Source organism: Cupriavidus sp. FW305-3-2-15-C-LB2, from assembly GCF_058787575.1.
Map to the genome: position 1 here is coordinate 285,177 of NZ_JBYSZW010000002.1, position 97,454 is coordinate 382,630.

A 97,454-nucleotide genomic window follows, 5' to 3' on the forward strand; every position below is an offset into this window, starting at 1 on the left:
GTTTGCCAGCACCGCATCCTCCGGCGCCAGCCGCATCGCCGCGAGCGCGCTGTGCACCGGCGCCAGCGGATTGCGCAGTTCATGCGAAAGGGTGGCCAGGAACTCATTCATGCGCTGGCTGGAGCGTTCCAGCTCTTCGCGGCGGCGGCGCTCGCTCATGTCCCGCGTCACCTTGGCAAAGCCGCGCAGCGTGCGTGACTCGTCGTATACCGCTGTCAGGGTGACATTGGCCCAGAACAGCGACCCATCCTTGCGCACGCGCCAGCCTTCGTCTTCCACGCGCCCGACGCGCTGCGCCAGTGCCAGGTGCCGTGACGGCTTGCCAGCGGCAACATCCTCCTGCGGATAGAACACCGAGAAATGACGGCCGATGATCTCGTCGCGGCGGTAGCCCTTGATATAAGAGGCACCGGAATTCCAGCTGACGATATGGCCGCCGGGATCGAGCATGAAGATCGCGTAATCCTTGACCCCCTCCACCAGCAGCCGCAGGGTTTCTTCGCTCTGGTGCAGGGCCTCGGCGGCGCGGCGCCGCTCGGTCATGTCCCGCGTGACCTTGGCGAAGCCGATCAGCCGGCCCTCGGCGTCCTTCAGGGCGGTGATGACGACATTGGCCCAGAAGCGGCTGCCGTCCTTGCGCACGCGCCACCCCTCGTCCTCGAACCGGCCCTGTTCGGCCGCGGCCTTCAGTTCGGCTTGCGGCCAACTTCGGGCGATCGCGTCCGGCGTGTAGAACTGCGAGAAATGCTTGCCCAGGATCTCCTCGCGGGCATAGCCCTTGATGCGCGCCGCGCCCTTGTTCCAGCTGGAGACATGGCCGCCGACGTCGAGCGTGAAGATGGCGTAGTCCTGCACGGAGTCCACCAGGGTCTGGTAAGGCACATCGGGCAGGTCGGCCCGGATCTCTTGCGAACGCCCGCCCGATGGCTCGCCAGCGTCGGGGCGAGGTACGCTTCCGGCGGGTTGCTGCGGGTCCTCGGGGGGTCTTGTCATGGCATGTCCTGAACGGCGTCCTGCCGGCGTGGCCCGCCAGCGCATCCGGTGCTGGTCTTGTAGCAAGGATACCCCGCAAGCAGCCTGGCAGGGCCAATGGCCGGGGATGCCGGTGGCCCCGGCAGCGCAGGTCCGGATCAGAAGCTTCTGTACTGCAAATCAGAATGTGCGGATTGTCTGGGGAAACTGGCTCCATAGAATGGTTGCACAAGGGCTTTCAGCTCTTCCATCCAGAGGCGCCAATGACACAGTTAGACGAATGCCACCTGCCGTGCGACGGCATGCCGTGCAGCGCAGATTGCCAACTGGCCCGCTTCTGCCTGGGAGGCGCCCGGGGCTTGCCGGGCGGCGCCCGGGGCTTCCACCGCACGGTGCGCCTGCGCAAGGGCCAGTGCCTGTACCTGCTGGGCGACCCCGTGACCTCGCTCTACGCAATCCGCGTCGGCACAGTCAAGACCCACGTGACCACGGAAGACGGCCGCACGCAAGTGGTCGGCTTCCACTTCCCCGGCGACCTGGTCGGGCTGGACAGCCTGGCGCATCCGCACTATGCGTCCTACGCCACCGCGCTGGAGGACACCAAGCTGTGCATGCTCGGCATGGACGCGCTGCGCGGCGCCGCCGCCGGCATGCCGGAGCTTGCCAACCAGCTGTTCCTGGCGCTCGGCGGACAGGCGCAGCGCGCACGCGCGCTGCAGACCATGCTGGCGCTGATGACCGCCGAAGAGCGGCTGGTGACCTTCCTGCTGTGGATGGCTGAAGGCTTTGCGGCGCGCGGCTTCTCGTCCTCGGAGTTCGTGCTGCGCATGAGCCGGGAGGAAATCGGCAGCTATATCGGCCTGACGCTGGAAACAGTCAGCCGGCAGTTCTCGCGGCTGGCGGACTGCGGGCTGATCCGGGTGAGGCACCGCACCATCTCGCTGCTCGACAAGCCCGCCTTGCGGGCCATCGCCGAGCGCCCGATGATCTCCGCGCACGCGCCTGCGTGCGATCGGCAGGTGCCCCGGCGCGGCCCGCACGATGCCCGCCGGCTTGCACCGCGCACGGCCGGTGGCCAGGCTGTGGCAGCCGAATGACCAAGCCCGGCCAGCGCGAGGACCGAATGGAACATGCAACACCGGCCGGCACCGCGGCTGAAGAGACGGCCAGCGACCTGGTCGGCGAGAGCCTGCGGGAAATCACGGACCTGAACCTCTCCTACCTGCTGCTGGTGCAGCGGCTGATGCGCGAGAACGAGCCCGAGGCCCTGTTCCGGCTTGGCATCGAGCGCAAAGTGGGCCGTGTGCTGGCCGCGCTCACGCCGCAGCAGATGGTGGCACTGGCGCGCTCCAACCTGGTGCTGTGCCGTTTCAGGCTGGAAGACAGCATGCTGGTGGCCGCGCTGACCGGCGCCGAGCCGCTGCATGCCCTGCAGAACATGCACGCGGCCATCGTGATGGCCGCGCAGCGCGGGTAGTGGAACCAAAATCGGAGGCTGTATGACGGGCAATGCGATGACGCAAGTCGAATGGAAGCGGATGGCGCTCGACCGCGGCCGCAGGGGGGACCACCCGCCCGGGCCAACCCGCATGGAACTCTCTGGCACGCTGCAGATGCAGGATATTGTCCAGGCACTGGGGGCGGAGCCCGATGAGCAGCGCTGTGTCGAGGCCGGCCTCGAGGTGCTTGCGATGGCCGGGCACCCGCCTGCGCGCGCCGTGGTGTCGATGGACCACGGGCGGCCGCCGGCGCTGGAATTCTATGTCGATGCCGCTGTGCCGACCTGCTGCGAACTGGACTGCACCGTGCAGCACGCGATCGCCAGCCGTTTCACCAGCGTGCTGCCGCCGGGCCTGGCAGTCACGGTGCTGCCGCTGGCCGCCTATGCACAGGAAGCCACCGACGAAGTCAAGGCGTTTGACGCGGATACCTTGCGCACCTGCGCCCGCGAACTGCTGGGCTGCGGCGGGGAGATGAACCAGCGCCTGGCGGTGGTGTGCGCCTACCTGTCGGCGCTGCATGGCGCGCAGGCCGTTGCCGAGCAGCTTGGCTACCTTGAGCAGAGCCTGCTTGCGCAGGGCCAGGAGGCCTTGTCCTGGCGCCTGCGCCGGCACCGCAGCGTGGAAGGGCGGGAGCTGGCGCAGGCATTGGAAGGACTATCCCGCGCCGCGGCTGGCGCCCTGTATGAGTTCGGCGCCAGTTACAGCGCTGCGCGCGCCAGCTATCAGCTGGAGCAGATGCAGCGTGTCCATGACCGGATCGCGCGCTTTCGCGACACCTGCCGGCACGGCGGGCGCTGCCCCGAGCCCCGGCACGCCGTGTGCGCGGACACGGCGTACTGAGTCGCGGCAATCAGATGCCGGCCATGCAGGTGTACTTGATGACCAGGTAATCCTCGATGCCGTAGTGCGAGCCCTCGCGGCCCACGCCAGACTGCTTGACGCCGCCGAACGGCGCCACCTCGTTGGAGATCAGGCCGGTATTGACGCCCACCATGCCGTATTCCAGGCGTTCGGAGACGCGCCAGACCCGGCCCAGGTCGCGGGCATAGAAGTAGCTGGCGAGGCCAAACTCGGTGTCGTTGGCCATGGCGACGACGTCATCCTCGGTTTCGAAGCGGAACAGCGGTGCCAGCGGGCCGAAGGTCTCCTCGCGCGCGACCAGCATGCCGGCGCCGACGTCGGCCAGTACGGTCGGCTGGAAGAAAGAATGCCCCAGCGCATGGCGCTGGCCGCCCTGCAGCAGGCGCGCGCCCTTGCCGAGCGCGTCGGCGATATGCTCTTCCACCTTGGCCACGGCCTTGTCGTCGATCAGCGGGCCGATGCGCACGCCATCTTCCATGCCGTTGCCGACCTTCAGGGCCGCTACTGCCGCCACCAGCTTCTGCGCAAACGCCTCGTACACGCCCGTCTGCACGTAGATGCGGTTGGCGCAGACGCAGGTCTGCCCGGCATTGCGGTACTTGGACACGATCGCGCCTTCAACCGCCGCGTCCAGGTCGGCATCGTCGAACACGATAAAGGGCGCATTGCCGCCCAGCTCCATCGACACCTTCTTGATCGTCGACGCGGTCTGGGCCATCAGCACGCGGCCAACCTCGGTCGATCCGGTGAAGGTGAGCTTGCGCACCAGCGGGTTGCTGCTCATCTCGCCGCCGATGGCGCCGGCCGAGCCGGTCACCACCGACAACACCCCGGCCGGAATGCCCGCGCGCTCGGCCAGGGCCACCAGCGCCAGCGCTGTCAGCGGGGTTTGCGATGCCGGCTTGAGCACCATGGTGCAACCTACCGCCAGGGCCGGGCCGGCCTTGCGCGTGATCATGGCGGCGGGGAAGTTCCACGGCGTGATGGCTGCGCATACCCCCACCGGCTCCTTGGTCACGACTATGCGCTGGTTGCTGACCGGCGCCGGGATGGTGTCGCCATAGACGCGCTTGCCTTCCTCGGCAAACCATTCGATAAACGAGGCCGCGTAGGCGATTTCGCCGCGCGCTTCGGCGATCGGCTTGCCCTGTTCGGCGGTCATGATGCGCGCCAGATCTTCCTGGTTGGCCATGATCAGTTCGAACCATTTGCGCAGCAGCGCCGAGCGCTCCTTGGCGGTGCGGGCGCGCCATGCCGGCAGCGCGCGGTTGGCGGCTTCGATGGCCTGGCGGGTTTCATCGGCGCCCAGTTGCGGGACCTGTCCCACGCGCTCGCCGGTGGCCGGGTTGGTGACGTCGATGCGGCGCTCGCCGTCGACCCAGCGGCCGTCGATATAGCACTGCTGCCGCAGCAGCGAGGAGTCCTGGAGGTTCAGCATGGTTGTCTCGGTGGATGCCGGCGGTGCCGGACGTCTTGTGGAAGCCTGAGACAACGATTGTAATCCGGCGGTCTAGGTTGAGGTCTCTGGCGGACCGGCAGGTGCTTCGATACCCCAGTCGCCGTACTCCAGCCAGTCGTCGCCGAGCAGTTCAATCGGGTGCTGCGTGCGGCTGGAGCCGTTGCCGCAGCCCATGTCGTCTACGGAGCAGTACTTGTCGCAGCCCCAGCAGATGCGCTCGGGGTGGCGGGGATGAAGGGGAAATTTCTTGGCCATGGCTTGCGGTTGGGAACTGCTGAGACGATTATGCCCACACCCGCAAGCCGTCGATTTGCGCAACCGCAAGCACAAGTCAGCCGGGAGCCATCCCGCTCAGTCCCATCCGTCGGCATCCAGCCGGGTCCAGCGGTCGGGCGCCTCGCCATCGGGCGAGGCCAGCAGCAGTGTCTGGCCGCAGTGCGCGCAACGGTACACAAACGCATTCTGGCCGCTGGCGGTGCGCAAGGTCGCCGACATCACCAGCCTGGGATGCGGCGGCACGTGGCCCGGCCGGTCCAGCTGCGACTCGCACAGGTCGCATATAGACATCATTGTTTTCCTCCGCACGATCCCCGGCGTAGCAAGAATGCTGTGGTGCAGCATTCGCTTTTCCAGTATAGCGGCGGATCGATAGTGCCGTTGGGCGATGGCGGGCGGCTATTCGCCAAGGAACTCTGCCACCACTTCGAGCCCTTCAATGTGATCGGCAACCACCTTGGCGATGGTGATCAGCGGGATGGCGAGCAACATGCCCCATACGCCCCAGAGCCAGGTGAACAGGAGCAGTGCAACAAATACGGCCACCGCGTTCATGCGCGCCATGCGGCCGGTCATCCAGGTGGTGACGACCGACCCGATCAGCGTGGCGATCAGCAGCGATCCGACCGTTGCCGCGGCTGCCATGCCGAGCGTGCCGAACTGCATGAAGGTCACCACCCCCAGGCAGACCGCGATTGCCAGGGCGCCGAAGTAGGGCACCAGGTGCAGCGCCGCGGCCGCGATTGCCCAGCTGCCGGCGTTGTGCACGCCCAGCCACTTGAGCAGCAGCCAGGTACAGGCGCCCAGGGCCGTATTGGTCACCAGCAGCATGCCCATGTAACGGCGGATGGAGCGGTTGACCTCGTCCAGCATGTGCACGCTGATCTTCTTCTCGGAAATGGTATGCCCGACCATCTTGATGAACTTGCGCTTGAAGGTATCGCCGGCCAGCAGCAGGAAGTACAGCAGGAAGACCACTACCACTGCCTGTCCGGCCATGGTGAAGATGCTGACCGAGCCGGCCAGCAGCATGTTGTGGATCTGGGCGGGCGCTTGCTCCACCACCACCTGCGTGCCGCGTGCGGGCGGGGGCTGGCCGGTGCCGCTGAGGACGGTGGCGGCGCGACGTACCTTCTGCCACATGGAATCGTCGCCGCTCATCAGCGCGCCGACCGAGCGCGACAGCTTGCTGGCCGTCTCGGGCAGGCTGTTGACGATCGATTCCACCTGCCCCTGCAGCAGGTAGGCGCCGCTGAGCAGGGCGCTCAGCACGGCCAGCAACACCACGGTGCCCGCCAGCGCGCGCGGCAGGCCCAGCCGCTGCAACGCGCAGACCAGCGGGTCCAGCAGGTAGGCCAGGACGATCGCGAGCACCACCGGAATGAGGAATTCGCGTGCGATATGCACGGCGTACAGCGAAAAGAGCGTCGCCAGCACCACCAGTGCCACGCTGGCACGGTGCAGCGAGGCGGTGACGGCATCGGCCGGCACGACTGAGTCAGCCATCTCCGCCATCGTGCGGGACCCGGCGGCGCCCTCGGTGTCGGCGCCGGCATGCGGGCTGCCGTCGGCGGGCAACGGAACGGGCGAAGCAGGGGGCAGCGAAGAAGGCGCGGAATCGGGAATGGTCGACATAGTCGGGCGCCCTGGCAAAAGGCCTGGCGCTGCTATGAAGATAGCTGGCCGGCAGGCTGCGGCTGTCGGACGCCGCCGCCTGCGCATGTCAGACAAGCTCGGCAGCGAGGCGCCTTACAAGCGACACCGCCCGGCCGGCAGCATGGCGCTGCACGACCGGGCGGTACGGTGACTGCGGGCGGGAGCGCGCAGGCTCAACCTGTCACCGTCTTGGTTTCAAGGAACTCGGCAATGCCTTCGGGGCCGTATTCACGCCCGTTGCCGGACGTCTTGTAGCCGCCGAACGGTGCGGTGAGGTCCATTGTCGCGCCGTTGATGCGCACGCTGCCGGCGCGCAGGCGGGCGGCCAGCTTGCGTGCCCGCGCCGCGTCGGACGACGCGATGTAGGCGGCCAGGCCGAACTCGGTGTCATTGGCGATTGCCACCGCCTCTTCTTCTGAGTCGTACGGCAGCAGGCATATCACCGGCCCGAAGATCTCTTCGCGCGCGATGGTCATGTCATTGCGCACGTCGGCAAAGATGGTCGGGCGCGCATAGAAGCCGCGCTGCAGCCCGTCGGGGCGGCCGGGGCCGCCTGCGGCCACGCGCGCGCCTTCCTCGATGCCCACCCCGATGAGGCGCTGCACCTTGTCGTACTGGCCGCGGTTGGAGATCGGGCCCATCTTGGTTTCGGGGTCGGACGGGTCGCCCACCTTGACCGCGTTGGCGACGGCGGCGGCAATCTGCACGGCCTGCTCATAGCGCGAGCGCGGCACCAGCATGCGCGTCGGCGCGATGCAGGTCTGTCCGGTGTTGACCGTGCACTGCGCCACGCCGCTGGTCACCGCCGCCTGCAGGTCGGCATCGTCCAGGATGATCATCGGCGACTTGCCGCCCAGCTCCTGCGCCACGCGCTTGACCGTGGGCGCGGCGCTGATGGCCACTTCCACGCCGGCGCGGGTCGAGCCGGTGATCGACACCATGTCGACGTCGCGATGCGACGACAGCGCGGCCCCCACCGCGCGGCCCTCGCCATAGATCATGTTGAAGACACCCGGCGGCGTACCCGCGGCATCCATGATCTCGGCGAAGATCCGGGCGTCCAGCGGCGCGATCTCGGATGGCTTGAGCACCACGGTGCAACCCGCCGCCAGCGCCGGCGCCACCTTGGCCGCGATCTGGTTCAGCGGCCAGTTCCACGGCGTGATCAGCGCCGCCACGCCGATGGCCTCGCGCAGGATGCAGCTGTTGCCGCGGGTGGTTTCGAACTCGAAGTCGCGCAGCGCCTGCAGCGTTGCCTGCAGCTGTGCCAGGCCGATCGCGGCCTGCAGATTGGTGGCCAGCGTGATCGGTGCGCCGATCTCCTGGCGCACCGCCTGCGCCAGGTCGCCCATGCGCGCCTGGTAGGCGGCGATGACGCGCTCAAGCAGGGCGATGCGTGTTTCACGCGTGGACACCGACCAGGCCGGGAAGGCTGCGCGCGCTGCGTTCACGGCCTGGTCCACGTCCGCCGCGGTGCCCATGGCGAGCTTGCCCGCGACCGCTTCGGTGGCAGGATCGATGATGTCGGCCTGGGTCGCGCCCGCTGCGGGCTGCACCCACTTGCCATTGATATAGAACTTGTCGACGATGTTCATGCCGGTTGCCTCGGATTGTCTTTGGGTGGGGACGGTCAGACCGGGCGGTCGCCGATGATGGTGGCGCGGTTCATATGGCGCACGGCCGGGAAGTAATCCTGCACCGCGTAGTGTTGCGTGGAGCGGTTGTCCCAGAGCGCGATGGTGTCCGGCTGCCAGCGCAGGCGCACCTGGTACTCTGGCGCGGCGGCCTGGCGGTACAGGTACTGCAGCAGGTCCAGTTCGGCCGGGCGGTAGTCGGAGCCGATGCGATATGGCGCTTCCTTGACGAAGTTGGCGAAATGCGTGGTGAAGGCTTCGTTGACGAACAGGATCTTTTCGCCGGTTTCCGGGTGCGTGCGTACCACCGGGTGCACCATCGGCGGATACTTGGTGCGCATCTCCGCGTATTTTTCTTCGTTCAGCGCCGAGCCGAAGGTCGGCATGGCGTCGTGCACGGCCTTCAGGTTGGCGATGCGGGCCTTCATGTCCTGCGGCAGGTTTTCATAGGCCGCGGCCATATTGATCCACATGGTATCGCCGCCGACCTCCGGGCACTCCACGCAGCGCAGCATCGAACCCATCGACGGGATCTCACGCCAACTAACGTCCGAGTGGTAAAGGTTCTCGCGCCCGCGCGTCGTGCCATCGCGCCCGAATACAACCAGTTCGGGATGTTCCGGGTGGTTGGTAAACATCGGATGCACTTCCAGCTCGCCGAAGCGGCGCGCCACGGCCACGTGCTGGGCTGGCGTGATTGCCTGCTTGCGGAAGAACAGCACCTTGTACTTCAGCAGTGCGCGGCGCAGTGAGAGATAGGTGTCGTCGTCCAGCGGCTCGCGGAAATCGATGCCTTCGACATCGGCGCCGATCGTCGGCGTGCAGCGGCGCACGGCAAAGGGAAAGGCTTCATTGTCCAGCGCGCGGTAGGCTTCCGGGCTGATGGTGGTTGCGGCAGTGGCTTGCATGGGGTGTCTCCTCGGTGTGGTGGTTGCCAATGCAGGGGGATAGCCGGCTTAGCGGTGCGAGGCCTTGACCAGGTCCGCAGCCTTTTCGCCGATCATGATGGCGGGGGCGTTGGTGTTGCCGCCGATCAGCGTCGGCATGATCGATGCGTCAGCGACGCGCAGGCCCTCCACGCCTTGCACGCGCAGTTCCGGGTCGACTACCGCCATGTTGTCGACGCCCATCTTGCAGGTGCCGACCGGGTGGTAGACCGTGTCCGCGTGCGTGCGCACGAAGTCGCGGATGGCGGCTTCATTGCTGCTGTCGGGGCCGAAAGCGTCGGTCAGGATTTCGCGCCCGCCGTGCTGCGCCAGCGCAGGCTGCGCAAAGATGCGGCGGATTGCCCGCACGCCTGCGACCATGCCGGCCATGTCTTCCTCAGCCGACAGGAAGCGCGGATCGATCACCGGCGTCTCGCGCATGTCGGCGCTGCGCAGGCGCACATGGCCGCGGCTCTTCGGACGCAGCACGCAGGCGTGGCAGGAGTAGCCGTGGCCCAGTTTGCCCAGGTTGCGGTTGCCGAGCAGCGCCACGGCAAAGTGCAGCTGCACATCCGGGATGTCCAGCTCGGGGCGGCTGCGCAGGAACGCACCGGCCTCGGCGATATTGGACGACACCATGCCGGTGCGGTTGCGCCGGTAGCGCATCACCTCGCGCGCCAGCCGCAACATGCCGCGGCCGGTCTTGCCGAACAGCTCGGTCGTTTGCAGCTGCTTGTTGACGATGATGTCGAGGTGGTCCTGCAGGTTCTCGCCCACGCCCGGAAGGTCATGGACCACGTCGATGCCGAAGTTGCGCAAGTGCGCGGCCGGGCCGATGCCGGATGCCAGCAGCAACTGCGGCGAGTTGAAGGTGCCGCCGCTGACCACGATCTCGCGCCGTGCGCGCAGGGTCTGCACCGCCCCGCCGCGCACGACTTCCACGCCGACAGCGCGCCTGCCTTCGAACACGATGCGCAGCGCTTGCGTATCGGTCAGCACCGCCAGGCCGCGACGGCCGCCATTGAGCGCCGTGTCCGCGGCATTGCCGTTGTGCAGGTAGGCCCGCGCCGAGTTCCAGCGCTCGCCGTTGCGCTGCGTCACCTGGTACAGGCCGACGCCTTCCTGGCTGTGGCCATTGAAGTCGTCGTTGTGAGGCAGGCCGGCCTGGATCGCTGCCTGGACAAAGCGCTGTGCAAACGGATTGGGCGAGCGCAGGTCGCTCACATGCAGCGGCCCGTCATTGCCGTGCAGCGGATGTTCCTGGCCGGCCAGGCTAGGATTGCGCTCGCTGCGGCGGAAGTAGGGCAGGACGTCGTCGAAGCCCCAGCCCCGGCAACCGAGCGCGGCCCAGTCGTCGTAGTCGCGCCGATGGCCGCGGATATAGACCATGCCGTTGATCGAGGAGCTGCCGCCCAGGCCGCGCCCGCGCGGCTGGTAGGAGCGGCGGCCGTTCAGGCCCGGTTGCGGTACCGTGTAGTAGGCGTAGTTGCGCGGGCCGGCCTTGGGCACCACCGCGGCAATGCCCACCGGCGCCCAGATCGAGAAGTGATGATCATGCGGCCCGGCCTCGAGCAGCGCCACGGTCGCACTCGGGTCTTCTGCCAGGCGCCCCGCCACGGCGCACCCCGCCGATCCCGCGCCGATCACGATGTAGTCGAACTCCGCCGCCGCGCTGGCGGTGTCTTGTGATGTCTTGGTATTCAATTTACGTGTCTCCTGAGTTGCCAGCATGCGGTGATCTGCGGGGGCGCGCGCATATCTGGTGACGACGGATACTGCCATTACCTGTTATAACAGGTCAATAGGGTTACGCCGCAGGCTGTTATGATAGGTATAATCCCTTCCACCCAGTTCGGAGCCGCCGCCAAGGCGGAACATAAGTGGCGCTGCCCAGGTTCAAAGAGATCGAAAACGAGATTCGCCAGCGAATCGCCAGCAACACATGGGGGCCGGGCGCCAAGCTTCCGTCCGAGGCGGAGCTGGTGGCGGAATTCGCGGTCAGCCGGATCACCGTGCGCCAGGCCCTGTCCGGGCTGCACAACGCCGGCCTGATCGAGAAGGTCAACGGCAAGGGCAGTTTCGTGACTCGTCCCTCAGACACGCCCAGCCTTGGCGCGCTGACCGGTTTCTATGAAACCGCACGCGCCCGTGGCCAGCTCGCCTACGGCAAGCTGGCGTCGGTACGGCTGGTGCGCGCGCCGGCCCATGTGGCGGCGGCGCTGCGTCTTCAACCTGGCGAGAAAGTGCTGAGCGTGGCCACCGTGCGGTACTGGGATGACGCGGCCGTCGCGCATTTCACCCTGATGGGTCCTGAGCCGCTGATGCGCCGCCTGGTGCAGGAGGACCTGGAAACCAACGACGCCATGTCGCTGTTTGAAAGCCGGCTCGGGTACCGGTTCAAGGAAGTGGCGATGGAAGCTACCGCCGTTGCCGCGCCCGCGGACGTGGCGCGCCGGCTCGGTGTTGCCGAGGGCGAACCGCTGTTGCGCCTGCGCAGCACGCCGCATGATATCGATGACACACCGTTGTTCTGCGGCGAACTGCTGTTCCGCCCGGACCGCTATGCCTACAAGTGGACACTGACGCGCTAGCACGGATGCCTGCCATCTTCAGTCGATACTGAACTGCGCCGGCGCGGTAACTTTTACCCGCGGCGCGCACTTCTTACTGTGGCCGGACCGCAGTCATGTCACTTTCCCGCATTGCCGGGCGCCGCGTTGCCAACCCGGCCCGCGCCGCTCGTCGTATGGCGCCGCTGGTACGTCAGTTGCGTCTTCCGCAGCAGAGCTGCGTTCCAGCGCGCTCACCGGCAGCCTGCGCCGTGCAGCAAGGCTTGCCGCCAACCTGCTAGATGGAGGAAGACATGAAAACAACACTAGGCATCGGCACAGCCCTGCTCGCACTTGGCATCCTGGCGGGTTGCTCCGCCACCGGCAGCACCACCGGCTCTGGCTCGCTGTCCGGCTCCGGTTCGGTCACCGAACAGAGCCGCAGCCGCAGCGCCACCCCTGGCTCAAGCACTTCTACCGGCACGTCCGGCGCTACCAGCACGACCAGCCCGAGCGGCACCTCCAGCGGCAGCAGCGGTGCAGCCAGCGGCTCGGGCACGGCCCGCTGACGCCGGCGCCGCCGCCGGTGGCCTGGCACCGGAGGCGGCGCGGCTTCACTATCGGTCCCGGCCGGTAACAACGCGCGCGTCGCGGCGCGCGGGAATGATGTCCTCGTCGGCCAGCCGTTGTTGCAGGTCGTTGTTGGGCACGTGGGTAAAGTCCTTGCCAATTTCCTTCGTGATGACGTCGGTGACGCCGGCGGGAAGGGCTTTGCGCAGCAGGCCCAGGAAACGCGGCGCCGCGATCAGCGCCAGTGAGTCAAAGCGCTGCTTGTTGCGCGCATCGGCAAGGTAGTCCGCCACGCGGCGGGCAAACAGCTGCGCTTCCTGGTGCAGTTCATCCTCGCCGGCCGACGATGTGACGGTGGACGGCCCGGCCTGGTGGGCACCGGGGTGCCCGGCGTCGCCCTGTACGGCGGCGTGGCCGCGCCGGCCGTAGGCGTCGCGACGCAGGTTGGCGCGGTCGCCATGTGCTGCCGCGTCAGTGATTTCCTCAACCAGAGCCATTGGCGCGGTTGAGGCGTGCGAGGCAAAAATGCGGGCGAGGGATTCGTCCGCCACAAGAATCCAGGTGTGTTTCATGATCGCTCCGGTTGCCGGTGCGAACACCGGTCCCCCATCCCTCGCTTCAAAGGATACGCCATCCGGGCAGGGGGACGTCACCGGACCGCAGATGACGCCGGGCGTAGTCACCACACGCCAAAGAACACGCCGGCCTGCTTGTACACATTGGTCTTGGCCGCCACCTCTTCGTTGGTTACCGTCACGCGCGGCTTGAGCGTGCAGAACCACTCCAGCAACCGCAACCGCATGGCGCTGCGCACGGCTTCGTGGCCGGGGTCGCTGCCCAGGTCGAAATACTCCTGCGGATCGTTCTGGAGGTCGAACAGCTGTGGCCGGAACCCTTGCCAGTGCACATATTTCCAGCGCGCGTCACGCACCATCCAGGCGCGGCACTCGCCGGGATGGCGGCCCAGCGCCACGCGAGCGCCGCGATAGGCATAGTCCAGCTCGGATACGACGAAATCGCGCCAGCTGCCGGCATAGGCACGCTCGCCCGCGCGCGTCAGGCCCAGCAACGAGCGGCCCTCGACGCGGTGGTCGGCCGGCGGCAGGCCCAGTGCGTCCAGCACCGTCGGCACCACGTCGACCGCGCTGACCATGCTGGCCTGCGCGCTGCCGCGCGTGGCATCCGCTGCCGGCGAGGGGTCGTAGACGATCAGCGGGATGTTCTGCACAGTGTCGTAGAACTGCTCCTTCTCGCCCAGCCAGTGGTCGCCCAGGAAATCGCCGTGGTCGGCGGTGAAGACGATCAGAGTGTCCTGCCAGCGGCCCAGGCGTTCGAGCTGTTCCCAGAGCTGGCCGAGCCGGTCGTCGATCTGCTGGATCAGGCCCTGGTAGGCGGGGCGCACCGTGTCCGAGACTTCCTGGCGCATGAAGTTGGCGCATTCTTCCTGCGTGCGGTAGGCCGACAGCACCGGGTGCGGGTCTTCCAGCTCGGCGTCGTGGCGCTGCAGCGGCATGCAGTCATCGAGCGAATACGCGGCGTGGTAGGGCGCGGGCGCCAGGTAGGGCCAGTGCGGCTTGACCAGCGACAGATGCAGCACCCACGGATCGTCGCCGCGCGTGGCGATGTACCGCATCGCCTGGTCCACCGTGTACGCGGTCTCGGAATGCGGCTCGGCCACGCGCGCGGGCAGGCCGGCGTTGCGCATGTGCCAGCCGGAGACTATCTCGCCGCGTTCGTTCTCGGCGCTGATCACGTAGTCGGTCCACGGATCCGCGCTGTCGTAGCCTTGCTGGCGCAGCCAGTCGGCGTAGGCGCTGTGCGGCTCGGCGTGGTGGCCGTCATGGCGGTCGACTTCGGTGAAGTGGCCGCTGCGCAGCAGCGTTTCCAGCTCAGTGCCGCCGTCCAGGTGCAGCCGCTTCAGGTTGGCGTTGTCGGGCATCACATGGGTCTTGCCCGCCAGCGCCAGCGCGCGGCCGCTGTGCTTCAGGTATTCGCCCAGCGTGACTTCGCCGACCGACAGCGGCACGCGGTTCCAGGTGGCGCCGTGGCTGCTGACATGGCGGCCGGTATAGAAGCTCATGCGGCTGGGGCCGCAGACCCCGGAGGTGACGAAGGCGCGGTCGAAGCGCACGCCGCGCGCGGCCAGCGCATCGATATTGCGCGTGCGCAGCGCCGGATGCCCGTAGCAGCCCAGGTGGTCGCGCCGCAGCTGGTCGCACATGATGAAGAGGGTATTGCGGATCGTCATGGTCGGTTTGCCGGGTTTCAGTCGCCGGTATAGCCGGACGCCTTGACCACCGGTGCCCACTTGCCGGCGTCGGCCTTGAGCACGCCGGCAAAGGCGTCGGCCGGGCCGGTTGCGGGTTCCAGCCCCAGCTTGAGGAACTTGTCGCGCACGTCCGGCGACTGCACGGCCCTGACGATGGCGGCGTTGAGCTTGTCGAGCACCGGGCGCGGCGTGCCCGCGGGTGCCAGCAGGCCGTAGCGGCCTTCACCTTCGATGCCCTTGTAGCCAAGCTCGGTGAAGGTCGGCACATCGGGCAGCGCCACCGAGCGGTGGGTGCCGGAAGTCGCCAGCACGCGGATCTTGCCGGCGCGGTGCATTTCGGTCAGGTCGGCAAGGGTGTCGACCGAAGCCGGCACCTGCCCGCCGACCAGCGCGCTCATCAGCGGCGCAGAGCCGTTGAAGGGGACGTGCAGCATGTCGATGCCAACCTGCTTGCCGATCATCAGCCCGAAGAAATGCGGGATGCTGCCCAGCGCCGGCGAGGCGTAGGAGTTGTTCTGCGCACCGGCCTTGAGCCATGCCACATAGTCCTTCAGCGTGCGCGCCGGGCTGGCCGGCCCGGTGGCGAGCGCCAGCTGGAAGTTGGCGGCCTGCGCCACGGGCGTGAAATCGCGCTGGATATCGTAGTTGAGCTTGCGGTAGACCAGCGGCGCAATGGTCATGACCGCCGAGTTGGCCACCACCAGGGTATTTCCGTCGGCCGGCTGCGTGCGCGCGTAGTCCATCACCAGCCGCCCGCCGGCGCCGGGCTTGTTCTCGATGACCACGGTCTGGTTCAGGGTCTCGCGCAGCTTGTCGCCGACCAGGCGTGCGGCGAGGTCGGCGGTGCCGCCGGCCGGGTAGCCCACCAGGATGCGCAGCGGACGGTCCGACTGCGCGCTGGCGGGCGCGGACCATGCAGCGGCAACCGCCAGCAGGCACGCGGCGAAGCGGGGAAGGAAGGTGCGAGGGCTCACGATGTCTCCAGTTTGTTGTCCGCCGGCGAGCGGCGTCGATGCAAGCTAACACCCGTCGATATAATTGACAAAGTCAACTAATTGGCAGGTGTGGCATGGCACACGACAACAGCGGCAACCGCCTGCAGCGGCCGCAGCGGCTGGCGGATTTCATCAACTACCGGATCTACCACCTGAACCGCGTCGCGCTGGGCGCCACGGCGCTGCACCTGCGCGCCAGGGCGGGCGTCACGCGGCGCGAATGGCGCATGATCTCCTTCCTTGGCGAGCAGCCAGGCACCCGGCTGACCGAACTGGCCGAAAGCGCCGGCCTGGACAAGGTGCTGGCCAGCCGCGCCGTCCACGCCCTGGTGGAACGCGGTCTGGTCCGCCGCGAAACGCGTACCCAGGACCGGCGCGCAGCAGCCTTCACGCTGACCGAGCAAGGCGAAGCCGTCTACCGTGCAGCGTTCGCACAGGCGCGGGACTTCAATACGCGGCTGGCTGCCTGCCTGACGGCGGAAGAGGCGCGCGTGCTGTCGCGCTGCCTGGACAAGCTGCAGGCGCAGGCCGGCGCGATGCTGGTCGAGGCGCAAGCGTTGCCACAGCCGGAAGGGGAAGCGCCGGCGTGGGATCTGCTGCAGGTGTGGCGGGGAGGGAAGGGCTAGCGGCTGGGCGGTGCCGGTCACGCCTGCACCGCAGCGTCGCGCAGCCACAGCGCGAAGCGCCGGATCAGCGCCTGCTTGGGATTGTCCCCACGCCAGACGATGTAGCAGTTGTGGCTCGCGGGAAAGCTGGCGGCCAACGGCTGCACCAGCCTGCCCGCGGCGATAGCCTCCCGTGCCAGCAAGGCGCGCGTCAGCGCCAGCCCCAGGCCGCTGGCGGCGGCTTCGATCAGCAGTGCGCGGCAGTCGAAGACGATGCCGTCTTCCGGCTCGTCCAGCACCACCCCCGCCGCCGCGCCCCATTGCGCCCAGCGAAAGCGCGCGTGCCGCAGCCGCGGCAGGTGCGCGGCGTCTGCGGCCGTCATGCCCGCGTGCCGCTGCGCGAAGTCGGGGCTGCATACCGCGATGATGTCGTCGTCCAGCAGCTTCACGCACTGGTAGCCGGTGAAGGGCGCGGGACCGTAGCGCAGGCTGACGTCGAGGTCGGAGCGGGCGAAGTCCGGGTCGTCGGTGCTGGCTGCGATAGACAGGTCCAGGCCGGGCAGGGCTTCGCGCAACCGCGGCAGCTTGGGTACCAGCCAGGCGCCGGCCAGCTCGGGGCTGACATTGACGCTCAGCGACTGGCGTTCACGCGCGCGGCGCTCGGTGGCACCGGCCAGCGACAGTTCGACCGCGCGCAAGGCATTTTCCAGTTCATCGGCAAGCTCGCGCCCGGTGGCGGTCAGTTCCAGTTGCCGGCCGGCGCGCAGGAACAGGGTGCAGCCCAGCTGTGCCTCCAGCGCACGGATATGGCGGCTGATGGCGCCGTGCGTCACGCACAGCGCATCGGCGGCGCGCGTCATGTTGCCCGTGCGCGCGGTGGCGGCAAAGGCCTGGAGGACTTGCATCGAGGGGAGCCTGCGGATCATGGCTGTGATCTTGCCTCACAGGTCATGGCAAAACAAGTCGATTGTCCTGCCATGCCGCGCGGCCGATACTGGGCCGCACCGAACCGGCCACTGCGAAGCCGGTGCGCGACGAGGAGACCCCCAATGAAACTGCAGCTGAAGATCAACGGCAAGCGCCATGCCGTCGATGCCGACCGCGACATGCCCCTGCTGTGGGTATTGCGCGACTACCTGGGCTATACCGGGACCAAGTTCGGCTGTGGTGCCGGCCTGTGCGGGGCCTGCACCGTGCATGTCGACGGCAAGGCCGTGCGCGCCTGCATCACGCCCGTGGGCAGCGTGGCACGTGCCGACATTACGACCATTGAGGGATTGTCGGCCGACAATTCGCATCCGGTGCAGCGTGCGTGGATTGTCGAGCAGGTGCCGCAGTGCGGCTACTGCCAGTCCGGCATGATCATGGCCGCCTGCGCCTTGCTGAAGGAGAACCCGGAGCCCGCGCCTGAAGACATTCGCGCCGGCATCACCAACCTGTGCCGCTGCGGCACCTACCCGCGCGTGGAGCGCGCCATCCTGCGCGCCGCCAGGGGACAGAACATGGCCGATACCGACGGGAGGGCGCAATCGTGAGCGAATGCCACACCAGTCGCCGCCGCTTCCTGCAGGCTGCCAGCGCCGTGCCGGCAGCGTTCGTGCTGGGCTTCCACCTGCCGCTGGCAAAGGCCGCGGATGCGCCCGCGCGCGATCCCGACGATATCAACGCGTGGCTGCGCATCGATGCCGATGGCAGCGTGACCATCATGGTGCCTTCCGCCGAGCTGGGGCAGGGCGTGATGACATCGGCGCCGATGCTGATTGCCGAAGAGCTGGAGTGCGACTGGAAGCAGGTGCGCGCGGAGCTGGCGCCCACCGATCCGGTCTACAACAACCGCATGTTCAAGGTACAGGCGACCGCCAGCAGCACCTCCGCGCGCTGGTCGTTCGAGCCGCTGCGGCGCATCGGCGCTACGGCGCGCGAGATGCTGCGCGAAGCCGCGGCGCAGGGCTGGAAAGTGCCGGTCGCGGAGTGCCGTGCCGTACAGGGCGTGGTGCGTCATGAGGCCAGCGGCCGGACGCTTGGCTACGGTGCGCTGGCAGCGCGGGCTGCCGCCTTGCCGCGCCCGGCCAGCGTGGCGCTGAAGGATCCGCGCGACTGGAAGCTGCTGGGCCGCCCGACTGACCGGCTCGACATTCCGCTGAAGACGCGCGGTGCTGCGGTGTTCGGCGTCGATGTCAAGGTGCCGCGCATGCTGGTGGGCTCGGTGATGGCCTGCCCGGCATTCGGCGGCAAGCTGCACCGTGTCGAGGCCCGGCCGGCGCTGGCCGTGCGCGGCGTGCGGCGCGTGGTGCCGTTGGACGACGCCGTGGTGGTGCTGGCCGACAGCTACTGGACCGCGCGCAAGGGCCTGGCCGCGCTCAGGCCGGACTGGAAACTGCCGCAAGGCGAACCCGTCGGCGATGCTGCCTTGATGGCCGGCTACCGGGAAGCCGCGCGGAGCGCTTCGGCGCTGGCGTTGCGCAATGGCGACCCCGATGCGCACATGCAGGCCGGCCAGGCCTATACCGCCGAATACGAGGTCCCGTACCTCGCGCACGCGACCATGGAGCCGATGAATGCCACGGCCGACGTTCGCGCCGACCGTGCCGAGATCTGGGGGCCGACCCAGGTCTGCGGCGAGATCGCGCATCGGCTGGCGCCTGTGCTCGGCCTGCCGGCCGAACGCATCGTTGTGCATTCGACCTTTGTCGGCGGCGGCTTCGGCCGGCGCGAGGAGTTCGACGTCTTTTTGCAGGCGGCGCTGGCATCGAAAGCGGCAGGACAGCCGGTCAAGCTGATCTGGTCGCGCGAGGAAGATATCCAGCACGACTTCTACCGCCCCGCGGCGGCGGCGCGCTTCAGCGCCGTGCTGGCACCCGGCGCGGCAGGCATCCGCGCGCTGGATGCGCGGCTGGCGTGTTCATCGATCTACATCCGCAATTTCCCGGACCGGGTCAAGGGCGGCGTCGATCCCAAGTCGGTCGAAGGCGTGGTGGACCTGCCTTACGCGCTGCCCAATATCGCCGTGCGCCATGCGATGGTCAATACCGCCGTGCCGGTCGGTTTCTGGCGCGGCGTGGGCTATACCCAGAACACGTTCTTTGCCGAGAGCTTCGTCGACGAGCTGGCCCACCATGCCAGGACTGATCCGCTGCAGTTCCGGCTGCGCCTGCTGGCCGAGCGCCCGCGCCAGGCGGATTTGCTGCGCCGGCTGGCGCAGCAGGCCGGCTGGGGCGGCGCACCGGCGGGGCGCTTCCAGGGCGTGGCGCTGTCGCAGGCATGGGGCTCGCTGTGCGCGACGGTAGTGGAGCTGTCGGTGCGGGACAAGCGCATCACGCTGCACCGCATCGTCAATGCTATCGACTGCGGCACCGTGATCAACCCCGCCACGGTCGAGCGCCAGCTTGAGGGCGCCAGCATCTGGGGCCTGAGCGCGGCGCTGTCCGGCGTCATCACGATTGGCGACGGGCGCGTGCAGCAATCCAATTTCCACGACTACCCACTGCTGCGCCTGGCCCAGACGCCGCGCTTCGAGGCTGTGCTGGTGCAGAGCGGCGAGCGCATCGGCGGCGTGGGGGAATCGGCGGTGCCGACGCTGGCGCCGGCGCTGGCCAATGCGCTGTTTGCTGCCACGGGCGAGCGCATCCGTTCACTGCCGCTGGCGCGGCATGGGTTCGAACTGGCGTAGCCGCGGCGCCGGGCCCTCAGGACGCCATCGCCGCTGCCGTGGCGCCGAAGGTTGCGACGCAATTGCGCCCGGAGCGCTTGGCCAGGTAGAGCGCTTCGTCGCCGGCACGGAGAAAGGCGCGCAGCTCGGCGAAATCCTTTTCGTTGCCGGGGCCGTTGGCATCGGTCACCGCACCGATGCTGACCGTCAAGTGCCCGTCGGCACCGGCAGCATTCGGAATCTGCAAGGCCTGGACGGCAGCGCGGATGGCCTCCGCCATGGCGGCCGCGCCGGCAGCGTTGGTGTGCGGCAGCAGGATGGCAAACTCTTCGCCGCCATAGCGCCCCGCATAGTCGCCCGGCCGCCGCACCTGGCGCTGGATGCAGGCGCCCACCGCTGCCAGCGCATCGTCACCGGCCTGGTGGCCGTAGCGGTCATTGAATTCCTTGAAGTGGTCGACGTCCAGCATCAGCAGCGACAAAGGCTGGCTGTGGCGGCGCGCGCGCCGCCATTCCACGTCGGCGGCATCGTCCAGCGCACGGCGGCTGCCAAGGCCGGTCAGTCCATCGGTGTTGACCATCCAGCGCAGGTGCTCTTCCATCTCGGCACGGCGCCGCCATTGGCGCGACAGCAATACCGAGAGCGCGATGATGGCAGCGTCCAGCGCGATGATCATCGCCCCGAACACCCAGGCGCGCTTGTGCCAGGGTGCCAGCACGTCGTGGGTGGCGCGTCCCACCACGACCAGCAGCGGAAAGCCCGGAGTGCGCCTGAAGCTGTAGAGCCGCTGCACCCCGTCGACTGCCGCGACGCCGATAAACGTGCCTTGCGTGCCTTGCAGCAGCGGTGCAAATGACGGGCTGCCGGAGATGTCGCGCCCGATCGATTCGGCTTCATAGGGCCGCCGCATGATGATGGTGCCGTCCGTGCGCAGCAGCGTCAGGGTGCCGCCCGCGCCAAGGCTTACGCCATCGAACAGCTTGCGGAAGTAGTTCAGGCGCAAGGTGCCGACCACGGTGCCGGCAAAGCTGCCGTCCGGTGCGGAAAGCCGCCGGCTGATGCCGATGGACTTGTTCTCCGGCGCCAGGCGCGGCTGGAACGGCCGGCTCAGGAACAGGCCGCTGTGATCGCCGCTGCGGTGGACCTGGAAGTAGTCGCGGTCAGAAACGTTGACCGGGCGCGGCGGCCACTGGTGCGAGTCGAACACCAGCGTGCCGTTGGCGTCGGTGACCAGCAGCGAGCCCATGTCTTCGGCGTTGATCAAGCGGTCGAACAGCAGCCGCTGGCGCAGCGCCGGCGGTTGCGCCAGCAGTGCGGGATCGTGCATGGCTTCCACTATGCCCCCGATTGCCAGCTCATGGATCTGCAGGTTGCGCGTGATGCTGCGTTCCAGCGTCAGCGCCAGGTTGGCCGAGGCCTCGCTGGCATTGTCCAGTGCATCCCTGCGCATCTGCACCAGGGCGAGCGCACCAAGGGCCGCGATCATGCAGACCAGGACAAGGCTGGCGGCAACGATCAGGGAGGCCGGGCGGGAAATGGCTTTGCGGGCCGGAAAGTGAGGTATTTGACGCACGAAGGAAAGCTGTTCTGCTTTTATGCGGCCATTGTAGTACCTGGCCGCAGCCTGGCTCAGTTGCGTTATGCGCCAGCGCATCGTCCCGGAGCTTGCGGCCCTGGTCCTGCCTGGCCAGGGCACACGTGCTGTGTGCCACTGCGCGCGTCCGGCACTACGCTGCACGCACAGTTCTTCCCTACACTTGAGCATGGCGGGTTGCCGCCGCTGAAGGGAAGACCGCATGCAGCCAGAGCCTGCACAACCCAAGCCTGTGGCGCTCGCCCTGCAGGGCGGCGGCATGCATGGCGCCTTTACCTGGGGCGTGCTCGACCGGCTGCTGGAGGACGGCAGGCTGGCGATCGAAGGTGTCAGCGCCACCAGCGCCGGGGCCATGAACGCCACCGTGCTGGCCTACGGGCTGCTGCAGGGCGGCAGTGACGGCGCGCGCCTGGCCTTGCATGATTTCTGGGAGGCGATCGCGCACTCGGCGCAGCGCTACAACCCGTTCCGGTGGCTGCCTTGGTTCAAGAGCAGCCATACGCTGGGCCTGAACCATTCGCCGATGTATGCGATGGCCGACATCGCGCTGCGCCTGCTGTCGCCGTACCAGTTCAACCCCAACAACCTCAATCCGCTGCGCGACGTGCTCGGCAGCCAGGTCGACTTTGCGGCACTGCGCGAGCATTGCCCGATCCGGCTCTACCTGTGTGCGACCAATATCGAGACCAGCCGGATACGCATCTTCCCGCCCGAGGAACTCAGCATCGACGCCGTGCTGGCCTCGGCCTGCGTGCCCACGCTGTTCCAGGCGGTCAGCATCGACGGCCAGCACTACTGGGATGGCGGCTATGTCGGCAACCCGGCGATTTTCCCGCTGATCTATCACTGCCAGACCCACGATGTGGTGATCGTCCATATCAACCCGATCGTGCGCCACGGCGTGCCGACCACGGCCGCGGATATTCTGAATCGCGTCAATGAGGTCAGCTTCAACTCGTCGCTGATGCGCGAGATGCGCGCCATTGCCTTCGTCACGTCGCTGATCCAGCAGGGCAAGCTCGACGGCACGGAGATGAAGGAGGTGTGGATCCATTCGATCCGCTCGGACCAGACCATGGCCGCGCTGGGGGTTTCCACCAAGTACAACGCCGACTGGAATTTCCTGTGCTCGCTGCGCGACAAGGGCCGCGCAGAAGCGAGCCGGTGGCTGGAGCAGCACTACGACAGCGTGGGCCGGCGCTCCAGCATCGATATCAGCGGGGAGTTCCTGTAGGCCAGGCCGCCTGCGCCAGCCGCCACGTCAGGTTGGCGCGTGCCTGCGCCTCGTAGCGCGCCTGGAACAGGTCGGTGGTGTAGATGCGCGGGCTGGCCAGCAGCGCACTCAGGAAGGCGCGCTCGGCGGCGTCATAGGCGGCGTCGTCCAGGTCGGTGCGTTCGGCCCGCAGGTTGGCGCCATTTTCCTGGAAGCGCGCGCGGCTGCAGCCTAGCGCCGCCAGGTCGATGTCGGCGGTGAAGCGGCCGGCCAGGCTTGCCGGCACTTCGGCGTGGGTGGTTTCCAGGATAAGGGCGGCCACGCGCGCGGCGGCGGCGATGCTGCCGCCCGACCAATGGCGCAACCATGCGGCGCTGCGTTGCTCGTTGTCCGTGGCGCCGGGCACGTAGATGACGTCGTGGCACCAGAGCGCCAGTTCCACCTCGTCGGTATCCGGTATCGCGCTGCGCGCCCAGTCCAGGTCTTGCAGGCAGCGACGGACATGGTCGAGGGTGTGGTAGTGCCGCGTCGGCTCACCGTAGCAACGAGCGAGATCGGCATAGGCGTCGGCCGCGTGCGTGCCGCCCGCACGTGTCCACAGCGCGACGAAGCGGTCTTGCAGGGGGAGGCCTGGCGTCGAGGTCATGCGTGGGGGCGCTCCGGGGTATTGGCCTGGTCGGCCGCCAGCGCTGCAAGCAGCGCCTGGGCCTCCTGCCAGTCCGCGGTGTCGGTGCCCTCGCTGAAGCTGCCGTGGACCCGCGCCAGCACTTGACGCGCCGCGTCGACCTTGCCTTGTTGCCGCCACAGCCGGGCCAGGCTCAGGGTGGCCTGCAGCTCCAGCGGCTTTGCACCTTGTTCGTGGGCGACCGTGATGGCCCGGTGCAAGCAGGCTTCGGCTTCCTCCTGCGCGGCCGGCGGCGCAGGGCGCTCTGCCGACAGCTGCAGCAGCATCTCGGCGCGCAGCCGGTACACGGTTGCCTCATCCAGCCGTTCTCCGGTCTCTTCCACCAGCGCTTGTGCCTGCGTGAGCACGTCCAGCGCGGCGGTGGTCTGGCCTGCCTTGCCGCAGGCCTCGGCAACCAGGGCCAGCAGGTTCGGCATGCCCAGTCTGCCGCCGGTGGCCTCATAGGCGGCCACGCCCTGGCGCATCAGCGCAACGCCTTCCTGGTGACTGCCCAGCGCCGCCATCGCCCAGCCCTGCAGGACGGTGCCCCACGCCAGGTAGATTGGAAAACCCTGTTCGCCCGAGATGGCGATGGCGGCTTCGGCGTACTCCTGTGTCAGCCGGACTTCGTGCCGGCATTGATGCTGTTCCGCGGCAAAGACCAGGCACAGGGCAAGGTTGTACGCATCCGGGCGGGCACGGGCCATGGCCAGCGCCTCCTGGCAGCGCGCCAGTGCCTGGTCCGCCAAGCCCTGGTACCACAGGATCCAGCCCAGCGTGCTGGTGGCGTGGACGGCCGGGTCGCGCCCGTAGCCCGTGAGGAAGTCGTACGCCGGTTGCTCAGGATGCGGCACCGCGAGCACCGCCTCAACATGCTTGCGCGCGGCGTCCAGCATGCCAAGGCGGAACAGCGTGGCGCCGATCGCGCGATGACCCTCCGCCAGCTGCTTGGGCTTCTGCGACTTCATGGCCAGCGCAAGCAGCCGCTTGCCCAAAGGCAGCGAGACCTCGTATTGCGCACGAAGCTGATAGAACGCCCACAACCCCAGTTGTGCCGAGAACAGGTAGGGCGTTTGCTGGCCTTGCTCGCACAAGGCCAGCGCCCGCCGGTAATTGCCCTCGACTTCGGGCGATGCCTGGCCCCGGGCCGCAATCAGGGCCGGCCCGAGCGCAAGCAGCAGCGTCAGTTCCTGGCGCGCGCGTTCGGCACTGTCGGGTTGCCGCTTGAGCAGGTCGATGGCCGTGCTCAGGTGCCGGATCGCTTCGGCCTGCGCCGAGCGCAGCAGGGCTTGCTGGCCGGCGCAGTGCAGGTACTCGACCGCCTTCGGGATGTTGCCGCTGTTGCTGTAGTGGTGCGCCAGTTCGCTGCAGTAGTCCTTGAGCCGGCCATGGAAGAGCGCCTCGATGGCCTGGGCGGAGCTTTCATGCAAGGCGCTGCGCCGCTCGGTGAGCAGCGAGCTGCCGGCCACCTCCTGGGTCAGCGCGTGCTTGAAGGCGTACTCGACCTCAGGGAATGCCGGCCGTTCGTAGATGAAATCCGCAGCCTGCAGGTCGGACAGCAGCGGATGCAGGTGGTCTTCCGGCAAGCCGGTCACGCGCAGGACCAGGCTCAGCGGGAACTCCTTGCCAATCACGGCCAGGGTCTGCAACAGCTCCTTCTGGGCCAGCGGCAGCCGGTCGATACGGGCGGCCAGCACGCCTTGCACGGTGGTGGGGATATGGAGCAGGGCCGGCGCGGTCTCGATGCGGTAGCAGCCGGGCTGGCCGAGCAGCGCGCCTTCCTCGGCCAGGGTCTGGACCACTTCCTCCATGAAGAAGGGGTTGCCTTCGGTCTTGTCGAGGATCAGCCGCTTCAGCGGCACCAGGCTGCGGTCGTCCCCGAGCAGCGCGGTCAGCAGTTCCTGCGCCTCCGCCTGCCCCAGCGGCTGCAGCTGCAGCTGCGAATAATGCCCGTCCGCATTCCAGCGATGGCTGTACTCCGGCCGGTAGTTCACCAGCAGCAGGATGCGCGCGCCGGGCACATGGTCGATCAGCATATTGAGGAAGGCCTCGGTCTCACCGTCCAGCCATTGCAGGTCTTCGAAAATGACTTCCAGCGGCTGGTTGAGGCTTTCCCGGACCAGCAGCCGCGCAATCGCCTCGAAGGTGCGCTGGCGCCGGATGGTCGGGTCCATGGTCGGCAACGGCGAGTCGGGCTCGATGGTGCCGAGCAGGTAGAGCAGGTAGGGCAGGTGTTCTTCCAGCGAACGGTCCAGGGTCAGCAGCCTGCCGGTCACCTTTTCGCGGCAGCTGCGGTCGCCGTCCTGCGCCGTGATCTGGAAATAGCTCTTCAGCATCTCGATCAGCGGCAGGTAGGCAAACGCCTTGCCGTGCGAGACCGAGAAGGTCTCCAGCGCCAGGCAGCCCTGCTGCGATCTGACCTTGAACTCATGGAACAGCCGGGACTTGCCGACCCCCGCTTCGCCGACCACCGCAACAATGCGCCCGTGTCCAGCCTTGGCCTGCCCCAGCGCCGCGTGCAAGTGCGCCAGCTCATCCTGGCGCCCGACAAACCTGGCGAGGCCGCGGTGCGCGGCCACCTGCAGGCGCGTGCGCAAGGCTCCCAGGCCGACGACTTCATATACCGCGAGCGGATCCCGCACGCCCTTGACATGGGTGGTCCCCAGCGCCGTGAACTCGAAATAGCCTTCGGTGAGCTTGTGGGTCGATTCGCTGACAAGGATCGACGCCGGCGTGGCAATCCCCTCCATGCGCGAAGCGATATGGATGGTGTGCCCGACCGGATCGTAGTCGGTGTGCAGGTCATCCTTGCGGATCGAGCGCACCACGACTTCGCCGGTATGGACGCCGATCCGGATCTGCAGCGGGATGCCTTGCTCCAGCCGCACGCGGTCGCTGTGGCGATGCATCGCGTCCTGCATGCGCAGCGCCGCGTAGAGCGCGCGCAAGGCATGGTCCTCGTGGGCAATCGGAGCGCCGAACAGCGCCAGGATGCCGTCGCCGAGGAACTTGGCCACATAGCCCTCATAGTGGTGGACGGCTTCCATCATCAGCGTCACCACGGGGTCGATCAGCCGGCGCGCGTCTTCGGGGTCGAGGTCCTGCGTCAGCGCGGTCGAGCCGGCCATGTCGGCAAACAGCGCGGTGATGGTCTTGCGCTCGCCGGCGGTCTCGCCCCTGGCCTCCATTGCCGCCTGTTCGGCCAGGATGCGCCCGGCAAGGTGGGGCGGGGTGTAGAGGACCGGGGCCGTGGCCGCGGGCGGCGCTGGCGTGGCAGCGGTGCTGACCGGGGCGTCGGTCAGCGCAAAGCCGCAAGCGCGGCAGAACTTCGCGGCTGCAGTGGCTTCCTCACCACACTGCGGGCAGGCTCGGCCAAGCTTTGCTCCGCACGCCTCACAGAAGTTGGCTCCCGCGAGGTTCGCGAAACCGCAACTGGTGCAGCGCATTTCGCCTCCTGGCCGTCGTTGGTTGCCTGGACGGTACTCAAGACTATTAGAGATGGGATCGGCGGGGATGGCAAGGCGGCGCAGCCTGGCGACAGTGCGTCCAGACCCGCCCCCGGCCAAGTGACTGATCGGGGTTGTACGCTTATTCCCCGCGCTCGTCCCTGACCTGCACCTTGCCGTCCGCCACCCGGACCGGGAACGTCGCCACCGGCTCGTAGGCGGGCGGGGACAGCGCCTCGCCCGTCAGCAGGGAAAAGTGCGAGCCGTGGCGCGGGCAGACGACTTCCTGGCCTTCCACGTCGCCGCCGCAGAGCGGCTCGGCCTCATGCGAGCAGAGGTCCTCGATGGCGTAGTAATTGCCATCCACATTGAATACCGCGACCTGGACGCCATCGATATCGACGCTGCGGCAAGTGCCGGGCGCGAAGTCCTCGGCTCGGGCGACATCGATCCACTCGCTCATCTCAGAGCAGCCCCAGTTCCAGGCGTGCCGCCTCGCTCATCCGTTCTCTCGACCAGGGCGGGTCCCACACCAGTTCTACCTCGACCGCGTCCACCCCGCTGGCTTCCATCACCGCGCTCTCCACCACGCCGGGGAAGGTCTGCGCCACCGGGCAGCCCGGCGCGGTCAGCGTCATGCGGATCCCGACCTTGCCGCTGGCTTCGTCCACCGATAGCTGGTAGATCAGGCCAAGGTCGTAGATATTGACCGGGATCTCGGGGTCGTACACCGTGCGCAAGGCCGCTATCACCCGCCCCTCGAGGCTGTCCGGCTCAGCCTCGAACCTGTCTTCGTGTTCCCTGGCCTTGTGCAGCCAATCGATCATGCTCATGGGGTTCTACTCCGTTGAGACCGGCCTGGCACTGTTCTCCAAAGCGGCTTGCATGGTATGCCAGGCCAGGGTGGCGCACTTCACGCGCGCCGGGAACTCGCGCACGCCGGCCAGGACTTCCAGCTTTCCCATCGGCACTTCGGACTGCCCCGGCTTTTCGGTGACCAGCGCGTGGAAGCCGCAGAACAAGGCCCGCGCCTGCGCCTCGGTCTTGCCTTTGAGCGCTTCCGTCATCAGCGACGCAGAGGCAGTGGAGATGGCGCAGCCCGAGCCCTCGAAGCTGGCGTCTTCGATCACCGCGTCGCGGATTCTCAGGTACAGCGTCAGCCGGTCGCCGCACAGCGGGTTGAAGCCCTCGGCGCTGCGGTTCGCTGCCGCCAGCCGCCCGAAATTGCGCGGCGAGCGGCTGTGGTCGACAACCACTTCCTGGTAGAGGTTGCGCAGGTCAGACATCAGGCGAATACCTCCTGTGCCGCGCGCACGGCAGCAAACAGTGCATCCACCTCTTCACGCGTGTTGTACAGCGCGAAGGAAGCGCGCACCGTGGCGGGCACGCCGAAGCGCTCCATCACCGGCATGGCGCAATGGTGGCCGGCACGGACCGCCACGCCGTGCTGATCGAGGATGGTGCCGACATCGTGGGGATGGATGCCGTCCAGCGTGAACGAGAGGATGCTCGCCCTGTCGGCAGCCGTGCCGATCATGCGCAGGCCGGCGATCCTCGCTGCCTGCGCGCTGGCGTAGGCGAGCAGCGCGTGCTCGTGGGCGGCGATGGCTTCCAGGCCGAGCGCGCGCACGTACCCGATGGCGGCGCCAAGGGCGATGACGCCGGCGATATTGGGGGTGCCCGCCTCGAACTTGTAGGGCAGCTCGTTGTATGTGGTCTTGCGGAACGTGACCTCGCGAATCATGTCCCCGCCGCCCTGGTAAGGCGGCATGGCATCGAGCAGCGCGGCCTTGCCGTAGAGCACGCCGACGCCGGTGGGCCCGTAAAGCTTGTGCCCGGAGAACGCGTAGAAATCGCAATCGAGGGCCTGCACGTCGACCTTTAGGTGCGGCACGGCCTGGGCGCCATCGATCAGCACCGGGATGCCATGGTCATGCGCCAGCTCGATGATGTGCCGCACCGGGTTGACGGTGCCAAGCGCGTTGGAGAGGTGCGTCAGCGCGACCAGTCTTGTGCGCGGGCCGAGCAATCGCGCGAACTCCTCCAGCATCAGCTCGCCGGCATCGTTGATCGGCGCCACCTGCAGCAAGGCGCCGGTGCGCTGGCACGCCAGTTGCCACGGCACGATATTGGAGTGGTGCTCCATCGCGCTGATCAGGACCTCGTCGCCCGGGCGCAGGCGCTGGCCGAAGCTTGCCGCCACCAGGTTGATGGCCTCGGTGGTGCCGCGCACGAACACGATTTCCTCGCGCCCGGCGGCGTTGATCAGGTCTCGCACTGCGTCGCGCGCGGCCTCGTAGGCATCGGTGGCGCGCTGGCTCAGGGTATGCACGCCGCGGTGGATATTGGCGTTGAGCGCGGCGTAGTAATGCGCTTCGCAATCGATCACGCTTTGCGGCTTCTGGGTGGTGGCGGCGTTGTCCAGATAGACCAGCGGCCTGCCGTTGATGGTCTGGCGCAGGATCGGGAAATCCTTCCGCAACCGCTCCACCTCCAGGCTGGCGGCCGGCACCGCGTGCTCCACGGCCATCCGTTCATGCGCAGCCGTGTTCATGGCAGCTCCTTCACAGGCTCCGGCAGCTTGCCGCGCAAGAGCGTTTCCAGCCGCGTGCGCAATGGGGCCGGGCCGAGCCGCCTGACGACCTCTTCGGCGAAGGCAAAGGTCAGCAGCGCACGCGCCGCGGCATCGTCCATCCCGCGCGAGCGCAGGTAGTAGATCTGCTCGGCGTCGAGCTGGCCGACGGTGGCGCCGTGGCCGCATTTGACGTCGTCGGCATAGATCTCCAGTTGCGGCTTGGTGTCGACCTCGGCCTGGTCGGACAGCAGCAGATTGCGGTTGGACTGGTGCGCATCGCTGTGCTGGGCATCGGCATGCACCACCACCTTGCCGTTGAAGACGGCGCGCGAGGCGCCCGCCAGTACGCCCTTGTACAACTCGCGGCTCTTGCTGTGCGGGCTGGCGTGGTCGACGCGGGTGTGGTGGTCGACATGCTGCCGCCCGGCGGTCATATACAGCCCGTCCAGCGAACACTCGGTATGCTCGGCATTCAGCCCGACATTGATGTCGACCCGCGCCAGGGCGCCGCCCAGGGCAAAGGAACTGGAGGCGCAGCGGCTACCCTGCCGCTGGTCCAGGTTCACGCCGGCGATATGGAAGGCCTTGAGGCTCTCCTGCTGCAGCTTGTGATGTTCGACCTGCGCATCACGCTCGGCAACGATGTCAGTGATGGTATTGGTGCAATAGGCCAGGCCATCCAGGCCGGCGTGGTGCTCCACGATGCAGACCTGGCTGCCGGCTTGCGCCACCACGAGGTTGCGCGCATGGGTTGCCAGTTCGGCAGCGGTGGCAAGGAACAGCAAGTGGATCGGTTGTTCCGGGACGGTGCCGGCCGCCACGCGGATATAGGCACCGTCGGTCATGAACGCCATGTTCAAGGCGGCGAAGCCGGACGGGTAGTCGCTTGTGCGACACAACAGCAGCGCTTCCAGGCAGTCCGGCGCGCGCTCCAGCGTCGCGGCGAGGCTGGCCAGCTCGATGCCCGCAGGCAGGGTGCCGATGCGCGACCATTGCGGCTGGTGCGTGCCATTGACGAACACCATCAGCTGCGCGCCGGCCAGGGCAAGCGCCTCGATCTGGGCTGCCACCGCGGGGTCCAGGCTGTCGCCGGCCTGCGGCAGTGCCACGGCAAAGCGGCTTCGCTCGAGTGCGGCCACGCTGGTGTATTTCCAGTCCTCGTGGCGCAGCGTGGGGAACCCGGCCTGGGCGAAATGATCCAGCGCCTGCCGCCGCGCGTGCGCAAGCCAGCCCAGACGGCGGCCGGGCAGTGCGGCCTCGACGCGGGCGAACTCGGCGAGATAGTGCTCCAGTCCGCTTGCGCTCATGTCGAAGACTCCATCGCGGCATAGCCGTGCCGCTCCAGTTCGCGCGCCAGCTCCGGCCCGCCGGACCTGGCGATGCGGCCTTGCGCAAGCACGTGGACCTGGTCCGGCACGATGTAGTCGAGCAGGCGCTGGTAGTGCGTGACCAGCACAATCGCGCGTTGCGGGCTGCGCATGGCCTCGATGCCCCTGGCGACGATCTTGAGTGCATCGATGTCGAGCCCGGAGTCGGTCTCGTCGAGAATGGCGAGCCGCGGCTCCAGCACTGCCATCTGCAGGATCTCGTTGCGCTTCTTCTCCCCGCCGGAGAAACCCTCGTTCACCGATCGGTAAAGCAGGTCCTGGTCCATCTCCATGAGCTGGAGTTTGTCCTTGACCAGGGCGAGGAAATCCATGGCGTCCAGCTCCGGCTCGCCGCGGTGCTTGCGGATCGCGTTGAGCCCCGCCTTGAGCAGGTAGATATTGGAGACGCCGGGGATTTCCACCGGATACTGGAAGGCGAGGAAGATGCCTGCGCGGGCGCGCTCTTCCGGCGGCATGCCAAGCAGGCTGGTGCCGTCATAGAGGACTTCGCCCTCTGTCACGGTAAAGCGGTCGCGCCCGGCCAGTACATGGGCCAGGGTGCTCTTGCCCGAACCGTTCGGGCCCATGATGGCGTGCACCTCGCCGGCCTTCACGCTGAGGTCGATGCCGTGCAGGATGGGCTTGTCGTCTACGCTGACGTGCAGCTTGCGAATCTCAAGCATGGCTGGCTTCTTTCATCCGATACTGCCTTCCAGGCTCACGCCCAGCAGCTTCTGGGCTTCCACCGCGAATTCCATCGGCAGCTCCTTGAATACTTCCTTGCAAAAGCCGTTCACGATCATCGAGACTGCATCCTCCGCGCTGACGCCGCGGCTCTGGCAGTAGAACAACTGGTCCTCGCCGATGCGCGAGGTGGAGGCCTCGTGCTCGACCTGGCCGGTGGCGTTCTTCACCTCGATATAAGGGAAGGTATGGGCGGCGCATTTGTCGCCCAGCAGCAGCGAATCGCACTGCGAGTAGTTGCGTGCGCCGACCGCGCTCCTGGCAATCTTCACCAGCCCGCGATAAGCATTCTGGCCGTGGCCGGCCGAGATGCCCTTGGAAAGGATGGTGCTCCTGGTGTTCCTGCCGAGGTGCGTCATCTTGGTCCCGGTGTCGGCCTGCTGGTAGTGGTTGGTCAGCGCGACTGAATAGAACTCGCCGACCGAGTCGTCGCCCTGCAGGATCACGCTCGGATACTTCCAGGTGATGGCGGAGCCGGTCTCCACCTGGGTCCACGAGATCTTCGAGCGCGCGCCGCGGCAGTCACCGCGCTTGGTGACGAAGTTGTAGATGCCGCCCTTGCCGTCCTTGTCGCCCGGATACCAGTTCTGCACGGTCGCGTACTTGATCTGTGCGTCTTCCAGCGCGATCAGCTCCACCACCGCGGCATGCAGCTGGTTCTCGTCGCGCATCGGCGCGGTGCAGCCTTCCAGGTAGCTGACGTAAGCGCCCTGGTCGGCGATGATCAGGGTGCGCTCGAACTGGCCGGTGTTGCTGGCATTGATGCGGAAGTAGGTCGACAGCTCCATCGGGCAGCGTACCCCGGGCGGGATATAGCAGAACGAGCCGTCGCTGAACACGGCGGAGTTGAGCGAGGCGAAGAAGTTGTCGGTATAGGGCACGACCGAGCCGAGATACTGTTGCACCAGCGCCGGATGCTCCCGCACCGCCTCGGAAAACGAGCAGAAGATGATGCCGAGTTCGCCCAGTTTCTGCTTGAAGGTGGTGGCCACCGAGACGCTGTCGAATACCGCGTCCACGGCCACGCCGGCCAGCAGCTCGCGCTCGTGCAGCGGCACGCCCAGCTTTTCGTAGGTGCGCAGCAACTCCGGATCGACCTCGGCCAGCGTCTTCGGTCCGGCCTTCTGGGAGCGCGGCGCGGCATAGTAGGCGATTGCCTGGTAGTCGATGGGCGGGTGCGTCACCGTCGCCCAGTGCGGCTCGGACATCGTGAGCCAGTGGCGGAAGGCCTTGAGACGCCACTCCAGCATGAACTCCGGCTCGCCCTTGATGGCCGAGATCATGCGGATCACGTCCTCATCCAGCCCGCACGGCACCGTGTCCGTCTCAACGGCGGTGTAGAAGCCATGCTTATAGCCGTGGCTGATCAGTTCATCGAGCTTGCGTGCCGGGGTTGCCATGGTTTGCCTTCGCTTGCCACTGTCACCTGAATCACAAAATGTCAGCTTGCGGCCCGTTTGCGCGTCGGGCGCGCAAGGCGCCGATATCCACCGGGTGCAATACCGGTTGCGCCATATCCGCCAGCGTCACGCCATTCAGTGCGCTAAAGATGACTCGATTGATCGATTGCCAGTTGGCGCGGATGGCGCACAGGCCTTCCTGCGCGCACAGGCCGGCAGCGACACTGCACTCGGTCATGCCGGCCGGGCCTTCCATGGCGTCAATCACCTGTGCGATCGAAATCTGTTCCGGCGGTCGCGCCAGCAGGTAGCCGCCATTGGCACCGCGCAGAGACTCCAGCAAGTGGTGCCTTGCCAGCATCTTCAGAATCTTGCTTGCCGTCGGAACCGCCACACCGATCGCGGCGGCGACCTCGGCCGCACTGTAGATCCGGCCCGGGTTGCGCGCCAGGTGCGTCATGATCACCGTGCCATAGTCAGTCAGCTTGCTAAGTCTGAGCATCGTCGCCACCAGTGTTTCTTAAATTAGAACCAATTCGGTCCTGATTTGTTCCGGCACGGAAATCCGCCTAACAAAAGTCATAACCGACGGTGTATAGATGGCTTATCTGCGCCAGCGAGGAGGACCTCAGGCATGGCCAACCAACCCATTACCGTCATCACCGGCGCGAGCCGCGGCCTGGGCCGTGCAGCCACGCGCCGTCTGGCCACTGTTGAAGGCCATCTGGTCGTCGCCACGGCGCGCACGCCGGCGGACCTCGCTGGGCTTGAGGCAGAGCTCCGGCTCGCGGGGCATCCGATCGCATGCCACCGCCTTGACGTCACGGAAGAAGGCTCGGCGGCCGCACTGGCCAACTGGCTGAGCGAACGCTTCGGACGCGTGGACGTGCTGATCAACAACGCTGGTGTTTCGCTCGACCACTATCACACCAGCCTGCTCGAACTGCCGCTCGAGACCCTGCGCCGCACCCTGGAAACCAATCTGTTCGGCGTGCTGCGGACCACCCAGGCGCTGGCACCGCTGCTGCGCGCCAGCCGCGCCGCCCGGGTGGTCAACCTGGCTTCGGGCATGGGGCAATTGGCGGAGATGGGCCGCGGCGTGCCGGCTTACCGGATCTCGAAAACGGCGCTGAATGCCGTCACGCGCATCCTGGCCGCCGAGATGGCCGATCACGGCGCCAAGGTCAACTCCGTGTGCCCGGGCTGGTGTCGCACCGATCTGGGCGGCCCCGATGCGCCGCGCTCGCCGGAGCAGTGCATCGACACTGTGATCTGGCTGGCAACGCTGCCCGACGATGGTCCCACCGGCGGCTTCTTCCGCGATCGCCAGCCGATTCCGTGGTAGCGATCAATGCTGTGACGCGCCTTCGAGCATCCGGATAGCGGCCGATTTCCCTGCTCGCAAGGGCCGGTATGTGACCATCTTCCGCCCCAATCGGAGGTTCGGAAGCAGTAGGAAAAAGGGACGCCTTGGCGTCCCTTCTTGCATGATTGAACCCAGCGGCTCAGGTGCAGGCCGTGTTGGCCGCGTCCTTCGCCTGCACTTCCGGCGGGGTCGGTACCGTCAGCGTCACGGTCGGCCGCCTGTCCGCACATACCCTCGGTTGACGGGATAATTTATGTGGGTAAAATAAAATTCACAATTATGAATAAATGCAGGTGCAGCCATGGCTGGCCATGCCGGTGCCGGCTTCCGACAACCGCCGTCCAGGAGACAACCCGATGAAACCGAACTTGCGCCGCCGCCTGATGCTGTGCGCCGCCATGCTGGGCACGATGCCCGCGTTGGCCTGGAGTGACACCTATCCCAGCAAGCCGATCCGCATGGTGGTGCCGTTTGCGCCAGGCGGGGCCACCGACGTGGTGGCGCGGCTGATTTCGCAGAAGCTGGGCGAAGCGCTCAAGCAGTCGGTGGTGGTGGAAAACCGTCCCGGCGCCAACGGCATCATCGGCACGGACATCGTGGCGCGCGCGGCGCCGGACGGCTACACCCTGCTGCTGAACAGCGCCGGCGCGCAGACTCTCAGCCCGGTGCTGTACAAGGCGGGCTATGAGCCGCTGAAGAGCTTTGCGCCGATCTCGCAGATCAGCAATATCGGCTTCGTGATGGTGGTCCATCCGTCGGTGCCGGCCAAGACCGTGCAGGAGTTCGTGGCGCTGGCCAAGTCCAAGACCAAGCCGCTGAGCCTGTCGGCCGGCAGCAGCATGATCGAGCTGATCGGCGCCACCTTCAAGTCCGCGGCGGGCACGCCGGACGTCGTCAGCGTGTCTTACCGCGGCACCGGGCCGCAGATGCAGGCAGTGGTGGCAGGCGAGGTCGACATGACCATCGACCCGTTCAACGGCATGGCGATGATCAAGGCCGGCAAGCTGCGTCCGCTGGCGGTGTTCGCGTCCAAGCGCTCGCCCGCGCTGCCGGACGTGCCGACCATGCATGAGGCCGGCTATGACGGCATGGCCTTCAATTCCTGGGCGGGGCTGCTGGCACCGGCTGGCACGCCCAAGGAAATCGTCACGCGGCTGAACCAGGAGGTGAACCGCATCCTGGCGCAGCCCGAGATCAAGCAGCGCCTGGCAGCGATCGACTATGAGGTGGTGGGTGGCACACCGGAGCAGTTTGCCGCGACCATTGCCGAGGATGCGGCAAGGTGGGCGAAGATCGTCAAGGATACGAACTACAAGGCGGGTTCCTGAGCGATCAGGCTGGTGCAGGCGTCGCCTGCCGCACCAGCCAGCTGCGGAACGCGCGCGCCGCGGCCGGTTCCATCCGGTCGCGCGGCCACACCGCGTAGTAGCCGCCGCCCAGGCTGGCGCTGGCCTCGCTGGCGCGCACCAGCAGGCCTTCGCGCAGGCAGGCGTCGATCATATGGCGCCAGCCCAGTACGATGCCATGGCCTTCCATGGCCAGCTGCAGCAGGATCGGGTACTGGTTGGAGGTGAGCACGTTGCGCAGCGTGGCGTCGGGCAGGCCCTGGTTGGCCAGCCAGGTCTGCCAGGACATCCACTGGCGCTGGCCGTCGTCGAGCATCAGCAGCGTTTCATTGGCCAGCGCGGCCGGGGCCAGCGTGCGGCCGTTCAGGTAGCCCGGCGCGCACACCGGGAACACTTCCTCGCCATACAGCCGTCGTGCTGCCAGTCCCGGCGGCGGGCCCTCGCGCAGATAGTACATGCCGATATCGAACTCCGCCGGCGACAGTGACGCCAGGCTGTCGTTGACGGTCAGGCGCAGCTGGATCTCGGGGTGCGCCTCGCGGAACGAGGCCAGCCGCGGCGTCAGCCACAGCACCGCCACGCCGCTGGAGCACGCCACCGTCAGGGCGGTATGGCTGCGCACCTTCATCACGTCTTCGGTCGCTTCGGCGCAGCCCACCAGCAGGCGCTGCACCACCTCGGCATAGCGCTGGCCACTGACGGTCAGGCGCAGCGCGCGCGGTTCGCGGATAAAGAGCTTGCGCCCGAGAAAGTCTTCCAGCTGGGCCACCTGGCGGCTGATCGCGCTTTGGGTCAGGTGCAGTTCGGCCGCGGCGCGGGTGAAGCTGCCGTGGCGCATCGCGGCTTCAAACGCGACCAGGTTGGGCAGGGGCGGGAGCGGGGAAATGCGCATGGGGTTTCCGGTCAGAGAAGCCGCCATGATAGACCGCCGGCGCATCCAGATGGAGGCCAGCGGGAGGGGCGCGCCGCCCGGATCAGCCGGCGCGGCGGTGGATGCGGCCGGCCTGCATCACCACGCTCAGGCGCTCGCCCTGGCCGGCGATCAGGCCGATATCGGCCAGCGGATTGCCGTCGACCAGCAGCAGGTCGGCCAGCGCGCCGGCGCGCACGGTGCCAAGCTTGCCTTCGCGCTGCAGGATGGCGGCCGCGATCGAGGTGGCCGAGCGGATCGCTTCCAGATTGCCGAGCAGATCGGCGCGGATGCGGAACTCTTCGGCCTGGTGGTCGTGCATCTCGCCCAGCAGGTCCGAGCCATAGCCCATCGGCACGCCGGCATCGGCATAGATGCGCAGCGAGTCGCGCCCGGCCTGGCGCACGGTCTCGATCTTGGCCACGGAGTCGGCCGGCAGGCCCAGGCGGGCGCCGTCGCGCGCAAGCGCGTCGTAGGTGACCAGCGTCGGCACCACGAAGGCGCCGTGCCTGCGCATCTCGTCGGCGCTGTCGCGGTCGACCAGGTTGCCGTGCTCGATGGTGCGCACGCCACAGCGCACCGCGCGCGTGATGGCGCGGCCGGTGTAGGCGTGGGCCATCACATAGGTCTGTGCGGCTTCGGCTTCGGCAACAATCGCGCGGATCTCGTCTTCGCTGTACTGGGTGTTGCCGATCGGGTCGGTAGGCGAGGCCACGCCGCCCGAGGCCATGATCTTGATCTGGCTGGCGCCCTTCTGGATTTCTTCGCGCACGGCTAGGCGCACGGCATCGACGCCATCCACCACGCGCGCGATGGCACCGGCGCGGAAGGCACACGAACAGGGCTCCAGCACATCCGAGCGCGGACGGAAATCACCATGGCCGCCGGTCTGCGACAGTGCCTTGCCCGACGCAAAGATGCGCGGCCCCGGCACCAGCCCGGTGGCAACCGCCTGCGACAGGCCCCAGTCGGCGCCGCCGGCATCGCGCACGGTGGTGAAGCCGCGCTCCAGCATGCGCTGCATGATCGGCAGCGCGCGGATCGCCACCAGCACGTTGGGCTGCACCGCGTTCAGGCCGAGGTTGGCCAGCGAGGCCAGCACATGCACGTGGCAGTCGATCAGGCCGGGCATCACGGTCTTGCCGCGCGCGTCGATGCGCTGTGCGTTGGGGGCATCGATGGCCGGGCCGACCGCGGCAATGCGCTCGCCTTCAACCAGGACATCGTGGCCGCGCAGGAGCTCGCCCGTGGCGGGTTCGAGCACATCGCCGCCGTGGAAAAGGATCTGGGGACTCTGGGACATGTCAGCGTTGTTGCAGGTAGGAAGGTTCGCGCACGAAGCGGGTGCCGACCAGGCTGATGGTGGCGGCGATCATCACGTAGATGGCCGGGGCCATGCTGCTGCCGGTGGTGGCGATCAGCCAGGTGATGATGAAGGAGGCAAAGCCACCGAAGATCGTCACCGCGAAGTTGTAGGCCACCGACAGGCCGGTCGACAGCACGCGCGCCGGGAACAGTTCGGAGAACGCCGCCAGGATCGGGCCGGTATAGGTGGCGATCAGCACGCCGAACACCAGCTGGAATACCAGCAGCGAAGCCAGGCCGGGCGCATGGTTGATATACGCGAACATCGGCCACGCCAGCACCAGGATCAGCAGCGCCGAGCCGCTCAGCAGCACGCGCCGGCCGATGCGGTCGGCCAGCAGGCCCACCAGCGGCGCGAACACCATGATGGCACTGCCGCCCGCCATGCCGGCGATAAAGCCATCGGCCTGCGGCACCTTCAGCACCTTGACCGCGTAGGTCGGCATGTAGAACAGCAGCACATAGGTGCACACCGTCCACAGGATCACCATCGAGAAGCTGGCCAGGGTCTCGCGCGGGTAGGCCTGCACGATTTCCTTGAGCGGTGAATCGGCGCGCTCGGCGTTGTCGCGGAAGGTCGGGGTTTCATCGAGGTGGTGGCGGATGTAGTAGCCCACCGGGCCGATCACGATGCCCAGCAGGAACGGCAGGCGCCAGCCCCAGCTGTTGAGTGCCTCGGTGCTCAGCGAACTGGTGACGAAGGTGCCCACCGCCGCGCCCAGCAGCACGGCCACGCCGATGCTGGCCTGGATCCAGCTGGAGTAGTAGGCACGCTGGCGCGCCGGGGCGTACTCGGTCAGGAAGGCGGTGGCGCCGCCCATCTCGCCGCCGGCGGAGAAGCCCTGCATCAGGCGCGCCACCACGATCAGCAGCGGGGCGAAGAGGCCGATCTGGTCGTATGTGGGCGCAATGCCGATCAGCGTGGTGCCGAGCGCCATCAGCAGGATGGTCAGCGACAGTGCCGCCTTGCGGCCCACGCGGTCGGCGTAGATGCCCAGCACGATGCCGCCCACCGGGCGCATGAAGAAGCCCACGCCGAAGGTGGCCACGGCCAGCAGCAGCGAGCTGAGGTCGTCGCCGGTGGGAAAGAACAGCTTCGCGATGATGACCGCGAAGAAGCTGTAGACGGTGAAATCGAACCATTCCAGGCCATTGCCGATCACCGTCGCGATGATGGCGCGGCGGCGCTGGCTGGGCTGGATGGCGGGCGCCGCTGGCGCAGCCGGTGTGTAGGGCGCGCTCGTTGGCGCAGCGCTGTTTTGCATGGGTGTTTCCTCCTCTGTGACAGCTGCCGGGGGCAAGGGCCGGTGTCGTCTCAGGCCGGCCGGGCAGATGGTGCAGCTGATGTTAGGAGAAGGCGGGGCGCAGACGGTAGCGATATCTCCGCATGAATGCATGCGCGTGGCGCATGGCTCGGGGTGATCGCGTCGTTGAGAGTATTTGCCGCCCGGACATTGCCGCCTGCTCAAGAGCAGCAGTTTCGCGGCGCTCAACCCCGGGCAGCTGCTGTGGCCGGCGTTCCTGCTGTAGTGGCAAGCGCGCCGGCCATGCAGCCAACCATGTCAGCGGACGCTAGTGAAAAGCAAGCTCAAGCTCCACGCCGCTGTAGTCAACGCGCGGAGCAAGCCTGCGGCGTGGCCCTTGTTCAAAGTGAATCAAGCCATAGCCCTCCATCGTGCGGAGTGTCCGCGACAGGTTCGACACGGCCCGTCCGGTTTTTTGCGATAGCTCTTCGAGCGATTCAGGATTCGTTTCCGCGATCAGCGCAAGCAATTGGCGATTGGCTGGGGACAGGACCTTTGCCAGCACGTCCAGCGATTGAAACCAGACCTTGGGCTCATCCTTTCCGGGCTTGAGTTTGCCGCGGGCGATCGCCATGGTGCGGGCCTTGAAGTCGTCCAGTGAGGCGATGCCAATCTTGAGGTTGCCGCTCATCATTCACTCCTTTTGCTGCAGGATCTTGTCGACCTCTGTCCAGAAATCTTCCAGCAACGTGGAAGCATCGTGGTAGTCGTAGAATCGAACGCCCGCCGCCATGTGCTGGTGGTCGTATTCAATGCGCGTCCGCACTCCTGGCCCGGATCCCTCATTGATGCCGTGCGCATTGTCAAAGCCAAGCAAACGGCAGCCAATCCTGTCATGCAGTGTCAGCGAATACCTCAGTCCGTGAGGGCGTTCCTGCGAGACAGCGCAGGTGCGCACCACGATTTTCACCCAATACAAGCTTTCGTCATCCATGACGAAGCGGAGCCCATCCAGGTCCAATAGTGTGTCGAGGCTACGGTCGCGCATAGGTATGCTATCACAGTGTGATAAGTATAGCGAGCCCGACCGCTTGCATAGTTTCGTACGTCCATAGGACGCCCGAACAACGTTTGTCTGTGGCCAAGGCCCGTCTGGTTAGCACATCACTTTGCCACCGACAATGTAACGAGGAGGTTATTTTCTGGAAATCTGGCGCATATTCAGAGCTTTCCCAAAGGGCTTTCCTTGCTGGCTCCGGCTTTTCCGTTGCTGATCGCTTGCGGCTCCTGTCGCCGGCCCTTCAGGCAGCCAGCAATTCTTCCACTTCCTCGCGCCGCGGCGGATACGCGCCGGCCCGGGTCGCAGCAATTGCCGCCGCGGCGGCAGCCAGCCGCGCCTGCGCGGCAAGGTCGCCCGCCGCGCCGGACAGCACGCCGGCCATCCAGCCGCCCATCGCCGCATCGCCACAGCCGACGGTGTCGGCCACATCAACTGCGAGCGCGGGCTGCTCGACGACAATACTGCCCTTGAGCAACGTCATGCCATGCGCGCCGCGCGTCAGCATGACGGTTGCATCGGGCGCCATGGCGCGTACCTGTGCCAGTGCCGCGTCGATATCGAGCGTGGGAAAGAGTCCGGCCAGGTCTTCGTCGGAGATCTTGACGTAGCTGGCCAGCCGCAGCATGTGTGCGAGGACGTTGGCGTAGCCCGGTGCGCGCATCAGGTCCCGGAAGTTGGGGTCGAAGGCAATGCGCTTGCCCGCCGTTGCGGCCAGCGTGGCTTCTTCACACAGCCGTGCCGCCAGCGGCTGGCGCACCAGGCTGATGGAGCCGAAGTGGATCACCTCTGCCGCCTGGCGCCAGCCCTCTGGCAGGCGCGCCGGATCGAAATGCAGGTCCGCGCTGTCGTCGCCGACAAAGAAGTACTGCGGCGGATGGCGTGACGCGACAAAGGCCAGCAACGGCGAGCGCGCCACCCGCTGCAGGAAGCGGCTGTCCAGGCCGGCGTCAGCGCTGGCCTGGGCCAGGTCATCGCCGAACAGGTCCTGGCTGACGGCTCCCGCAAAGGCGGTGGCAATGCCCAGCCGGGCGCCCACGCGCGCCACGTTCCAGCATGAGCCGCCGGGCAGGCCCAGCCAGCTGCCGTCGGCCTGGCGGACCATGTCGGTCAGGGCTTCTCCGAACACGACATAGCGGGGAAGGGGCGTGGACATCGGCGTCTCCTGTGTTGTTTGCCGCGGGTTAGCCTGCGGCCGTTGCCCGCACTGCCTGGGCGCGGCGGATCAGTGCGGCCGTCGACGCATCATGCGCGGCGGCGCCGGCCGTGCCTTCCAGTTCGCGCTGGATCGGCGCGGCCAGTTTCTTGCCGAGTTCCACGCCCCACTGGTCAAACGAATTGATCTGCCACAGCGCACCCTGCACGAAGGTGCGGTGTTCCGACAGCGCCAGCAGCGCGCCCAGGTGGTACGGGTCCAGCCGCTGCAGCAGCAGCGTATTGCTGGGCCGGTTGCCCTCGAACACCAGGTGCGGCACCAGCGCTTCGTCGCGCACGCCCTCGGCGCGCACTTCGTCGGCGGTGCGCCCGCGCAGCAGCGCCTCGCCCTGTGCAAAGCAGTTGGCCAGCAGCTTGGTATGGTGGCCGGGCAAGTCGCTCACGGGTTCCAGCGTGGCGATGAAGTCTACCGGAACCAGCTGCGAGCCCTGGTGCATCATCTGGAAGTAGGCGTGCTGGCCGTTGGTGCCGGTCGTGCCCCATACCACAGCGGCCGAGCCCGCATCGAGCGCGCCGCCGTCAAGCCGCACGGACTTGCCGTTGCTTTCCATTTCCAGTTGCTGCAGGAAGGCCGGCAGCAGTTCCAGCGGCTCGCAGTAGGGCGCCACGCAGCGGCTGCCGGCGCCGAGGAAGCTGCGGTACCAGACGTCGAGCAGGCCCAGGATCATCGGCAGGTTGCGCTCGGGCGGTGCGCTGGCGAAATGCAGGTCCATCGCGCGCGCGCCGTCCAGCAATTGCCGGAAGCGCTCGAAGCCGATGGCCACGGCGATCGAAAGTCCCACTGCGGACCACAGCGAGAAGCGTCCGCCCACCCAGTCCCAGAACGGGAACATATTGGCCGGGTCGATGCCGAACTCGGCCACCGCATCGCGGTTGGTCGACACCGCCACGAAATGGCGCGCCAGCCCGGCGCGGGTCACGCCTTGCTGCAGGAACCAGTCGCGCGCGGTGCAGGCGTTGGCCATGGTTTCCAGCGTGGTGAAGGTCTTGGAGCAGACGATCACCAGCGTGGTGGCGGCATCCAGCCCCGACAGCGTGCGTGCCAGATCGCTGCCGTCGACATTGGCGACAAAGTGCATGCGCGGGCCGGTGGTTTGTGCATCGCTCAGCGCGCGGCAGACCATGCGCGGGCCCAGGTCCGACCCGCCGATGCCGATATTGACGACGTCGGTGATCGCGCGGCCATCGAACCCGGTCCAGGCGCCACTGCGCACCGCGTTGGCAAAGCGCTCGATCTGTGCCAGCACCGTGGCTACGTCAGCGCCCACGGGCACGCCGAGCGCGCGATAGCCGTCCTCCGGATAGGCGCGCAGCGCGATATGCAGTGCTGCGCGGTGCTCGGTGGTGTTGACCGGTTCGCCGCCGAACATGGCGTCGCGCCGCTCGGCCACGCGCGCCTGGCCAGCCAGGGTGAACAGCAACGCCAGCGTTTCGTCGGTGATGCGGTTCTTGGCGTAGTCCAGCGTCAGGCCGCAGGCTTCGGCGGTGAAGCGCTCGGCGCGCAGCGGGCCGCGCGGGCCTTCGAACCAGTCGCGCATATGGGTGCCGCGCAGGGTGTCGGCGTGCGCGCGCAGGGCTTGCCAGGCGGGCAGGGAAGTGGTCATGTCAGATACTCCGCAATACGTGGGCTACATCTCTTCATGCCAGGCCATGCCGTCTCGCGACAGCAGGGCACTGGAGGCTGCCGGGCCCCAGGTGCCGGCGGTGTAAGGCTTGGGCGGCGTGGGCGAGTTCTCCCACGTCTTCAGGATGGGCGCGACCCAGCGCCACGCCTGTACCTGCTCATCGCGCCGCACGAACAGGCCCAGCCGGCCGCGGATCACGTCGAGCAGCAGGCGCTCGTACGCGCCCACGCGCCGTACACGTGGGGCGGCAGTGTTCAGCTGCAGGTCGAGGGACGCGGGAATCAGCGCCTGCGTGTCGCCCGGCTGCTTGGTCAGGAAATACAGCCGGATGCTCTCCTCGGGCTGCAGCGTGATCACCAGCCGGTTGCCGGACATGATTCCCAGCGGGTGCGGGAACAGCGGGTAGGGCACGTCATGGAAATGGATTACGATCTCCGCCACGCGCGACTGCATGCGCTTGCCGGTACGCAGGTAGAACGGCACCCCGGCCCAACGCCAGTTGGCGATCTCGGCGCGGATAGCGACGAAGGTCTCGGTGCGGCTGTCGGGCGCGATGCCGGGTTCACTGGCATAGCCGGGCACCGGGTCGCCGCCCGCGGCGCCACGGGAGTACTGGCCACGCACCACCTTTTCGGCCACGTCTTCCGGCCGGATCGGCCGCAGCGCCTTCAGGATCTTGAGCTTCTCATCGCGGATGGCGTCTTCCGACAGGCTCGTGGGCGGCTCCATCGCCACCATGCACAGCAGCTGCAGCAGGTGGTTCTGCACCATGTCGCGCAGCGCGCCGATGCCGTCATAGAAGTTGCCGCGGCGCTCCACGCCCAGCTCTTCGGCGATGGTGATCTGCACCTGGCGCACCCATTCGCGCCGCCACAGCGGCTCGAACAGCACGTTGCCAAAGCGCACCGCCATCAGGTTCTGCACCGACTCCTTGCCCAGGTAGTGGTCGATCCGGTAGATCTGGTCCTCGGCAAAGTGCCGCGCCACTTCCGCGTTGATGGCCTCGGACGAGGCCAGGTCGTGCCCGAGCGGTTTTTCCAGCACGATGCGGCTGCGCGGGCCGGTCAGGCCCACGCGCGCCAGTTGCTCGCAGATGGTGACGAACAGGTGCGGGGCCGTGGCCAGGTAGAACACCACCACTGGCGCCGCGCGCGCATTGACCAGCTCGGCCAGCGCGCCGAAGCCGGCATCGGCGTTGGCATCGACCTGCAGATACACGATGCGGTCGAGAAAGCCCTGCCACGCTGCGGCCGCGGCGTTGCCGGCCAGCGCTGGCAGCACTTCGTCGTTTAGCATCGCCAGGTAGGCGTCATGCGACAGCGGCTGGCTGCCCAGTGCCAGGATGCGCCCGCGCGGATGCAGCGAACCGGCGGCGTGGGCATCGAACAGTGCCGGCAGCAGCTTGCGCCGCGCCAGGTCGCCGGTGGCGCCGAACAGTACGAAATCGAACTCTGGAGCAGGTTCAGGTGCCGGAGCGCCGGCAGGGGGGCTAGCCATCATGGAATCAGCAAATGGAAAAGAGGGTGGAAGGACCGGCCGTGCCGCTTACCGCGGCGCGGCCCAGCCCTTGTACTGGCCTACATTGGCACGCGTCACCAGCGTGGACGGCAGCAGCACGGTCGGGTTGGGCGGGCGCTGGCCATTCATCATGCCCACGCCCAGTTGCACAGCGGTGCGGGCAATGGCCCACGGGTCCTGGCTGGCCGAGGCCTGCACCAGCGTGTCGGCCTTCAATGCCGCCTCGATGTCAGGCGCGCCGTCGACCGAGGCAATCACGATGCCGCGGCGGTTGAGCTGGCGCGCGGCCAGGTCCGCGCCCACGGCCTGCGGGTCGTTGATGGTGAAGACCGCATCCACCTTGGGAAAGCGCGTCAGGTACAGCTGCATTACGTTCAGCCCGCCTTCGCGGGAGCCCTTGGCATCCTGGTCGTCGGACAGGATGCGGATATCGGGGTGGCGCGCCAGCACGGTCTTGCAGCCCTTGACCCGGTCCAGCACCGCCGATACGGGCGGGCCGTTCTGGATGATGACGTTGCCGCGGCCCTTGAGCCGGTCGGCGATAAAGCCGCAGGCGAGTTCGCCGGCCTGGGTGTTGTCGGTCTGCACGGTGGCATCGGCGCCGGCGGCGGCCACATCGACCGCCACCACCACGATGCCGGCCTTGCGCGCCTTGCGTACCGCCGGCTCGATGGCGCGGGCGTCGGCGGCGTTGATCAGGATCAGGTCGACGCCGGCGACGATAAAGCTGTCGATGTGCATGAACTGCTTGTTCAGGTCGTAGTCCGCCGACAGCACGGTGACCTTTGCCTTCGGGTTGGCCTGCAGGGCCGCGGCCTCGGCACCGCGGGCCAGTGCGACAAAATACGGGTTGCCCAGCGAACCCAGGGTCACGCCAACCTTCTTGAGCGGGCGCTGCACGGACTGGACATCTGAAGCCGGCGCGGTCTGCGCGGGCGCTTGTGCCAGGGCCGGCACCGCGCACAGCGCTGCCAGCGCGCTCGCGGCAAGGGCTTTGAGGATGGGTTGGATCACGGTCTGTCTCCTGTGCGGCCGCAGCTCAGGTACGGGCCGAGCCCTTCTGGCGATAGCGGTCGAGCGCGACCGCGCCGATGATCACCAGGCCCTTGATGATGTATTGCCAGATATCCGACACGCCCAGCAGGATCAGCCCGTTGGACAGCACCGCGATGATCAGCGCACCCACCAGCGTGCCGGCAATCGATCCGACCCCGCCGACAAAGCTGGTGCCGCCCAGGATCACCGCGGCGATCGCATCCAGCTCATAGGACTGCCCCAGCTGCAGCCCGTTGGCCGCATACAGCCGCGACGCCGACATCACGCCGCCCAGCCCCGACAGCAGGCCCGACACCGCATAGACGAACAGAAGCACCACCCACACCTTGATGCCCGACAGGCGCGCCGCCTCGGCATTGCCGCCGACCGCGTAGATCTGCAGCCCCAGCACCGTGCGGCGCAGCACCAGCCACGACACCGCGACCACCGCAACGGCAATCACCACCAGCCAGGGGATGCCCAGCAGGTCGCCGTTGCCGATAAATGCGAACGGGATATCCGGGTTGTAGACCGTACTGTCGTTGCCGACCAGCCGCGCCAGCCCGCGCACCGCGGTCAGGCTGCCCAGCGTCACGATGAACGGCGGCAGCTTCATGAAGGCGATCAGCGCACCGTTGACCAGTCCGAACAGCAATCCGCACAGCAGCGCTGCCGGCACGCTCAGCGCCGCCAGTTGCGGCATCAGCGAGACCAGCATCGCCACCACGGCCGACACCGACAGGATCGATCCCACCGACAGGTCGATGCCCCCGGTCAGGATCACGAATGTCATGCCCGCGGCCAGTACCAGGTTGATCGACGCCTGCTGGGCGATGATCGACAGGTTCTGCAGGCTGGCGAAGTTCTCGGTCAGCAGCGTGAAGCCAAAGCAGAGCAGCACCAGCACCGGCAGCATGCCGAGCGCGCGCAGGCGTTCCTGCGTGGTGGCGCGGCCGGTGGCGTGGCCCACCGGCGTGGCAGCCTGGGCGGTGACGCCATGGGCCGTGGATGAGAGGGGATTGCGCATATGTGTCTCCTGATGCTGCGAGGCGGGATGCCGCCCCGGTGCGGCCGTTCTTTGCCGGCCTGTACGGGAATTCAGCGGTTCAGTGCAGGACTGGGGGCGGTTGCTCGCCGGCTCCGGTGGCCAGCGCAATGATCCGTTCCTGCATGGCGGCGGCATCGGCGCAGCCCGGCACTTCGCCGGCCAGCTCGCCTTCGCGCATCACCAGCACGCGGTCGCACAGGCCGACCACCTCGGGCAGTTCGCTGGAAATCATCAGCACCGCCACGCCGGAGCGCGCCAGCTCGTTGATGAGCCGGTAGATCTCGGCCTTGGCGCCGATATCCACGCCGCGCGTGGGCTCGTCCAGGATCAGCACGCGCGGCCGGGTTTCCAGCAGCCGCGACAGCATCACCTTCTGCTGGTTGCCGCCGGATAGCGATCCCACGTTGACCTGCGGGTGCGCCACGCGGATGCCGAGCGAGCGGATCGCCGCGGCGGTGCGCTGGCGCGCGCTGGCGCGGTTCAGGCGCCCGCCGCGCAGCGCATCGCGCGCGGCCACGATCAGGTTGATGTTCTCGTGCACGCTCTGGTCCAGGAACAGGCCCTGCAGCTTGCGGTCTTCGGTCAGGTAGGCAATGCCGGCATCGATCGCCTGGCGCGGGCCGGTGACGGCCAGCGGCGTGCCGGCCACGAACACGGCGCCATCGGTGCGGGCATCGGCGCCGAAGACTAGCCGCGCCAGCTCGGTGCGCCCGGCGCCCACCAGCCCGGCCAGGCCCAGCACCTCGCCGGCGCGCAGGTCGAAGCTGCAGCCGCGCACGCGCCGGCCATCGGACATATTGCGCACCGACAGCATGATCTCGCCCGGCGCGGCCGCGCCATGGGTCTTGGTGTAGAAGCCGGACAGGTCGCGCCCGACCATCATCTTGACCAGCGCCGCCTGCGTCAGAACGTCGCGCGTGAGCGTGCCGACAAAGCAGCCGTCGCGCAGCACCGTGACGCGGTCGGCCAGCTCATCGATTTCCGCCATGCGGTGGCTGATATAGATGATGGCCATGCCTTCGGCGCGCAGCTGGCGGATCAGGGCGAACAGGCGGTCGGTCTCGCGGGTGGACAGCGGCGTGGTGGGCTCGTCCATCACCAGGATGCGGGTCTCGAAATGCACCGCGCGCGCGATCTCCACCAGCTGGCGCTGCGCGATCGACAGCGTATGCACCGGCGTCTGCGGCGTGAAGTCCGCGCCCAGCCGGGCCAGCGTGGCCTCGCAGGCGCGCGCCATGGCGGCGCGGTCGACCATGCCGCGGTGGTGCAGGTGGCGGCCCAGGTAGATGTTCTCGGCCACGCTCAGGTTGGGCGCCAGGCTCAGCTCCTGGTAGATCACGGCCACGCCGTGGGCGCGCGCCGTGGCCGGGCCGTCGATGGCCACCGGCTTGCCGGCGATGCGGCACTCGCCGCCCGGGTCGGCGATGTAGGCGCCGGACAGGATCTTCATCAGCGTGGATTTGCCGGCGCCATTCTCGCCCATCAGGGCATGGACTTCGCCGGCGTAGACGGTCAGCTCCATGTTGCTGAGCGCCTTCACGCCGGGGAAGGTCTTGGAGATATTGCGCAGTTCAAGCAGCGGCGCTGGGCCCGCATGGCCGCCATGCAGGTGCGCTGCCATGGGCGAGGTACGCGGTGCTTCAGACAATGGCATGGCCGGCCTCCGGAACGATGGCAGACGCGCCCCGTAGCAGTTCGGCGCGCGGCGAGAAGTTCATGAACATCGGCAGCGACGCGGCACCCACCGCGCCGGCGTTGGCGCCAAAGCAGCCGCGCACCACGGTGGCGGGCGCGCGGGCTTCGGGGGCGCTTTCATCCAGCACCTGCTGCAGGCGCGCAATCAGCGTGGCGACCAGGCCGCCGTCGATATCGGCATCGAAGATCACCAGCGGCACGTCGAGCACGGCGAGGGCGGACTGCAGCGCCGGCGCCAGCGCATCGACGCAGTCGGCAATCCATTCCTCGACCGCGGGGTGGCCCAGCTCGACCTGGCGCTGCAGGTCGGCATGGCCGTTGACCACCACGCCGTGGTGGCGCAGGTGGCGGGTCAGGGCGTTGAGCGACGCGCGCGAGATCAGGATGTCGCGCCGCTTGCCGGTGCCGGTGGCAACCGGCGCGGAGGGCAGGGTGCTGGGCGGCACCGGCATCATCGCGATATCGCCGGCATTGCCGGAGACACCGCGCACGCAGTCGCCATTGAGCACCACGCCGCCGCCGATGGCGGGGCCAAGGAAGACATAGAGGAAATGCCGGGCATGGTGGCGCCCGTAGAACAGTTCGGCCACCGCGGCGGCGGTGCCGTCGTTCTCGCCGAAGACCGGCAAGCCGGTGGCGGCGTTGAGCATTGCCGGGAAGTCAGCCTGGTCCCAGGCGCGGAAGCTTGCCTGGAAGGCTTCGCCCTGCACGTCCAGCTCGCGCAGCCAGGCACCCAGGTTATAGGGCTGCGCCACGCCGATGCCCAGCAGGCGCTTCTGTTCGGTGGGGGTGAGCAGGGCGCGCAGCTCGGCAATATCGTGCCGCACCATTTCCAGCGCCTGGTCAGGGTGGGGCAGGACCAGCTGGTGGGCGCGGCTGGCCAGGATATGGCCGGCAAAGTCCACCATCACCACCTCGATGCTGCCGCGGTCCAGCCGTACGCCAATGCCGAAGGCGCCCTTGGGCTGCAGCCGGATCAGGCTGGCCGGCTGGCCGCGCTGGCCTTCCGTGCGGCGCCCGGACTGTTCGACCAGACCTTCCTCGGACAGGGTCTGCACGATGCTGCCCACCGCCGTATTGGTCAGCTGCGCCATGCGCGCCAGGTCAGCCTTGGAGGCCTCGCCGGCACGGCGCAGCGCCAGCAGCAGCGCGCGTTCGTTGTACAGGCGCAGGCTGGCGGAATTCACGCCACGGCCCGCTTTGGATGCGGTCATCTTGTCTCCGTCCGCTATTAATTAATTCATGTTGAATTAAATGATATGGGTGCGCAGAACTCAACCGCGGGGAAACCCGGAGGGCGGATGCGCCGCCTGGGTGTCAGGTGATCGGGAAGCCACTGCCATGGCTCGGAAGGAAGAAGGTAGCGGCGGTCCGCCCGCAGGAGGACCGCCCGGGGGCGTTGCGGGGGGCGGGCTTATTGTTTGGACATCTGCATGGTGAAGTACCCGCCGGTCCCGGTGCTGGCGGCCATCACCAGCGTGCGTGCATAGCGCGTGCTGCTGCTCACGATGATGCTGCCGTCGGCCGGCATCAGGCGGATCGCGGCAAAGCCGTTGTGCGGCACGCCGGTCGACAGCGCGCAGCCGGTGCTGCCCGGCTGCGTGGAGTTTTCGGCAACGATCCTGACCGCATACAGGTTCTTGGCCGATCCCGGGGTGGCAAGCGTTGCCGTGCCCTGCAGGTCGCAAATGCGGGTGCCGCTGGTATAGGTACCGGTGACGTTGCCCGCGTCATCGATCTGCATGGCAAAGCCGTCTTGCTTCCAGTTGCCGGCGATGGCAGCCTGGTCCACGGCTAGCGCGTTGGACGGATCATAGGTACCGGATAGCAAATTGATAGGGTTGCTTGGCGTGGCGACGAAATTGCCGTCAAAGCGCTGCCCCGGGGTAATGGTGCCGGCCCCGGTGGCCGGGTAGGCAAAGCCGGTTTCGTACAGCGTGCCGGGGCCCAGCGTCCAGGCCGAGCCAGAAAACTGGAACGCGCCTGCCAGCACGCCCGTCGGTCTCGCGTGCACGAACTTCCCGCTGTTGTCGACCAGCGTGGCGTTCATGAGGCCGACCCAGAGACCTTCGCTGCCATTGCCGACCGCTGCCGTCGAGCCCGGTTGCGGTGCGCTCAGGCTCGGCGGCAGCTCGCCAGTGGGTGCAGGTTGCGGTGCTGCTTCGGGCGAGGGCTCGGGCTTTGGTGCAGGCGCCGGTGCCGGATTATTTTCGGAAGGTGGCGTTTGTGCCGCCGGTGTGGTCGTTGTGTCGTCCCCGCCGCCGCCACAGGCGGCCAGCAGCGCGATGGCCGACAGCAGGGCTGCCGGCATTGCCATTTTTCTCATTGGATTTCACCTCCGGATTGTGGGAAAGGTCTAGCTGTCCCGTTGCATATGGGCGTCGGGCAGATCCCACTACGGAATGGTTGCGTCGGGCGACGCGGTGGGAAATGCCGACCGGCCAAAGCTATCGATCCGGGGTCGGCAGGTAAATCAGACGGATCTGAAATACGGGGGAGAAATTGCCTGTATGAATATCCGAGGGCAGTCACTGCAGGCGGCCGCGCGTGCGGCGGGCGCCTTCGGCTGCGTCAATCCGGCAACGCCCCCGCCTGCCGCAGCGCCGCGCGCGCAATCTCCATGCGCGCCTTGGCGTGTTCGGGCTGCACCATGTCGAGATTGAGTGCAAACAGGTAGTCGTCGTCGCCACGCTCAACCCAGCCCACCAGCCAGCCCACTGCGGGCTTGGCCGAATCGGCCCACCCGGTCTTGGCGTGCAGGGTGTAGCCGGCGGTGCGCTCCATCACAGTGATGTCGTCCACGGCCTTGAAGGTGGTCGGGGAGAACGGCAGCGTGCGCTGTACCACGCCCTTCAGGAAGTCGATCTGCTGGTAGGCGGAGATCTGCAGCGTGCCGTTCAGCCAGAAGCGGTCGACCTGGCCGGAGCTGTTGGCATTGCCATAGTGCGATGCGGTCAGGTAGCGCTGGTAGGCCGCGCTGCCAACCCGCCGCGCCAGCGCCTGGTAGGCCGGCACGCAGGAATTCGGGAAGGCGACGCGCAGCGGCACGTCAGCGTTGCAGGCGTCGGGCAGGACAGCCTTGCCGCCGACCAGCCAGACCTTGCCGTCCCACGGCAGCTTGTCATGGTCGACGTCGGCCACGGCACCGCTCTCCAGGCCGATCATCGAGTTCAGGATCTTGAAGGTCGACGCCGGCGAGTACTGCGTGGCCGCACGCGGCTTGTTGTAGGTCAGCATGCGGTCGCGCCGCAGGTCGTAGATCACCATGGTGCCGGTGGCATCGGCCTGGCGGAACAGCGCCGCGGCATCCAGCGGGACTTCTTTCGGTGCCGCCAGGGCGGGCAGGGTGGAGGCGAGCAGGCCGAAGCCGATCGCCATCGGTGTCAGCAGACGAGCAAGATGTTTGTTCATGGCTTTGCAGAAGAGTTGAGGGGATGGCAATCCGGGCCCGGACCGTGGTGCGCAGCATAGGAGAGCGTCCGGATAAGGCCAACCGCGTTGGCTGTAACTTGCGTAACATGACGGGCGCCACCAGCGGTTTTCACTTGATCCCTGCCTACCTGATGCCAGCCACGCCTGCTCCGATCCGTATCGACGTGTCGGCCCCGTACCGGGTCGACGGCCAACCCGCGCGCTACCAGTCGGTCTGGCTGCTGGCGCGCATCTGGCATGCGCATCGCACCGGGGAGGGCGGTGTCACCGCGGCGGTGGTGCGCAGCGCCTTCCCGACGGCGGCCAACCTGCGCATGCTGGTGTCGCGCGCGTTCGCGGACTTTGCGCGCTGGCAGGTGGTGGTCGGATGGGGGGGCGACCGCCAGCGCGACCCGGCCGCGGCCAATCCGGCGCAGCGCAGCCGCGGGCCGTTCTGGATCACGGCAGCGTGCGCGCGCCACCTGCGCTTTGTGGCGGACGGGCGCACGCTGGGCCCGGCCGCGCTGGCCCGCCGCCTTGGCTTTCCCACGGGGCCGCAAGCGGCGCCGGCGGGCCAGCCGGACGGCGTCGGCTACGTGATGCGCGACATGGCCTTCTGGAGCGAGCTGACCCAGGCCATGCGCGGCGCGCAGGACGGCCACGCGGGCATGCACGGCTCGGCCGTGGCCGAGTCCTTCCGCGCGGCAGGCCGCAGTGCCGGCGACGGATTCCAGCAAGCGCTGTCATTGCTCAAGGAAAGCCTGGCGTGGCGGCGCTGCGGCCGCCTCGATCAGAGCCGGGCGGCACTCAGGCGTGTCGACCGCCTGGTGCAGGCGGCTGAGGCCGGCGCAGCGACGCCCGCGTTCTGCGCCATGGCGCATATCGTGCGGGCCTGGGAACGCTATACCCGCGGTGACAGCGACGGCGCGCGTGCCGGCCTGGAAGGGCTGCAGTCCGATCCGGAACTGCGCCTGGTGGTGCGCTACAACCCGCGCGTGCGCTTTGAAGTGCTGAACCTCGAAGCGCTGCTGCACAAGGCCGATGCCATGCGCGCCGGGCATGCCGGCACGGCGCGGGCCGCGCAGCTGGCGCTGGATACCTTCGCCGGTGCGCTGCAGGCCGCCTACGAGGCGGATTCCGTCGACGCCGTGCAGCATGCCGCGGCCAATATCGGCCTGTGCCTGTGGCTGTTCTGGCAGCACGGCCTGGTCGATGCCGCGCGCACCTTGTCCGCCAGCGCGGTGCAGCGGCAGGCGATGCGCTGGCTGGGCTTGTCGGAGTGGATCTGCGACCGGTTCGGCGTGGGCGGTGGCACGGCGTGGAACGCGATCTTCCTGTTGCGCATCGCACGCGGCAGCTGCGGGCCCGATACCCCGCCGTCCGACCGGCCAGCCAGGGCCAACGACAGCATGGCCGCGTTCCGCCGCCAGCGCCCGCTGTCCGTTGCCGACGCTGTCGACGCACTGCGGCCGTTCCACGCGCCGTTCGCACCGGCCAAGGGCTTCGTGCGCTGGTCCGCCGTGGCTGCGTTCGCGCTGGAAGACCATGACGCCGGCCACGTCAGGCTGGGGCCGTTGCAGCTGGCCAACCTGCTGCTCGAATCGGCCTGGTACCTCACCCACGAGCAAGGCGCTACCGCCATAGCGTGTGCCGCGGTGGAGCGGCTGGCCGCCCAGTTGCCGGCGCTGCGGCCGGCCGAGCGTGCCTTCTTCACCGTGGAATTGCGTGCCTTGCCGCCTGAGTTGCGCGATGCTGCCGCGGAAGCTTCGCGGCGCCGGCGCAAGGCGGCGTGAGGGCTGGGAGCACCCAGACAGCAAGCCAACGGTTTTGGGTGCGCCAAAGCCGCCCGAACTAGCCTAAGCAAGGTGTTCTCCCTCTCCCCTCATGGGGAGAGGGCCGGGGTGAGGGGTGGTTTAGCTAGAAACGACATCAAGCCGGGCCTTCGGCCTGCGGGATCCTGGCCAAGACCGATCGGCTTGATGCGATGGTACTGGCACGCTTCGCCCTGCAGATTCGCCCGCCGGCGCGGCCGCTGCCCGACGAGGCGCAGCGCGAGTTTGCCGATCTACTGGATAGACGCAGCCAACTGGTGGCGATGCGCGCGCAGGAGAAGGCATGGGTTGCCACTGCCCCGCCAGTCGCACTTAAGAGTTTGAAGGAGCATATAGCGTGGCTGGACGCCCGCATTAAGTCTCACGACATCGACATGACGCACAAGCTGCGCACCAGCGACGTGTGGAAGAACAAGGTCGAATTGCTCGACAGCATGCCGACTTGACACGGTTGCTCTCCCGCAAGCGGGAGAGCGAGCACACAAACGTTGTGCTGGAACCAGTGGCACTAGCAATCCGGCTTCAGTCGAACAGTTCGTGCCAGATGCTCTTCTTCTTATAGTGCTTCTGCTCGCGCTCATAGTACCGGTCGCGGTCGCCATGGCCGCGCTGGTATTCCTGTCGCGGGGGCGGGGTTTGCTGCGGCATTTGCTGCATCGGCGCCGCCTGCTGTGCCGGGGCGGTTGCCACGGAGCGCTCAAGGATCTTGTCGAGTTCGCCCCGGTCCAGCCAGACACCGCGGCATTTCGGGCAGTAATCGATCTCGATGCCCTGGCGTTCGGACATCACGAGTTGCGTTTGCGGGCACACCGGACAATCCATTGCTTCTCCTCATTGCAGTGAAAACAGTCAGGGTATGACCGGCGCCAGCCCGTATGGTTCGGCCGGAGAGTGCTTTCGAAAGTGGTGCCGGGGCCGTTTGATGTGGCGCGCAGGCCCGCCTGACGGGGAATTTGCGGGGCTGGCTGCCGTCGAAGGCATATGCATGCCTCCCGTCTGTCTTCCCGTCCCCGCGCTTTCGCCGGCCTGATCTGGCTGGTGGTGAGCATCGGCCTGATCTGGCTCGCCTGGCCCTGGTTGCGGCCGCCACTCGAACGCGCGATCTACGTGGCCCGGCTCTCGGTCCGCCCCGCGCCGGTGGCATTGCCGGTGCCGGTCGAGGGCATTGTCCCGGGCGCGCTGCGCGATACCTGGCACGGCGCGCGCTCCGGCGGACGCAAGCATGAGGGCATCGATATCTTTGCGCCGCGCGGCCGCCCGGTGGTGTCGGCTACCGAGGGCATTGTCACGCGCGTGGGCACCAACAAGCTGGGCGGGAAGGTGGTGTGGGTGATGGGGCCCGGGCGCCAGCTGCATTACTACGCCCATCTTGACGACTACGCCGGCGTGCGTGCCGGCGACGTGATTGTGCCCGGCACGGTGCTGGGCTATGTCGGCACAAGCGGCAATGCGCGGGGCACGCCGCCCCACCTGCACTATGGCGTCTACACCGCGGGCGGGGCGATCAATCCCTACCCGCTGCTGAAGGCGCCCGCGCCAGGGGGCGGGGCGGCCGCGCGAGGCGGCGCACGCTAGCGCGCGCCCGCGGGCTTCAAGGCAGGCTGCTCAGGCAGCCTCGCCGACGGTGCCGTGGCCGGCTTGTTCGGCTGGCTCGTCCTTGCCGCCGGGCAGCAGCAGGTTGAGGATCACCGCCGACAGCGAGCCCACCGTGATGCCGGAGCCAAACACTTCATGGACGAAGGCAGGCAGCTTGGACAGCAGTTCCGGGCGGAACGTCACCGCCAGGCCGCAGCCGATCGACACGGCCACGATCAGGGTATTGCGCTGCGTGAACTTGACGGTGCTGAGCATCTGGATCCCGCCCGACACGATCATCGCGAACATCATCAGGCCGGCGCCGCCCAGCACCGGCTGCGGAATCGTCACCACCAGCGCGCCCAGCACCGGGAACAGCCCCGCCAGCAGCAGCATGACACCGGTCAGCGCGACCACATGGCGGCTGGCCACGCCGGTCAGCGAAACCACGCCGACGTTCTGCGCAAAGGTGGACAGCGGCGGGCTCGACACCAGTGCCGCAAAGGCCGAGCCAAAGCCATCGCACAGGATGCCGCGCGACAGGCATTTACCGGAAATCGGCCGCTGCGTGGCCGCGCCCAGTGCCATGAACGTGCCCGTGGATTCGACGATGGTCACCAGGAAAGCGATCGACATGGCGACGATGCCGGAGATTGGGAACGACATCCCGAAGTGCAGCGGCTGCGGCACCGCGATGATCGGCGCCTGGTGAAACTGGGTGAAGTCGACCAGGCCCAGCGCCAGGCAGAGCAGGTAGCCGCCGGCAATGCCGACCACAATGGCCGAGGCCGACAGCATGCCCTTGCCCCACTGCACCACCGCGACCACCAGCGCCAGCACCGCGACGGCAATCGCCAGGTTGCCGGGTGCGCCATAGCGGCTGCTGCCCTGGCCGCCTGCGGCCCAGTCGATGGCCACCGGAATCAGCGACAGGCCGATCATGGTGACTACCACGCTGGTGACGGTATGCGGAAACAGCTTGCGGATCGCCGGCATGAAGAAGCTGCCCAGGATCATCACCAGCGAACCCGCCAGCGCCGAGCCCAGGATGCCAGCCACGCCGTGTTCGACGCCCACGCTGATGGCCGCGCCGACAAAGGCGAAGCTGGTGCCCATCACGCATGGCATGCGGATGCCCACCGGGCCAATGCCCTTGCACTGGATGATGGTGACGATGCCCGAGCCAAGCAGGGCCGCATTCACCAGGGCAATGACCTGGTCCGGCGGCAGCTTCAGCGCACCGCCAATGACCAGCGGCACCGCAATGATGCCGCCCAGGGCGGCCAGCAGATGCTGGAGCGCAAGCAAAAACGTCGTCAGCCGAGGGGGGCGGTCTTCCACCTTGAATAGCAAGGGCGCCATTCATGTCTCCTGTTGTCTGGCCGGATAGGTTTCCGGACTGTCTTGTTCTTCTGGCGCCGGGGAAGGGGCTGCCCCCGGCCCTGTCATTGCGCGCTGACGGGCAGGCGGAGACCGCCTGCCGCGAGCGTGGCCTGGATCCAATTCCAGGCCGCAACCGGGGAGCAAGAATAGCAGGGATAAGCACTCCGTGATACAAAAATTGCATACAATTTGTATCAACTCCCTTGCGCGGGAGGATATAGGAGCGGGGAGAGGCGCCGTGCGCCGGCGTGCCGCTTCCGCGGCCGTTGCGCCAACCCGGCGCAAACGGCGCGGCCGGTCAAGGGACCAGGCCAGCGCCGTCCGGCGGCAGCCTTACCAGCGGTGCTGGTACATCGCGGTCAGCGTGATGCCCGCAGCCGGCAGGCGGCTGGTGTTATTGCTGTTGCGCATCAGCTGGCTGTACAACGGGTAGTAGTAGCGGTTGAACAGGTTCTCGATCCCCACCGTGATCGTGTCCTTCTTGCTGACCTGGTAGCGGCTGATCAGGTCGACGGTGGTGTAGCTGCTGACCTCGCGCCGCCCGAAGCTGTTCTGGTCGTTGAGCCGGTAGTCGCGGCCGCCGTAGTAGGTCACCTGCAGGCGGTTGCTCCAAGTGCTGATCGGCCGGTACTGGACGTAGGCGGTCAGCTTCAGCGGCGGGATGCGATAGCCCGTCATGTTCTGGAAGCTGCTGCTGCCTTGCGGCTGCTCGCGGCCGTTGATCCAGGTGAACGTGCCGCCGGCGCCCCAGGTCTCGCTGTCGCTCAGGTAGTCGGCGGAAGCCTCAACGCCTGCGATGCGCTCCTTGGTCCGGGTCAGGATCAGGCCATTGTTGAAGCTCTGCACGTCGCCCAGCTGCGAGGTGGTGTAGAACAGCGCCAGGCTCGCCATCGTATTGCCGAATGCGCCGCGCCAGCCGATTTCATAGTTGTTGGTCTTGACCGGCTCAAGGCTCGACGAATTGATATTGAAGCCCGGCCGCGCATTGCGGATCTGCAGGCCGATATCGGGCAACTGGAAGCCCTGGCCGAACGAGGCATAGAACTCCTGGTTCTTCACCGGCGCGTACGCACCGCCGATATTGAAGAGCCACGCGCCGTAGTTGACGGTGCCGCCCTGGACCGCGACCGGGTTGCTGACCCGCGATTGCGACAGCGGCACGAAGTCGTCGAACGTGGCGCTGGCGCGTTCATAGCGCGCGCCGCCTTCCATCGACCACTGCTCGTTGAACTTGTGCTGAAGCTGCCCGAAGATCCCGCCGCTGCGGGTGGTCAGCGGCGGCATGTAGGTCAGCGAACCGGTCTTGTTGAAGACCAGCCCGCCGCTCTGGTCGTAGGCGCGCGGATCGAACACGTCGAGCGGCATGTCGCTGCGCTCCTGGTTGTAGTCAGCGCCCCACAGCAGCTTGGTCTTCTTGTCGGCACCCAGCGGGGTGCTGATGGTCAGGCGCCCGCCGAACACGTCGCTGTTCTGGCTGACCTGGTCCACATTGCCGCCACGCGTGGCCACCGCGCGCGCATCGAACGGGGGGAAGCGGGTGAAGTAGTCGCGGTAGTAGATCTGCGTCGACACCGTGCTGCCGAGCAGGTCCAGGTTCTGGTAGCCCAGATTGACCACGGTGTTGCGCAGTTCGTTCTGGTTTTCCAGCTGCAGCCCCTTGATCGCCCGCGCCGCGGCGGTGCCCGGCGTCAGCCTGGCCACCGACGGATCGGAGGCGTAGTCGGTGTTCTGCTTGGCCTGGTACTGGCTCACGCTCAGTTCGATGCGCTGCTGGCTGTCGATGCGCCAGCCCAGCTTGCCGCTGACGTTGTAGACGTTGGAATCGAACAGGTCGCCCTGGCTGGGCTCCGGCGCGATGCGGTGGCCGTGCGCGTCGTAGGAGCCGCCGATACGCTGCGCGCCGAGGTGGAACGCGTAGTCGATCGGCCCCTGGCTGCCTGAAAAATGCTGCTGGACATTGGCGCTGAGCCCTTCCTTGCTCAGCCGTGTCAGCGGGGTGCCGAGCGTCACCGTGGTATCCGCGCTGGGCGCGCCGCCCGCGGGCCGCGTGGTGATCGCGATAATGCCGCCGTTGGCGCCGGCGCCATAGATCGCGCTGCTGCCGCGCATGACTTCGATCTTCTCGATGTTGCTGGAATCGATGGTGGCGAGGTTGCGCGCCGAATCCCGGTTGGTGTTGAGCGGAATGCCATCCACCAGGATCAGCGTGCCGCGCCCGCGCAGCGTCTGGCCGAAGTCCGTGACCGTGCGGCTGGAGTCCGCCATGCCCGGGATCAGCTTGCTCAGCATGGTCGCGAGATTGGTGGAGCCCACCTTCAGCTCCTCGATTTCGGCTCGGATGTGTCTTGGAAGCGAGAACAGGCTCCAAGGCCTGGGCCGTGCCGGAGAGCACGGCCCAGCGCGCGGCAGGCTCGTTCGCCATTCGCGCTCAATGGTCGCTTGTAAGCGATATGGCAGGCTTACTTGTTCTTGCCCAGCGCCTTCTGAATGGCCGCTTCGGTCTGGGCGTAATTCCCTTCGCCAAAATGCTTGTAGACCACGGTGCCGTTGGCGTCGACCAGGTAGAGCGCCGGCCAGTACTGGTTGCGCCAGGCGTTCCAGGTGGCATAGGCGTTGTCCTGCGCTACCGGGTAGCGGATATCGAAGCGCTTGAGCGCTGCCTGCACGTTGGCGGTGGACTTCTCGAAGGGGAACTCCGGGGTGTGGACGCCGACCACGACCAGGCCCTTGTCGCGGTATTTGTCGTACCACTGACGCACATGGGGCAGCGTGTTGATGCAGTTGATGCAGCTATAGGTCCAGAAATCGACCAGCACGACCTTGCCGCGCAGCCCGGCAACGGTCAGCGGTTCAGAGTTGAGCCACTTGTCGATGCCGGTGAATTCCGGCGCCTTGCCATAGTCGGCAGGGGCGGCGGCGGCATGCTGGGCGGCGACGATGGCGGTAGTGGCAAGCAGGGTACGAAGCAAGCGATGCATGGTTCAGGCTCCAGGTTGGGAGGCAGGGAAAAGGGAGGTCAGCCAGGCGACGGCAAGGGTGTCGTACTGGAAGTACATGGCGATGGCGGTCGCCACCACCAGCACGCCGAAGCCTTGCTGCAGCCGGTGCGTGTGACGCGCCAGCCGGCGCACGTGAGTGGTGGCGAACTGGCCGCCATAGGCAATGCCCAGCATCGGGATGGCCGCGCCAGCCGCGAACAGCGCCAGCAGGCCGGCGGCGCGATGCAGGTCTTGCGCCTTGGCCACCAGCGCGAGGATCGACGCCAGCACCGGCCCGGCGCACGGGGTCCACACCGCGCCCAGCGTCATGCCCAGCACAAAGCCGCCGGCCACGCCGGTGCCGGTCCGGCCGCCGGCGCCCGCCAGGCGGTCGACCACGCCGGCTAACGGGGCCGCCAGGCGCTCGAAGCCCGCCGGCCAGAGCCGTGCCAGGCCGGCACCCAGCAGCAACAGGATGGCCGCGTTGCGCACCACGCCTGGGGCTTCGCTGAAGGCGCTGGACAGTGCGCCAAAGACTATGCCCAGCGCGGAAAACGCGCTGACGAAGCCAAGCGCTATCGCCAGCGGGCGCAGCCGGCCGGATTCGCCCACCGAGCCGGCCAGCAGCATGGGCAGCACCGGCAGCACACAGGGCGAGGCAATAGTCAGCACGCCGGCGGCAAAGGCAAGGAAGGCGTCGATCATGGATGGCTTCCGTCGGCGTGCGCGGTGTCGTGGCAGGCACGATAGCAGGGGCAGGGCGGCGGCGGATGGATGGCGACGACGGACATGGCGGAGAACTCCCGGTGTTGGCGATAGACGCATTCCACCGTCCGCACGTATCCGGGTTGTTTCCGCTTCCCGGCATCCGTGCAAGCTTTCATGTCTGCCGTGGCCCGGGATACAAAGCGATACATAGTGGCGCCGGTGCCGCCCCATGGTGGCGGCACCGGGCAGTGCCAATGCTGTGCCGCCGCTTCAGCGGCTGCCGTTGAGCTCGAGGTATTCCGTGAATTCGTCGCGCACGACGGCTTCAATGCGGGCGAGCTCGTCGTCCGTGATGTCTTCGAACAGCTTGCGCTTGCGCCTGGACAGCTCGCCGTGGTTCTGGACGATCAGGTCGATCAGGTTCGACAGGCGTGACTGGCGCAGGTCGAGCCAGCTTTCCAGGCGTGCGACGCTGGCATCGTAAGCGCGCAGGTACTGGATCTCCTGCGCAAGGTCCTGCTCGACGCACTGCTCGATGCATTCGAAGACGAATTCGCACAGCGCTGTTGCATCAAAGGATGCGTAAAGCCAGCCGGGCTGTGGCGACTTGATCAGGATCGTGTCGCTGTCCGAATCCAGCGCGTAGTTGAGCAGGGCCGTCCGCGGGGCGGAATAGGACTTCAGCAGCGCGGCATAGGTATCGATCTGCTTGAGCATCCGTGCCGACACCGGCAGCACGACGCCATCTGGCGTGACACCGGCCTGGCGCAGCAAATGGTGGATGAGGAATCGATGGAGCCGGCCGTTGCCGTCGTAGAACGGGTGGGCGAAGACAAAGCCAAACGATACGCACGCCGCGGCCACGATGGGGTTCGCCGCCTGTGCCTCGACCAGGCCCGCGACCGCGGCAATCCCGTCCATCATCGCGCCAAGCTGCCCGGGCGGCGGGGGAATATAGTCAGCGATGTTGCGCATGCGCCCGCCGCGGGACAGCCAGTTCTGCTTGTCGCGGTAGGAGAATTCGGCGCGCAGCCCCGAGATGATTTCGTTCTGCCACTCGCACAGCTGGGCTTCGGTCAACGGCGCGGGATTGCCGGCATATTCCAGCAGCCGCCTGAACTTGGCAACCCGCTGGTTATCGGGGATCTCGTGCTCGATGGAGTAGGTCGATCGTGTCTCCGCGAGGTAGAGGTAGTCCACCGCGCGCGCCAGCAACTCTGGCTCGAGCCGCTTGATGGCCGCGGCCACGCGGCCGGGGAGGTCGGCGGCAATGTACTGCGCCAGCTTCTCGGTGCGGCGCACCAGGGGGCAAAACGCGGCCGGGCCGAGGTGGTTGTTCTGGATGCCGAACTGCAGGTCCGGCGTTGCCGGGCCGGTCAGGTACCGGCTCTCGTCCAGCGCCAGTACCCTGGGCGCCCCGGCCGGCAGCTTGTAGTCGAATTGCGCTCCGGCAAGCCATTTGGCATAGAACGCGCTCAGCCTCGCATAGCGCGAGGTCGGGGTGGCCGCCAGCCACTCCCGTACGGCCTGCACCGCTGGCGCATGTTCGAACAGCGCCGCCAGCACGGTCAGGTCGAGCTGCTCCTTCTTCAGCGCGAAAGTCAGGTGGTCCACGGTCGTATCGCCGCCGCGGTAGCGGTTCCTTGGGTACACGGTGCGCGTGGTGCCGTCCGGTCCGGTGTGCGTGCTGAGGACCCCGGTCTTGTCGGCAAGGGCGGACGTCGAGCGCAGCGGCGGCACGCGCAGCCCGAACTTGCGGATAAGCGCGTCGTAGCCAAGTGGCGCATGAGACATGGATGGTCGCAATTTCTGGATGCCGGTTTGCTCGGGAGCTTACCAGAGTTTCTACAGAACTTACCAAAAGATCTACTTCTATGCCTGCTGCTTTCCATTCTATCTATAGCAATGGATGGGCAACCTGGCCGCCGGGCTTCCAGGAGTTCTACAGTACTTACCGTTTCATCTACTTTCATGGGCAGCCTGGATGATCTTGTCTACAGTGCTTGCCTGCCGACCCGGGCAGCAGCGCATCTGGCCAGCAAATCGAAATCCATCATGACAAGTTGCCATCTGCTGAATCTCGCCAAATCGTGCTCAGGGTTTTTCGGTAAATCCCTCAGGGTTTTCGAGAATCCCTGACCGCCACCCCGCGCTAAGCGTTTTTATTTATTTGTCTGGCCCGAATAATCGCCTATAACTGCATCTACATGCTGCGGCTGATGTCACGCATCATGCCTACGCCCGCCAGGCTTGCCTGCGGGCATTTTTTTTGGCGCGCCGGTGCGGTTTTATGCCGTATTAATCGCTCTGATTTATTTCGTTCATCATTCGGTGCGGTCAAAATCATGACATTTCTGTAATCATGACATTTCTGTAATCATGACATTTTCGTAATCATGCTGTTCTGGCCGGAACGGACGGCTTCCGGGTATGACAAATTTGTAATGATGGGATTTAAGTCGTTTTCCTCATCCATTCAAAACGAACCCTCATCTATCGGCGGCGACGCGCCCGGAAGTGGCTCCAGTAAAGGGTTTTATGGTTATCCGGCGGTGCCCGGCCGGGCCTCCTTCCAGGGGCGATGATGCATTTTCAGCGTGAATATCCGGAACCCATCCTTCGCAATCATAAATTCAGTGAAAACCCTGCCATGCCTTTCCCTTGACTTACCTGATATATCACATACTGTGTATCCCATCGCCACTCCGAACTTGAGAGAGGTGAGGGCGGAGACCTCAGGTCGGCGTCGGAATAAGAGGCAAATAAATGCCAATGACACAGGAGACATGAAATGCCAGCAGCCACCCTTATGCTGAGGCGCAGTGCGTCCGCATACCCGCCCGCACCCCCGCAACTGAATGGCCAAATGATTCAAGGAGCGCGCAAATGAGTAATCCGTCCGCAGCGCTGGGCGCTAATCGCCAGGTCCCGGAAGGCACACGCTGGCTGCAATTGATTGTCGGTGTGATCTGCATGATCGCCACCGCCAATATTCAATACGCCTGGACCCTTTTCGTCCCTGAAATCCAGAGTACCTACGGCTGGTCGCGCGCCAGTATCCAGATCGCCTTCACCGTCTTCGTCCTTGTGCAGACCTGGCTGGCGCCGATCGAAGGCTACTTCATCGACAAGTTCGGCCCGCGCATGATGGTCGCCTTCGGCGCGGTCTTCATCGGCGCGGCGTGGTGCATCAACTCCCAGGCCACCACCCTGATGGGCTTCTACGTCGGCGCAGCCGTTGGCGGCCTTGGCGTGGGCTCGATCTACGCCACCTGCATCAACAACGCGCTCAAGTGGTTCCCGGACCGCCGTGGCCTTGCGGTGGGCCTGACCGCGGGCGGTTACGGCGCCGGTTCCGCGGCAACCATCCTGCCCATCGCGGCCATGATCGAGTCGCAGGGCTTCCAGCACACCTTCCTGTTCTTCGGCCTGCTGCAGGGCGGACTCGCCTTTGTCGCGGCGTGGTTCCTGCGCGCACCGAAGGGTAGCGAGGTGAAGGCATCGCAGAAGCTGGTCCAGGCCACGCGCGACTACACGCTCAAGGAAGCGATGTCCACCAAGCTGTTCTGGCTGATGTTTGTGATGTTCATCCTGGTCGTCACCGGCGGCATGATGGCCGTGGCCCAGCTTGGCGTCATCGCCAAGGACCTGGGTGTGAAGGAGTTCAAGGTCGACCTGCACTTCTTCGTGATGGCCGCACTGCCGCTCGCGCTGATGCTGGACCGGATCATGAACGGCATCTCGCGTCCGTTGTTCGGCTGGATCTCGGACAACATCGGCCGTGAGAAGACCATGGTCATCGCCTTCACCCTGGAAGGCCTTGGCATCATCGCGCTCGGCTACTTCGGCAGCAACCCGTACGCCTTCCTGATCCTGTCGGGCGTGGTGTTCCTGGCCTGGGGCGAGGTCTACTCGCTGTTCTCGGCACTGGCCGGCGATGCCTTCGGCACCAAGCACATCGGCAAGATCTATGGCGTGCTCTACACGGCCAAGGGCATCGGCGCACTGTTCGTGCCGGTCGGCAACCTGATGATGGAGGCGAGCGGCACCTGGTCGACGGTCCTCTACACGGTGGCGGCCATGGACCTGAGCGCGGCCTTCCTGGCGATCATGGTCTTGCGGCCGGTGCTGGCCAGCCATGTAGCGACTTCCAGGAGTCTTTTCTCGAAGGAGACGGCGGCGGCGGGGACGCAGGTTCCAGCCTGACCGGCCGATATACAGGCGTCTAGCAGCAAACCGGGCGGGCTTCTTCGGAAGCCCGCTTTTTCGTACCGGGGACTTGCGTCTCGGGCGGGCACTTCGATCGCGCTAGTTCTCCTGAACCAGCTGGAATGCGCTCCTGCATGCCTTGGCCCATTCCCAGGCCAGTTCCCTGCGCTGCGCGGTCCGGGTTGCCATCGCTTCGTCCAGGCCGTCCGCAAGATCCTGAACGATCACCGCGGCCGGCGCCCCGGCCGCGCCCCAGGCCGCGGCAAAGGCGACCTGCTTGCTGGTGCCAGGAGGTTGTGCGGGCCGGAGCAGGCCAAGCCGTGGCAGGAAAAAGGCGCCGGCGACAATGCCGCCGTGCAGGCTGCTGCCGACAAAGCCATGGCTGTGCGCAATCAGCGCACAGATATCCCACAGATTGAGCGATTCGAACAGGACCACAGGCGTGCCGCGCAGCCGTGCCGCCAGGCGCTGGTAGCAAGCCAGGTCGTCGTGCCAGGGCGCGGCGCCGGCGCGAAACAGCACCACGCCCAGGGCCCTGGCCCGGGCGATACGTTCGAGCTGGGCCGCCAGCTGTGAAAGGGTATCGTCGTCACCAAAATCCGCGCTGAACTGCACGGCCAGGTATCCGCCCGAGAACCCTGACACGATGCGGGCGCACTCGCCCTGGCGGGCGCGCCGGCGGATGCAGGGGCCGAACAACTCGGCCACCAGCACGGCCGGATCGGGCTCCAGGCGGCAGGCAATGCCGTTCTCCGCGAGCATGGCCCGGGTCTGATGGTCTCGTACCCCGACGCTGGTGGCGGCCCCGAGCTTGGCCACCACCTCGGCCCGCATGGCAGGCTCAACCGATCCAAGTTCAATGCCGCCGACGGCGTGGACAATGACACGCCGGACGTTGGCAAAGATGCCGGCCGGCAACAGGTAGGGGACAAGGTCCCGTATGCCCAGCTGCGCCTGGGCCCAGACCGTCCGCTCGTACGGCCGGGCATCGAGCATTGCCACTACTGCCCGGGCCTGCCCGGGAGGCTGCAGCATCACGGCCGCCTCCCAGAGCGAGCAGGTCAGGGTTTCGCCACCCACATGGATGACATCGACGGCGCTGTCGCCCACGATGGCTGCCAGCCGCGCCAGGGTGTGGACCCGATGGCCGCCATGGATTCTCAGGTTGCGCTCGGCCAAGCCCCCGTAGAACGGGTTGGCCGGCCCGATCAGGCTTCGCATCACATGCGGCAGCAGCAAGTCGCCGAAGTTGTGGCGATCGAAAGCGCCAAACAGGATCGTGGGGAAGCCGGTGGTTCCTGAGCGGGAGGCTGGCATGGCGTTTGGCAAGAATCGGCGCCCACGGGGTTCTCAGATCCGCATTTTGTGCATTGCGCGATGGGACCCTCCTCGGGACGCCTCTCCGTCGGATTAGATTCCCCAAAGCCGTCCATCGCAAGTGGCTTCGGCCACCAGGGCAGTGGGCCGGTTGTGCGCCCAAGCTCGCAAAGCGATTTCATGGACCCGGCGCGGCGCTCCCGTCAATGATGCATGAGCGGATAGATCACCAGGCCGATCAGCGCCGCGCCGGCCACGATCACGGGTTCGGGCAGCTTCCTGAACCTGAGCAGCAGCGCCACTGTGCAAAGCGCCAGCAGTACCGTCGGCACATCCACGATCGAACGCCTGGCCAGCACGATCACGGCGCCGGTGATGGCCCCCACCGCGGCAGCGGTCACGCCATCGACAAAGGCCAGGATGGCGGGCAGCTTGCCGTATTTCTTGAAGTAGGGGGCCGGCAGGACGGTGAACAGGTAGCACGGCAGGAAGGTGGCCAGCGCCGCAACCGACGCGCCGGGCAAGCCGGCCACCAGGTAGCCGATAAAGCCGACGGTGATCACCACGGGGCCGGGCGTGATCATGGCCACCGCCACGGCATCGACGAACTGCTTGTCATTGAGCCAGTGGAAGTCGGTGACCACGCCGCCGTACAGGAACGGCACAATGGCCAGCCCCGAGCCGAACACGAATGCGCCCGCCTTGGCAAAGAACACGGCGATCTGTGCCAACAGGGGCCAGTCAATGGTGCCAGCCACGCCCCCGGCCAGGGGCAGCTGTGTCGCCGCGGCCGCATGCAGGCCGCCCTGGCGCAGCCATTTCGGCGGGGCGCGCCAGAACCACACCAGCAGCCCGGCCGCGAGGAACATCCACGCGATTTCGGATTCGGTGACCACCGTGACCGCGGCAAGCACCAGGTAGATCGCCCACAACAGGCGGTCTTTGCCCACGCTCTTGGTCGTGAGCTTGTACGCACTGATCGCAATGATGCCGATCACCGCGGCCCCGACGCCGTAGAACACGGACTGCATCCACGTCAGGCCGCCAAAGCGCACATAGGCCCAGCCCAGCGCCAGCACCATCAGGAATGACGGCAGCACGAACGCGATCCCGACCAGCGTCGCGCCCGCGATGCGGTAGTGGACATAGCCCAGGTAGATGGCCAGCTGCGCGGCCAGCGGGCCGGGTGCCAGCTGTGCCAGGGCCAGCCCCTCCTTGTAGTCGGCGTCGGTGATCCACTGGCGCCGGTCCACCAGGTCGCGATGCATATAGCCAGCCAGCGCCACCGGACCGCCGAAGCCGAGCGTACCCAGGCGCAGCATGTAGCCGACCAGCTGCCAGAGGGTGTAGCGCGGCCGTTCCGTGAGCGCGGCCTTAGGGGTTGGGGCCTGCGAGACGTTGCTCACGTCGTGGACCTCAGGGGCATGGTGCTATCGCTTTCCGGAAAAATGCACATAAAGAGAATCGAGGGTACGGCCGATTTCGGCCAGCAGCGCGTCGTCATCCGCCAGGCGCTCGCGCGCGCCGGCAAGCACAGCTTCGAAGCCGCTGGCTTCCGGCGCCTGGGCCCCGCCGATATCCAGGGCGTGGACCATGTTGGCCAGGCGGGCCAGCCCGCGGTCGGCGTCCAGCCCGAAGCTGGCCAGCAGCACCTCGAATGAAACCTTGTCGCCCACATGCGTGAAGGCGGCGCCGTCGAAGTCGAAACCCAGCGCGTCATGCGGGCAGTCCGCGGGATGCTCCAGCCACAGGAAGCGCGCATGGGGGTCGATAAAACGCTGGATCAGCCACGCGCTGGCGACCCGGTCCACCCAAAGGTGGCGCCGCGTTGCCCAATCGCGCCCCTGGTATTGGGCAGGATCCCGGCGCGGGATGCCGCCGCTTGCAGGCTGGGGCTCGCCTGGCGAACGCAGGGTTTCGATCGCACTGGTGAAGTCCCGCCATTGCAAGGAGGCGTTGACCGATGCGTCATTGGGGAAGAAATCGGTCCCGGCGATGGCATCAAAGGCACGGCCGTGCCGGCGCAGAAGGCGGGCGATCCCGGCTTCGTCCTGGCCGGACAGGTTCTTGCGGTCTTCGGAGAGGGCGGCCAGCCAGACGGCGTAGTCGGTCGTGCGGTCAAACAGGGTCCGGTAGGCGTGAGCCTCCGCCGGATCATGCGCGCGCACATTCAGCAGCCAGGCCTGGCCGCCTTCCTGGATGGCTTCATCGGCCAGGTCACGTAGTTGAGCGCTTTGCGCGCTTGGCGTCGGCAACAGATAGGCGCCGTCGCGCAGTGCAGCGCAGCCTAGTGCCTTGAGGGCCCGCCAGATGCGCATCCGGGCAGTGGCGCACTTGGTTGGCAGGCTGATGACGAGGAGGGTCCACAGTTCCGGAGCTGGTTCCATGGGCCGATACTAAGTGCTTGTAGAGTGTGGATCAACTCTGTAGTGATCTCTACAATTTCAATTGAGTGCACTTAGTGGCACTTATTCCGGAGTCGGCTGTAGTCCATTGGGTAGATAACGATATAGGCATTCATTCGTTCACGTGTGATGCAGGGTTCCCTATCTTGTGAGCCTGCTCATCCGCAAGGAAGGAATCCTTTATGAATGCCCCGTTGGACTTCGATGCGCGGCACGCGCTGCGCGCCGCGCTGGACGCCGTGCCGGCGCTGGCGCGGAAGATTGGCGTCGACGCGGCCGCCCGCGAGGCACGGCGGCTGCTGCCCTACGAGGCCTTCGCGCTGTTTCGCGAGTCCGGGCTTGGCGTGCTCCGGCTCCCGGTGGAGCAGGGTGGCCTGGGCGGCTCGCTGGCCGACCTGTTCGAGGTCATTGCCGCGCTTGCCGCGGAGGAATCGAACGTCGCGCACGCGCTGCGCATCCACTTCGACCAGACCGAGTCGCTGCGCCTGGCGCCGCGCTCGGCGTTCAATGACCTGCAGGTGCAGCGCATTGTCGGGGGCGCGATCTTCGGCGGTGCCTCCACCGAACGCGGCACGTCGCGTCCCGGTGAAATCAGCACGGCGCTGCGGCGCGACGGCGGGCACTACCGCCTGAGCGGCAAGAAGTATTACTCCACCGGCACAGCCTTTGCCGACTACGCCCGCATCAATGTGAAGGATGCCGATGGCGCCGATGCCTCGATCATCATCCCGACCGATCGCCCCGGCTTCAACGTCGTTGACGACTGGGACGGCATGGGCCAGCGCATGACCGCCAGCGGCAGCCTGGTGCTGGACGATGTGCAGGTGCTCGCCGATGAAGTGACGCGGCGCGCCAACAGCACGCTGGTCGGTCGTCACTGCGGCGCGCTGCGCCAGCTGCACCTGGTGGCGGTGGCGGCGGGGATCGTGCGCAATGCCTGGGCCGATGCCTTGCGCTATGTGCGCGAGCATGGCCGTCCGGTGCTGCACAGCCCGGCATCCTCGGCACGCGAAGACCATTTCATCCAGCAGGTGATCGGCGACCTGGCCGCGCACAGCCATGCCATCGACGCACTCGTGCGTGAGAATGCGCGCGCACTGGACCGCTCGGCCGATGCGCTGCTGGCACGCTCCGAAGACGCCGAAGCGCTGGTCCTGGCCGGCGCGCTGGCCACCGCGCAGACCCAGCTGGTGGTCAGCAAGCTGGCGCTGCACGTGGCCGAGCGCATGTTCGAGGCCGGCGGCGCCTCGGCCACCGCCAGGCAGCACAACTTCGACCGGCACTGGCGCAACCTGCGCACGATCTTCAGCCACAACCCGCTGCTGCACAAGGCGCGCGTGGTCGGCGCCTACCACCTGAACGGCGACACCACGCACCTGGCCGAAGGCCGGGTGTTCTGAGCCGCCGGAGGCGAACGATGACAACAAGCTCACCGCAGCGCCAGCTGCACCTGAATATCAACGCGCTCCATTCCGGCTTCGTGCCGTCGGCGTGGCGCCTGCCCGCCAGCGACCCGCGTGCGTTCGTGGACGTGCAGCACTACATCCGCCTGGCACGCATCGCTGAAGCGGGGAAGTTTGACGCGATCTTCCTGGCCGACAATGCGTCGATCGCCGACCAGATCCATTTCCGGCCGATCACGGCGCTGGAGCCGACCCTGCTGCTGGCCTGCGTCGCCGCGGCGACTACCCATATCGGACTGGTGGCCACGGCCTCCACCAGCTACAACGAGCCCTATAACATCGCGCGGCGCTTTGCCACGCTGGACCATGTCAGTGGCGGCCGCGCGGGCTGGAACGTGGTGACCACGGCGGATGCCGGCTCGGCACGCAACTTCGGCCGCGCCGCGCCGCCGGACCACGGACAGCGCTATGCGCGTGCCGACGAGTTCACGGATCTTGTCAAGGCGCTGTGGGACAGCTGGGAAGATGATGCCCTGATCGGCGACAAGCACGACGGGCGCTTTGTCGATACCGCCAGGCTGCAGCCGGTGGCGCACCATGGCACCTTCTTCGACGTGCAGGGCCCGCTGAACCTGCCGCGGCCGCCGCAGGGCCATCCGGTGCTGTTCCAGGCCGGCGGCTCCAGCGACGGGCGCGAGCTGGCCGCGCGGCATGCCGAGGCGGTGTTCTCCGCGTCGCAGTCGTTCGAGGAGTCGCTGGCCTACAAGCGCGAGATCAACGCACGTGCCGAAGCGCTGGGCCGCGGCCCGCACGCGGTCAAGGTGTTGCCGGGGCTGACCACCATCATCGGCGCCACCGAGGCGCAGGCGCGGCAGCGCCGCGACGAGCTGGTCGACCTGATTCCGTGGGACTACAGCCTGGTGCGGCTGGCCGGCACACTAGGCATCCCGGTGGAACGGCTGAGCCTGGACGCGCCGCTGCCAGATGACCTGGCGCTGCCGGCCAACGGCAACCACACCTTCTTCCGCGCCACCGTGGCGGTGGCGCAGCGCCAGAACCTGACGGTGCGGGCGCTGATCCGCGAGCTGGCGGGCGGCGGCGGCCACCGCGTGATCGTGGGCACGCCGGAGCAGGTGGCCGACGATATCGAACACTGGTTCCGCCATGGTGCCGCGGACGGCTTCAACCTGATGCCCGATGCGCTGCCCGACGGGCTGCAGGCCTTCGTCGATGGCGTGGTGCCGATCCTGCAGCGGCGCGGCATTTTCCGCACTGCGTACGCGGGTACCACGCTGCGCTCGCACCTGGGCCGCGAACGGCCCGCGGGACGGGTACCGGCGCAGGCTGCGGCGTAAGCAGAAGTCCGCATTTGCTACGTCGTATTCCTTCGTGGACTGGGCAACGGGCGTTTCTTAGACTGGTCCTTCCTTATCACTGCCCACCTGCCATGACACGACGCCCTTTCCTTGCCACCCTCGCACTCGCCGCGCTGACGGCGCTTGCCACGCTCTCCATCGGCAACGCCCACGCGCAAGCCAGCGACCGGCCACTCAAGGTCGGCGTGCGCGGCGGGGTCGACGAAGAGATCTGGGAAGTGGTGACGCGCGTCGCCGACAAGCAGGGGCTGAAGGTGCAGACCATCGTCATCACCGGCACCGCCAGCCCCAACGAGGCCCTCAACAATGGCGACCTCGATGCCAATGCCTTCCAGCACATCCCGTTCCTGCGCGACCAGGTCCGGCAGCGGGGCTACAAGATCGTCAATGTCGGCGATACGCTGATCTCGCCGATCGCGTTCTATTCGCGCAAAGTCAAGTCGCTGGAGGCGCTGCCCAACGGCGCGCGCATCGGCATCCCGAACGACCCGAGCAACCAGACGCGCGCGCTGGTGATCCTGCGCGACCACGGGCTGGTCAAGCTCAAGGATGGTTTCGATCCCTATACCGGCACGGCGTCGCTGGCCGACATCACGGCCAACCCGAGGAAGCTGGAGTTCGTGGAAAGCGCCTCGGTGGTGCTGCCGCGCGCGCTGCCAGACGTCGATGCGGCCGCCATCGTCAATACCTTTGCGTACCAGGCCGGCCTGATCGCCACGCGCGACGGCATCGCGGTGGAAAAGAGGGAGCACAACCCGTACGTGAACGTGATTGCCGTGCGCGAGAAGGACAAGGGCGCGCCGTGGGTCGCGCGGCTGGTCAAGGCCTATCAGTCCGACGAGGTGCGCAAGTTCATCCAGACCAAATACCAGGGTTCCGTGATCCCTGCCTTCTGACGAGCCAGCATGCACGCTGTCCTACCGTTGCGCGAGTCCGCGCCGCATATCGTGTTCGCGGGGATCGGCAAGACCTACGCGGGGGCAGGCGCCCCCGCGCTGGCCGATATTTCCTTCACCATTGGCCGCGGCGAGCGCTTCGGCATCATCGGCCGCAGCGGCGCCGGCAAGTCGACGCTGTTGCGTACCATCAACATGCTGGAGCGTCCCGACACCGGCCACGTCCGCATCGACGGCACCGATATCGGCCTGCTGGACGAGAACGGGCTGGTGACGCTGCGGCGCCGGATCGGCATGATCTTCCAGCACTTCAACCTGCTGTCGGCCAAGACCGTATTCGACAACGTCGCGCTGCCGCTGCGCGTGGCGGGTGTGCCGCGCCACGAGATCGCGGTCCGTGTGATGGAGGTGCTGGACCTGGTCGGGCTGACCGACAAGGCGCGCGCCTATCCCGTGATGCTGTCCGGCGGGCAGAAGCAGCGCGTGGGCATCGCCCGTGCGCTGGTGCACCGGCCCGAGATCCTGCTGTGCGATGAGGCCACTTCCGCGCTGGACCCGGAGACCACTGAACAGATCCTGGCGCTGCTGCGCGACATCAACCAGCGGCTGGGGCTGACCGTGGTGCTGATCACGCACGACATGGCGGTGATCAGTGAAGCCTGCGACCGCGTGCTGGTGCTCGACCACGGCCACGTCATCGAGCATGGCACCGTCTGGAAGGTGTTTGCCGAGCCGCACGCGGAAGCCACCATCGCGCTGCTGCGGCCATTGCGGCACCGCATGGCCGCCGTGCCGGACACAACCAGACAGGAGACTGCACATCGTGCTGCTGCCAATGGCTGACAAGTATTTCAAGGCACTGGGCGAGACCCTGCTGATGACCACCAGCGCGTGCGCCGTGGTGTTCGCCGCCGGCATGGTGCTGGCCCTCGTGCTCACCATGACCGCTCCCGGCGGCCTGGCGCCGCGGCCGCGGCTGCACCGGACCTTGTCGGTGCTGGTGAACATGTTCCGCTCGATTCCCTTCATCATCCTGCTGGTCGCGATGCTTCCGGTGACGCGTATGATCGTCGGCACCACCATGGGCACGTGGGCGGCGGTGGTGCCGCTGAGCGCCCACCTGATACCGTTCTTCGCGCGCATCTCGCAGGTTGCACTCAATGAGATCGACCCGGGGCTTGTCGAGGCGGCCCGAGCCATGGGATGCCGCCGCTGGCATATCGTGCGCCACGTGCTGCTGCCGGAGGCGATGCCCGCGATCATCGGCGGCGCCACCGTGACCGTGATCGCCATGATCGGTTCGTCGGCGATGGCGGGCGCGGTCGGCGCCGGCGGGCTGGGTGATCTGGCGATCCGCTATGGCTACGAACGCTACGAGACCGCCGTGATGTTCCATGTGATCGCGATCCTGGTGACGCTGGTCACGCTGGTGCAGTTTGCCGGTGAACGGCTGGCGCGGCGGTTCGACCACCGGCGCTAGTCGACGCTTTGTGATAAAGGTACGGCTGTCCTGTTTCCGGCGCATGCCACGACACGTCCGCTATGTTCCAGGTGATTGCTCCTTGCGCCGCCCTGGCGCCCTACGTCAACGGCTACTGGTTCGTCGAGGACCTGGCGGGTGTTTACGCGGGCAGGCGGATCGTGACCTGCCCGTACCCGGGATCGGTGCTCTCGATCAACTTCGGACGCCCGAACGCGATGGAGGGCGGCCCGACCGTGCCGCAGGTGTCGCTGCTGGGCTTCCAGTCGACCAGCCGGCAATGGCGGTCGTGGCCGGACACCTATTTCGTCATGGCGATGCTGAGTGGCGCGGGCCTGGCGCGGCTGTTCCCCGGCATCGGGCCGGACTGCAAGGATCAGCTGCTGGATCTGGCCGGATACCTTGGCGATGGCGCGACCCATGCGCTCAGCGCCGACCTGAGCGCCGCCTGGACCCCGGCGAGGGTTGCCTGCCAGCTGGACGCGTGGTTGCTGCGACGCATGACGGCTATCCGGCCGGCTGCGGAACTGGCGACGATCAGGGCGGCGCATGCGCTGCTGCGCCAGGGACGGCAAGTGCAGGAAGTCGCCAGCCTGACCGCCGTCAACCGGCGCCAGCTGAACCGCTGGTTCGAGCGGCACCTTGGCGTTGGCCCCAAGCAGTTGATGGACCTGGAGCGACTGCAGTCCAGCATCCAGGCGGTGCAGCGCGGCGCGGGCGACGCGCTGTCAGGCTATAGCGATCAGCCACATCAGATACGGAGCTGGCGGCGGCGCCTGGCCCAGACGCCGGGCGACTATGCGCGCAACGGGCCATCGCCGCTCGCCGAGTACTTCGGACGCCTGCCAGACGATGCCCCGGCCTTCTATCTCTGACGACGCAACACCTGGCGTCCCAAACGTTCAATACAGCGTTCCCCGCCTGCCGCATGCTGGCGGCTCAAAAGGAGAATGCTATGGACGCTGGGAATCTGCCGCTGGAACAATCGTTGGTCGAATACACGGATGGCACGACTGTCTTCGAAGGGTATGTAGCGCGGCCCGCCGGGCTGGCCCAACGCACGCCGTGCGTGCTGCTGGCCCACGAATGGAGCGGACTCAACGCCGCGATGCGCTGCTGCGCCGACCGGCTTGCGGCATTGGGCTACATCTGCTTTGCCGCAGACGTGTACGGCAAGGGCGTCCGTGGTGACGAGCTGGGAGACAACGCGCATCTCATGGGCCCGATGATGGCCGATCGCCGCTTGTTGCGCCGGCGCCTGCTGGCCGGGTTCGATGCGGCCACCAGGTTTCCCGGGGTCGATGCGCAGCGGATGGCTGCGCTTGGGTATTGCTTCGGCGGCCTGTGCGCCCTGGACCTGGCGCGCGCGGCCCCGCCGAACCTGCTGGCTACCGTCAGCTTCCACGGGGTGCTTCAACCGCCGCGGATCGGCCCGCAAGCACCCATCACTTCCAGCATCCTGCTCCTGCATGGTTGGGAAGACCCGGTCGCGCCGCCGAACGATGTTCTCGGCATTGCAGGGGAGCTGACCGGCGCCGGCGCCGACTGGCAGCTGCATGCCTATGGTCATGCCCTGCATGCATTCACGTTCGAGGGGGCGAATCTTCCGGATCGTGGCATTGCCTATGATGCGGCGGCGGACCGCCGGTCCTGGGCGGCAATGCAGGCCTTCCTGGCGGAACGGCTTGCCCCGGGTGTGTCACCCAAGGCAGCCTGGCCGGCCAGCTAAGGCGCGCGCTGCGACATGACTTCAGGACGCGTTGGTCTTGCGGCCCACGTTCCGGATCAGTTGCGTGACACGTCCCAGGTACTGGTCGAAGACCTGATTCGCCTGCTCCTGGCTGTTGATCGGCTGTGCGACCGTACGTCCCTCGGCTTCGAGCTTGGCCCGGATCTCGGGCTTGGCCAGGGCTTCGCCAATCGCCTTGCGCAGCACTGCCACCCGGCTGGCGGGCGTGCCCTGCCTGACGAAGTAGCCGCCGCCGATCGAGTACTCGAAGTCGGGCACCAGCCGGCTTTGCGAGATCAGCGGAATATGCTTGAGCGCCGGGGGCAGGGCCTTGGCGAAGCTACTCAGCACCTTCAGCCGGCCCTGTTGCTGCATGCTGTCGAAACTGGATTGGTAGGGCAGGATGGCAAAGTCGACCTCCCCGCCGGCAAGGCCTTGCAGCGCTGGAGCGCCGCCCTTGTACGGCACGTGCAGGAAGGGCACGCCGAGCCGGGCAGCCAGCGCATCGCCCATGAGGTGATAGATGGAGTCGATGCCGACCGTGGCGTAGGTCAGCGGTTTCCCCTTGCTTTTCTTCGCATAGTCCAGGAAATTGTCCAGGGTATCCACGGCAATGCCGTTCCTGACCATCAGCACGATGTTGGCGTCGCTGATGGGCGCGGCCAGCTGGAAGTCCTGCGGCTTGTAGCGCGCCGCCGGGTTGAGCATGGGAGCCAGGAAGACCTCGTTGATCGAGCCGTGGAAGAAGGTGTAGCCATCGGCCGGTGCGCCCAGCACCTTGTTGGCGCCGATCAGCCCGGTGCCGCCGCCGTAGTTCTCGACGACCACCTGCTGCCCGACGCTCTTGCTGATGGATTCCCCGAAGATGCGCGCCGAAGTGTCGCTGGCACCGCCGGCCGGGTAGGGGACCACCAGGGACAGCGACTTGGCGGGGAAGTTGTCTGCGGCAAAGGCCGGCAGGCTGGCCAGCACGGAGGTGCCGGCGGAAACACCGGCATATTGAAGGAAGCGGCGGCGGTTCAGTGAAGCCATGGTGGATGTCCCCGAAGAATTGTTGTTCAAACCAGATAGCTTTGCGTCAGGTGCGCCCAGAATGCGGCGCCGACAGGCAGGGCCTTGTCATTGAAGTCGTACAGGGGGTTGTGGACCATGCAACCACCATCCTCGCCCAGGCCGTTGCCGAGCCGGATGTAGGCACCGGGCCGGTGCTCCAGCATGTAGGCGAAGTCTTCGCTGCCCATCACCGGCGGGCGCTCGACCACGTTGTCCGCGCCCACCAGCCGGATCGCGGCCTGGCGCGCGCGCTCGGTCTGCGCGTCGTGGTTGACCAGTACCGGGTACTTGCGTTCGTAGACGACCTCGGATTGCAGCCGGAAGCTCTGGGCCTGTGCGGCGACAAATTCGCTGATGCGCGCTTCGACCAGCGTACGCACCTGCGGGTCCAGCGTGCGCACGCCGATCTTGATCGTTGCGCTGTCGGGCACGACGTTGTAGGTGGTGCCAGCCTGGATGGAGCCTACGGTAATGACCGCGGACTTGAGCGCATCGATCTCGCGGCTGACGATCGATTGCAGTCCAAGCACGATGCTGGCGGCGCACTGCATGGCGTCGATGCCATGATGAGGCATGGCGCCATGGGCGCCGCGGCCGCGCAGCGTGACCGTGGCGCGGTCGAACGAGGCCATGGCAGGGCCGGCGATGACCCCGATCTGGCCGACCGGCAGCCCCGGGGAATTGTGCAGCGCATAGATTTCGTCGCAGGGGAATTGCTCGAACAGCCCATCGTCCAGCATGCGCAGCGCACCGCCTTCGTTCTCCTCGGCCGGCTGGAAGATCAGGTTGAGCGTGCCATTGAAATCAACGGACTCGGACAGGTACCTGGCGGCACACAGCAGGATCGCCGTGTGCCCGTCATGGCCGCAGGCGTGCATCTTGCCGGCGATGGTGCTGGCGTAGTCAAGGCCGGTCTTTTCCTGAATCGGCAGCGCGTCCATGTCGGCGCGGATGCCCAGCGCCTTGCTGCCTTGCCCCTTCCTTAGCCTGCCCACGACGCCGGTGGTGCCCATGCCGCGATGCACCTCGTAGCCCCATGCCGCCAGCCGTCCGGCGACCAGGTCGCTGGTCTGGCGCTCTTCAAAGGCCAGTTCGGGGTGCGCATGGATCTTTCGGCGGATCTCAACGAACTCCGGCGACAGGGTCTGGATGGATTGGTGCAGTTCGGCAAGCGGGGCCTGGTTCATGGCGGTATCGGAGCGTGGTCGTCCACAGCATTCTCCACGCAGGCGCTTGCCGAAACCATGACAATGATGAGGCAGAAACGTTGCATAATTTGCAACATTAAAAAGTCCGTGCTGCCGTCCTGAGGCGGCGGCACGAGCCAGAGGAGGAAGACATGGAAGATGTGCTGGACCGCAAGCGGGCGCTGTGCTTGCTGCAGATCATCGAGACCGGCACGGTGCGCGGCGCGGCCGAGGTGCTTGAGCTGGACCCGTCCGTAGTGAGCCGCGCCGTGGCGAAACTGGAGCAGGAAACCGGGCTGACTTTGCTTGAGCGGCGCGGCCGGGGTGTTGTCGCCACCGATGCCGGGCGCCTGCTGGCGCTGTTTGCCCGGCGCCAGCAGGACCTGAACGATACCTTCCTGGCCGAGGTCAACAACCTGAAGAATGCGCGGCGCGGCCACGTGGAGCTGGTCTTTGGCGAAGGCTTCGTCGACCTGGTGCTGGAGCCCGTGCTGCAGGGCTTCCTGCGCAAGCATCCCGACGTGAGCTGCAGCATCCAGGTGGCCGGCACCGATGAAACGGTCCGGCATATCCTGGAGGACCTGGCGCATGTCGGCTTCGTCTTTCAGCCGCCCGACGATGTGCGCCTGCGCTCGCACTATTCACGGCTGTCGCCGATCCGCGTGCATGTGCGTAAAGGCCACCCGCTGGCGCGCAAGCGCCGCGCACTGACGCTGGCGGACCTGGCGCCGCACCAGGGAGCGGCGCTGACGGAATCGTTTGGTGTGCGCAAGCATATCCAGGCGGCGGAGCTGGACGAGCACGTCACCCTGAAGCCGATGCTTGTCACCAACTCGTTCAAGGTGCTGTGGGAATATGCAGCGATGGGGCTGGGCTACATCATGACGGCACGCTCGGTGGCGCTGAAGGAGCCGCAGTTCAGGCAACTGGTGTCGCTGCCGCTGGCAAATCCCATCCTGAACAACAGCCGCATCCACATCATCACCCGGACCGGCCGGCACCTGTCCCCGGTGGCCGACAGCCTGCTGCGGCATGTGGTGAAGGCGTTCCCGCTGGTCTGAAGCAACTGTGCTCCCCGGGCAAGCGCCCCTTTGTATGTACCCGGGGGCACCCGGGAAATCTAATCTGGTGACACCGCAACGATCCGGCCCCCGCCGCAGCACTGGCAGGCCGCCGGACAGCGCCCCCGTCGTTACAGGACACCACGCCAATGAGCTCCCCGACCCCTGAAAAAGGCCACATCGCCCCCTACACCCACCCCGCCGCCGGCTGGGGTGCGTTGAAGTACGTTGCCATCAACCTGATCAAGGAGAAGGTTGCCGGTGGCAAGTACAAGATGCTGTTCAAGCAGAACCAGGCCGATGGCTTCGACTGCCCCGGCTGTGCCTGGCCGGACCGGCAGCACGCCTCCACCTTCGAGTTCTGCGAGAACGGCGTCAAGGCCGTGGCCGCCGAGTCCACCAGCATGCGCGTGACCCCCGAGTTCTTTGCGCAGCACACGGTGACGTCGCTGATGGCGCAGACGGACTATGAGCTTGAGCAGCACGGGCGGCTGACGCACCCCATGGTCTATGACGCGCAGACCGACAAGTACCGTGCGATCGCCTGGGACGAGGCCTTTGCGCTGATCGGGCGCCACCTGCGCGCGCTGCCGGACCCGAACCAGGCCGCATTCTATACGTCGGGGCGCGCCAGCAACGAGGCCGCATTCCTCTACCAGCTGTTCGTGCGTGCCTATGGCACCAACAACTTCCCCGACTGCTCGAACATGTGCCACGAGGCCACCAGCCGGGGCCTGCCGCCGACCATCGGCGTGGGCAAGGCCACCGTGGTGCTTGATGATTTCGAGCATGCCGACACCATCCTGCTGTTCGGCCACAACGCGGCCACCAACCATCCGCGCATGCTGGGCGAGCTGCGCGAATGCGCGCGGCGCGGCGCCACCATCGTCTCGATCAACCCGCTGCGCGAACGCGGCGTGGAGCGCTTCACCAGCCCGCAGCACCCGGTGGAGATGCTGACCGGCTCCAGCACCAAGATCGCCTCGATGTTCGTGCAGCCCAAGCTGGGCGGCGACTTTGCCTTGATCAAGGGCATGGCCAAGCGCCTGGACGAACTCGACCAAGAGGCCATCCGGCACGGCCGCGAGCGCCTGATCGACGTGGATTTCGTGCGCGAGCACACCATCGGTTACGGCGACTTCATCGAAGACCTGCGCGCGGAGAGCTGGGCCGACATCGTCGCCGAGTCGGGCGTGTCGCAGGAAGACATCGATGCTTTGACCCAGGTCTACGCCAAGGGCAAGCGCGTGATCGCCTGCTGGGGCATGGGCCTGACGCAGCATAAGCACTCTGTGCCGACGGTGCAGATCCTGTCCAACCTGATGATGATGCGCGGGAACATCGGGCGCCCCGGCGCCGGGCTGCTGCCGGTGCGCGGGCATTCGAACGTGCAGGGCGACCGCACGGTGGGTATCGAAGAGAAGCCCGAGCCGGAATTCCTGGACCGCCTGCAGGCCGCCTTCGGCTTCGAGCCGCCGCGCAAGCATGGCTATGATGTGGTCCACACCATCTCGGCGATGCTCGAGGGCAAGGTCAAGGTCTTTGTCGGACTGGGCGGCAATTTCTCCACCGCCACGCCGGATACGCCACGCACCTTCGAGGCCCTGCGCCAGTGCGACCTGACCGTGAACATCGCCACCAAGCTCAACCGCAGCCACCTGGTGCACGGCAGGGAGTCGTTGATCCTGCCGACGCTGGGCCGCACCGAGATCGACCAGCAGGACGGCGTGGCGCAGGGCGTGACGGTCGAGGACTCGGTCTGCATGGTCCATATCTCCTTTGGCATGAACGCGCCGGCGTCGCCGCACCTGTTGTCGGAGATTGCCATCGTCGCGCGCATGGCGGCCGCCACGCTGGGCTCGGAGAAGATCGACTGGCTCTGGTATGCGCAGGACTACGCCCGCATCCGCGACGCCATCGAGCAGGTGATCGACGGCTTCGAGAGCTACAACGAGCGCGTGGCGGTGCCGGGCGGGTTCCACCTGACGCCGGCGGCATGCAACCGGGTCTGGCATACGCCGTCGGGCAAGGCGCAGTTCCTGGTCAACCGCATCGACAAGGACACCCCCATCAGCCGGGCCCGCCAGAAGTATGGCGACAAGCTGATGGTGATGATGACGACGCGCTCGCATGACCAGTACAACACCACGATCTATGGCCTGGACGACCGCTACCGCGGCGTGTTCGGCCTGCGCCGGGTGGTCTTCATCAGCCCCGCTGACCTGGCGCGGCTTGGCCTGAAGGCGGGCCAGCACGTGGAAATCACCAGTGTCTGGGACGACGGCGTGCAGCGCCAGGTCGAGGACTTCGTGCTGGTCGAATACGACATCCCGCAAGGCTGCCTGGGGGCGTACTACCCCGAGACCAATCCGCTGGTGCCGCTGGAAAGCACGGGCGATGGCTGCGGCACGCCCACGTCGAAGTCGGTGCCGGTGTTGCTGACGCCGTCCCGTCGCCAGAACGCGGCGGCGAGCTGATCCCGCGCTGCGCGCAATACCGCTCGTCAAGCGACTGACACCCCTGGTGAACGTTCCCCTCTCCCGCAAGCGGGAGAGGGGAACAAACCGTCAGCATGCAAGCGGGCGCTGCACATAATTTTACGAGAGATCCCATGGAATGCACCGAACTGGTCGAACACACAGGCTATGAAGCGCGCAGCATCGTGCGGCACAAAAACTGCTTGGTGCAGCCGGCCACGGACAACGTGGCAGAAGAACTCCCGGTGGCGCTGGTGTACAACGGCATCTCGCACGCCGTGATGATGGCCACGCCGCTGGACCTGGAGGCGTTCGCGGTCGGCTTCTCGCTGACCGAGGGCATCGTCGGGCGCAATGCCGAGATCCACGACCTGGAAGTGCGCGTGCACCCGCACGGCGCCGAGGTGCAGATGGAGATCAGCGAGCACGCCTTTGCCACCATGCGGGCCCGCCGGCGCGCGCTGGCGGGGCGCACCGGCTGCGGCGTCTGCGGCATCGAGAGCATCGAGCTGCTCGACCTGGAGCCGGCGCGCATGCCCGAGCCGGCCACCCGGCTCACGCCGTCGCGCGAGATGATCGAGCGCGCGGTCGCGGCGCTGCCGTCGCACCAGCGGCTGATGCAGGCCACCGGGGGCGTCCACGCCGCGGCCTGGTGCGATGCGGGCGGCGAGATCCTGCATGTGTTCGAGGATGTGGGCCGCCACAACGGCCTGGACAAGCTGATCGGCCACCTGGCGATGCAGCGCGTGGCGATGGACGACGGCTTCGTGCTGCTGTCCAGCCGCGCCAGCTATGAACTGGTGCGCAAGGTGGCGCGCATGAATATCCAGATGCTGGCGACGATCTCGGCGCCGACCTCGCTGGCGATACGCGTCGCCGAGCAGGCCGGTCTGCGCCTGCTCAGCTTCTGCCGCCAGGATGGTTATGTCGACTATACCGGCGCCGCACTGGATGCCGCCCGCGGAGGCGCAGCATGCTGAACTTTGACGAGGCGCAGGCGGTCTTCGCGATGTGCGCGGAGCCCGTGCGGCAGACCGAAACCGTGTGGCTGGGCCTGCTGACCGGCCGCGTGCTGGCCGGCGACGTGGCCGCGGTCATGGATACGCCCGCGGCGGACCGCAGTGCCATGGACGGCTATGCGGTGCGCTGTGAAGACTGCCGCGCTGACGCCTGCCTGCCGCTGCAGCAGGTCGTCTACGCCGGCACGCAGCCGCAGCCGCTGTTGCCCGGCCAGGCCATCCGCATCTACACCGGCGGCGTGATTCCACCCGGCGCCGATGCCGTGGTCGCGCTGGAGGATGCCGAGGAAACCTATCGCGGCGTGGTCTGCGCGCGCGCACCCGTGGCGGGCCAGCATATCCGGCGCAAGGGCGAGGACGCCCGCCGGGGCGACCTGCTGCTGTCGGCGGGAACCCTGCTGCATGCGGGGCATATTGCCGCGCTGGCGTCGCAGGGACTGACGGAGGCCACGGTCTGCCGGCTGGTGGAGGTTGCCATCCTGACTTCGGGCGACGAGGTGGCGGCGCACGACGAGCCGCGCGACGTGTACCAGGTGCATGACGTCAATGGCCCGATGCTCGAGTCGCTGGTGCAGTCGATGGGCGCCGTGGTCAGTTGCCACCGCCACGTGCATGACGACGAGCGCGCCTTGCACGACATGCTGCGGGAACTTGCCGCCGACGCCGACCTGGTGCTGGTCACCGGCGGTGCCTCGGTCGGCCAGCGCGACCTGGTCGCGGCGGCGCTGGCTTCGGCAGGCGGCGAGCTGCTTTGCCGTGGCGTCAACATGAAGCCCGGCAAGCCGGTCACGGTGGGGCGCCTGCGCGGCAAGCCCGTAGTATGCCTGCCCGGCAATCCGGCGGCGGCCTATGCCACCTTCGCGCTGCTGGTGACGCCGCTGCTGCGCCGCCTGCAGGGGCGCGCGGAGCTGTTCCCGCCGGTAGGCCGGGTCAGGGCGGCGCTGGCGGGCAGCCGCCCGCACCGCGGCGATGCCTTCTGGCGCGTGGGCGAAATCGGCAACCTCGGCGGCCGCGAGAGCTTCGTGCAGGTCAATGCACAGCAGGGTGCCGCCTCGGTGTCGGCGCTCGGCCAGGCCAGCGGCTTTGTGCGGGTCGAACCCCAATGCGCCGGACAACTCCAAAATGTGCCCCTGCCGTACTATGATCTTCATCGTTGGCTCAGCTGACAGCAGCCCGGCGCAAGGGCCGGACCAGGCACCGGCCGGGCGCGAGGGACATGGGAAGGGGAGCGCAGCGTGAAACTATACGAAAAGCTGGCTGCGGACATAGAAGCATTGGTGCAGCAGGGGGTGCTGTTGCCCGGCGAGCGGATTCCCTCGGTGCGGCAGACCAGCCAGCACCACCGCATGAGCATCACCACGGTGATCCGGGCCTACGTCTTGCTGGAGAGCCGCGGCATCATCGAAAGCCGGCCGCAGTCCGGCTATTTCGTGCGCGCGCGGCCGGGCGAGCCGGTGGTCGAGCTGCGCCCGTCCAGGCCCAGTGCCAAGCCCTCGGCGGTGGATGTCAGCGCGCTGGTGCTTTCCACGCTGCGTTCGATCCGTTCCGATGATGCCGTGCCGCTCGGTTCGCCCTATCCGGACCCTTCGCTGTTTCCGTGGCAGCGCATCAACCAGTACGCCAACAATATCGCGCGCCGCTATGCCAAGTGGACCATGCTCGACGACCTGCCGCCCGGCAGCCCCGAGCTGATCCGGCAGATCTCGCGCCGCTACCTGGAGAACGGCTACGCCATCGATCCGAACGAGGTGATCGTCACCATCGGCGCGACCGAGGCCATCAACCTCTGCCTGCAGGCGGTGGCCAGGCCGGGCGATACCATCGCAGTGGAGTCGCCAACCTTCTACGCCATGCTCCATGCTATCGAGCGGCTGGGCATGCGCGCCATCGAGGTGGCGACCGATCCGGTGGAAGGCATCGACATCGGCGAGCTGGCGCGGCTGATCGATGAAAAGGGCGTGGCCGCCTGCATGGTGATGCCCAATTTCCAGAACCCGCTCGGCTTCCAGATGCCCGATGAGAAGAAGCGCGCGCTGGTGGCCATGCTGACCGAGAAGGACATCCCCGTCATCGAGAACGACGTCTACGGCGAGCTCTATTACGGCGAGGCCCATCCCAGTTCATTGAAGGCGTTTGACAAGGCCGGCATCGTGCTGCATTGCTCCTCGTTCTCCAAGACGCTGACCAATGCCTACCGGATCGGCTGGGCGCTGCCGGGCCGCTACCGCGAGGCGGTGGAACGGCTCAAGTTCCTCAACACGCTGACCACGCCCGCCATTCCGCAGCTGGCGATTGCCGAGTTCCTGAAGAACGACGGCTACGACTTCCACCTGCGGCGGGTGCGCAAGGCCTATGCGCAGCAGGCCAACATCATGGCCGCCGCGGTGCGCAGGTTCTTCCCGGACGGCACCACCCCGTCGCGCCCTGCGGGAGGCTATGTGCTGTGGGTGCAGCTGCCGGAGGGCATCGATGCGATGGAGATGTACCACGCCGCGCTGGAGCACCGCATCACCATCGCGCCCGGGCATATGTTTGCGCCCGGGGCCACTTACCGCCATTGCATCCGGCTGAACTACAGCGGGGAATGGTCGCCCGGAATCGAGTCCGCCGTGCAGACGCTGGGCAGGATCGCGCAGCACCTGCTGGCGCGCAGCCGGGAACCCGGCGAGGAAGAGCATGCAAGACGCTGATATCGATCCCGCCATGGTCGCGGCGCTCCAGGTCCTGTGGCAGGCTGGGCGCGAGGGCGGCGGCAGCCCCTGGTCGCTCGCCAAGATCGCGAAGCGGGCCCAGCTGCCAATGAGCGTGCTGCGGCGCGTGTTGACGCAACTGCAGGCCGCCGGACTGGCGGACGTGGCGATCGACGAGGAAGGCCGCGGTCACGCGAGCCTGACACCAGCCGGCGCGGAGCTTGCCGCGCAGGCTTTCCCGAATCCTGACTGAGTGGCCGAAAGCCGCGCCCGCGGCTCAGCCGCCGACCAGCGACATGCGCACCGTCGGGTACTGGCGCTTGCCGCTGGCCAGCCGGTCCGCGCGCAGCTCGGAGTAGCGGTCGCCGCGGGCCTGCCAGGCTTGCCGGACCGCGTCCGCAACGGCTTCATCGGGGCGCGCGGCACCCAGGTGCTGGCGCAGGTCGACAGAGCTGGTGGCGAACAGGCACAGGTAAAGCCGACCGTCGACCGAAACGCGTGCGCGGGTGCAATCGCCGCAGAACGGGTGCGAAACGCTGGAGATAAAACCCAGCTTCAGGCTGCCATCCGCCAGCAGGTAGTTGCTGGCGGTTTCGCCGTCGCGCCGGGTGACCGGCAGCAGCGCATGCGCGCGCTCGACCATGCCGCGGATCTCGTCGGACGGGACGACGCGTGACTGTGACCAGCCGCTCGGGCCTTCCACATCCATATATTCGATAAAGCGCAGCGTGACGTCGCTGCCACGGAAGTGCTCCACCAGCGGCAGCACCTGCGCGTCGTTGGTGCCGCGCTCGACCACGCAGTTGACCTTGACTGGTGCCAGGCCCGCCGCGATGGCCGCGTCGATGCCCTCCAGCACGCGCCCGACCGGGAAATCGACATCGTTCATGGCGCGGAAGATCTGGTCGTCCAGGCTGTCCAGGCTGACCGTGACCCGGCCCAGGCCTGCGTCGCGCAGCGAACGCGCCTTGCGGGCCAGCAGGCTGCCGTTGGTGGTCATGGCCACTTCCACCTGCCGGCCATCGAGGGTACGCATGGCCGCAATGCGTTCGACCAGCGACTCGATGCCCTTGCGCAGCAGCGGCTCGCCGCCGGTCAGGCGCACTTTCTCAACGCCCAGGCCGACAAAGGCGCGCACGATGCGCAGCAGTTCCGCATCGGACAGGCGCTGCTCAGGCGACAGGAACGGATAGTCGCGCCCGAAGCGCTCCTTGGGCATGCAGTAGGTGCAGCGGAAGTTGCACTGGTCGATCACCGAGAGCCGCAGGTCGCGCAGCGGACGGCCCAGCTGGTCCCGGCAGGCGGGTGATGCGTGGTCCGGCTCGGGCGCCTCAAGACTGCGGGCGGCGGGCATTTCTTGCACAAGCGCTGCTTGCATGGCGAATCTCCCGGGGGCAATGGGGTAGGGCATGGCGCATGCCATGCCCTCCATGGTAGGGACCGATCGCCGCCCGGCAGGCGTACAAATCGGCAGGAGCGGAAGCAGAACAGTTCCGGCGGGGCCGGTATGGCTGCGTCGGGGCGCCTCATTCGCGCGGCGCCCGGATGCGCACCGTCGCGGTCTGGCCGGCGATCAGGTGGACCCCGGCGGGTACCTGGTCCAGTGCGATTCGCACCGGTATGCGCTGGGCCAGGCGCACCCAGTTGAAGGTCGGGTTGACGCTGGGCAGCATGTTGGGCCCGATGGCGCGGTCCTGGTCCTCGATGCCGGGCGCAATGCTCTGCACATGTCCGCGCAAGGGAGTGCGCTGGCCCATGATATGCACTTCGGCGGCGCTGCCGACGCGGATCGCGGGCAGCTTGGTTTCCTCGAAATAGCCTTCCACGTACTGCGAGCCGCTGGCCACCACCGACAGGGCCGGCCTGCCGCGGGTGGCAAAGTCGCCGACGCGCGGCAGGCGGTCGCTGGCATGGCCGTCGACCGGGCTGGTCACGCGGCAGCGGGCCAGGTTGAGCCTGGCCACGTCCACCGCGGCATCGGCTTCGTCGATGCGCGCCTGCGCGGCGGCCACGGCGGCCGCGTTCGCCGCCTGGCGCCGGCCCAGTGCCAGCGCGGCGCGCGCCGACGCGGCCTCGGCCTGGGCCTGTTTCAGGGCCAGGCTGAAGCGCTCCTGGTCCACCACGAACAGGACCTGGCCGCGTTGCACCCGGGCGTTGTCGCCGACGAGCACGGCAGTGACCAGGCCGGACACGTCCGGCGCGACCTGGATCACTTCTGCGCGCACATGGCCGTCGCGGGTCCAGGGCGCCTCGGTGTAGTACTGCCACAAATGCCAGGCGGTCAGCGCCGCGGCGACCACGGCCGCCAGGGTCACCGCAACGGGGCCGAGCAGCGAAAGCTTGCGAATCATGATGGGGCCTGCCAGAGGAGCGCGACGAGCGCGCCCAGTACAAGGATATAGAGCGAGAAGTTGAACAAGGACCGGTGCCAGACGATGCGGTAGAAGCCGATCCGGGCGAGCACGGCGCGCACGCCGGCGGTCACCGCGAACGCGGCCAGCATCCACACCACGGTGGCCGGCACGAAGACGCCGTACAGGTCGAACTCAGTGGCGTGCATGGGGCTCTCCTTCGGTAGGCGGATACAGGGCCAGCCGCAGGGTGGCCAGTACCGCCAGCGCCGTGCGGGGGCTGCCGTGCGCCGACGAGGCCAGCGCCGCGAAGGCCGCGTCGATCTGCGCCGCCAGTGCCGGAGCGGGCGGGCTGGCATGGCCGGCGCGCGCGCACTGGCGGTAGTGGCGTGCCACGCCGGCCAGCACGCGCTCCACGGCACGGCGGTGCGGCGCAGGCACGCCAGCGGGGGCGCGCCGCAGCGCGAGCGCGGCGGATTCGACCAGGAAGTCGGCAACGGCGCTGCCGGCGTGCCTGCCGCTGGCATTGTTGCGGCGGGTCAATGGCGGCCACTGGCGCAGCAGCCGGTCCAGCATGCGGCCGCGCAGCCGCGCGCTGTTGACCGGCGCGCGCGGGTGCGCCGCCAGCGCGATCTCGTTCCAGTTGGCCCGGGCCAGCCGGTAGGCCACCAGCTGCTGGCCGAAGGGCTGCATCAGGACCGCCCACAAGGCCGCGAACACCAGCGCCGCCAGGCTTGCCAGGCTGCTGTTGAAAATGCCGGCGAAACTTGCCGCGGTCAGGTGCTGCGGGCCCGGGAACGATGCCGCCGTGACCGCCAGCAACACGCCGAACAGCGCATTGCGCGGCTGCGTGGTCATGGCGCCGATGACCAGGTAGGGGCCGCACAGCAGGGCGGCCAGCGAGCCAAAGTCATGGGCCAGCTGCAGCACCACGAACTGGTAGTACCAGGACAGCAACGCACAGCCGATGCTCCACGCGATCACCCGGCCGGCCATCAGCCGCGGCTCCGCGGTGGTGGCGATAAAGCAGCTGGCAAGCGCGGCCAGGCCGACCGGGACGGCGCCATCGACCCACCCCGACACCATCCACAGCAGGCCCGCGACGAAGGTGGCCGAGCCGGCGGTGGCGCCGCGGAACAACAGTTGCGCGTGGTCATGGTGCCGCGCCTGCCCGGCGGGTTCCACGCGGTAGCGCAGCGCGGTGGGCTCGCTCCCGCCCTGGCGCAGGCTGGCCTGCAGCAGGCGGCAGTCTTGCCAGAGGTCGCCCAGTTCGTCCAGGTAGGTGCAGGTCGCCGCGACCAGCCGTGCATGCCAGTCCGCGGGTGCGGCGGGCGTGGTGCCTGCCGGGTACCAGGAAGGCGGCGGCCGGGACGCGCAGGCGTCGCCGGCGATCCAGGCCAGCGTGGCGCGCATGCGCTGCGCGACGGTGTCAGGCATGCCCGCCGGATGCCGGTGCAAGGCGCCGGCGGCATCGGCCAGCGCCAGCACCAGCGGCAGCAGGGCCGTCATGCGCTGGTGCAGGGCACGTGCGCGCCGCAGGGTCAGGGCGCCGTCGGCTTCATAGGTCAGCTGCGCCAGCTGGGTTTCCATTGCCAGGATATCGGCGGCCAGCAGGCTGAAGCTGTCATGGCGCTGGCCCGCGCTGGCGCCGGCGGCCAGCACGTCGGTGATCCAGCGCGAGGCGTGGTCCAGCCACGCCGACGCGCGCGCGGCCAGCGCCGGCGTGGTGCGCGAGGGAAACACCACCGCGCTGACCACGCTGGCGCAGACGATGCCGATGACGATTTCCTCGATGCGGGTGAGGGCCACGTCGAAGACCGTGGCCGGGTTGGTGACCGTCGGCAGCGCCACGATCGGCAGCGTATAGGCGGCCAGCAGGCAGATGTAGTTGCGCGGCGCCGGCTCCAGCAAGGACAGGTAGAGCAGGGTGCCGGTCCAGCACGCGATCGCGGCCATCAGCAGCACCGGCTCGTCGACCAGCCAGGGCACCAGCGCCACCGCGCACACCGCGCCCAGCAGCGTGCCGAAGACGCGGTAGGTGCCCTTGGCATAGGTGGCGCCGGCCAGCGGGCTGGACACCAGGTAGACGGTGGCCATGGCCCAGTAGGGCCGCGGCAGCCCGAGCGCCAGCGCCACGTAGAGCGCCAGCATTGCCGCGCCGAACACCTTCAGCGAATGCAGCCAGGGTGCAAGGTCGGGGCGTCCCGCCCAGGCTGCCGCGAGCGTGTCGAACACGCCGGCGGTGCGCGCGGGCAGCGCGGGACGGGAGAGCGGGCCAGAGGACGGCATGGCTTCAGTTGGCAAGCCCGGCTGCCCGCATCAGCAGCTTCATCAGGCTGGCGCAGACGAAGACGGTGCCGACCCCCGCCAGCCACAGCGCCAGCAGCCAGCCCAGGCGGGCCGCCAGCCGCGATTGCGGGATCCTGGCCATCAGTGGTACCCCTCCCCGCGCTTGACCTTGCCGCGGAACACGTAATAGGACCAGGAGGTGTAGGCCAGGATGATCGGCACGATGAACAGGGTGCCGACCAGCGCGAAGCCCTGGCTTTGCGGGGGCGACGACGCATCGAAGATCGAGATAGACGGCGGGATGATATTGGGCCAGATGCTGATGGCAAGCCCGGTATAGCCCATGAAGATCATCAGCAGCGCGTACAGGAACGGCGACACGTTCGGGTGCTTGCGCAGGGACCGGTAGATGCCGAAGGCCGAGAACAGCACCAGCAGCGGCACCGGCAGGAAGAAGAACAGGTTGGGCAGCGCGAACCAGCGTTGCGCGATCTCCGGATGGGTCAGCGGCGTCCACACGCTCACCGCGGCGACCATTGCCAGCATCACGCCGGTCAGCACGTTGGTCACGCGCAGCATGGTCCATTGCAGGCGGCCCTCGGTCTTCATGATGAGCCAGGTGACCCCGAGGAAGGCATAGGTGATCACCACGCCCACGCCGCAGAAGACCGGGAACGGCGCCAGCCAGTCGAGCGCGCCGCCGGTGAAGGTGGCGCCTTCCATGGCGATGCCGTCGATATAGGCGCCCAGTGTCACGCCCTGGAAGAAGGCGGCGAGCACCGATCCCCACGTGAACGCGGCATCCCAGTAAGGGCGGCTGCGGTCGCTGGCCTTGAAGCGGAATTCAAAGGCCACGCCGCGGAAGATCAGCCCCATCAGCATGAACATCAGCGGCAGGTAGAAGGCGCTGAGCAGCACCGAGTAGGCCAGCGGGAAGGCGCCCAGCAGCGCCGCGCCGCCCAGCACCAGCCAGGTTTCGTTGCCGTCCCAGACCGGGGCCACCGTGTTCATCATGACGTCGCGGTCATGACGGTCGCCGACGAAGGGAAAGAGAATGCCGATGCCAAGATCGAATCCGTCCATGATGACGTACATCATCACACCGAAGAAGATCAGGGCGGCCCAGATAACGGGAAGGTTGATACCCATGTTGATCACCTGTTCAGGATTCGCGCTGGCCGTGCGGGGCCATCGGGTTGGGTGTGGAAGCCGCGGCGATGGCGGCGGGGACGACGCTGCCGGGGCCGTAGGACGGCTCTTCGTGCGGGTGCGCGTCGGGGGCGGGGCCGGCGCTGGCCAGCTTGAGCATGTAGCGGATGCCCACGCCGAAGCAGACGAAGTAGATCACCACGAACAGTGCCAGCGACAGCGCCACCGGGCCGGCCGCATGCGCGGAAACGGCATCATGGGTACGCAGCAGTCCATAGACCACCCACGGCTGGCGGCCGATCTCGGTGGTCATCCAGCCGGCCAGCAGCGCGACCAGGCCGGCGGGGCCCATCACCACCGCGAGGCGCAGGAAGGCCTTGGACCGGTACAGCGCGCCGTTGCGGCGCAGCACCCAGCCCAGCAGGCCGAACAGGATCATCGCCACCCCCAGGCCAACCATGATGCGGAAGGTGAAGAACAGCACTGTGGCATTGGGGCGGTCTTCCCTGGGGAAGTCCTTCAGGCCACGGATCTGGCCGTCAAGGCTGTGCGTGAGGATCAGGCTGCCCAGGCGCGGAATCTCGATGGCGTAGCGGGTTTCCTCGCGTTCCATGTCGGGGATGCCGAAGACGATCAGCGGGAAGCCGCCCTTGTCATCCTTGGCCGCGGTGTTCCAGTGCCCCTCCATCGCAGCGATCTTGGCGGGCTGGTGCTCCAGCGTGTTCAGGCCGTGGGCGTCGCCCACCACCGCCTGGATCGGCGCCGCGATCAGCACCATCCACAGCGCCATCGACAGCATCTTGCGGGCGGCGGGCACGGCGCGGTCATGCAGCAGCTGCCAGGCCGAGGATGCCGCCACGAACAGTGCCGTCGACAGCAGCGCGGCGATCACCATGTGCGCCAGGCGGTAGGGGAACGACGGGTTGAAGATTACCTCGAGCCAGTCGGTCGGCACCACCTTGCCGGCAACGATGACGTAGCCGGCCGGCGTATGCATCCAGCTGTTCGATGCCAGGATCCAGGTGGAGGAAATCATGGTGCCGAGCGCCACCATCACCGTCGAGAAGAAGTGCAGCCCTGGCCCGACCCGGTTCCAGCCGAACAGCATCACGCCCAGGAAGCCCGCTTCCAGGAAGAAGGCGGTCAGCACCTCGTAGGTCAGCAGCGGTCCGGTGACGCTCCCCGCAAACTGCGAGAAGCCGGACCAGTTGGTGCCGAACTCATAGGCCATGACCAGGCCGGAAACGACCCCCATGCCGAAGTTCAACGCGAAGATCTTGATCCAGAACTGGTACAGGGTCCTGTACACCGTGTCCTTGGTGTAGAGCCAGCGTGCTTCCAGGAACGCCAGGAAACATGCCAGCCCGATCGTGATGGCGGGAAATAATATGTGGAAGGAAACCGTGAATCCGAACTGGATTCGAGCGAGTTCCAGGGCTGTGAGTCCGTACATCGATGTGCTCTCCGTGGGGTGGCCGCCGGCACGACGGCGTGTCGCGCGAGACTGTGTCCGGTCCCGCAACGACGCATGGCGGGCAACTGGGCGATTTCATATCGGGTCAATTGCGGGACAGGACACCATGGACAAGCGTAAGGACTACAGCCTGCCCGCTAGGGATACAGTTCTTGCGGAACCGTTCAAGCTCAGTTCTTCAGGCCGGAAGCAGCGCTTGCCAGGCACTTCGCGCCACCGGTACAGATGACGCGATTGCGCGGGATCACAGTCATGCGACAGGATCCCGCGGCACCAGTCAGGAGGCTCTCGGGTGTGCGCTGCGAAGATGGATCAGGACGCAGCGGACGGCCGGCGCGAGCGCTCAGCTGAACAGCTTCATGGCCTTGCCGAGGGTCGACCAGATCCCCGCGCCCAGCGGGATCAGCACGTATGCCCAGAACGCGAGCAGCAGCAGCGTCTTGCCGAAAGTACGGTCGTCTTGCACGGTGGTGTCTCCTGTGTATTGGTATCGGAAGCCGGGGTGGCGCTCAGGCTGCGCTGGTGGCTTCGCGCAGGTGGTGGCGCTCATGCACCGGCCGGATCAGCAGGTTGCAGACGAACCCCGCCACCAGCAGGCCGGCCATGATGTGCAGGGTGTCGACATAGACCTCTGACCTGGGCACACCCATGGCCAGCTTGTGCTCGCGGATGTAGTTGACCAGCGCCGGGCCGGCAATGCCGGCGGCGGCCCAGGCGGTCAGCAGGCGGCCATGGATGCCGCCGACGTAGGCCGTGCCGAACATGTCCGCCAGGTAGGCGGGAATGGTGCTGAAGCCGCCGCCATACATGGTCAGGATCAGGAAGTAGCAGACCACGAACAGGGCCACGTTGCCGGACGAGCCGACGGCCGGCACCGCCATGTACAACGCGGCGCCGAAGGCGAAGAAGATGGCATAGGTGATCTTGCGGCCGAAGTAGTCGCTGGCGGAGCTCCACAGGAAGCGCCCCGTCATGTTGCCGATGCTGAGCAGGCCGACGAAGCCGGCGGCGGCTGCCGCAGTGATGCTGCCCTTGAAGGTTTCCTGGATCATCACCGCAGCCTGGCCCAGCACGCCGATGCCGGCGGTGATGTTCAGGAACAGGATCACCCACAGCAGGTAGAATTGCGGCGTCTTCAGCGCCTGGTCGATGTGCACGTTGGCGTGCGTGACCATCTTGCGGGCCTTGGTGGTGGGTACGTAGCCCGGGGGCGCCCAGCCCGGGGCCGGGATGCGGATGGCCAGCGCCCCGATCGACATCGAGATGAAGTAGATCACGCCCATCACCAGGAAGGTCTGAGCCACGCCCGCGCTGGTCGCGCTCTTGAAGTAGTTCATCAGCGCGACCGACAGCGGCGCGCCGATCATCGCGCCGCCGCCGAAGCCCATGATCGCCATGCCGGTGGCCATGCCGCGGCGGTCGGGAAACCAGCGGATCAGCGTGGACACCGGCGACACGTAGCCCAGCCCCAGCCCGATCCCGCCCAGCACGCCGTAGCCCAGGTACAGCAGCCAGATCTGGTGCAGCCAGATGCCCAGCGCCGAAACCAGGAAGCCGCCGCCGAAGCAGCACGCGGCCGTGAACATGGTGCGCCGCGGCCCGACCTTCTCCAGCCACTTGCCGGCAAAGGCGGCAGAGATGCCGAGGAAGAAGATCGCCAGCGAGAACACCCAGCCCAGCGTGGTCAGTTGCCAGTCGCCTGGCGCGGACTGCGTGACGCCGAGGATCCGCGTCAGCGGCTCGTTGAAGACCGAGAACGCATAGGCCTGGCCAATGCACAGGTGCACCGCCAGCGCGGCCGGCGGTACCATCCAGCGGTTGAAGCCGGGGCGGGCGATGATGGCCTCCTTGGAGAAGGCCGACGGGCGTGATGCTGGCCGGGACGGCGACGCGTGCTGGGACTTCTGCGAGGGCGTTTGCGCTTGCGCGGGGTATGACATGAAGGTGTCTCCTACCTGGAAGTGGCAGCCTCTTTTTTGCGCGTGATGCGACGGGCTGGAGTGCGTGGTTCAGCAAAAGCCATGCCCAAGGCGCAATCCCTTTGTCGTCAATGGATTGCGTCGCGCGGCCCCGCGCGCCGGGGCGCAGCCTTGGACAAAATGTCCGGACGGAGGCCCCTTGCCCGCGCCAAAATGTCCATGTGCGGCGGCCGGCTCGGTTTAATTCCCAATACAGCCGGGTAGCCGACTGTCGCTAGACTCTTCCCTTGCCCCGCAACAACTAAAGTGATGAGCGAAAGACAAAGCAACCCGCCCGATGCCGACAACTGGCAGCGTCGCACGATCCTGGTGGTGGACGACGAGGCCGGCATGCGTTCGTTCCTGTCGCGCGCGCTCGAAGGCAAGGTGGGCAGCGTGGTGACGGCCGACAGCGCCGAAGCGGGTGCCGCGCTGCTGGAGCAACGGCATTTCGACCTGATCCTGCTCGATGTGGCGCTGCCCGGTGCCAGCGGGATGGAGTGGCTCAAGGCACTGCGCGCGGCCGGCAACCCCGCCGACGTGATCCTGATGACGGCCTTCGCCGACATGGACACGGCGATTGCCGCGCTGCGCTCGGGCGCCGCAGACTTCATCGTCAAGCCGTTCCGGGTCGACCAGATGCTCAATGCGATCCGGCGCTGCTTCGACCGGACCCGGCTCACGCGCGAGAACTACCTGCTGCGCCGCGAGCTGGACAAGTACACCATCCACAAGCACTTCATCGGCGAGTCCGAAGCGATGAAGAAGGTCATGGCGCTGGTGGCACGGGTGGCACCGATGCCATCGACGGTACTGGTGACGGGCGAGTCCGGCACCGGCAAGGAAGTGGTGGCGCGCGAGCTGCATCGCCTGAGCGGACGGCAGGGCCAGTTCGTGCCGCTCAACTGCGGCGCGATGGCGCCCGAGATCATCGAAAGCGAATTGTTCGGCCACGCCAAGGGGGCCTTCACCGGCGCGGCCGGCGGGCGCCATGGCCTGTTTCTCTATGCCGACGGCGGCACGCTGTTCCTGGACGAGATCTCGGAGCTGCCGCTGCCGATGCAGGCCAAGCTGTTGCGGGTGATCGAGGACCGGCGCATCCGGCCGCTCGGCACCGAGCGCGAGATTGCCGTGGATGTGCGCATCGTCGCGGCCTGCAACCGCAACCTGGCCAACGAGGTCGCCGCCGGGCGCTTCCGCCAGGACCTGTTCTACCGGCTCGATGTCGTGTCCGTAGCCATCCCGCCGTTGCGCACGCGGCCGGAAGACATCGTGCCGCTGGCCGAGCATTTCTCGGAGCAGCTGTCGGCCCAGCTCGGGCTGCCGGCGGTGCCGCTGTCGCCCTCATTGATCCGGGTGCTCAAGGGCTACGACTGGCCAGGCAATGCGCGCGAACTGCGCAACCTGGTGGAGCGGGCGCTGATCCTTGGCGAATACCCGGTCGAGCTGCTCGCGCACCAGGCCGATCCGGCTCAAGCCAACCTTCCGGAGGAAGAGCGCGAGGATGCAGCCATGCCGGCCGACGACGGCACGCTGCTGGAGTCGGTGGAGCGGCGGCACATCCTGCAGGTGCTGGCGGCCGAGGGCGGCAACCGGGTGGAAGCGGCGCGCCGGCTTGGCATCTCGCGCCGCACGCTGGACCGCAAATGCCTGCAGTGGGGCCTGCGTCCTTGAGCCCGGCTGCGCTGCTGCGCCACTATCGCGCCTCGCTGCGGGCCAAGCTCGTATCCATCGTGGTCGCGCCCCTGCTGGTGGCGCTGCTGGCACTGCTGCTGATCATGGGGTTGTGGGGCAATCGCGCGTTCCAGGCCTTGCTTGCCTACAAGGTCAACAGCGACTTGCTGGTCGCCCACGAGTATTTCGAGCATATGGTGGGCGGCGTGGGCGACCGTGTCCTGCAGGAGGCGAGGTCATATGCGCTGGTGGACGGACTTCGCCGCGGCGGCGCCATGCCCGGGATCCTGGCTGACGCGCGGCGCACGCATGGGCTCGATTTCCTGCAGTTGCTCGATCCGCAAGGGCGGCTGCTTGCCGCTGCGCCTGCCGGTGCGGCAGGGGCGGACTACGCAGCCTGGCGCGTGGTGGCCAGCGCCGCCGCCGGCCGCACGGACGCCGCCACCGACGTATGGTCTGCCACGCAACTGGCCGCGGTTTCCGGCGAGCTTGCCCGACGCGCACAGGTGGCGCTACGCCCCACCGCCAACGCAGCGCCGACCGACAGGACCCAGGAAAGCCGCGGCATGGTGATGCACGCAGCCGCACCGGTATTTGACCAGGCGGGAACGCTGGTGGCGATCCTGCATGGCGGCACGCTGCTGAACCACAACCTCGGCTTCATCGACACGATCAACGCGCTGGTCTACCAGCCGGAATCGCTGCCTCGTGGCAGCGAGGGCACGGCGACCCTGTTTCTGGACGACACGCGCATTGCCACCAACGTTCGGCTGTTCCATGGCGAGCGCGCCCTGGGAACGCGGGTCTCCCGCGAGGTGCGCGACAAGGTGCTGCTGCGCGGCGAGAAATGGCTGGACCTGGCGTTCGTGGTCAGCGACTGGTACATGAGCGCCTATGAGCCGATCGTGGACAGCCGCGGCGAGCGGATCGGCATGCTCTATGTTGGCTATCTTGCCAGGCCCATCGGCCAGGTGAAGAACCTGGCTTTTGGGGTCCTGGTGGGCCTGTTCCTGCTGCTGGGCGTGGCGGGGTCGTTATTGGCCTTGTTCTGGGCCAGGCGCGTGTTCGCGCCGATGGCGCGGATGGTCGGCACCATGCAGGCGCTGAAGGCGGGCGACGCCGATGCGCGCGTGGGCCCGGTGCGCAGCGAAGACGAGCTCGGCCAGCTCGCCAGCCAGTTCGACCAGCTGCTGTCGGCCCTGCGGCAGCGCAATGACCAGCTCAGGGACTGGGCGGACTCGCTCGATCGCAAGGTGGCCGAGCGCACGCGCGAGCTGGAGGACGCAAACGCCGAGCTGCGTGCCACCCGGCAGCAGCTGATCACGTCGGAGAAGCTCGTCGTCGCAGGGCAACTTACAGCGGGCGTGGCACATGAGATCAACAATCCGATCGCGGTCATCCAGGGCAACCTGGACGTGGCGCGCGAGATTCTTGGCCCGGCTGCCGAGCCAGTCCGGCACGAGCTGAGGCTGATCGACGAGCAGGTGCGGCGTATCCACCTGCTGACCAACCGGCTGCTGCAGTTTGTCCGGCCAGAGGCCTACGCGGGCAATATGGAGCGCCTGGATGCGGGCGAGGTGGCGGCTGGCTGCGTCGACCTGGTCCAGCACATGCTGAAGGGCGCGTCGATCCGGGTCGAGCTGGACTGCCTGGCCACGCGGCAGGTGCGCATCAGCCGCAGCGAGCTGCAGCAGGTGGTGGTCAACCTGCTGACCAATGCCATCCACGCCATGCCCGAGGGCGGCACGCTCACGCTCGGCACGCGCGACTGGGACGGGCAGGGCGTGACGCTGCATGTGCGCGACACCGGGCACGGCATCCGGGAAGAAGACGTGCCCAACCTGTTCAATCCGTTCTTCACGACCAAGAAGCAGATGGGGACGGGCCTCGGGCTTTCCATCAGCTATGCGCTGGTGGAGCGCTACGGCGGCCGCATTACCGTGGAGAGCGCGGTGGGACAGGGGGCGGAGTTTATTGTCTGGCTGCGCGAGGACGGGGCGGCCCCGGCGCAGGCGGGGGC

General features: G+C 67.2%; 88 protein-coding genes (1 of these 88 only partly in view). 30 read left to right on the top strand and 58 right to left on the bottom strand.

Going from position 1 to position 97,454, the window contains the following annotated elements; genetic code table 11:
- Nucleotides 1–993 carry the beginning of a PAS domain-containing hybrid sensor histidine kinase/response regulator gene (locus AC3WRR_RS03180; protein ID WP_492296218.1) on the bottom strand. 1,002 nt of this gene lie to the left of the window's left edge, so only the first 993 of its 1,995 coding nucleotides appear in the window; the start codon lies at nucleotides 991–993; its stop codon lies beyond the left edge, outside the window.
- A 242-nt stretch (nucleotides 994–1,235) separates the two neighbouring features.
- Between AC3WRR_RS03180 and AC3WRR_RS03185 the strand changes: the two genes are divergently transcribed.
- The 3 genes from AC3WRR_RS03185 to AC3WRR_RS03195 are packed head-to-tail and all read left to right on the top strand — an operon-like array spanning nucleotide 1,236 to nucleotide 3,314.
- A complete protein-coding gene (locus AC3WRR_RS03185) occupies nucleotides 1,236–2,069 on the top strand; it encodes a helix-turn-helix domain-containing protein (protein WP_136227868.1) in 834 nt (277 codons plus the stop codon).
- Between the two features lie 26 nt (nucleotides 2,070–2,095).
- Nucleotides 2,096–2,449, top strand: coding sequence for a flagellar transcriptional regulator FlhD (gene flhD / locus AC3WRR_RS03190; RefSeq protein WP_051398604.1), 354 nt, complete (start codon nucleotides 2,096–2,098; stop codon nucleotides 2,447–2,449).
- 37 nt (nucleotides 2,450–2,486) lie between these two features.
- Entirely contained in the window at nucleotides 2,487–3,314 is an 828-nt protein-coding gene (locus tag AC3WRR_RS03195) for a hypothetical protein (RefSeq protein ID WP_492296221.1), read from the top strand.
- Between the two features lie 10 nt (nucleotides 3,315–3,324).
- On the opposite strand, the gene gabD is transcribed toward AC3WRR_RS03195, so the two are convergent.
- The 7 genes from gabD to AC3WRR_RS03230 all read right to left on the bottom strand — a co-directional run bounded on the left by gabD (nucleotide 3,325) and on the right by AC3WRR_RS03230 (nucleotide 10,990).
- Nucleotides 3,325–4,773: an NADP-dependent succinate-semialdehyde dehydrogenase gene (gene gabD / locus AC3WRR_RS03200; RefSeq protein WP_011617296.1), complete on the bottom strand. Its 1,449-nt coding sequence runs from the start codon at nucleotides 4,771–4,773 to the stop codon at nucleotides 3,325–3,327.
- A gap of 72 nt (nucleotides 4,774–4,845) precedes the next feature.
- Nucleotides 4,846–5,049, bottom strand: coding sequence for a DUF3079 domain-containing protein (locus AC3WRR_RS03205; RefSeq protein ID WP_041688119.1), 204 nt, complete (start codon nucleotides 5,047–5,049; stop codon nucleotides 4,846–4,848).
- A 96-nt stretch (nucleotides 5,050–5,145) separates the two neighbouring features.
- Complete coding sequence (locus tag AC3WRR_RS03210; protein WP_010814521.1) at nucleotides 5,146–5,361, bottom strand: hypothetical protein; 216 nt, start codon at nucleotides 5,359–5,361, stop codon at nucleotides 5,146–5,148.
- A 108-nt stretch (nucleotides 5,362–5,469) separates the two neighbouring features.
- Complete coding sequence (locus AC3WRR_RS03215) at nucleotides 5,470–6,705, bottom strand: AI-2E family transporter (protein ID WP_010814520.1); 1,236 nt, start codon at nucleotides 6,703–6,705, stop codon at nucleotides 5,470–5,472.
- Between the two features lie 194 nt (nucleotides 6,706–6,899).
- Nucleotides 6,900–8,321 carry an aldehyde dehydrogenase family protein gene (locus AC3WRR_RS03220; protein ID WP_492296222.1) on the bottom strand — a complete coding sequence of 474 codons (1,422 nt, stop codon included), beginning with the start codon at nucleotides 8,319–8,321 and terminating at the stop codon, nucleotides 6,900–6,902.
- Between the two features lie 35 nt (nucleotides 8,322–8,356).
- Nucleotides 8,357–9,268, bottom strand: a complete 912-nt coding sequence (locus AC3WRR_RS03225) for a TauD/TfdA dioxygenase family protein (RefSeq protein WP_058696803.1) — start codon at nucleotides 9,266–9,268, stop codon at nucleotides 8,357–8,359.
- A 48-nt stretch (nucleotides 9,269–9,316) separates the two neighbouring features.
- A complete protein-coding gene (locus tag AC3WRR_RS03230; protein ID WP_010814517.1) occupies nucleotides 9,317–10,990 on the bottom strand; it encodes a GMC family oxidoreductase in 1,674 nt (557 codons plus the stop codon).
- Between the two features lie 176 nt (nucleotides 10,991–11,166).
- Between AC3WRR_RS03230 and AC3WRR_RS03235 the strand changes: the two genes are divergently transcribed.
- On the top strand, nucleotides 11,167–11,877 hold the full coding sequence (locus AC3WRR_RS03235; RefSeq protein WP_010814516.1) for a GntR family transcriptional regulator: 711 nt from the start codon (nucleotides 11,167–11,169) through the stop codon (nucleotides 11,875–11,877).
- A gap of 272 nt (nucleotides 11,878–12,149) precedes the next feature.
- Nucleotides 12,150–12,404, top strand: coding sequence for a hypothetical protein (locus AC3WRR_RS03240; protein WP_168163311.1), 255 nt, complete (start codon nucleotides 12,150–12,152; stop codon nucleotides 12,402–12,404).
- A gap of 48 nt (nucleotides 12,405–12,452) precedes the next feature.
- Here the strand turns inward: AC3WRR_RS03240 and AC3WRR_RS03245 are convergent, their stop codons facing one another.
- The 3 genes from AC3WRR_RS03245 to AC3WRR_RS03255 form a co-directional block, all read right to left on the bottom strand.
- Nucleotides 12,453–13,004 (bottom strand): host attachment protein, encoded by a 552-nt coding sequence (locus tag AC3WRR_RS03245; RefSeq protein ID WP_234788113.1) that lies wholly within the window; start codon nucleotides 13,002–13,004, stop codon nucleotides 12,453–12,455.
- 80 nt (nucleotides 13,005–13,084) lie between these two features.
- Entirely contained in the window at nucleotides 13,085–14,653 is a 1,569-nt protein-coding gene (locus AC3WRR_RS03250) for a sulfatase-like hydrolase/transferase (protein WP_010814513.1), read from the bottom strand.
- A 17-nt stretch (nucleotides 14,654–14,670) separates the two neighbouring features.
- A complete protein-coding gene (locus AC3WRR_RS03255) occupies nucleotides 14,671–15,648 on the bottom strand; it encodes a Bug family tripartite tricarboxylate transporter substrate binding protein (protein ID WP_010814512.1) in 978 nt (325 codons plus the stop codon).
- A 95-nt stretch (nucleotides 15,649–15,743) separates the two neighbouring features.
- Here AC3WRR_RS03255 and AC3WRR_RS03260 point away from each other — a divergent pair, with 95 nt between their 5' ends.
- The gene (locus AC3WRR_RS03260) at nucleotides 15,744–16,295 is read left to right on the top strand and encodes a MarR family winged helix-turn-helix transcriptional regulator (protein ID WP_010814511.1); all 552 of its coding nucleotides are present in this window, start codon (nucleotides 15,744–15,746) and stop codon (nucleotides 16,293–16,295) included.
- A gap of 17 nt (nucleotides 16,296–16,312) precedes the next feature.
- Here AC3WRR_RS03260 and AC3WRR_RS03265 read toward each other — a convergent pair whose 3' ends face one another.
- Nucleotides 16,313–17,179 (bottom strand): LysR substrate-binding domain-containing protein, encoded by an 867-nt coding sequence (locus AC3WRR_RS03265; RefSeq protein WP_246840200.1) that lies wholly within the window; start codon nucleotides 17,177–17,179, stop codon nucleotides 16,313–16,315.
- Between the two features lie 144 nt (nucleotides 17,180–17,323).
- Between AC3WRR_RS03265 and AC3WRR_RS03270 the strand changes: the two genes are divergently transcribed.
- Both AC3WRR_RS03270 and AC3WRR_RS03275 read left to right on the top strand, forming a co-directional pair.
- Entirely contained in the window at nucleotides 17,324–17,809 is a 486-nt protein-coding gene (locus AC3WRR_RS03270; protein ID WP_010814509.1) for a (2Fe-2S)-binding protein, read from the top strand.
- Nucleotides 17,806–19,944 (top strand): xanthine dehydrogenase family protein molybdopterin-binding subunit, encoded by a 2,139-nt coding sequence (locus AC3WRR_RS03275; RefSeq protein WP_010814508.1) that lies wholly within the window; start codon nucleotides 17,806–17,808, stop codon nucleotides 19,942–19,944. The genes AC3WRR_RS03270 and AC3WRR_RS03275 overlap by 4 nt, the downstream gene beginning before the upstream one ends.
- Nucleotides 19,945–19,960: 16 nt before the next feature.
- Here AC3WRR_RS03275 and AC3WRR_RS03280 read toward each other — a convergent pair whose 3' ends face one another.
- The gene (locus tag AC3WRR_RS03280) at nucleotides 19,961–21,496 is read right to left on the bottom strand and encodes a sensor domain-containing diguanylate cyclase (RefSeq protein ID WP_492296226.1); all 1,536 of its coding nucleotides are present in this window, start codon (nucleotides 21,494–21,496) and stop codon (nucleotides 19,961–19,963) included.
- A 223-nt stretch (nucleotides 21,497–21,719) separates the two neighbouring features.
- On the opposite strand from AC3WRR_RS03280, the gene AC3WRR_RS03285 reads away from it, so the two are divergent.
- Complete coding sequence (locus AC3WRR_RS03285; RefSeq protein WP_010814506.1) at nucleotides 21,720–22,751, top strand: patatin-like phospholipase family protein; 1,032 nt, start codon at nucleotides 21,720–21,722, stop codon at nucleotides 22,749–22,751.
- On the opposite strand, the gene AC3WRR_RS03290 is transcribed toward AC3WRR_RS03285, so the two are convergent.
- The 10 genes from AC3WRR_RS03290 to AC3WRR_RS03335 all read right to left on the bottom strand — a co-directional run bounded on the left by AC3WRR_RS03290 (nucleotide 22,732) and on the right by AC3WRR_RS03335 (nucleotide 33,428).
- Complete coding sequence (locus AC3WRR_RS03290; RefSeq protein WP_454750256.1) at nucleotides 22,732–23,376, bottom strand: HD domain-containing protein; 645 nt, start codon at nucleotides 23,374–23,376, stop codon at nucleotides 22,732–22,734. The genes AC3WRR_RS03285 and AC3WRR_RS03290 overlap by 20 nt on opposite strands.
- Nucleotides 23,373–26,840 (bottom strand): adenylate/guanylate cyclase domain-containing protein, encoded by a 3,468-nt coding sequence (locus AC3WRR_RS03295; RefSeq protein ID WP_492296228.1) that lies wholly within the window; start codon nucleotides 26,838–26,840, stop codon nucleotides 23,373–23,375. Before AC3WRR_RS03295 ends, AC3WRR_RS03290 begins: the two co-directional genes overlap by 4 nt.
- Nucleotides 26,841–26,982: 142 nt before the next feature.
- On the bottom strand, nucleotides 26,983–27,303 hold the full coding sequence (locus AC3WRR_RS03300; RefSeq protein ID WP_010814503.1) for a Rieske (2Fe-2S) protein: 321 nt from the start codon (nucleotides 27,301–27,303) through the stop codon (nucleotides 26,983–26,985).
- A 1-nt stretch (nucleotide 27,304) separates the two neighbouring features.
- Nucleotides 27,305–27,673 carry an SUF system Fe-S cluster assembly protein gene (locus AC3WRR_RS03305; protein ID WP_010814502.1) on the bottom strand — a complete coding sequence of 123 codons (369 nt, stop codon included), beginning with the start codon at nucleotides 27,671–27,673 and terminating at the stop codon, nucleotides 27,305–27,307.
- A gap of 6 nt (nucleotides 27,674–27,679) precedes the next feature.
- Complete coding sequence (gene sufU, locus AC3WRR_RS03310) at nucleotides 27,680–28,126, bottom strand: Fe-S cluster assembly sulfur transfer protein SufU (RefSeq protein ID WP_492296230.1); 447 nt, start codon at nucleotides 28,124–28,126, stop codon at nucleotides 27,680–27,682.
- Nucleotides 28,126–29,394 carry a SufS family cysteine desulfurase gene (locus AC3WRR_RS03315; protein WP_492296232.1) on the bottom strand — a complete coding sequence of 423 codons (1,269 nt, stop codon included), beginning with the start codon at nucleotides 29,392–29,394 and terminating at the stop codon, nucleotides 28,126–28,128. Before AC3WRR_RS03315 ends, sufU begins: the two co-directional genes overlap by 1 nt.
- Nucleotides 29,391–30,722 (bottom strand): Fe-S cluster assembly protein SufD, encoded by a 1,332-nt coding sequence (gene sufD / locus AC3WRR_RS03320; RefSeq protein ID WP_010814499.1) that lies wholly within the window; start codon nucleotides 30,720–30,722, stop codon nucleotides 29,391–29,393. Before sufD ends, AC3WRR_RS03315 begins: the two co-directional genes overlap by 4 nt.
- The gene (sufC, locus tag AC3WRR_RS03325; RefSeq protein ID WP_010814498.1) at nucleotides 30,719–31,465 is read right to left on the bottom strand and encodes a Fe-S cluster assembly ATPase SufC; all 747 of its coding nucleotides are present in this window, start codon (nucleotides 31,463–31,465) and stop codon (nucleotides 30,719–30,721) included. Before sufC ends, sufD begins: the two co-directional genes overlap by 4 nt.
- A gap of 12 nt (nucleotides 31,466–31,477) precedes the next feature.
- Nucleotides 31,478–32,926, bottom strand: a complete 1,449-nt coding sequence (gene sufB, locus AC3WRR_RS03330; protein ID WP_492296234.1) for a Fe-S cluster assembly protein SufB — start codon at nucleotides 32,924–32,926, stop codon at nucleotides 31,478–31,480.
- Nucleotides 32,927–32,957: 31 nt separating this feature from the next.
- Nucleotides 32,958–33,428 carry an SUF system Fe-S cluster assembly regulator gene (locus AC3WRR_RS03335; protein WP_492296262.1) on the bottom strand — a complete coding sequence of 157 codons (471 nt, stop codon included), beginning with the start codon at nucleotides 33,426–33,428 and terminating at the stop codon, nucleotides 32,958–32,960.
- Nucleotides 33,429–33,560: 132 nt separating this feature from the next.
- Here AC3WRR_RS03335 and AC3WRR_RS03340 point away from each other — a divergent pair, with 132 nt between their 5' ends.
- Nucleotides 33,561–34,271, top strand: coding sequence for an SDR family oxidoreductase (locus AC3WRR_RS03340; RefSeq protein ID WP_011617280.1), 711 nt, complete (start codon nucleotides 33,561–33,563; stop codon nucleotides 34,269–34,271).
- Nucleotides 34,272–34,648: 377 nt separating this feature from the next.
- Entirely contained in the window at nucleotides 34,649–35,620 is a 972-nt protein-coding gene (locus AC3WRR_RS03345; protein ID WP_454750057.1) for a Bug family tripartite tricarboxylate transporter substrate binding protein, read from the top strand.
- Nucleotides 35,621–35,624: 4 nt separating this feature from the next.
- Here the strand turns inward: AC3WRR_RS03345 and AC3WRR_RS03350 are convergent, their stop codons facing one another.
- From AC3WRR_RS03350 to blaOXA, 14 genes are all read right to left on the bottom strand, one after another.
- Nucleotides 35,625–36,530 carry a LysR substrate-binding domain-containing protein gene (locus AC3WRR_RS03350; protein WP_010814493.1) on the bottom strand — a complete coding sequence of 302 codons (906 nt, stop codon included), beginning with the start codon at nucleotides 36,528–36,530 and terminating at the stop codon, nucleotides 35,625–35,627.
- A gap of 82 nt (nucleotides 36,531–36,612) precedes the next feature.
- Nucleotides 36,613–37,851 carry a metal-dependent hydrolase family protein gene (locus AC3WRR_RS03355; RefSeq protein ID WP_492296237.1) on the bottom strand — a complete coding sequence of 413 codons (1,239 nt, stop codon included), beginning with the start codon at nucleotides 37,849–37,851 and terminating at the stop codon, nucleotides 36,613–36,615.
- A gap of 1 nt (nucleotide 37,852) precedes the next feature.
- Nucleotides 37,853–39,178 carry an MFS transporter gene (locus tag AC3WRR_RS03360; protein WP_492296239.1) on the bottom strand — a complete coding sequence of 442 codons (1,326 nt, stop codon included), beginning with the start codon at nucleotides 39,176–39,178 and terminating at the stop codon, nucleotides 37,853–37,855.
- 307 nt (nucleotides 39,179–39,485) lie between these two features.
- The gene (locus AC3WRR_RS03365; protein WP_010814490.1) at nucleotides 39,486–39,851 is read right to left on the bottom strand and encodes an HVO_A0114 family putative DNA-binding protein; all 366 of its coding nucleotides are present in this window, start codon (nucleotides 39,849–39,851) and stop codon (nucleotides 39,486–39,488) included.
- The gene (locus AC3WRR_RS03370) at nucleotides 39,852–40,205 is read right to left on the bottom strand and encodes a toxin-antitoxin system TumE family protein (RefSeq protein WP_010814489.1); all 354 of its coding nucleotides are present in this window, start codon (nucleotides 40,203–40,205) and stop codon (nucleotides 39,852–39,854) included.
- Nucleotides 40,206–40,458: 253 nt separating this feature from the next.
- The gene (locus AC3WRR_RS03375) at nucleotides 40,459–41,370 is read right to left on the bottom strand and encodes a carbohydrate kinase family protein (RefSeq protein ID WP_010814488.1); all 912 of its coding nucleotides are present in this window, start codon (nucleotides 41,368–41,370) and stop codon (nucleotides 40,459–40,461) included.
- Nucleotides 41,371–41,398: 28 nt separating this feature from the next.
- On the bottom strand, nucleotides 41,399–43,033 hold the full coding sequence (gene pgi, locus AC3WRR_RS03380) for a glucose-6-phosphate isomerase (protein ID WP_010814487.1): 1,635 nt from the start codon (nucleotides 43,031–43,033) through the stop codon (nucleotides 41,399–41,401).
- A gap of 24 nt (nucleotides 43,034–43,057) precedes the next feature.
- Nucleotides 43,058–44,554, bottom strand: coding sequence for a glucose-6-phosphate dehydrogenase (gene zwf / locus AC3WRR_RS03385; protein WP_011617276.1), 1,497 nt, complete (start codon nucleotides 44,552–44,554; stop codon nucleotides 43,058–43,060).
- Nucleotides 44,555–44,599: 45 nt separating this feature from the next.
- The gene (locus tag AC3WRR_RS03390; protein ID WP_010814485.1) at nucleotides 44,600–45,586 is read right to left on the bottom strand and encodes an ABC transporter substrate-binding protein; all 987 of its coding nucleotides are present in this window, start codon (nucleotides 45,584–45,586) and stop codon (nucleotides 44,600–44,602) included.
- Between the two features lie 25 nt (nucleotides 45,587–45,611).
- Complete coding sequence (locus tag AC3WRR_RS03395) at nucleotides 45,612–46,634, bottom strand: ABC transporter permease subunit (protein WP_010814484.1); 1,023 nt, start codon at nucleotides 46,632–46,634, stop codon at nucleotides 45,612–45,614.
- Nucleotides 46,635–46,713: 79 nt separating this feature from the next.
- Complete coding sequence (locus AC3WRR_RS03400; protein WP_010814483.1) at nucleotides 46,714–48,276, bottom strand: sugar ABC transporter ATP-binding protein; 1,563 nt, start codon at nucleotides 48,274–48,276, stop codon at nucleotides 46,714–46,716.
- 19 nt (nucleotides 48,277–48,295) lie between these two features.
- Entirely contained in the window at nucleotides 48,296–49,564 is a 1,269-nt protein-coding gene (locus tag AC3WRR_RS03405) for an ROK family protein (protein WP_010814482.1), read from the bottom strand.
- Nucleotides 49,565–49,764: 200 nt separating this feature from the next.
- Complete coding sequence (locus tag AC3WRR_RS03410; RefSeq protein ID WP_246840199.1) at nucleotides 49,765–50,676, bottom strand: hypothetical protein; 912 nt, start codon at nucleotides 50,674–50,676, stop codon at nucleotides 49,765–49,767.
- Between the two features lie 245 nt (nucleotides 50,677–50,921).
- The gene (blaOXA, locus tag AC3WRR_RS03415) at nucleotides 50,922–51,761 is read right to left on the bottom strand and encodes an OXA-1206 family carbapenem-hydrolyzing class D beta-lactamase (RefSeq protein ID WP_011617271.1); all 840 of its coding nucleotides are present in this window, start codon (nucleotides 51,759–51,761) and stop codon (nucleotides 50,922–50,924) included.
- A gap of 152 nt (nucleotides 51,762–51,913) precedes the next feature.
- On the opposite strand from blaOXA, the gene AC3WRR_RS03420 reads away from it, so the two are divergent.
- Complete coding sequence (locus AC3WRR_RS03420) at nucleotides 51,914–53,554, top strand: hypothetical protein (protein WP_037024248.1); 1,641 nt, start codon at nucleotides 51,914–51,916, stop codon at nucleotides 53,552–53,554.
- Nucleotides 53,555–53,718: 164 nt separating this feature from the next.
- Entirely contained in the window at nucleotides 53,719–54,039 is a 321-nt protein-coding gene (locus AC3WRR_RS03425) for an IS110 family transposase (RefSeq protein ID WP_492296263.1), read from the top strand.
- A 76-nt stretch (nucleotides 54,040–54,115) separates the two neighbouring features.
- Here the strand turns inward: AC3WRR_RS03425 and AC3WRR_RS03430 are convergent, their stop codons facing one another.
- Nucleotides 54,116–54,415 carry a TFIIB-type zinc ribbon-containing protein gene (locus AC3WRR_RS03430; RefSeq protein WP_010814477.1) on the bottom strand — a complete coding sequence of 100 codons (300 nt, stop codon included), beginning with the start codon at nucleotides 54,413–54,415 and terminating at the stop codon, nucleotides 54,116–54,118.
- A gap of 159 nt (nucleotides 54,416–54,574) precedes the next feature.
- Between AC3WRR_RS03430 and AC3WRR_RS03435 the strand changes: the two genes are divergently transcribed.
- The gene (locus tag AC3WRR_RS03435) at nucleotides 54,575–55,168 is read left to right on the top strand and encodes a M23 family metallopeptidase (protein WP_010814476.1); all 594 of its coding nucleotides are present in this window, start codon (nucleotides 54,575–54,577) and stop codon (nucleotides 55,166–55,168) included.
- A 30-nt stretch (nucleotides 55,169–55,198) separates the two neighbouring features.
- Here AC3WRR_RS03435 and AC3WRR_RS03440 read toward each other — a convergent pair whose 3' ends face one another.
- The 6 genes from AC3WRR_RS03440 to AC3WRR_RS03465 form a co-directional block, all read right to left on the bottom strand.
- Nucleotides 55,199–56,530 carry a nucleobase:cation symporter-2 family protein gene (locus AC3WRR_RS03440; protein WP_010814475.1) on the bottom strand — a complete coding sequence of 444 codons (1,332 nt, stop codon included), beginning with the start codon at nucleotides 56,528–56,530 and terminating at the stop codon, nucleotides 55,199–55,201.
- 354 nt (nucleotides 56,531–56,884) lie between these two features.
- Complete coding sequence (locus tag AC3WRR_RS03445) at nucleotides 56,885–59,128, bottom strand: TonB-dependent receptor (protein ID WP_371258349.1); 2,244 nt, start codon at nucleotides 59,126–59,128, stop codon at nucleotides 56,885–56,887.
- Complete coding sequence (locus AC3WRR_RS03450) at nucleotides 59,011–59,529, bottom strand: thioredoxin family protein (RefSeq protein WP_010814473.1); 519 nt, start codon at nucleotides 59,527–59,529, stop codon at nucleotides 59,011–59,013. Before AC3WRR_RS03450 ends, AC3WRR_RS03445 begins: the two co-directional genes overlap by 118 nt.
- A gap of 3 nt (nucleotides 59,530–59,532) precedes the next feature.
- Nucleotides 59,533–60,234, bottom strand: coding sequence for a cytochrome c biogenesis CcdA family protein (locus AC3WRR_RS03455; RefSeq protein ID WP_010814472.1), 702 nt, complete (start codon nucleotides 60,232–60,234; stop codon nucleotides 59,533–59,535).
- Nucleotides 60,235–60,507: 273 nt separating this feature from the next.
- Nucleotides 60,508–62,031, bottom strand: coding sequence for a Fic family protein (locus tag AC3WRR_RS03460; protein ID WP_010814471.1), 1,524 nt, complete (start codon nucleotides 62,029–62,031; stop codon nucleotides 60,508–60,510).
- A 409-nt stretch (nucleotides 62,032–62,440) separates the two neighbouring features.
- Complete coding sequence (locus tag AC3WRR_RS03465; protein ID WP_439671864.1) at nucleotides 62,441–62,584, bottom strand: hypothetical protein; 144 nt, start codon at nucleotides 62,582–62,584, stop codon at nucleotides 62,441–62,443.
- Nucleotides 62,585–63,123: 539 nt separating this feature from the next.
- On the opposite strand from AC3WRR_RS03465, the gene oxlT reads away from it, so the two are divergent.
- The gene (gene oxlT, locus AC3WRR_RS03470) at nucleotides 63,124–64,443 is read left to right on the top strand and encodes an oxalate/formate MFS antiporter (RefSeq protein ID WP_010814470.1); all 1,320 of its coding nucleotides are present in this window, start codon (nucleotides 63,124–63,126) and stop codon (nucleotides 64,441–64,443) included.
- 102 nt (nucleotides 64,444–64,545) lie between these two features.
- Here oxlT and AC3WRR_RS03475 read toward each other — a convergent pair whose 3' ends face one another.
- The 3 genes from AC3WRR_RS03475 to AC3WRR_RS03485 form a co-directional block, all read right to left on the bottom strand.
- Nucleotides 64,546–65,763, bottom strand: a complete 1,218-nt coding sequence (locus tag AC3WRR_RS03475; RefSeq protein WP_492296243.1) for a polysaccharide pyruvyl transferase family protein — start codon at nucleotides 65,761–65,763, stop codon at nucleotides 64,546–64,548.
- A 203-nt stretch (nucleotides 65,764–65,966) separates the two neighbouring features.
- A complete protein-coding gene (locus AC3WRR_RS03480; protein ID WP_454750049.1) occupies nucleotides 65,967–67,169 on the bottom strand; it encodes a chromate transporter in 1,203 nt (400 codons plus the stop codon).
- Between the two features lie 24 nt (nucleotides 67,170–67,193).
- Nucleotides 67,194–68,150: a chromate resistance protein ChrB domain-containing protein gene (locus AC3WRR_RS03485; RefSeq protein ID WP_011617266.1), complete on the bottom strand. Its 957-nt coding sequence runs from the start codon at nucleotides 68,148–68,150 to the stop codon at nucleotides 67,194–67,196.
- Between the two features lie 200 nt (nucleotides 68,151–68,350).
- Here AC3WRR_RS03485 and AC3WRR_RS03490 point away from each other — a divergent pair, with 200 nt between their 5' ends.
- The 7 genes from AC3WRR_RS03490 to AC3WRR_RS03520 all read left to right on the top strand — a co-directional run bounded on the left by AC3WRR_RS03490 (nucleotide 68,351) and on the right by AC3WRR_RS03520 (nucleotide 75,052).
- Nucleotides 68,351–69,568, top strand: a complete 1,218-nt coding sequence (locus AC3WRR_RS03490) for an acyl-CoA dehydrogenase family protein (protein ID WP_010814466.1) — start codon at nucleotides 68,351–68,353, stop codon at nucleotides 69,566–69,568.
- Nucleotides 69,569–69,585: 17 nt separating this feature from the next.
- A complete protein-coding gene (locus tag AC3WRR_RS03495; protein ID WP_010814465.1) occupies nucleotides 69,586–70,926 on the top strand; it encodes an LLM class flavin-dependent oxidoreductase in 1,341 nt (446 codons plus the stop codon).
- A gap of 92 nt (nucleotides 70,927–71,018) precedes the next feature.
- Complete coding sequence (locus AC3WRR_RS03500; RefSeq protein WP_010814464.1) at nucleotides 71,019–71,843, top strand: MetQ/NlpA family ABC transporter substrate-binding protein; 825 nt, start codon at nucleotides 71,019–71,021, stop codon at nucleotides 71,841–71,843.
- A gap of 9 nt (nucleotides 71,844–71,852) precedes the next feature.
- Nucleotides 71,853–72,686: a methionine ABC transporter ATP-binding protein gene (locus tag AC3WRR_RS03505; protein WP_439671861.1), complete on the top strand. Its 834-nt coding sequence runs from the start codon at nucleotides 71,853–71,855 to the stop codon at nucleotides 72,684–72,686.
- On the top strand, nucleotides 72,667–73,323 hold the full coding sequence (locus tag AC3WRR_RS03510) for a methionine ABC transporter permease (RefSeq protein WP_011617262.1): 657 nt from the start codon (nucleotides 72,667–72,669) through the stop codon (nucleotides 73,321–73,323). The genes AC3WRR_RS03505 and AC3WRR_RS03510 overlap by 20 nt, the downstream gene beginning before the upstream one ends.
- 62 nt (nucleotides 73,324–73,385) lie before the next feature.
- The gene (locus tag AC3WRR_RS03515; RefSeq protein ID WP_010814461.1) at nucleotides 73,386–74,198 is read left to right on the top strand and encodes a helix-turn-helix domain-containing protein; all 813 of its coding nucleotides are present in this window, start codon (nucleotides 73,386–73,388) and stop codon (nucleotides 74,196–74,198) included.
- Nucleotides 74,199–74,311: 113 nt separating this feature from the next.
- Entirely contained in the window at nucleotides 74,312–75,052 is a 741-nt protein-coding gene (locus AC3WRR_RS03520) for a dienelactone hydrolase family protein (RefSeq protein ID WP_234788105.1), read from the top strand.
- A gap of 21 nt (nucleotides 75,053–75,073) precedes the next feature.
- Here the strand turns inward: AC3WRR_RS03520 and AC3WRR_RS03525 are convergent, their stop codons facing one another.
- Together AC3WRR_RS03525 and AC3WRR_RS03530 are read right to left on the bottom strand one after the other, a co-directional pair.
- On the bottom strand, nucleotides 75,074–76,084 hold the full coding sequence (locus AC3WRR_RS03525; protein WP_010814459.1) for a tripartite tricarboxylate transporter substrate binding protein: 1,011 nt from the start codon (nucleotides 76,082–76,084) through the stop codon (nucleotides 75,074–75,076).
- Between the two features lie 26 nt (nucleotides 76,085–76,110).
- Nucleotides 76,111–77,292 (bottom strand): M20 aminoacylase family protein, encoded by a 1,182-nt coding sequence (locus tag AC3WRR_RS03530; protein WP_010814458.1) that lies wholly within the window; start codon nucleotides 77,290–77,292, stop codon nucleotides 76,111–76,113.
- 152 nt (nucleotides 77,293–77,444) lie between these two features.
- On the opposite strand from AC3WRR_RS03530, the gene AC3WRR_RS03535 reads away from it, so the two are divergent.
- The 6 genes from AC3WRR_RS03535 (at nucleotide 77,445) to AC3WRR_RS03560 (ending at nucleotide 84,792) form a co-directional block, all read left to right on the top strand.
- Complete coding sequence (locus AC3WRR_RS03535; protein WP_492296245.1) at nucleotides 77,445–78,353, top strand: LysR family transcriptional regulator; 909 nt, start codon at nucleotides 77,445–77,447, stop codon at nucleotides 78,351–78,353.
- Nucleotides 78,354–78,502: 149 nt separating this feature from the next.
- On the top strand, nucleotides 78,503–80,830 hold the full coding sequence (locus tag AC3WRR_RS03540) for an FdhF/YdeP family oxidoreductase (RefSeq protein WP_492296247.1): 2,328 nt from the start codon (nucleotides 78,503–78,505) through the stop codon (nucleotides 80,828–80,830).
- A gap of 134 nt (nucleotides 80,831–80,964) precedes the next feature.
- Nucleotides 80,965–81,810, top strand: coding sequence for a formate dehydrogenase accessory sulfurtransferase FdhD (gene fdhD, locus AC3WRR_RS03545; RefSeq protein ID WP_492296249.1), 846 nt, complete (start codon nucleotides 80,965–80,967; stop codon nucleotides 81,808–81,810).
- Nucleotides 81,804–83,015, top strand: a complete 1,212-nt coding sequence (locus AC3WRR_RS03550; protein ID WP_492296250.1) for a molybdopterin molybdotransferase MoeA — start codon at nucleotides 81,804–81,806, stop codon at nucleotides 83,013–83,015. The genes fdhD and AC3WRR_RS03550 overlap by 7 nt, the downstream gene beginning before the upstream one ends.
- 69 nt (nucleotides 83,016–83,084) lie before the next feature.
- The gene (locus AC3WRR_RS03555; RefSeq protein WP_011617257.1) at nucleotides 83,085–84,539 is read left to right on the top strand and encodes an aminotransferase-like domain-containing protein; all 1,455 of its coding nucleotides are present in this window, start codon (nucleotides 83,085–83,087) and stop codon (nucleotides 84,537–84,539) included.
- Nucleotides 84,526–84,792 carry a helix-turn-helix domain-containing protein gene (locus AC3WRR_RS03560; protein ID WP_010814452.1) on the top strand — a complete coding sequence of 89 codons (267 nt, stop codon included), beginning with the start codon at nucleotides 84,526–84,528 and terminating at the stop codon, nucleotides 84,790–84,792. The genes AC3WRR_RS03555 and AC3WRR_RS03560 overlap by 14 nt, the downstream gene beginning before the upstream one ends.
- Before the next feature lie 24 nt (nucleotides 84,793–84,816).
- On the opposite strand, the gene moaA is transcribed toward AC3WRR_RS03560, so the two are convergent.
- The 9 genes from moaA to AC3WRR_RS03605 all read right to left on the bottom strand — a co-directional run bounded on the left by moaA (nucleotide 84,817) and on the right by AC3WRR_RS03605 (nucleotide 93,742).
- Nucleotides 84,817–85,917, bottom strand: a complete 1,101-nt coding sequence (gene moaA / locus AC3WRR_RS03565) for a GTP 3',8-cyclase MoaA (RefSeq protein WP_041688108.1) — start codon at nucleotides 85,915–85,917, stop codon at nucleotides 84,817–84,819.
- A gap of 148 nt (nucleotides 85,918–86,065) precedes the next feature.
- Entirely contained in the window at nucleotides 86,066–86,890 is an 825-nt protein-coding gene (locus tag AC3WRR_RS03570; RefSeq protein WP_058696775.1) for an HlyD family secretion protein, read from the bottom strand.
- Entirely contained in the window at nucleotides 86,887–87,099 is a 213-nt protein-coding gene (locus AC3WRR_RS03575; RefSeq protein ID WP_010814449.1) for a DUF1656 domain-containing protein, read from the bottom strand. The genes AC3WRR_RS03570 and AC3WRR_RS03575 overlap by 4 nt, the downstream gene beginning before the upstream one ends.
- Nucleotides 87,086–89,179 carry an FUSC family protein gene (locus tag AC3WRR_RS03580; protein WP_492296265.1) on the bottom strand — a complete coding sequence of 698 codons (2,094 nt, stop codon included), beginning with the start codon at nucleotides 89,177–89,179 and terminating at the stop codon, nucleotides 87,086–87,088. Before AC3WRR_RS03580 ends, AC3WRR_RS03575 begins: the two co-directional genes overlap by 14 nt.
- A gap of 4 nt (nucleotides 89,180–89,183) precedes the next feature.
- Complete coding sequence (locus tag AC3WRR_RS03585; RefSeq protein ID WP_010809252.1) at nucleotides 89,184–89,321, bottom strand: DUF2474 family protein; 138 nt, start codon at nucleotides 89,319–89,321, stop codon at nucleotides 89,184–89,186.
- A complete protein-coding gene (gene cydB, locus AC3WRR_RS03590) occupies nucleotides 89,321–90,328 on the bottom strand; it encodes a cytochrome d ubiquinol oxidase subunit II (RefSeq protein WP_010809253.1) in 1,008 nt (335 codons plus the stop codon). The genes AC3WRR_RS03585 and cydB overlap by 1 nt, the downstream gene beginning before the upstream one ends.
- A gap of 13 nt (nucleotides 90,329–90,341) precedes the next feature.
- Entirely contained in the window at nucleotides 90,342–91,781 is a 1,440-nt protein-coding gene (locus AC3WRR_RS03595) for a cytochrome ubiquinol oxidase subunit I (protein WP_010809254.1), read from the bottom strand.
- Nucleotides 91,782–92,145: 364 nt separating this feature from the next.
- On the bottom strand, nucleotides 92,146–92,268 hold the full coding sequence (locus AC3WRR_RS03600; protein WP_010809255.1) for an MFS transporter small subunit: 123 nt from the start codon (nucleotides 92,266–92,268) through the stop codon (nucleotides 92,146–92,148).
- Between the two features lie 43 nt (nucleotides 92,269–92,311).
- Entirely contained in the window at nucleotides 92,312–93,742 is a 1,431-nt protein-coding gene (locus AC3WRR_RS03605; RefSeq protein ID WP_010809256.1) for an L-lactate MFS transporter, read from the bottom strand.
- Nucleotides 93,743–94,030: 288 nt separating this feature from the next.
- Between AC3WRR_RS03605 and AC3WRR_RS03610 the strand changes: the two genes are divergently transcribed.
- Both AC3WRR_RS03610 and AC3WRR_RS03615 read left to right on the top strand, forming a co-directional pair.
- A complete protein-coding gene (locus AC3WRR_RS03610; RefSeq protein ID WP_010809257.1) occupies nucleotides 94,031–95,434 on the top strand; it encodes a sigma-54-dependent transcriptional regulator in 1,404 nt (467 codons plus the stop codon).
- Nucleotides 95,407–97,454: sensor histidine kinase (locus tag AC3WRR_RS03615; RefSeq protein ID WP_492296253.1), on the top strand; the 2,048-nt coding region annotated here is incomplete at its 3' end. The genes AC3WRR_RS03610 and AC3WRR_RS03615, both read left to right, overlap by 28 nt.

What these genes read in the sequence shown, in the direction of transcription:
- AC3WRR_RS03515 (WP_010814461.1), top strand. Translation starts at nt 73,386, where the DNA reads ATGTTCCAGGTGATTGCTCCTTGCGCCGCCCTGGCGCCCTACGTCAAC.
- AC3WRR_RS03440 (WP_010814475.1), bottom strand. Translation starts at nt 56,530, where the DNA reads ATGGCGCCCTTGCTATTCAAGGTGGAAGACCGCCCCCCTCGGCTGACG.
- AC3WRR_RS03535 (WP_492296245.1), top strand. Translation starts at nt 77,445, where the DNA reads ATGGAAGATGTGCTGGACCGCAAGCGGGCGCTGTGCTTGCTGCAGATC.
- AC3WRR_RS03285 (WP_010814506.1), top strand. Translation starts at nt 21,720, where the DNA reads ATGCAGCCAGAGCCTGCACAACCCAAGCCTGTGGCGCTCGCCCTGCAG.
- AC3WRR_RS03185 (WP_136227868.1), top strand. Translation starts at nt 1,236, where the DNA reads ATGACACAGTTAGACGAATGCCACCTGCCGTGCGACGGCATGCCGTGC.
- sufD (WP_010814499.1), bottom strand. Translation starts at nt 30,722, where the DNA reads ATGAGCGCAAGCGGACTGGAGCACTATCTCGCCGAGTTCGCCCGCGTC.
- zwf (WP_011617276.1), bottom strand. Translation starts at nt 44,554, where the DNA reads ATGATGGCTAGCCCCCCTGCCGGCGCTCCGGCACCTGAACCTGCTCCA.
- oxlT (WP_010814470.1), top strand. Translation starts at nt 63,124, where the DNA reads ATGAGTAATCCGTCCGCAGCGCTGGGCGCTAATCGCCAGGTCCCGGAA.
- AC3WRR_RS03605 (WP_010809256.1), bottom strand. Translation starts at nt 93,742, where the DNA reads ATGTCATACCCCGCGCAAGCGCAAACGCCCTCGCAGAAGTCCCAGCAC.
- AC3WRR_RS03550 (WP_492296250.1), top strand. Translation starts at nt 81,804, where the DNA reads ATGCTGAACTTTGACGAGGCGCAGGCGGTCTTCGCGATGTGCGCGGAG.
- blaOXA (WP_011617271.1), bottom strand. Translation starts at nt 51,761, where the DNA reads ATGAACAAACATCTTGCTCGTCTGCTGACACCGATGGCGATCGGCTTC.
- AC3WRR_RS03335 (WP_492296262.1), bottom strand. Translation starts at nt 33,428, where the DNA reads ATGCTCAGACTTAGCAAGCTGACTGACTATGGCACGGTGATCATGACG.
- AC3WRR_RS03370 (WP_010814489.1), bottom strand. Translation starts at nt 40,205, where the DNA reads ATGCGCGACCGTAGCCTCGACACACTATTGGACCTGGATGGGCTCCGC.
- AC3WRR_RS03575 (WP_010814449.1), bottom strand. Translation starts at nt 87,099, where the DNA reads ATGCACGCCACTGAGTTCGACCTGTACGGCGTCTTCGTGCCGGCCACC.
- AC3WRR_RS03570 (WP_058696775.1), bottom strand. Translation starts at nt 86,890, where the DNA reads ATGATTCGCAAGCTTTCGCTGCTCGGCCCCGTTGCGGTGACCCTGGCG.
- pgi (WP_010814487.1), bottom strand. Translation starts at nt 43,033, where the DNA reads ATGACCACTTCCCTGCCCGCCTGGCAAGCCCTGCGCGCGCACGCCGAC.
- AC3WRR_RS03195 (WP_492296221.1), top strand. Translation starts at nt 2,487, where the DNA reads ATGACGCAAGTCGAATGGAAGCGGATGGCGCTCGACCGCGGCCGCAGG.
- AC3WRR_RS03585 (WP_010809252.1), bottom strand. Translation starts at nt 89,321, where the DNA reads ATGGCCAGGATCCCGCAATCGCGGCTGGCGGCCCGCCTGGGCTGGCTG.
- AC3WRR_RS03260 (WP_010814511.1), top strand. Translation starts at nt 15,744, where the DNA reads ATGGCACACGACAACAGCGGCAACCGCCTGCAGCGGCCGCAGCGGCTG.
- AC3WRR_RS03375 (WP_010814488.1), bottom strand. Translation starts at nt 41,370, where the DNA reads ATGTCCACGCCCCTTCCCCGCTATGTCGTGTTCGGAGAAGCCCTGACC.
- AC3WRR_RS03355 (WP_492296237.1), bottom strand. Translation starts at nt 37,851, where the DNA reads ATGTCCCAGAGTCCCCAGATCCTTTTCCACGGCGGCGATGTGCTCGAA.
- AC3WRR_RS03205 (WP_041688119.1), bottom strand. Translation starts at nt 5,049, where the DNA reads ATGGCCAAGAAATTTCCCCTTCATCCCCGCCACCCCGAGCGCATCTGC.
- AC3WRR_RS03610 (WP_010809257.1), top strand. Translation starts at nt 94,031, where the DNA reads ATGAGCGAAAGACAAAGCAACCCGCCCGATGCCGACAACTGGCAGCGT.
- AC3WRR_RS03455 (WP_010814472.1), bottom strand. Translation starts at nt 60,234, where the DNA reads ATGATCGACGCCTTCCTTGCCTTTGCCGCCGGCGTGCTGACTATTGCC.
- AC3WRR_RS03220 (WP_492296222.1), bottom strand. Translation starts at nt 8,321, where the DNA reads ATGAACATCGTCGACAAGTTCTATATCAATGGCAAGTGGGTGCAGCCC.
- gabD (WP_011617296.1), bottom strand. Translation starts at nt 4,773, where the DNA reads ATGCTGAACCTCCAGGACTCCTCGCTGCTGCGGCAGCAGTGCTATATC.
- sufU (WP_492296230.1), bottom strand. Translation starts at nt 28,126, where the DNA reads ATGTCTGACCTGCGCAACCTCTACCAGGAAGTGGTTGTCGACCACAGC.
- AC3WRR_RS03350 (WP_010814493.1), bottom strand. Translation starts at nt 36,530, where the DNA reads ATGCGCATTTCCCCGCTCCCGCCCCTGCCCAACCTGGTCGCGTTTGAA.
- AC3WRR_RS03405 (WP_010814482.1), bottom strand. Translation starts at nt 49,564, where the DNA reads ATGACCGCATCCAAAGCGGGCCGTGGCGTGAATTCCGCCAGCCTGCGC.
- AC3WRR_RS03490 (WP_010814466.1), top strand. Translation starts at nt 68,351, where the DNA reads ATGAATGCCCCGTTGGACTTCGATGCGCGGCACGCGCTGCGCGCCGCG.
- AC3WRR_RS03305 (WP_010814502.1), bottom strand. Translation starts at nt 27,673, where the DNA reads ATGAGCATGATCGATTGGCTGCACAAGGCCAGGGAACACGAAGACAGG.
- AC3WRR_RS03410 (WP_246840199.1), bottom strand. Translation starts at nt 50,676, where the DNA reads ATGAGAAAAATGGCAATGCCGGCAGCCCTGCTGTCGGCCATCGCGCTG.
- AC3WRR_RS03500 (WP_010814464.1), top strand. Translation starts at nt 71,019, where the DNA reads ATGACACGACGCCCTTTCCTTGCCACCCTCGCACTCGCCGCGCTGACG.
- AC3WRR_RS03265 (WP_246840200.1), bottom strand. Translation starts at nt 17,179, where the DNA reads ATGCAAGTCCTCCAGGCCTTTGCCGCCACCGCGCGCACGGGCAACATG.
- AC3WRR_RS03250 (WP_010814513.1), bottom strand. Translation starts at nt 14,653, where the DNA reads ATGACGATCCGCAATACCCTCTTCATCATGTGCGACCAGCTGCGGCGC.
- AC3WRR_RS03315 (WP_492296232.1), bottom strand. Translation starts at nt 29,394, where the DNA reads ATGAACACGGCTGCGCATGAACGGATGGCCGTGGAGCACGCGGTGCCG.
- AC3WRR_RS03270 (WP_010814509.1), top strand. Translation starts at nt 17,324, where the DNA reads ATGAAACTGCAGCTGAAGATCAACGGCAAGCGCCATGCCGTCGATGCC.
- AC3WRR_RS03540 (WP_492296247.1), top strand. Translation starts at nt 78,503, where the DNA reads ATGAGCTCCCCGACCCCTGAAAAAGGCCACATCGCCCCCTACACCCAC.
- AC3WRR_RS03225 (WP_058696803.1), bottom strand. Translation starts at nt 9,268, where the DNA reads ATGCAAGCCACTGCCGCAACCACCATCAGCCCGGAAGCCTACCGCGCG.
- AC3WRR_RS03460 (WP_010814471.1), bottom strand. Translation starts at nt 62,031, where the DNA reads ATGTCTCATGCGCCACTTGGCTACGACGCGCTTATCCGCAAGTTCGGG.
- AC3WRR_RS03450 (WP_010814473.1), bottom strand. Translation starts at nt 59,529, where the DNA reads ATGCATCGCTTGCTTCGTACCCTGCTTGCCACTACCGCCATCGTCGCC.
- AC3WRR_RS03430 (WP_010814477.1), bottom strand. Translation starts at nt 54,415, where the DNA reads ATGGATTGTCCGGTGTGCCCGCAAACGCAACTCGTGATGTCCGAACGC.
- AC3WRR_RS03290 (WP_454750256.1), bottom strand. Translation starts at nt 23,376, where the DNA reads ATGACCTCGACGCCAGGCCTCCCCCTGCAAGACCGCTTCGTCGCGCTG.
- AC3WRR_RS03300 (WP_010814503.1), bottom strand. Translation starts at nt 27,303, where the DNA reads ATGAGCGAGTGGATCGATGTCGCCCGAGCCGAGGACTTCGCGCCCGGC.
- AC3WRR_RS03595 (WP_010809254.1), bottom strand. Translation starts at nt 91,781, where the DNA reads ATGTACGGACTCACAGCCCTGGAACTCGCTCGAATCCAGTTCGGATTC.
- AC3WRR_RS03340 (WP_011617280.1), top strand. Translation starts at nt 33,561, where the DNA reads ATGGCCAACCAACCCATTACCGTCATCACCGGCGCGAGCCGCGGCCTG.
- cydB (WP_010809253.1), bottom strand. Translation starts at nt 90,328, where the DNA reads ATGGGTATCAACCTTCCCGTTATCTGGGCCGCCCTGATCTTCTTCGGT.
- AC3WRR_RS03530 (WP_010814458.1), bottom strand. Translation starts at nt 77,292, where the DNA reads ATGAACCAGGCCCCGCTTGCCGAACTGCACCAATCCATCCAGACCCTG.
- AC3WRR_RS03215 (WP_010814520.1), bottom strand. Translation starts at nt 6,705, where the DNA reads ATGTCGACCATTCCCGATTCCGCGCCTTCTTCGCTGCCCCCTGCTTCG.
- AC3WRR_RS03525 (WP_010814459.1), bottom strand. Translation starts at nt 76,084, where the DNA reads ATGGCTTCACTGAACCGCCGCCGCTTCCTTCAATATGCCGGTGTTTCC.
- AC3WRR_RS03400 (WP_010814483.1), bottom strand. Translation starts at nt 48,276, where the DNA reads ATGGCAGCGCACCTGCATGGCGGCCATGCGGGCCCAGCGCCGCTGCTT.
- AC3WRR_RS03465 (WP_439671864.1), bottom strand. Translation starts at nt 62,584, where the DNA reads ATGATTTTGACCGCACCGAATGATGAACGAAATAAATCAGAGCGATTA.
- AC3WRR_RS03435 (WP_010814476.1), top strand. Translation starts at nt 54,575, where the DNA reads ATGCATGCCTCCCGTCTGTCTTCCCGTCCCCGCGCTTTCGCCGGCCTG.
- AC3WRR_RS03495 (WP_010814465.1), top strand. Translation starts at nt 69,586, where the DNA reads ATGACAACAAGCTCACCGCAGCGCCAGCTGCACCTGAATATCAACGCG.
- fdhD (WP_492296249.1), top strand. Translation starts at nt 80,965, where the DNA reads ATGGAATGCACCGAACTGGTCGAACACACAGGCTATGAAGCGCGCAGC.
- AC3WRR_RS03475 (WP_492296243.1), bottom strand. Translation starts at nt 65,763, where the DNA reads ATGCCAGCCTCCCGCTCAGGAACCACCGGCTTCCCCACGATCCTGTTT.
- AC3WRR_RS03360 (WP_492296239.1), bottom strand. Translation starts at nt 39,178, where the DNA reads ATGCAAAACAGCGCTGCGCCAACGAGCGCGCCCTACACACCGGCTGCG.
- moaA (WP_041688108.1), bottom strand. Translation starts at nt 85,917, where the DNA reads ATGCAAGCAGCGCTTGTGCAAGAAATGCCCGCCGCCCGCAGTCTTGAG.
- AC3WRR_RS03395 (WP_010814484.1), bottom strand. Translation starts at nt 46,634, where the DNA reads ATGCGCAATCCCCTCTCATCCACGGCCCATGGCGTCACCGCCCAGGCT.
- AC3WRR_RS03295 (WP_492296228.1), bottom strand. Translation starts at nt 26,840, where the DNA reads ATGCGCTGCACCAGTTGCGGTTTCGCGAACCTCGCGGGAGCCAACTTC.
- AC3WRR_RS03505 (WP_439671861.1), top strand. Translation starts at nt 71,853, where the DNA reads ATGCACGCTGTCCTACCGTTGCGCGAGTCCGCGCCGCATATCGTGTTC.
- AC3WRR_RS03240 (WP_168163311.1), top strand. Translation starts at nt 12,150, where the DNA reads ATGAAAACAACACTAGGCATCGGCACAGCCCTGCTCGCACTTGGCATC.
- AC3WRR_RS03210 (WP_010814521.1), bottom strand. Translation starts at nt 5,361, where the DNA reads ATGTCTATATGCGACCTGTGCGAGTCGCAGCTGGACCGGCCGGGCCAC.
- AC3WRR_RS03365 (WP_010814490.1), bottom strand. Translation starts at nt 39,851, where the DNA reads ATGATGAGCGGCAACCTCAAGATTGGCATCGCCTCACTGGACGACTTC.
- AC3WRR_RS03580 (WP_492296265.1), bottom strand. Translation starts at nt 89,179, where the DNA reads ATGCCGTCCTCTGGCCCGCTCTCCCGTCCCGCGCTGCCCGCGCGCACC.
- AC3WRR_RS03560 (WP_010814452.1), top strand. Translation starts at nt 84,526, where the DNA reads ATGCAAGACGCTGATATCGATCCCGCCATGGTCGCGGCGCTCCAGGTC.
- sufB (WP_492296234.1), bottom strand. Translation starts at nt 32,926, where the DNA reads ATGGCAACCCCGGCACGCAAGCTCGATGAACTGATCAGCCACGGCTAT.
- sufC (WP_010814498.1), bottom strand. Translation starts at nt 31,465, where the DNA reads ATGCTTGAGATTCGCAAGCTGCACGTCAGCGTAGACGACAAGCCCATC.
- AC3WRR_RS03420 (WP_037024248.1), top strand. Translation starts at nt 51,914, where the DNA reads ATGCCAGCCACGCCTGCTCCGATCCGTATCGACGTGTCGGCCCCGTAC.
- flhD (WP_051398604.1), top strand. Translation starts at nt 2,096, where the DNA reads ATGGAACATGCAACACCGGCCGGCACCGCGGCTGAAGAGACGGCCAGC.
- AC3WRR_RS03485 (WP_011617266.1), bottom strand. Translation starts at nt 68,150, where the DNA reads ATGGAACCAGCTCCGGAACTGTGGACCCTCCTCGTCATCAGCCTGCCA.
- AC3WRR_RS03345 (WP_454750057.1), top strand. Translation starts at nt 34,649, where the DNA reads ATGAAACCGAACTTGCGCCGCCGCCTGATGCTGTGCGCCGCCATGCTG.